Origin of the sequence: Burkholderia sp. MSMB1589WGS (assembly GCF_001636105.1) — a bacterium.
Classification (GTDB): domain Bacteria; phylum Pseudomonadota; class Gammaproteobacteria; order Burkholderiales; family Burkholderiaceae; genus Burkholderia; species Burkholderia humptydooensis.
In genome coordinates this window covers 1,259,639-1,374,981 of the sequence record NZ_LNJT01000008.1, presented here as the reverse complement: position 1 = coordinate 1,374,981, position 115,343 = coordinate 1,259,639, and the positions used below count along the sequence as shown (strand labels likewise).

The 115,343-nt window shown below is 68.4% G+C and carries 88 protein-coding genes and 2 pseudogenes (2 of these 90 running past the window's edge); 67 read left to right on the top strand and 23 right to left on the bottom strand.

The genetic code is table 11. The annotated features are described in order from the left end of the window. The 4 genes from WT16_RS23805 to kdpA form a co-directional block, all read left to right on the top strand. Positions 1–271: the end of a YceI family protein gene (locus tag WT16_RS23805; protein WP_015603515.1), read on the top strand. The gene continues 380 nt to the left of window position 1, outside the view; the window shows 271 of its 651 coding nt (coding positions 381–651); its start codon lies beyond the left edge, outside the window; its stop codon occupies positions 269–271. Positions 272–446: 175 nt separating this feature from the next. After that, complete coding sequence (locus WT16_RS23800; protein ID WP_197486500.1) at positions 447–1,094, top strand: GNAT family N-acetyltransferase; 648 nt, start codon at positions 447–449, stop codon at positions 1,092–1,094. Next, positions 1,091–1,510: a hypothetical protein gene (locus tag WT16_RS23795; RefSeq protein WP_063534369.1), complete on the top strand. Its 420-nt coding sequence runs from the start codon at positions 1,091–1,093 to the stop codon at positions 1,508–1,510. The genes WT16_RS23800 and WT16_RS23795 overlap by 4 nt, the downstream gene beginning before the upstream one ends. Positions 1,511–1,653: 143 nt before the next feature. Then, positions 1,654–3,465, top strand: coding sequence for a potassium-transporting ATPase subunit KdpA (gene kdpA, locus WT16_RS23790; RefSeq protein WP_063534368.1), 1,812 nt, complete (start codon positions 1,654–1,656; stop codon positions 3,463–3,465). Between the two features lies 1 nt (position 3,466). Here the strand turns inward: kdpA and tdh are convergent, their stop codons facing one another. Then, positions 3,467–4,498: an L-threonine 3-dehydrogenase gene (gene tdh, locus WT16_RS23785; RefSeq protein ID WP_015604146.1), complete on the bottom strand. Its 1,032-nt coding sequence runs from the start codon at positions 4,496–4,498 to the stop codon at positions 3,467–3,469. Between the two features lie 12 nt (positions 4,499–4,510). Further along, positions 4,511–5,710: a glycine C-acetyltransferase gene (locus WT16_RS23780; RefSeq protein WP_063534367.1), complete on the bottom strand. Its 1,200-nt coding sequence runs from the start codon at positions 5,708–5,710 to the stop codon at positions 4,511–4,513. A 167-nt stretch (positions 5,711–5,877) separates the two neighbouring features. Here WT16_RS23780 and WT16_RS23775 point away from each other — a divergent pair, with 167 nt between their 5' ends. From WT16_RS23775 to WT16_RS23765, 3 genes are all read left to right on the top strand, one after another. Further along, positions 5,878–6,498, top strand: coding sequence for an XRE family transcriptional regulator (locus WT16_RS23775; protein ID WP_015603565.1), 621 nt, complete (start codon positions 5,878–5,880; stop codon positions 6,496–6,498). Positions 6,499–6,565: 67 nt separating this feature from the next. After that, positions 6,566–6,946 (top strand): DUF2471 family protein, encoded by a 381-nt coding sequence (locus tag WT16_RS23770; RefSeq protein WP_059934531.1) that lies wholly within the window; start codon positions 6,566–6,568, stop codon positions 6,944–6,946. A 166-nt stretch (positions 6,947–7,112) separates the two neighbouring features. Then, on the top strand, positions 7,113–8,159 hold the full coding sequence (locus tag WT16_RS23765; RefSeq protein ID WP_063534366.1) for a tyrosine-type recombinase/integrase: 1,047 nt from the start codon (positions 7,113–7,115) through the stop codon (positions 8,157–8,159). A 92-nt stretch (positions 8,160–8,251) separates the two neighbouring features. On the opposite strand, the gene WT16_RS23760 is transcribed toward WT16_RS23765, so the two are convergent. Beyond that, positions 8,252–9,439 (bottom strand): DNA-binding protein, encoded by a 1,188-nt coding sequence (locus tag WT16_RS23760; RefSeq protein ID WP_015603282.1) that lies wholly within the window; start codon positions 9,437–9,439, stop codon positions 8,252–8,254. Between the two features lie 2,454 nt (positions 9,440–11,893). Between WT16_RS23760 and WT16_RS23755 the strand changes: the two genes are divergently transcribed. Beyond that, complete coding sequence (locus WT16_RS23755; protein ID WP_063534365.1) at positions 11,894–13,267, top strand: replication initiation protein; 1,374 nt, start codon at positions 11,894–11,896, stop codon at positions 13,265–13,267. A 93-nt stretch (positions 13,268–13,360) separates the two neighbouring features. On the opposite strand, the gene WT16_RS23750 is transcribed toward WT16_RS23755, so the two are convergent. Beyond that, a complete protein-coding gene (locus WT16_RS23750) occupies positions 13,361–14,428 on the bottom strand; it encodes a ParB/RepB/Spo0J family partition protein (protein ID WP_059934527.1) in 1,068 nt (355 codons plus the stop codon). 24 nt (positions 14,429–14,452) lie between these two features. Next, positions 14,453–15,115 (bottom strand): ParA family partition ATPase, encoded by a 663-nt coding sequence (parA, locus tag WT16_RS23745; protein WP_006028354.1) that lies wholly within the window; start codon positions 15,113–15,115, stop codon positions 14,453–14,455. Between the two features lie 252 nt (positions 15,116–15,367). Here parA and WT16_RS32585 point away from each other — a divergent pair, with 252 nt between their 5' ends. Next, positions 15,368–15,829 (top strand): hypothetical protein, encoded by a 462-nt coding sequence (locus tag WT16_RS32585; RefSeq protein WP_197486499.1) that lies wholly within the window; start codon positions 15,368–15,370, stop codon positions 15,827–15,829. Positions 15,830–15,999: 170 nt separating this feature from the next. Next, positions 16,000–16,356 carry an arsenate reductase (glutaredoxin) gene (arsC, locus tag WT16_RS23735; protein WP_063534364.1) on the top strand — a complete coding sequence of 119 codons (357 nt, stop codon included), beginning with the start codon at positions 16,000–16,002 and terminating at the stop codon, positions 16,354–16,356. A gap of 307 nt (positions 16,357–16,663) precedes the next feature. Here arsC and WT16_RS23730 read toward each other — a convergent pair whose 3' ends face one another. Both WT16_RS23730 and WT16_RS23725 read right to left on the bottom strand, forming a co-directional pair. Further along, on the bottom strand, positions 16,664–16,861 hold the full coding sequence (locus tag WT16_RS23730) for a zf-HC2 domain-containing protein (protein ID WP_009916152.1): 198 nt from the start codon (positions 16,859–16,861) through the stop codon (positions 16,664–16,666). Beyond that, positions 16,842–17,447, bottom strand: coding sequence for an RNA polymerase factor sigma-70 (locus tag WT16_RS23725; RefSeq protein WP_009916151.1), 606 nt, complete (start codon positions 17,445–17,447; stop codon positions 16,842–16,844). The genes WT16_RS23730 and WT16_RS23725 overlap by 20 nt, the downstream gene beginning before the upstream one ends. Positions 17,448–17,811: 364 nt before the next feature. Here WT16_RS23725 and WT16_RS23720 point away from each other — a divergent pair, with 364 nt between their 5' ends. After that, positions 17,812–18,369 carry an NADPH-dependent FMN reductase gene (locus tag WT16_RS23720; protein ID WP_063534363.1) on the top strand — a complete coding sequence of 186 codons (558 nt, stop codon included), beginning with the start codon at positions 17,812–17,814 and terminating at the stop codon, positions 18,367–18,369. Positions 18,370–18,386: 17 nt separating this feature from the next. Here WT16_RS23720 and WT16_RS23715 read toward each other — a convergent pair whose 3' ends face one another. After that, positions 18,387–20,564, bottom strand: a complete 2,178-nt coding sequence (locus WT16_RS23715; RefSeq protein ID WP_231892137.1) for a hybrid sensor histidine kinase/response regulator — start codon at positions 20,562–20,564, stop codon at positions 18,387–18,389. Here WT16_RS23715 and WT16_RS35150 point away from each other — a divergent pair. From WT16_RS35150 to WT16_RS23700, 4 genes are all read left to right on the top strand, one after another. Then, positions 20,533–21,111, top strand: coding sequence for a hypothetical protein (locus WT16_RS35150; RefSeq protein ID WP_231756006.1), 579 nt, complete (start codon positions 20,533–20,535; stop codon positions 21,109–21,111). The two genes, WT16_RS23715 and WT16_RS35150, sit on opposite strands and share 32 nt — an antisense overlap. A gap of 61 nt (positions 21,112–21,172) precedes the next feature. Next, positions 21,173–21,541 carry a response regulator gene (locus WT16_RS23710; RefSeq protein WP_006028348.1) on the top strand — a complete coding sequence of 123 codons (369 nt, stop codon included), beginning with the start codon at positions 21,173–21,175 and terminating at the stop codon, positions 21,539–21,541. Next, positions 21,534–22,157, top strand: coding sequence for a chemotaxis protein CheC (locus tag WT16_RS23705; RefSeq protein ID WP_063534361.1), 624 nt, complete (start codon positions 21,534–21,536; stop codon positions 22,155–22,157). Before WT16_RS23710 ends, WT16_RS23705 begins: the two co-directional genes overlap by 8 nt. Continuing rightward, a complete protein-coding gene (locus WT16_RS23700; protein ID WP_009916150.1) occupies positions 22,154–23,089 on the top strand; it encodes a diguanylate cyclase in 936 nt (311 codons plus the stop codon). Before WT16_RS23705 ends, WT16_RS23700 begins: the two co-directional genes overlap by 4 nt. 47 nt (positions 23,090–23,136) lie before the next feature. Here WT16_RS23700 and WT16_RS23695 read toward each other — a convergent pair whose 3' ends face one another. Further along, positions 23,137–24,042 carry an alpha/beta hydrolase gene (locus tag WT16_RS23695; protein ID WP_063534360.1) on the bottom strand — a complete coding sequence of 302 codons (906 nt, stop codon included), beginning with the start codon at positions 24,040–24,042 and terminating at the stop codon, positions 23,137–23,139. A gap of 553 nt (positions 24,043–24,595) precedes the next feature. Between WT16_RS23695 and hpnD the strand changes: the two genes are divergently transcribed. The 9 genes from hpnD (at position 24,596) to WT16_RS23650 (ending at position 33,995) form a co-directional block, all read left to right on the top strand. Further along, on the top strand, positions 24,596–25,444 hold the full coding sequence (hpnD, locus tag WT16_RS23690) for a presqualene diphosphate synthase HpnD (RefSeq protein WP_063534359.1): 849 nt from the start codon (positions 24,596–24,598) through the stop codon (positions 25,442–25,444). A gap of 202 nt (positions 25,445–25,646) precedes the next feature. Beyond that, positions 25,647–27,638: a squalene--hopene cyclase gene (shc, locus tag WT16_RS23685; protein ID WP_063534950.1), complete on the top strand. Its 1,992-nt coding sequence runs from the start codon at positions 25,647–25,649 to the stop codon at positions 27,636–27,638. 6 nt (positions 27,639–27,644) lie between these two features. After that, complete coding sequence (locus WT16_RS23680) at positions 27,645–28,352, top strand: phosphorylase (RefSeq protein ID WP_063534358.1); 708 nt, start codon at positions 27,645–27,647, stop codon at positions 28,350–28,352. A 418-nt stretch (positions 28,353–28,770) separates the two neighbouring features. After that, on the top strand, positions 28,771–29,523 hold the full coding sequence (glnH, locus tag WT16_RS23675) for a glutamine ABC transporter substrate-binding protein GlnH (RefSeq protein ID WP_006028340.1): 753 nt from the start codon (positions 28,771–28,773) through the stop codon (positions 29,521–29,523). A 64-nt stretch (positions 29,524–29,587) separates the two neighbouring features. Beyond that, entirely contained in the window at positions 29,588–30,244 is a 657-nt protein-coding gene (glnP, locus tag WT16_RS23670; RefSeq protein WP_015603682.1) for a glutamine ABC transporter permease GlnP, read from the top strand. Next, positions 30,241–30,969 carry a glutamine ABC transporter ATP-binding protein GlnQ gene (gene glnQ, locus WT16_RS23665; protein WP_006028338.1) on the top strand — a complete coding sequence of 243 codons (729 nt, stop codon included), beginning with the start codon at positions 30,241–30,243 and terminating at the stop codon, positions 30,967–30,969. The genes glnP and glnQ overlap by 4 nt, the downstream gene beginning before the upstream one ends. Positions 30,970–30,981: 12 nt before the next feature. Then, the gene (locus WT16_RS23660) at positions 30,982–32,052 is read left to right on the top strand and encodes a C45 family peptidase (RefSeq protein ID WP_006028337.1); all 1,071 of its coding nucleotides are present in this window, start codon (positions 30,982–30,984) and stop codon (positions 32,050–32,052) included. Further along, a complete protein-coding gene (locus WT16_RS23655; protein ID WP_006028336.1) occupies positions 32,049–33,392 on the top strand; it encodes an aspartate aminotransferase family protein in 1,344 nt (447 codons plus the stop codon). Before WT16_RS23660 ends, WT16_RS23655 begins: the two co-directional genes overlap by 4 nt. 39 nt (positions 33,393–33,431) lie before the next feature. Next, the gene (locus tag WT16_RS23650) at positions 33,432–33,995 is read left to right on the top strand and encodes a carboxymuconolactone decarboxylase family protein (RefSeq protein WP_063534357.1); all 564 of its coding nucleotides are present in this window, start codon (positions 33,432–33,434) and stop codon (positions 33,993–33,995) included. A 76-nt stretch (positions 33,996–34,071) separates the two neighbouring features. Here the strand turns inward: WT16_RS23650 and WT16_RS23645 are convergent, their stop codons facing one another. Together WT16_RS23645 and WT16_RS23640 are read right to left on the bottom strand one after the other, a co-directional pair. Next, the gene (locus WT16_RS23645; protein WP_015603913.1) at positions 34,072–35,091 is read right to left on the bottom strand and encodes a VacJ family lipoprotein; all 1,020 of its coding nucleotides are present in this window, start codon (positions 35,089–35,091) and stop codon (positions 34,072–34,074) included. A gap of 1 nt (position 35,092) precedes the next feature. Then, complete coding sequence (locus WT16_RS23640; RefSeq protein WP_015603613.1) at positions 35,093–37,726, bottom strand: MMPL family transporter; 2,634 nt, start codon at positions 37,724–37,726, stop codon at positions 35,093–35,095. 538 nt (positions 37,727–38,264) lie between these two features. Between WT16_RS23640 and WT16_RS23635 the strand changes: the two genes are divergently transcribed. The 14 genes from WT16_RS23635 to WT16_RS23570 all read left to right on the top strand — a co-directional run bounded on the left by WT16_RS23635 (position 38,265) and on the right by WT16_RS23570 (position 62,882). Then, on the top strand, positions 38,265–39,842 hold the full coding sequence (locus tag WT16_RS23635) for an acyltransferase domain-containing protein (protein WP_167359342.1): 1,578 nt from the start codon (positions 38,265–38,267) through the stop codon (positions 39,840–39,842). 103 nt (positions 39,843–39,945) lie between these two features. Beyond that, positions 39,946–46,158, top strand: coding sequence for an SDR family oxidoreductase (locus tag WT16_RS23630; protein ID WP_063534356.1), 6,213 nt, complete (start codon positions 39,946–39,948; stop codon positions 46,156–46,158). Further along, positions 46,155–50,279 (top strand): cytochrome P450, encoded by a 4,125-nt coding sequence (locus WT16_RS23625; protein WP_063534355.1) that lies wholly within the window; start codon positions 46,155–46,157, stop codon positions 50,277–50,279. The genes WT16_RS23630 and WT16_RS23625 overlap by 4 nt, the downstream gene beginning before the upstream one ends. Positions 50,280–50,311: 32 nt before the next feature. After that, complete coding sequence (locus tag WT16_RS23620; protein ID WP_063534354.1) at positions 50,312–51,784, top strand: NAD(P)-binding domain-containing protein; 1,473 nt, start codon at positions 50,312–50,314, stop codon at positions 51,782–51,784. Further along, the gene (locus WT16_RS23615) at positions 51,784–52,485 is read left to right on the top strand and encodes an ABC transporter ATP-binding protein (protein ID WP_015603498.1); all 702 of its coding nucleotides are present in this window, start codon (positions 51,784–51,786) and stop codon (positions 52,483–52,485) included. Before WT16_RS23620 ends, WT16_RS23615 begins: the two co-directional genes overlap by 1 nt. Beyond that, positions 52,485–53,936 (top strand): FtsX-like permease family protein, encoded by a 1,452-nt coding sequence (locus tag WT16_RS23610; RefSeq protein ID WP_063534353.1) that lies wholly within the window; start codon positions 52,485–52,487, stop codon positions 53,934–53,936. Before WT16_RS23615 ends, WT16_RS23610 begins: the two co-directional genes overlap by 1 nt. Positions 53,937–53,992: 56 nt before the next feature. Further along, positions 53,993–54,775, top strand: coding sequence for an outer membrane lipoprotein-sorting protein (locus tag WT16_RS23605; protein WP_063534352.1), 783 nt, complete (start codon positions 53,993–53,995; stop codon positions 54,773–54,775). Next, the gene (locus WT16_RS23600) at positions 54,772–56,070 is read left to right on the top strand and encodes a hypothetical protein (protein WP_063534351.1); all 1,299 of its coding nucleotides are present in this window, start codon (positions 54,772–54,774) and stop codon (positions 56,068–56,070) included. Before WT16_RS23605 ends, WT16_RS23600 begins: the two co-directional genes overlap by 4 nt. A 38-nt stretch (positions 56,071–56,108) precedes the next feature. Further along, positions 56,109–56,507, top strand: a complete 399-nt coding sequence (locus WT16_RS23595; protein ID WP_006028324.1) for a DUF4345 domain-containing protein — start codon at positions 56,109–56,111, stop codon at positions 56,505–56,507. 71 nt (positions 56,508–56,578) lie between these two features. Continuing rightward, positions 56,579–57,343: a 4'-phosphopantetheinyl transferase superfamily protein gene (locus tag WT16_RS23590; RefSeq protein ID WP_041861997.1), complete on the top strand. Its 765-nt coding sequence runs from the start codon at positions 56,579–56,581 to the stop codon at positions 57,341–57,343. 104 nt (positions 57,344–57,447) lie between these two features. After that, positions 57,448–58,542 carry a triacylglycerol lipase gene (locus WT16_RS23585; RefSeq protein ID WP_231892105.1) on the top strand — a complete coding sequence of 365 codons (1,095 nt, stop codon included), beginning with the start codon at positions 57,448–57,450 and terminating at the stop codon, positions 58,540–58,542. Positions 58,543–58,681: 139 nt separating this feature from the next. Further along, positions 58,682–61,300, top strand: a complete 2,619-nt coding sequence (locus WT16_RS23580; protein WP_063534349.1) for an EAL domain-containing protein — start codon at positions 58,682–58,684, stop codon at positions 61,298–61,300. Between the two features lie 33 nt (positions 61,301–61,333). After that, positions 61,334–62,074, top strand: coding sequence for an iron-containing redox enzyme family protein (locus WT16_RS23575; RefSeq protein ID WP_009916121.1), 741 nt, complete (start codon positions 61,334–61,336; stop codon positions 62,072–62,074). A 211-nt stretch (positions 62,075–62,285) separates the two neighbouring features. After that, positions 62,286–62,882: an ABC transporter substrate-binding protein gene (locus tag WT16_RS23570; RefSeq protein WP_006028319.1), complete on the top strand. Its 597-nt coding sequence runs from the start codon at positions 62,286–62,288 to the stop codon at positions 62,880–62,882. A gap of 71 nt (positions 62,883–62,953) precedes the next feature. Here the strand turns inward: WT16_RS23570 and WT16_RS23565 are convergent, their stop codons facing one another. The 3 genes from WT16_RS23565 to WT16_RS33925 form a co-directional block, all read right to left on the bottom strand. Then, a complete protein-coding gene (locus WT16_RS23565) occupies positions 62,954–63,601 on the bottom strand; it encodes a response regulator transcription factor (RefSeq protein ID WP_063534348.1) in 648 nt (215 codons plus the stop codon). After that, complete coding sequence (locus tag WT16_RS23560; RefSeq protein WP_006028317.1) at positions 63,598–64,998, bottom strand: cache domain-containing protein; 1,401 nt, start codon at positions 64,996–64,998, stop codon at positions 63,598–63,600. Before WT16_RS23560 ends, WT16_RS23565 begins: the two co-directional genes overlap by 4 nt. A 124-nt stretch (positions 64,999–65,122) precedes the next feature. Beyond that, complete coding sequence (locus WT16_RS33925) at positions 65,123–65,479, bottom strand: hypothetical protein (protein WP_156521486.1); 357 nt, start codon at positions 65,477–65,479, stop codon at positions 65,123–65,125. Between the two features lie 446 nt (positions 65,480–65,925). On the opposite strand from WT16_RS33925, the gene WT16_RS23555 reads away from it, so the two are divergent. The 18 genes and pseudogenes from WT16_RS23555 (at position 65,926) to WT16_RS23465 (ending at position 91,558) form a co-directional block, all read left to right on the top strand. Continuing rightward, complete coding sequence (locus WT16_RS23555) at positions 65,926–66,624, top strand: energy transducer TonB (protein WP_059934507.1); 699 nt, start codon at positions 65,926–65,928, stop codon at positions 66,622–66,624. Between the two features lie 73 nt (positions 66,625–66,697). After that, entirely contained in the window at positions 66,698–67,594 is an 897-nt protein-coding gene (locus WT16_RS23550) for a MotA/TolQ/ExbB proton channel family protein (RefSeq protein WP_063534347.1), read from the top strand. A gap of 13 nt (positions 67,595–67,607) precedes the next feature. Then, positions 67,608–68,030 (top strand): biopolymer transporter ExbD, encoded by a 423-nt coding sequence (locus tag WT16_RS23545; protein ID WP_015604144.1) that lies wholly within the window; start codon positions 67,608–67,610, stop codon positions 68,028–68,030. A 9-nt stretch (positions 68,031–68,039) separates the two neighbouring features. Beyond that, a complete protein-coding gene (locus tag WT16_RS23540; protein WP_015602703.1) occupies positions 68,040–68,471 on the top strand; it encodes a biopolymer transporter ExbD in 432 nt (143 codons plus the stop codon). Between the two features lie 17 nt (positions 68,472–68,488). After that, the gene (locus tag WT16_RS23535; RefSeq protein ID WP_063534346.1) at positions 68,489–69,688 is read left to right on the top strand and encodes a tetratricopeptide repeat protein; all 1,200 of its coding nucleotides are present in this window, start codon (positions 68,489–68,491) and stop codon (positions 69,686–69,688) included. A gap of 178 nt (positions 69,689–69,866) precedes the next feature. Beyond that, entirely contained in the window at positions 69,867–70,442 is a 576-nt protein-coding gene (locus WT16_RS23530; RefSeq protein ID WP_006028311.1) for an XRE family transcriptional regulator, read from the top strand. 285 nt (positions 70,443–70,727) lie between these two features. Continuing rightward, on the top strand, positions 70,728–73,559 hold the full coding sequence (locus WT16_RS23525; protein WP_063534345.1) for a TonB-dependent receptor: 2,832 nt from the start codon (positions 70,728–70,730) through the stop codon (positions 73,557–73,559). Between the two features lie 237 nt (positions 73,560–73,796). Beyond that, a complete protein-coding gene (locus tag WT16_RS23520) occupies positions 73,797–75,704 on the top strand; it encodes an extracellular solute-binding protein (RefSeq protein WP_063534344.1) in 1,908 nt (635 codons plus the stop codon). Positions 75,705–75,716: 12 nt separating this feature from the next. After that, positions 75,717–76,769, top strand: coding sequence for an ABC transporter permease subunit (locus tag WT16_RS23515; RefSeq protein WP_063534343.1), 1,053 nt, complete (start codon positions 75,717–75,719; stop codon positions 76,767–76,769). After that, on the top strand, positions 76,723–77,838 hold the full coding sequence (locus WT16_RS23510; protein WP_006028307.1) for an ABC transporter permease: 1,116 nt from the start codon (positions 76,723–76,725) through the stop codon (positions 77,836–77,838). The genes WT16_RS23515 and WT16_RS23510 overlap by 47 nt, the downstream gene beginning before the upstream one ends. Next, the gene (locus WT16_RS23505) at positions 77,835–79,469 is read left to right on the top strand and encodes a dipeptide ABC transporter ATP-binding protein (RefSeq protein ID WP_063534342.1); all 1,635 of its coding nucleotides are present in this window, start codon (positions 77,835–77,837) and stop codon (positions 79,467–79,469) included. The genes WT16_RS23510 and WT16_RS23505 overlap by 4 nt, the downstream gene beginning before the upstream one ends. After that, positions 79,462–80,895, top strand: coding sequence for a TldD/PmbA family protein (locus tag WT16_RS23500; protein WP_063534341.1), 1,434 nt, complete (start codon positions 79,462–79,464; stop codon positions 80,893–80,895). The genes WT16_RS23505 and WT16_RS23500 overlap by 8 nt, the downstream gene beginning before the upstream one ends. Then, positions 80,895–82,256, top strand: coding sequence for a metallopeptidase TldD-related protein (locus WT16_RS23495; RefSeq protein WP_015603667.1), 1,362 nt, complete (start codon positions 80,895–80,897; stop codon positions 82,254–82,256). The genes WT16_RS23500 and WT16_RS23495 overlap by 1 nt, the downstream gene beginning before the upstream one ends. A gap of 10 nt (positions 82,257–82,266) precedes the next feature. Then, positions 82,267–82,404 (top strand): annotated as a pseudogene (locus WT16_RS23490) (GNAT family acetyltransferase); the annotation flags it as partial. Between the two features lie 13 nt (positions 82,405–82,417). Continuing rightward, positions 82,418–85,585: a multidrug efflux RND transporter permease subunit gene (locus tag WT16_RS23485; protein ID WP_063534339.1), complete on the top strand. Its 3,168-nt coding sequence runs from the start codon at positions 82,418–82,420 to the stop codon at positions 85,583–85,585. Positions 85,586–85,839: 254 nt separating this feature from the next. Beyond that, entirely contained in the window at positions 85,840–87,012 is a 1,173-nt protein-coding gene (locus WT16_RS23475) for a porin (RefSeq protein ID WP_063534337.1), read from the top strand. Between the two features lie 287 nt (positions 87,013–87,299). Then, on the top strand, positions 87,300–88,868 hold the full coding sequence (locus WT16_RS23470) for a thioredoxin family protein (RefSeq protein ID WP_063534336.1): 1,569 nt from the start codon (positions 87,300–87,302) through the stop codon (positions 88,866–88,868). Positions 88,869–88,999: 131 nt separating this feature from the next. Continuing rightward, the gene (locus tag WT16_RS23465) at positions 89,000–91,558 is read left to right on the top strand and encodes a transglycosylase domain-containing protein (RefSeq protein ID WP_063534335.1); all 2,559 of its coding nucleotides are present in this window, start codon (positions 89,000–89,002) and stop codon (positions 91,556–91,558) included. Between the two features lie 85 nt (positions 91,559–91,643). Here WT16_RS23465 and WT16_RS23460 read toward each other — a convergent pair whose 3' ends face one another. Next, a complete protein-coding gene (locus WT16_RS23460; protein ID WP_063534949.1) occupies positions 91,644–92,477 on the bottom strand; it encodes an FCD domain-containing protein in 834 nt (277 codons plus the stop codon). Positions 92,478–92,685: 208 nt separating this feature from the next. On the opposite strand from WT16_RS23460, the gene WT16_RS23455 reads away from it, so the two are divergent. Genes WT16_RS23455 through WT16_RS23425 form a run of 7 tightly spaced genes read left to right on the top strand, consistent with a single transcriptional unit; the run spans position 92,686 to position 100,196 of the window. Next, positions 92,686–93,894: an ABC transporter substrate-binding protein gene (locus WT16_RS23455; RefSeq protein ID WP_009917034.1), complete on the top strand. Its 1,209-nt coding sequence runs from the start codon at positions 92,686–92,688 to the stop codon at positions 93,892–93,894. Between the two features lie 53 nt (positions 93,895–93,947). Next, positions 93,948–94,808: a branched-chain amino acid ABC transporter permease gene (locus WT16_RS23450; protein ID WP_006028296.1), complete on the top strand. Its 861-nt coding sequence runs from the start codon at positions 93,948–93,950 to the stop codon at positions 94,806–94,808. Beyond that, positions 94,805–95,857 carry a branched-chain amino acid ABC transporter permease gene (locus tag WT16_RS23445; RefSeq protein ID WP_006028295.1) on the top strand — a complete coding sequence of 351 codons (1,053 nt, stop codon included), beginning with the start codon at positions 94,805–94,807 and terminating at the stop codon, positions 95,855–95,857. The genes WT16_RS23450 and WT16_RS23445 overlap by 4 nt, the downstream gene beginning before the upstream one ends. Further along, positions 95,854–96,621, top strand: coding sequence for an ABC transporter ATP-binding protein (locus WT16_RS23440; RefSeq protein ID WP_006028294.1), 768 nt, complete (start codon positions 95,854–95,856; stop codon positions 96,619–96,621). Before WT16_RS23445 ends, WT16_RS23440 begins: the two co-directional genes overlap by 4 nt. Next, positions 96,618–97,319: an ABC transporter ATP-binding protein gene (locus WT16_RS23435; RefSeq protein WP_006028293.1), complete on the top strand. Its 702-nt coding sequence runs from the start codon at positions 96,618–96,620 to the stop codon at positions 97,317–97,319. Before WT16_RS23440 ends, WT16_RS23435 begins: the two co-directional genes overlap by 4 nt. 37 nt (positions 97,320–97,356) lie before the next feature. Beyond that, positions 97,357–98,706 carry a Zn-dependent hydrolase gene (locus tag WT16_RS23430; protein ID WP_063534334.1) on the top strand — a complete coding sequence of 450 codons (1,350 nt, stop codon included), beginning with the start codon at positions 97,357–97,359 and terminating at the stop codon, positions 98,704–98,706. Then, on the top strand, positions 98,703–100,196 hold the full coding sequence (locus WT16_RS23425; protein ID WP_063534333.1) for a M81 family metallopeptidase: 1,494 nt from the start codon (positions 98,703–98,705) through the stop codon (positions 100,194–100,196). Before WT16_RS23430 ends, WT16_RS23425 begins: the two co-directional genes overlap by 4 nt. Positions 100,197–100,326: 130 nt before the next feature. Here the strand turns inward: WT16_RS23425 and WT16_RS35145 are convergent, their stop codons facing one another. Both WT16_RS35145 and WT16_RS35140 read right to left on the bottom strand, forming a co-directional pair. Beyond that, on the bottom strand, positions 100,327–101,667 hold the full coding sequence (locus tag WT16_RS35145; RefSeq protein WP_231892136.1) for a putative glycoside hydrolase: 1,341 nt from the start codon (positions 101,665–101,667) through the stop codon (positions 100,327–100,329). Positions 101,668–101,784: 117 nt separating this feature from the next. Next, a pseudogene (locus WT16_RS35140) lies at positions 101,785–102,285 on the bottom strand (polysaccharide deacetylase family protein); the annotation flags it as partial. An 897-nt stretch (positions 102,286–103,182) separates the two neighbouring features. Between WT16_RS35140 and WT16_RS23415 the strand changes: the two are divergent. Then, on the top strand, positions 103,183–103,617 hold the full coding sequence (locus WT16_RS23415; RefSeq protein ID WP_009916102.1) for an Hsp20/alpha crystallin family protein: 435 nt from the start codon (positions 103,183–103,185) through the stop codon (positions 103,615–103,617). A 103-nt stretch (positions 103,618–103,720) separates the two neighbouring features. Here WT16_RS23415 and WT16_RS23410 read toward each other — a convergent pair whose 3' ends face one another. Next, positions 103,721–104,374 carry a nitroreductase family protein gene (locus WT16_RS23410; protein ID WP_009916101.1) on the bottom strand — a complete coding sequence of 218 codons (654 nt, stop codon included), beginning with the start codon at positions 104,372–104,374 and terminating at the stop codon, positions 103,721–103,723. A 305-nt stretch (positions 104,375–104,679) separates the two neighbouring features. On the opposite strand from WT16_RS23410, the gene WT16_RS23405 reads away from it, so the two are divergent. Beyond that, entirely contained in the window at positions 104,680–105,129 is a 450-nt protein-coding gene (locus tag WT16_RS23405) for a CBS domain-containing protein (RefSeq protein ID WP_006028287.1), read from the top strand. A gap of 238 nt (positions 105,130–105,367) precedes the next feature. Here the strand turns inward: WT16_RS23405 and WT16_RS23400 are convergent, their stop codons facing one another. The 5 genes from WT16_RS23400 to phaZ all read right to left on the bottom strand — a co-directional run bounded on the left by WT16_RS23400 (position 105,368) and on the right by phaZ (position 113,577). After that, positions 105,368–107,230: a SulP family inorganic anion transporter gene (locus WT16_RS23400; protein ID WP_063534331.1), complete on the bottom strand. Its 1,863-nt coding sequence runs from the start codon at positions 107,228–107,230 to the stop codon at positions 105,368–105,370. After that, positions 107,227–108,258 carry a nitroreductase family protein gene (locus tag WT16_RS23395; RefSeq protein ID WP_063534330.1) on the bottom strand — a complete coding sequence of 344 codons (1,032 nt, stop codon included), beginning with the start codon at positions 108,256–108,258 and terminating at the stop codon, positions 107,227–107,229. The genes WT16_RS23400 and WT16_RS23395 overlap by 4 nt, the downstream gene beginning before the upstream one ends. A 268-nt stretch (positions 108,259–108,526) precedes the next feature. After that, entirely contained in the window at positions 108,527–110,329 is a 1,803-nt protein-coding gene (locus WT16_RS23390; protein ID WP_063534329.1) for a bifunctional aminoglycoside phosphotransferase/ATP-binding protein, read from the bottom strand. A gap of 92 nt (positions 110,330–110,421) precedes the next feature. Further along, positions 110,422–112,263: a ribonucleotide reductase N-terminal alpha domain-containing protein gene (locus WT16_RS23385; RefSeq protein WP_063534328.1), complete on the bottom strand. Its 1,842-nt coding sequence runs from the start codon at positions 112,261–112,263 to the stop codon at positions 110,422–110,424. Between the two features lie 42 nt (positions 112,264–112,305). Beyond that, positions 112,306–113,577: a polyhydroxyalkanoate depolymerase gene (phaZ, locus tag WT16_RS23380; protein WP_059934490.1), complete on the bottom strand. Its 1,272-nt coding sequence runs from the start codon at positions 113,575–113,577 to the stop codon at positions 112,306–112,308. Between the two features lie 598 nt (positions 113,578–114,175). Here phaZ and WT16_RS23375 point away from each other — a divergent pair. Beyond that, on the top strand, positions 114,176–114,571 hold the full coding sequence (locus tag WT16_RS23375; protein ID WP_063534948.1) for a TraR/DksA C4-type zinc finger protein: 396 nt from the start codon (positions 114,176–114,178) through the stop codon (positions 114,569–114,571). An 87-nt stretch (positions 114,572–114,658) separates the two neighbouring features. After that, on the top strand, positions 114,659–115,343 hold the start of the coding sequence (locus WT16_RS23370) for an FAD-dependent oxidoreductase (protein ID WP_059934488.1). Its footprint extends 1,589 nt past the window's final position; the window shows 685 of its 2,274 coding nt (coding positions 1–685); the start codon lies at positions 114,659–114,661; its stop codon lies off the right edge, out of view.

Genomic DNA, 115,343 nt, shown 5'->3' with positions numbered 1-115,343 from the left:
CACGCGCTTCGCGCGCACGGGCGCGACGCAGGGCACGCTGACCGGCAACCTGACGATCCGCGGCGCGACGCACCCCGTCACGCTCGCCGTCACGTTCAATGGCTACGGCCGCAATCCGTTGACGAGGCAGGACACGCTCGGCTTCTCCGCGCGCGGCACGTTCAGCCGCGCGCAATTCGGCGTGACGAGCTGGTATCCGGCCGTTGGCGACGAAGTGCGCGTGCGCATCGAGGCGGAGTTCGTCAAGGAAGGCGAAGCGCCCGCGCCATGACGCATCGATGACGCACGTTGCCGCTCGAAGGAACGCGCGACGTTCGTCATGGCTTCGCGCATCGCCGCCTCCAGTCTCTATCGCCGCGCCGCATCTTTTTACGACATTTTTTCTTGAAAGGCGCGCTCGCGACTCCCTACACTTCGGGCAACCATCGAGGTTTCGGAGGCGTCACATGCCGCAACAACGAGCGAAAACCGAACGAGCGATGCACTTCGCATGCGCGACGCATGCGGACGGCCGCGTCGTGCTTCGACGTTTCGATCCTGCGCACGACTCGTACAACGAGCTGACCGCGCTGCTGCATCGCGCGTTCGCCCGGCTCGGCCGAATGGGACTCAATTGTCCCTGCGTCGATCAACCGGCCGCCGTCACGCATCAACGCGCACTCGCGGGCGAATGCTTCGTCGCCGTCTGCAATGGCCACCTCGTCGCGACGATGACGCTTCACGCGCGCGATCTCGCGTCGCCATGCGAACTCTATCGCCGCGGCAACGTCGCGACGTTGCGCCAGTTCGGCGTCGATCCCGTCTGGCAAGGGCGCGGCATCGGCCGGTCGATGCTCGATTTCGCCGCGCATTGGGCTGCCGCGCGCGGCTACCGGCGTCTTGCGCTCGACACGCCGCAGCCGGCCGCGCATCTCGTCGCGTTCTACACGCGCCAAGGATTTCGGCTCGTCGACGTCATGCACTTTTCCGGCAAAGGCTATGACAGCGCGATCCTCAGCAAGCCGGCGGCGGTATCGCGGTCGTCCGCATGGAAGGCGCGCGAACTGCCGCTGACGCCGATGCCGATGCCAGCGCCATACGATCGCGCCGCATGAAATACGACGACGACGCACGCCGGCGCGACCGCTCGTGCGACTCGGGCGATCGGCGCGCGTACAAGCCGGCCCACGTGAAGGCGGCGATGCGCATGCGCGGTCTCGTCAAGGTCGTGTGCATCACGATCGCGGTGAGCCAGGCACTGACCGCGGCATTCGCGGGCCTCGCCCATATCGCCGGCCACGACGTGGAGGCGGGGCCGCTGCTGCTCTTCAACTTCGTCACGTGCACGCTCGTCAGCTACTGGCTGCAATCCGACGCGCAGCGCGCATATCTCGACGCGCGGTCGAGCGGCCGTCTGCGCAACGCGCCGAATGACGGCGCGCCGCTCGACGTTCCGGCCGATTGTCCGAGACGTTGGCTAGTGATCCTGAACATCGAATTGAATCCGCATCTGCTCGACAGCGCGCAATGACGCAAGCCTGCCTCACGCGGAATCGCTTGAAGTCGAAATATTGACGCGCCGTTTACGCTCGTCGCGCGACTCTTTCGATCGGTTTGACATCCGCTGCGCTGTAATGAAGACATGAAGAACCAGCGGCCGAAGCGGGAGAATCGATGGACAGGCACGCCTATCTGCAGCTCGCTCTTTTCGTCGTCGTGCTGACGCTGCTCGTCAAGCCGCTCGGACAATACATCGCGCGCATCGCAAACGGCGATCCGCCGTGGCCGATGCGAATGCTGCGGCCCGTCGAGCGATGGACGTATCGCGCGGCGGGCGTCGATCCCGAGCAGGCAATGAGCTGGAAAACCTATGCGATCGCGCTGTTGTCGTTCAGCGTCGTCGGCACGATCGCACTCTACGCGTTGCAGCGCGTTCAGCACGTGCTGCCGCTCAATCCGCAGGCCCTTCCTGCCGTCAGCGCCGATTCGGCGTTCAACACGGCCGTCAGCTTCGCCACCAATACGAGCTGGCAAGGCTACGCAGGCGAAACGACGCTCAGCTATCTGACCCAGATGGGCGGCATCGCCGTGCAGAGCTTCTTGTCGGCCGCCGCCGGCATCGCCGTGCTGCTCGCGCTGATCCGCGCGCTCGCCGCACGCGGCGCGGGCTCCGTCGGCAATCTGTGGGCCGACCTCACGCGCGCGACGCTCTATGTGCTGATTCCGCTGTCCGCGCTGTTCGCCGCCGCGTTCATCGCGCAAGGCACGATCCAGAACTTCTCCGGGTATCGCACCGTCCAGACGATCCAAGGCACCGTCCGGCGGCAAGCCGCGCCCGACGCGAGCGGCGCGCCGCTGCTCGATGCCGCGGGCCGCCCCGCCGTGCGCGCGATTGCGGGCCGCGAGCAGCTTCTGCCGATGGGGCCCGTCGCATCGCAGGAATCGATCAAGCTGCTGAGCGGCGACGGCGGCGGCTTCTTCAACGCGAACTCCGCGCATCCGTTCGAGAATCCGACGCCGTTCAGCAATTTCCTGCAAATGCTCGCGCTTCTGCTGCTGCCGGCCGCGCTGTGCCACACGTTCGGCGCGATGGTCGGCGACACGCGGCAAGGCTGGGCGATCTATGCGGCAATGCTCGCGATGTTCGTCGCGCTCGCGCTCGTGACGATGCGCGCCGAGCAAGCGGGCAGCGCGACGCTCGCGTCGCCGGGCATCGACGCGCGCGCGTCTGCGTCGATGCCCGGCGGCAACATGGAAGGGAAGGAGACGCGCTTCGGGATCGTCTCGTCGGCGCTCTACGCGACGATCGCGACGGCGAGCGGCGACGGCGCGGTCGACGCGATGCACGATTCGCTGACGCCGATCGGCGGGCTCGTGCCGATGGCGCTGATGCAGACGGGCGAAGTCGTGTTCGGCGGCCCCGGCTCGGGGCTCTTCGGCATGCTGATGCACGCGATGCTCGCGGCGTTCGTCGCGGGACTGATGATCGGCCGCGCGCCCGAGTATCTCGGCAAGAAAATCGATCCGCACGACATGAAGCTCGTCGCGATCGCGCTCCTCGCGACGCCTTGCATCGCGCTCGTCGGCACGGCCGCGTCGGTGCTGCTGCCGGCCGGCGTCGCCGGCATCGCGAACCCCGGCGCGCACGGCTTCAGCGAGATCCTGTATGCGTTCACGTCGGCGGCGAACAACAACGGCAGCGCATTCGCGGGCCTCGCGGCGAATACCCGTTATTACAACGCGATGCTCGGCGCGGCGATGTGGTTCGGCCGCTTCGCGACGATCGTGCCGGTGCTCGCGCTCGCCGGCTCGCTCGCGCTGAAGGTGCGACGCGCGGCCGGCCCCGGCGCGCTGCCGACGCACGGCCCGCTCTTCGTCGTCCTGCTGATCGGAACGGTCGTGCTGATGACGTTGCTGACGTATCTACCGGCATTGGCGCTCGGGCCGATCGTCGAGCAGGTGACGATGGCGGGCGCTGCGCGTTGAGTCACGCGCCGGCCCAGTCGAGAATCACCTTGCCGCTTTCGCCCGACAGCATCGCCGCGAAGCCCTGCTCGTAGTCGTCGACCGGGAAGCGGTGCGTGATGATCGGCGACAGATCGAGCCCGCTTTGCAGCATCGCGACCATCTTGTACCAGGTCTCGAACATCTCGCGCCCATAGATGCCCTTGATCTCGAGGCCCTTGAAGATCACCTGGTTCCAGTCGATCGCGGTCTGCGCGGGCGGAATGCCGAGCAGCGCGACCTTGCCGCCGTGATTCATCGATTCGAGCAGCGACGTGAACGCGCTCGGCACGCCGGACATCTCGAGCCCGACGTCGAAGCCCTCCGTCATGTGCAGATCGGCCATCACGTCGCGCAGCGATTCGCGCGACACGTTCACCGCGCGCGTCGCGCCCATCTTGCGCGCGAGGTCGAGGCGATAGTCGTTGATGTCGGTGATGACGACGTTGCGCGCGCCGACGTGCTTCGCGATCGCCACCGCCATCACGCCGATCGGCCCCGCGCCCGTGATCAGCACGTCCTCGCCGACGAGGTTGAACGACAGCGCGGTATGCGTCGCGTTGCCGAACGGATCGAAGATCGCGGCGAGATCGTCGGAGATCTCGGGCGGAATCTTGAACGCGTTGAACGCGGGTATCGCCAGATACTCGGCGAACGCACCTTCGCGATTCACGCCGACGCCCACCGTGTTGCGGCACAGGTGGCGCCGCCCCGCGCGACAGTTGCGACAGAAGCCGCATGTAATGTGGCCTTCGCCGGACACGCGATCGCCGATCGAGAAGCCGCGCACTTCCTGGCCCATTTCGACGATCTCGCCGACGTATTCGTGGCCGACGTGCATCGGCACCGGAATCGTCTTCTGCGCCCAGTCGTCCCACTTCCAGATATGGATGTCGGTGCCGCAGATCGCGGTGCGGCGGATCTTGATGAGGACGTCGTTGTGGCCGACCTCGGGCTTCTTCACGCGCGTGAGCGTGAGGCCCGGCCCGCGTTCGAGCTTCGCAAGCGCTTTCATCGCGAGCCTCCGTCAAATGACGCCGAGCGTCTTGCCGACGCGCACGAACGCGTCGACCGCGCGATCGATCTGCTCGGGCGTATGCGCGGCGCTCATCTGCGTGCGAATGCGCGCGCGGCCGCGCGGCACGACCGGATACGAGAAGCCGATCACGTACACGCCTTCGGCGAGAAGTGCATCGGCCATCTTCGACGCGACCTGCGCATCGCCGAGCATCACCGGAATGATCGGATGCTCGCCCGGCACGAGCGTGAAGCCCGCCACGCTCATCTTCTCGCGGAAGTGCACGCCGTTCGCGCGCACGCGCTCGCGCAGCCGCGCGCCTTCGTCGCTCGCGAGCAGCTCGAGCACGTTCAGCGACGCGGCCGCGATGCTCGGCGTCAGCGTGTTCGAAAACAGATACGGCCGCGAGCGCTGCCGCAGCAGCTCGACGATCTCGCGCCGCGCGGCGACGTAGCCGCCCGACGCGCCGCCCAGCGCCTTGCCGAGCGTGCCCGTGATGATGTCGACGCGGCCCTCGACGCCGCAATATTCGGGCGTGCCGCGCCCGTGCTCGCCGATGAAGCCGACCGCGTGCGAATCGTCGACCATCACGAGCGCGCCGTAACGGTCGGCCAGATCGCATACGCCCTTCAGGTTCGCGATGATGCCGTCCATCGAGAACACGCCGTCGGTCGCGATCAGCTTGAAGCGCGCGCCCGCCGCGTCGGCCTCGCGCAGCTTCGCTTCGAGATCGGCGAGGTCGTTGTTCTTGTAGCGCAAGCGCTTCGCCTTCGACAGGCGAACGCCGTCGATGATGCTTGCGTGATTCAGCTCGTCGCTGATGATCGCGTCGTTTTCGTCGAGCAGCGTCTCGAACAGGCCGCCGTTCGCGTCGAAGCAGCTCGAATACAGGATGCAGTCGTCGGTTTGCAGGAACGCGGACAGCGCGGCCTCGAGCCGCTTGTGCACGGTCTGCGTGCCGCAGATGAAGCGCACCGACGCCATCCCGAACCCGTCCTGCTCGAGCGCCGCCTGCGCGGCTTTGATGAGGCGCGGATCGTCCGCGAGCCCCAGATAGTTGTTCGCGCAGAAATTCAGCACGTGCGCGCCGCCGGCCAGCCGGATGTCGGCCGCCTGCGGGCTGGCGATCTCGCGCTCGGTCTTGTAGAAACCGTCCGCGCGAATCTGGTCGAGGGTGCCGCGTAGATGGGCAAGATAGGCATCACGCATCGCAATAAGCTCCTGACATGGGCTGCAAGGCTCGGCGCTCGTCCGCGCTCGTGGCGGCGGCAAAGCGGCTTGCTACTGTTATAGTCGGCCGTCTGATCCAGCGTATTTTTCCTGTATTCCGAACTAAAATTCGAAATACCGAACAACTCTAAGCGAACGGAATTCAAATGGCAAGCTCTTCCGGCGCGCGGCGCACGGCCGCGCCCGCTCCCGCCGCCCGCGGCGCGACGCCGCCGCGGGTCGGCGAGCAGATCCAGCGCCTGCGCAACGAGCGCAAGCTCACGCTCGACGATCTGTCGCGCGCGGCCGGCGTGTCGAAATCGATGCTGTCGGAGATCGAGCGCGACAAGGCGAATCCGACGATCGCCGTCGCGTGGCGGCTCACGAACGCGCTCGGCATCAGCCTCGACGAGCTGTTCGCGCAGCCGAAGGCGCCCGAGACGATCCGCGTCGACAGCCCGCACGACATTCCGACGCTCGCCGGCCACGACGCGCAATACCAGTTACGCGTGTGGGGACCGATCGAACTCGCGGGCAAGTTCGAATGGTACGAGCTGACGCTGCCGGCGAACGGCGCGCTCGTGTCGAATCCGCACGAGCCCGGCACCCGCGAGCATCTGACCGTGCTGAACGGCGCGATCGAGATCGAAGCGGCGGGCACCGCGCGGCGGCTGAAGGCGGGCGACACCGCGCGCTACGCGGCCGACGGGCCGCACGCGATCCGCAACGCGGGCAAGAGCGAGGCAAAAGCGCTCCTGATCGTGATTCATCGGCAGCACGGCGTCTAGTCTGCTCAACGGCCAGTTGCGCAAAATACTGTATATTCGTACAGTATACGCAAAACAGGAGCCCGCGATGACCGAACAGGATCTGGCCGCGCTCAGCTTCAAGGCTGCGGCGCACGATATGGAAACGATTGTCCGCCACATTGCCGAGCGTTATATCCGGCAAGGCGTTCCGTTGACGTGGCGGCTTCTGCACGCGGTCGAAGCCGAAGCGCTCGCCGATCTCGGCTTCGCGAGCCGGCACGATCCGATGGTTCGCTGCCTGTTCGACCGCCCGGCCGAGCTGCGCTTCCCGGAAACCGACGATCTCGTCGACTTCGGGCGGTCGAATGCGCTGCCCGCGGTGTTCTCGTTCGCGGTCGCCGCGTATGAGCGGGCCGCGAACGCGCGCACCGACGCGTCCGTTGCGCCGGTGCGCGCCGCGCGCGCGTCGCGCGCATGGGGCGACTAGCCGGTCGCCACGTCTTGCCCGGCGGCCCACCCGGCCCGCATGTCGCATGCAGACAACCCGGTTTCCGGCGGCTCGTTAGCCGCAGGATGCCCGCCGCTGACTCGAAAACGCTTTGTCGAGCGAACGCGACACGCTATGATGAATTGCAACTAACGGGATAAATGACATGTCGCTGCCCATTCTGACGAGTCCCCCTGCGCAGCCCGACATCCCGAGCGATCTGTTCGATCGCGACACGTCGGACTGGCTCAACCATCCGGACACCGCTTTCGATGCGTGGCTGGCCGCCCAGGAATTTCGCCGCTCGTCGGCCGACGTCTACCGCGCACAATGGGGCGCGTTTCTCGGTTGGCTCGCGAAACGGCAAAAGAACCTCGCGACGGTCGACACCGAGACGATCGCCCTTTTCGTCGGCGAGCTCCCGATCAAGAAAACGCAGAGAGTCCGCTATTTGAGGCTGATCGAGCGCGTGCTCGATCATGTGCGCAAGAACGAATTCGGCTCGACGAACCCTGCCCGCTTCATTGCTCAGGATGGCGAAGCGACCTGGCGCAGTGCGCGCGACAACGAGCCGACGAGTTTTCTCGCGCCGGCCGAACGCGCCGCGCTGCTTGCTTATCTATTTTCCCCACTGCCCGCGACAGGCGCGGCGCTCTGGAAGGAACGCCGCGATCGTGCGCTGATCGCTGCATTCCTCGGCGGCGGATTGAAGACCGGCGAAGCGCGCGCGCTCACGATTAGTTGCGTCAATCTTGGATCGACCGTGCTGATGATCCCGGCGGCCCGGCCAGAATTCACGCGCGAAACGCATCTCGCATCGTTCGCGATCGCGCTGTTCGACGCATGGCTAGCCGAACGTCAGCGTTGCGGCATTCCGGGCGAGCTCGTTTTCCCCGCGTCGCAATCCGGCCGGCCGATGCACAAGGCGACGATGCTGCGTGCGGTCGATGCGATCGTCGACGCGGCCGACATCGCGCCATCGCGCACCGCGCGCGCCAGCCCGCAGACGTTGCGCAACACGTTCGCGGCCGAACTGTTCGAAAACGGCGTCGAGCCGGAAAAAGTCGGTCAGTGGCTGGGATTCGCGCAGCCGATTTCGTCGAATCGACTGCATCGGGCATGGAAGAATTGGCGGGAAAGCCTCGTCAGTGCGCCGCCGGGCGCCGAGTCGCTCACCAATGAAGCGCCGACCGCCACGTCAAGCCAGGCTTGAGATCGGCGGTTTCTGCCTCCCGAAAATACTCACCTTTTCTCACCTCTTGATTCCCGAATTTCCTCACCTTTGAGGATTTCCGGCGCCGTCCGTCACGCTGTCCGGGTGAAACAGGCGGCCGCTGCGAAGCGCGATGGCCGCACTCCCGACGTGTGCTCGCATTCGGGACAAAGCAATTCGTAACCGTGCGCGTCGTGAGACAGCTCAGGTTCGCCGTCGCCGCACTTCGGACACCGCGCCGGCAGCGCCACATGCTGATCGAGCGACGTGCCGATCACGTCGAACGCAGCCGCATCGAGATTGCCCGCGTCCGCCAGACGCCGGATTAGCGCGGCGATCTCGGGTGTCATGCCCTGGCTGGCCCGCAATATCTGAACTTCGTTGACCGCGGCGGTCAATTCGTCGCCTTGTTCGCGCAACTGCGCGTCGAGCCGATCCGCACGCGCCTTCGCCGCACTCAGTTGCTGCAGGAAATCGAACTCCTTGCGATTGACGTCGCGCAACCCCTGCTGATACGTCGACGCCATGCTGCGCAGCGAATCGAGCTCGACGAGCATCGGCTTCACGCGCCGCTCGGCTTCCGCGATCGCGTCCTTGATCTGCTGCGCATAGTGCTCGGTGTTCTCGCGCAGTTCCGCGTGCAGTGTGTCGATCCGCTCACGCAGCGTCGCGTTTTGGCTCTGCTCTGTTTCAAGTCTTTGATTCAGCAGTGCATTTTCGTTTTCCATCCGGCGAATCAGGCTCTGCAGCGAATCCTGATGCGCGAGACCTTGCGTCGACGCGGACGCCAATTGCACCTCGGCATCGGTCAGACGATTCTGCAGTTGCTCGGCGCGCGCGTCGCTTCGGGCGAGCGTGGCCTCGAGCGCTTCCTGGCGAATCAGCGCATCGCGATATTTCTGTTCGGCAGCGGCCACTTCGCCGCTCGCTTGCTGCCGTTCGTCATCGAGGCTCTCACGCGCCTGTTTCAGCGCCTCTTCATATAGCGCGCCCAGTAGCGCGCCGGCCTTTTCCTCGAGCGGTTTCGGTAAAGCGGCTCCTTCGAGCCGGACTTTCGATGCCGCCCGGATTCGCTCCCAAAAATGATCGATGTCTTTCGGGATATCGCTTGCGCTACCGGTCTGGGTCAAATCGCGGACGTTCGCCGCAGACGGCCGGATGCCAAGGTCGAAGAACAGCCGTTTGCACGCATGCAGCGACAAGTCTTGCCGGCGGGCGCCGGACGCGCGCAGCGCATCGAGCTCTTCGCGAATGGATTGCCGGATTTCGTCGAGGGTCATGGTCGTTGCGAAAAGCCGAAACGTACCAATCATAACGAAATACGTTCTGTTTGATACGGCTTTGATGTGCTTGTTGTACTTTTGCTACTCACAGAGGCATTCAGGGGGATGTCGATCGATTTTGCTCACACAACCGCTGGAAATCCGTGAAACAAAGCGAAGAATGTGACTCAAGCCTCTGTTTTTAAAAGATTATTGGATGGGACCCGAATAACGGTAATTGTTTCACATACCGAGCGCTGTGGTTCTCGGGACATGTCTGGAGGCGAAATGGGGGTTCTGTGGAAAACTCGTCGGGGGCGTCTTGAGAGTATTAGAAGTAAACACCCTTGAATCTTCGTTAAAAACGTTAACGCCATCGGGGGGCCTTGCCCAGCAAGGGATTGCGACCGATGAGGTGAAATTTTACGGGATATGAGGTGAGATTTTCCAGGATTCGACGTGATGGGGTTCGGGGATCGGCGTGAGCCGATGCAGGAAAGATCGTGAGCGGATTCAGGATGCTTTCCCACAGATGAGGTTGCCAAAGGTGAGGTTTTTCGGGGGCACAGTAAAGGTGGAGCCGTGCGCAGCCTGAATCGATCTATCCACATCCGCACAGGTATAGGTGAGGCTTTTCGGGAGGTCGGTGGAGCAATGATTCTGCCCTTCTTTTAAGCAAATTTGGGGCATAGGTGAGATTTCTCGGGATTCCAGCCCGTTTTGATGTGAGCGTTTCCGGGAAGGAAGGCTGGTAAAGGCTCGTCCGACGGGGCATTGCCGCCCGAAACGGCCTAAAGGTGAGGTTTTTCGGGGGACCTTCTTCAGCGCTGAGACGAGGTTCTCGCTAAAGGTGAGGGAATTCGGGCGCATGGCTGGCCCGCACCGATCTCGCTTGAGGTGAGGTTTTTCAGGATCTGACGCACAGCAGAAATTTGCCAAAGGTGAGACTTTTCAGGACATGGTGGCGCTCATTCGGCCGCAAAGGCCCGTGGATGCTGGGTAGCAAGTGCCGTTGCGGAGCCCGCTCTTCGTCAAAGGTGAGATTTTTCAGGATGCGATCTCATGACAAGTGACGTCGAGCCGCGTGCGAAAGGTGAGGGCATACGGGAGAAGAAAATTTCGACCAGCGCGTTAGCTATGATTTGTAAGTAATTGATATATATGGATTTTTTTGCGTATTGGAAGGAATGGTGAGCTTTTTCGGGGGCTGCGGGTGCGCTGTCGCGCAGGGTAAAAATCGATCTGAGGTGAGGCTTTACGGGGGCCGATTGCCGGTAGTCGCCCGTATGCCGGACCTGCGGAAGAGGTTGCTCGTTGGCTGACGGGACCTGAATGGTGAGCTTTTTCGGGAGCAAGCCTGCATTGCCGAGCGTCAAGGCTTGGAAAAAACGCTTCGTAAGCCGGCCATTTCTCCGGCAGGGGCCCAGGTGGGGCTCTTGGGGCTAGTCGAAACGCTGCATCGCAACTCATTTTGTCTTTGACGGATATCCATCCGGTTAGTCGGATGCATTGGATCTGCTCACGTTTGACGGACTGTCGCACGCTCGGGTGAGTCGACTCGGCTTGGGAGGGCTCACGCTTGCGGCCCGAGGCTGGTCGCCGGGCTGATTTGCCGTCCATAAGCGGCTCGCGGCCGGGAGGCCGTGCGGGGCGCGCGTATGCGTTTCATGTCGGGGATGATCTCTCGTCCGGTGAGGCGAACTTGGGCGCGCTCGCTCGCATCGCCGAACGGCATCCGAATGCGGTCCGATGCCGGACCTGCGTCATTGTCGGTCGGCGATGACGCATGGCGCGCCGCGCTCGAGGTCGCGCGACACGTAATGCGGCCGCTCCACGCCCCCGCTTGGCGCGCGTATTGGTGAGGCCGATCGATTTCGGCGGCTCACGCGTGGCCGATTCGCGCCGGCGGCTGGCAGTCGATGCCCGTCTCGCCTGCATTCGACACCTTTCCATCGGGGCGCCCGGACGGACGAGACACGCCGGTCGAACGTCAACGCCTGAAGATCCCGGGCAGGCGTACGCCGAGTCATGTGCATCGCCGCTCATTCCGCCCGGCTGATCCGATCCGTGCATACCGACAGACTCCCGGCGCCGGGCCGGCTGGGCTTCGATCGGTGTCGGCATCGGCTTGCTGCGCGCTGTTCCTCAGGCCGGCGTTGCAAGTCGATCACGGAGATGCCCGTGCGCGTGAATTTGTCGTAGCAATTTTGCGACAGGATTGGAGGTGAGACGATACGGGAGCCGCTGCGCCGCGGAACGCGAATGCGGGAAAGCCGGCGTTCGCCGCGCTTGCCGCTGCCCGCAAAGGTGAGTCGACGATGGCCGGATTTTGGACCGGTGAGCGTTTACGGGAGCCCGATCGGGTGAGCGGCGGCAAATCGCCGAGCTTCACCGCATATGGTGAGCATGCCGTTCTGGACGCACATCACCACAGACGCTATCCTTCCGGAAACTTCTCCTCCGACCCGACGCATGGCCACAAAGCGCGCCAAGAAAACCGATGTGGATGTGGTGAGTGCTAGTTCCGCCGAATTGCGTAAGGCCGTCGAGGCAATCGCAATTCAGCCGAAAAACGGCAAGATCACCCTCCTGACTCGCAAGCTGTTCAACGTGCTGCTTGCGGTCGCCCAACAAGCGGACGATTCCGGCGACACCTATCGCGCGCTGTTGTCGGACATCGTCGCGAACTCGGCTTTCGATTCCAACGATACCGCGCTCGTCAAGGAGCACTTGCGGCGGATGGTGTCGGTGCAGGTGGAATGGAGCACGGGCACGTCGAGCCAGAAGCCCGGCCGGAAGTGGGGGATCTCCACGCTGATCGCCGACGCCGAAATTCTCGAAGATCCGGCGACGCGGCGCGTATGGGTCGAATTCTCGTTTGCGCCGAAAATCAAGAAGAAACTGCTCGACCCGGTGCAGTACGCGCGCCTGAGCCTGCAGTTCCAGAGCCAACTGCGCAGCAGCGCGGGGCTCGCGCTGTACGAAATCTGCGTGCGCTACCTGACGAATCCGAGCCATCTGACGATGCGCGAGCCGTGGGAATGGTGGCGCCCGATTCTGTCCGGCACGCCCGATACCGAGGCCGGCGACGAGGCGAAACGCGAATACAAGTATTTCAAGCGCGACTACCTGCGTCCGGCGATCGCCGAGGTGAACGCGGTGACGAACATCTTCGTCGAACTGGTCGAGCATCGCGAAGGACGCCGGGTTGCCGAGATCCAGTTCCGCGTATCGGAGCGCAAGCAGCCGATGCTCGCGCTCGACGAGCATCCGAATGTGTTCGACAGCACGCTCGTCGACCGGATGGTGAAGATCGGCATTCCGCTGAAGGAAGCGCAGACGCTCTACGCGGACAACGAGGAAAACCGGATTCGCGCCGCGCTCCAACTGACCGAGCAGCGGGTGCGCAGCACGACGCTGCCGCCCGTGCGCAGCGCGCCGGCGTTGTTCAAGGATGCGCTGAAGAAGGGATATGCGCCGCCCGTCGACACGGTCGAAACGCCGCCGCTCGGCAGCAGCGCCAAGTTGGCCGCCGCGGCCAACGCCGGGCAGGCGGACGACCCGAAGGCGCGCCTGCGCAGCGAGTACGATGCTTACCGGCGCAAGGAAGCGAAACAGTTGTATGAGGAACAAGGCGACGCGGAGCGGGAGATCGCGCGCGCGTCGTTCGAGTCCGACGTGCTGCCGGCGCTGGGTCCGCATCTGCGGGACGATTGGCGACGGCGCGGGCTCGACTCGAAGCTTGTCGAAACGGCTTTCTTCGACTGGCTCGCGCAAAAGACCTGGGGCGAACCGACCGACGGCGATCTGCTCGCCTTCACGCTCAGCCAGTCTCGCGCGGCTTGAGCGAATGCCCGATTCACCGGATTCTTCTCCTCTTCCGCGACTAGCAACAAAAAACGGGGCCTGCTGGGCCCCGTTTCTTTTCGGTTCGTTCGTTTAGTTCGACAACAGCATCCGTTCGAGCTGCTGCAGGATTTCGTCCCGCTTTTCTCGCGTCAGGCCGCGCAGCCGCAACTCTAGCCGATCTTCGCCGTAAGACTTCAAATCGCCGACCGACACGCCGTTCAGCTTGATCTCATGTCGCTGCGCATACCGCTGCCGGCTTGCGGGCTTCGGGTTTTCCTGCGCGGTCGCCCTTCCCTTCACGATATCGGCGACCTGACGAGTGCTGAGGTCGTCGGACAGAATCTTGTTGATGAGACGCAGCGTCGAGTCGGTGCCGCGTGCCGTGTGGTAACGGCCGACCTGATACGCCATGTTCGAGCCGAAGCGATCCGGACGCGCAACCATCTCCTGCATGACGGCTTCGGGCAACTTGCCGATCGAGAGCGCAACGGCGACCGTCGATTCGTCGAGCCCGAGATGCTCGGCCAATTCCTTCTGGCTCTGGAAATACTTTTCCTCGAGAAAGCGCTTCCAGACGATCGCGTTGTCGAAGACCGTTTGCGAATCGCGTTGGACGTTGAGGTCGTAGCCGAGCTTGTAGCTTTGAATGCCGATCGGCAGATCGATGACGATCGCCTTGACCGATTCCTTGTTCGCTTCCTTCAGCGCGCGGACGCGACGGCCACCGTCGCTGACGAAGTACGAGCCGGGATTGTCGTAATCAGGGATGACGTGAATCGCTTGTTGCTGACCCTGCTTCGCCAGATTGACGGCCAGCTCCGCGATCGACGACTTCAAATAGAAGTGCCGAGGGTTGAAGGGACTCGGCTTGATCGCCTTGAGCGGCAGTTCGATCACCTGACCGGACTGATAGCGGTTTTCGATTCGCCACGCGCGATATTGGTTCGATTCGTCGATCGGGTCCGTGGTGGGCGGCGTTTCGACGATTGTGACCGGGATGGTCTTCTTCGACGATTTACCGGCGGGAGCAGCGGGCGTCGCGGCCTCGGATTTGACGAGGCCATCAATTGCATTGAGTCGATCGAGCGCCGTGCGCTTTTCGCTCGTCGTGATGTCGGGGCGCGCTTGGAAGCCTTTGGCGAATTGGGAGGGTTTCATTCAGGGTCCTTTATGCGCATAAAGTCAGGGCAGCATCGCGCCGATCTCGTCGGCACATGCGCGGATTTCTGCCGCTGCGAGCTTTGCGCCGCGGTCGTTCATCTGCAAGACGGTTTGGCCTAGCGCCATTGCTTGCTTGTAGGCTTCGCGCGTGGGGATTTGCGTCTTGAGAAGCGGGAAGCCGAGTTCTTCGAGCGCACGCTTCAATTCACGCGTGAGCATCCGCTTCTCTTCAGTCTTGTTCAGCAGGAACACGGCGCGAAGATCCTCATTCATCACCTGCGCTTGCTGAATCAGTTTGACGAGGCCGACGCTCGACCAGTAGTCAGCCGGCGATGACGACGTCGGGATCACCGCAATCGTCGCGGCAAGCAATACGACGCCGGACACTTTCTCCGTAATCGACGGTGGACAGTCGACGATGATGATGTCGTAGTCGTTGATGAACTTCTTGATCTCGCGATGGATCTGGCCGCCGGCTTCGGCAAGGTTCACGACAGGAAACGGGATGCCGGTTTCGCTGTCCGCGGAGGAACTGGACCAGTGAACGAGCGTGTTTTGGCCGTCGGCGTCGATGACCAGAACGCGTCGCCCTTTTTCGTGGAATGCGGCGCCGAGGTGCATCGCAATGGTGCTCTTGCCGACACCGCCCTTTTGTTGAGTGACTGCAATGATTTCAGCCGCCAATTTTCACTCCTATTTTGATCGGGAGAATTTTACCGGACAATTTTTTTATTTCAATGAATTTGTTGTGAAGGAACGACGCGTTAGCCACCTGGCCGATGTTTATGCGCATAAAGCCGGGGGGATGTCGATCTGAGCACGTGGAAGAAGATGGGCAGAGCCTGCGTGGTGCAATTCGCGCCTTCGTGCGGACGAAGCTATCGCGCACTGCACTTGAACTGATGCGTATGTGACGGGGCGATCGGTCTTGCGCCTATGCTGTGGCGTGCCAACGCCAACGCCAACGCCAACGCCAACGCCAACGCCAACGCCAACGCCAACGCCAACGCCAACGCCAACGCCAACGCCAACGCCAACGCCAACGCCAACGCCAACGCCAACGCCAACGCCAACGCCAACGCCAACGCCAACGCCAACGCCAACGCCAAACGCCAACGCCAACGCCAACGCCAACGCCAACGCCAACGCCAACGCAACAACGCCAACGCCAACGCCAACGCCAACGCCAACGCCAACGCCAACGCCAACGCCAACGCCAACGCCAACGCCAACGCCAACGCCAACGCCAACGCCAACGCCAACGCCAACGCCAACGCCAACGCCAACGCCAACGCCAACGCCAACGCCAACCAACGCCAACGCCAACGCCAACGCCAACGCCAACGCCAACGCCAACGCCAACGCGCCGCGGTGGCCTTTATGCGCATAAAGCAGTGAATGGCCGCATCGCCTACCTACGCTGTAGCGCGTAACGTGCGCCCAGCTCGGCTGATCGTGGAAAGCCGGAACGTACAGACGATTCAAGATCAGATTCCCGAGCACCAGCACCCCCTCATCGCCCGGCCGCTACAATACCCGTGTCTTTGACCTACTCCCACCTGCAACCGATGATCACGATTTATCACAACCCCCGCTGCTCCAAATCGCGCGAAACACTGGCATTGCTCGGAACGCTCAATCAGACCGGGGAGGCAATCAATGTCGTCGAGTACCTGAAGCAGCCGCCGACCGTGACGCAACTGAAAGCGCTGCACCGCAAGCTCGGACGGCCAGTGCGCGACATGATTCGTGACAACGAAGCGCCTTATAAAGACCTCAATCTTGCCGACCCTGCCTTGTCCGACGCGCAACTGTATGACGCGATCGCGGAGCACCCTATCCTGTTGCAGCGTCCAATCGTCGTGCATGGCGACAAGGCCGCGATCGGTCGTCCGCCGGAGGTAGTGAAGTCGTTGTTCGAATAATTATTAAAAAAATAATAATTCGAAGAGGATGTCGGTGCGCGACAGCGCTTCCCGCTGTAGATGCGAGATGCGATGCGTGCCGACCCAACGCCGATCCGGCGCGCATCGCCCAACAGTCGCGCCGCCCGGGGCCTGGCCATCGCTCGTCGAGACACGAGCGTTTTCACGCGTCTCTCAGTTTCGCCCTGCGGTTTCGCCAAACCCGGGAGGCTGCCGATCGGACGATTGCCAATCGTTGATTCTCCGTCGATTCGGCCGTGCACGGTCCATGCGTCTCGCACGCATCGCATCGGCCGCGCCGCTGCGCTCACTCGCTCCGTTGCGCGTCGTTCCCGCCCGCGACGCGAGCCGCTTCCCGCAGCACGCGAATCTGCATCCGGTAATTGCGGCAGCCGGTGCAAGCCGGCAGATGCACGCGCACGCGGAGTTGCTCGACGAGCGACAGCGGACGATCGAGTTCGTCCGACAAAAGTCGCGTGATGTCCTTACATTTCCCCAGTAGCATCTTCGGTCGTCAGGCCTTTTTCGGTGAGACAGGTGCGCAGCCGGGTCCGTGCGCGGTATAGCAGCACGCTGCAATGGTTCGCCTTCAGTTCGAGCTCCATGCAGATGTCGTCGATTGCGAAGTCAAGGAACTCGCGCATCATGAATACGCGGCCGATCTGCTCCGGCAGGTGATCGAGACACATCTCGAACAGCATCCAGAACTGCCGCTGCTGCAGGATCGTTTCCGGCTTCGGCCACGGACGCGGCTTCGCATGCGGCGCCCAGTGACCATTGTCCGCGAACAGTTCGCGCTCGAGAAGCGCTTCGCCGTCGAGTTCGGCGTCGAGCGCCGACGCGTTGATCGTCTTTCGCCGCGCCCGGATCGTGTCGATCAGCTTGTTGCGCAGGATGCCGAACACCCAGGTCTTGTGGCTCGACAGTCCGTCGAAGCGCTCGGCCTGCGCCCATGCGGCCGCGAGCGCCTCCTGGACGGCGTCTTCGGCCGCATCGGCGTCGCGCAATTGCAGGCGAGCGAAGCGAAGTAAATCGTGGCGCAATTGCGCGAGATAGGCGGGATCGTCGTGCGCGGCGCGCGCGTGCTGCATGGGATGGCTTCCGGTTCGTGCCCGCGCGCATGCGGCACGCGCGGGCGGCAGCGCAAGATTATCCATGCGATGCGCGTCGTTGCAAGAGCGCTGCAAGCAACGCGCGTCGCCATCGCGCGCTATGCTGACATCGTAGGTCGCGCCGGCGATCGATGACAGAGACATGAAACGCATGCCGTCGACATCAATGTAACCGGCGTACATATTCATCAGGTTATCCACAGTTTCTGTGGAAAACTTTGTGGAAATCTGGTTCGAAGCCCCGATGCGCCGGGACTCAAGCTGGCTTGCACATAAAAGGGCCGGTTGGTGCGCAATCGGAAACAAAACTAGCTGATTACCTACTGAGCGGAAGGAGACGCAGATGACTTACCGCATTGCAGTGATTGTCGGCAGTCTACGGCGCGGGTCGTTCAATCGCGCGCTCGCAAATGCCGTGATTTCGGTCGCGCCGGCCGAATTGTCGTTCGAAATGATCGATATCGGCTCGCTGCCGCTCTACAGCCAGGATTACGACGCCGACTTTCCCGACGTCGCGAAACGTTTCAAGCAGACGATCGAAGCCGCGCAGGGTTTGCTGTTCGTCACGCCCGAGTACAACCGCTCGATGCCCGGCGTGCTGAAGAACGCGCTCGATTGGGGTTCGCGTCCGTGGGGCAGCAATTCGTGGTCGGGCAAGCCGGCCGCCGTGCTCGGCACGTCGCCGGGCGCGACTGGCACCGCGCTCGCGCAGCAGCATCTGCGCAACGTGCTCGCGTATCTCGACGTTCCGACGCTCGGCCAGCCCGAGATATTCATCAAGCACGATGCATCGAAGATCGACGAGCAGGGCAACGTCGTCAACGACGACACGCGCAAGTTCCTGCAGGGGTTCGTCGATCGCTACGCGGACTGGGTGCGCCGGCACGCGAAGTCGGCCTGAGCAACGGCGTACTATCTTCAATCCTCATGCCCCGCGAGCCGCGCATCGCGCTCGTGCTGGATCTTCTGCAGCAAGTCGTCGAGCAGCGCGATGTCGAACGGCTTCGACAGCAGTCGCGCATGCACGCGGCGCGTCCGGTCGAATTCCTCCGCATAGCCGGTGACGAGAATCACGGGCAGCTTCAGGTCACCGCGCTCGATCGCCTCCGCGAGGTCGATCCCGTTCATCGTGCCGGGCATGTGGATGTCAGAGATCACCAGATCGAACGCGCCGGGCGCCGCCGGCTCGGCGCCCGCTGCGTTCAGCATGCGCAGCGCATCGTCCGCGTTCGGCGCGTGCGTGACCTGATGGCCGAGCAGCTCGAGCAGCGCCTCGGTGCCCGCCGCGACTTCGCCGTTGTCCTCGACGAGCAGGATTCGCAGCCCGGCGGGCGTCGATGCCGCGGGACCGTCGACGGCGTTCGGCGTATCGGCGGGCGGCACGGCGTCGGTCGTGCGCGGCAGGTAGAGCCGCACCGACGTGCCGGCGCCCACTTCGCTGTCGATCGTCGCGAGCCCCCCAGAGCGCTCGCAGAACGCGAACACCTGCGGCAGCCCGAGGCCCGTGCCCATCCCCTTCGCCTTCGTCGTGAAAAGCGGCTCGAACGCGCGCGCGAGCACCTCGGGCGACATGCCCAGACCCGTATCCTCGACCGAGATCTGCACGAAGTCGCCCGTCAGCGGAAAACCATCCTCGCGGCGGAACGTGATGTTGTGCGCGCTGATCTTGAAGCGGCCGCCCTGCGGCATCGCGTCGCGGGCGTTGACCGCGAGATTGATCACCGCGAGCTCGAGCTCCGCGACGTCGACGCGCACGGGCCACAAATCGAGCTGCGTGTCGACGGCGAGCGTCGACTTCGAGCCGAGCGACGTCTTCAGCAGCTCGCGGCACGACGCGAGCCAGTGCGCGATGTCGATCGTCTCGCTGCGCAGCGGCTGCTTGCGCGCGACGCCGAGCAACTGGCGCGTGAGCGACTGGCCGTTCTTCAGCGCCCGCTCGATCGCGGCGAGCTCGGTGTCCAGATGCTGAACGCCGCGCCGCCGCACGATCTGCACGTTGCTCGAGATGATCATCAGCAGGTTGTTGAAATCGTGCGCGACGCTGCCGACCAGGTTGCCGAGCGCCTCCATCTTGCGCGACTGCCGGTACGCCGATTCGATCGAGCGCCGCATCGACGCCTCCGCCTGCCAGCGTTCCCACGCCTCCTCTTCCGCGCGCAGCCGCTTGAGCGACAGCCAGATCACGCCCCACAGCGCGGCGGACGGCGCGAACATCGAGATGAACAGCACGCTCAGGTGCTCGTACCACGCGTGGCGGATCGCCGACGTGCGGTACGCGCACGATACGAACACCGGATAGCTGCCGACCTGCCGGTACGCGACGATCTCGCTGTCGCCGTCGCGCTTCACGCGCACGATGCCCGCGTGCTGATCGCCTTGCGCGCCGCCGAACGGATTCGCGCTGTCGGCCTGCGCGGCGGCGTCGCCCGGCGCGCCGCGCGGCGCGGGCGGATATGACGCGAGCACGGCGCCGTCGGTGCGCGTGAGCGCCATCGACATCGGCGCGTCGGCGCCGCCGAGCAGATCGCGATAGAACGCGTTGAAATACGACGACTTCAGCGCGATCGACACCATCCCGGCGAACGTGCCGTCGCTATGGCGCCGCGCGACGCCCGTGTTGAACACGGGCCCCGGATTCGCCGCCTTCAGCGGTCCCGGCATCACGCGCGAGATGTGCTCGATCACCTTGCCGTCGCGGATGCCGACGAAATCGTCGCGCTCCGCGATCGACGCATACGGCGCCGGGTAATAGAGGCTGTTCGCGAGCAGCATCCCGCTCGCGCCGAAGATCGACACCGACGCGACTTGCGGATAGCCGCCGCCGATCGTGTTGAGCGCATCGTGGATGTCGGCTTCGGCGTTGCGCACCGCGGCGTCGTCGAGATCCTGCACGAGATCGACGATCCGCGCGTCGAGCGTCTCCGACAGATCGAACACTTTCAGCGCGTGCTCCTCGGCGACGCGCACGGTGCGCATCGTCACGTCGCGCGCGGTCGCCTCGCGCGTGCGCATGTCGTTGTACGCCATCACCGCGACGTATACGCACGGCAGCACGATCGCGGCGATGAGCATCACGATGAGCGTCACGCGCCGCACCGCGAAATCGTGCTCCGGCGCGCCGGGGGCGAACGAAGCATCGTCCTCCCAATCGTCGTTGTCGGTCGATGTCGGGCGTGAGGCGTCGGGCCGTTCGGGCGTCATGGTGGGCGAACGAATGCGGAAAGGATTGATCGGCATCATAAACGAGTCGCGCACGCGCGATCCGCGTGGGGCGCGGAGCTTGCGCAAGGCCGGATTTCCGGCGGTTGCGCGCGCCGCGCGCAAACAGCGACGAATTCAAAAGCGCAAACGTAAGCAAAAGAATAATTTGCGTGCTTATCGCCAAAACAATTCGAGCTATTCCCGGATTCGAATTCGAGCTAATCAATTCTGTTCGAACCGCCAAAAATGGCGAGTTGCAACGCACGGGGTTTACTACCAGAATCGCGCATCGCTTTCCTATGCGGAAAACGCCCGCGATGCCCGGGCGCGGCCTCGACGAGGCCCATCCGCGGGCGGGTGCGTCAGGCGGTCGGCCGGTTCTTGCGAGCCGAGCGGCGCGCGCGTGGTCCGTCCCTCGTATCGCCAGTCGCACCTTGCCTAAAGAAGCGCGGCGAACCGTCGTTAACGCGAGACATACGACTCCGTTTACCGCCACGACAGCCATGCCCCTGCCGATTGTGATCGCCGACGATTCCTTGCTTGCCCGCAAGCTGCTGACGAAGGCGCTGCCGGCGGACTGGGACGTCGACGTGAACTACGCGTCGAACGGTCGCGAGGCGCTGGCGCTGTATCGCGACGGCAAGGCATCGGTGATGTTTCTCGATCTGACGATGCCGGACATGAGCGGCTACGAAGTGCTCGAGACGTTGCGCGGCGAGGATCTGAACACGTTCGTGATCGTCGTGTCCGCCGATATCCAACCGATGGCGCAGGCACGCGTGCGTGAGCTGGGCGCGGTGGCTTTCGTCGCCAAGCCCGTCACCTCGGAAGCATTGCTGCCCATTCTCAAGGAGTATGGGTTGTATGTCTGAGACGGTGTTGACGGCGGAGCAACGCGACGCCCTGCAGGAGATCGCCAACCTCGCGATGGGACGCGCGGCGGCGCGGCTCGCGCTTCTCCTCGGCACCTTCATCGAGCTTTCGGTGCCGCGCGTGCGCGTCGTGCGCGCGGCCGACGTCGGGCGCGTGCTGCGCGACATGACGGGCATTCACGACAACGTGACCGCCGTGCGCCAGGGCTTTCGTTCGGACATCAAGGGCGAGGCGCTGATGCTGTGCCGCAGCACGGGCCTCGGCCAGCTCGTGTCGCTCGTCGACGGCGCATACGCGGACGACGAGTTCGGCACCGTCACGCAGGCCGAGCTCGTGTTCGACATGGCAAACGTGCTGATGGGCGCGTGCGTATCGTCGATCCTTGACGAGCTCGGGCGCACGCCGGTGTTTTCGCCGCCGGGGCTGCTTGGCGAGGACATCGCGCTCGACGACGTGTTTCAGCCCGACGTGCTCGCGTGGAGCGAGACGCTCCTTCTCGAAGTGAACTTCGGCGTCGCGGACGACGGTGCGCGCACGCATTTCGTGATGCTGCTCGCGGAAGATTCGATTCGCCACATGAGCGACGCGCTCGATTCGTTGTTGTCCAGCTTATGAACCTGCTTTCCTCACTGAGCGATCTCGTCATCGAACGGGTCAGCTTCGGTATTTTCGTGGTCGACCGCGAGATGAGGGTACTCATGTGGAACCGGTTCATGCAGGATCACAGCGGCGTCGCGGCCGCCGACGTGATCGGCCGCAATCTGTTCGACAGCTTTCCGGACCTGCCGCGCGCATGGCTGTCGCGCAAGATCGAAAGCGTGTTCCAGCTCGGCGGTTTCGCGTTCAGCTCGTGGGAGCAGCGCCCGTATCTGTTCCGCTTCGATCACGACCGGCCGATCACGGGCGGCGTCGACTTCATGCAGCAGGACTGCACGTTCGTGCCGATCGCACGCGGGCGAGAAGTGGAGGCCGTCTGCGTGACGATCTCCGACGTCACGCACGTGAGCGTGATGCAGCGCGAGCGCGAGGAGGCCGTCGCGAAGCTGCAGGAATACGCGAACCGCGACGGCCTGACGGGCATCGCGAACCGGCGCTTCTTCGAGGCGCGGCTGCGCGACGAATTCTCGCGCTGGCAGCGCTACGGCGGCAATCTGTCGGTGCTGCTGTTCGATCTCGACCACTTCAAGACGATCAACGATCGCTTCGGCCACGTCGTCGGGGACAACGTGCTGCGCATGATGGCGCAGCGCGTCGCGGACGTCGTGCGCTCGCAGGACACGTTCGGCCGCTTCGGCGGCGAGGAATTCGCGCTGCTCTTGCCGTGCACGTCGCTCGACGAGGCGATGCACGTCGCCGAGAAGATCCGGCAGACGATCGGCAGCACGCCGATCGAAGCGGAAGGCGTGCGGGTGCCGGTGACGGCGAGCGTCGGCGGCGCGGCCGCGCACGCCGGCGCGCTCACGCACGAGACGCTCGTCAACGAAGCCGACGCCGCGCTCTACCGCGCGAAGCGGCAGGGGCGCAACTGCTCGGTTGCGTTCGGCTGAGGCGGCGAGGCCGGTTTGCCCCGCCTCGCTTCGTCGGACGACCGGCGTCAGCCGCGCGCGATCGCGGCGAGCGTATCGGCGACCGCGCCCGCCTGCGCAATGAACGGCGAGTGGCTGCTGTCGAGCGTGTGCACGTGCGTGCGGTTGCCGGGGGCGAGCGCGTCGGCCTCGTCGATGAAGCGCTGTTGCAGCGCCGGCAGCAGCACCCGGTCGCGCAGGCACTTGACGTAATGGCGCTCGATCGCGCCCCAGCGGGCGGCCGTGGTCTCGATGCGCGCCGCGAACGGCGCCGCGGGCACGTCGCAACTGAGCAGATGGCCGACGGCCGTGTGATCGGCGTCGTCCGCGTCGTCGCAGAGCGCGCGTTTCGCGGCCGCGCGGTACGCCGGATCTTCGCTGCGCGGGTCCATCCGCAGCGCGCCCGTCGCTTTCGGGCTCGCCATCATCAGCGGCGCGAGCATTTCGCCCTGGTTCTCCGGCGCGCGCACGTAGTCGAGCCCCTTCGTGCCGGCGGTCGGCATGAACGCGGCCAGATAGACGAGCTTCGCGATCTTCTCGGGTGCGCGCTCGGCGGCCATCGTGATCGCGATGCCGCCCATGCTGTGGCCGACCAGCACGACGCGTTCGTGACCGAGCGCGCGAGCCTGGTCGACGGTGCGCAGCACGTGGTCGACGTAATCGTCGAGCGTCGTGCCCGCGACGGGCGACGGCTCGCTCGCGAAGGCGGCGGCATCGAGCGGCCGCTTGAGGAACGACGCGGGGAAGCGGGCGTTGACGCCGTGCGCGGGCAGATCGCGTGCGATGGCCGCGTGGCCGTGCGCGGCGAGCGCGGGGATCACCCGCTCGTAGGCCCATGCGCCGTGCCAGGCGCCGTGCACCAGCACGAAAGGCAGCGGGGGCGAGGCCGCGGGGTCGCGGCGGTCGGCGCGGGTGTCGCGCGGTTCGGTCGGCAAGTCTGTCTCCTTATATCTTCGATTTGCTTCAAACTTCGGGTGCGAGCCAGCGCCATCTTAGTGACGAATCGGCGCACTGTGGCGGGTGATCGTGCCCCAAGAATGTACTCCGCCGTCGTGGGCGGCGTGTCTGGCGCAGGCTGATCTCGATTGAATTTATGAGGTTGTCAATTCTAGGGAAATTGACGAATTGTGGTTTTATGGGAGTGAAATTGGTCTTCGACGTCAACCATTGCCACGCTTCCGTCCCCTATTCCACCGGCCATTCGGCCAGGCTCCGTCCGCCAAACCGGATCGCTCGCCACACCATCGCCAGGCATTCGCCACGACCGCGTCGCAACCGCGCCACGCTTCGCCGCCCGCCCCGAATTCGACAGCCGAACCGCGCGGCAGCGGCCTTTAAAGATTGCTATACTCACGCCCAATTCCGGTTTCCCGCCGGTAATTTGTGCCTGTCTGCGCCGATCGTTCGCGCATCTCGCACGCATTTACCATCCCCAGCCGGGCATGGCTTCTTCAATCGCCCCGCGGGGGCGTCTTAGCGGAGCTCGTCTTGGCCGTTTCCAATCCCGTCGTGGACGATAACGAAACCGACGCCGCTGCCGTCACATCGGGCAGCTCTTTCTATCTCGCGATGCGCATTCTGCCCGCGGAGCAGCGCGACGCGATGTTCCAGGTCTACGCATTCTGCCGCGCGGTCGACGACATCGCCGACGAAGGCGGCCCGCGCACCGAGCGCGCGGCGCAGCTCGACCGCTGGCGCGCCGACATCGACGACTGCTACGCGGGCAAGCCACGCGCGTCGCTCGTGCCGCTCGCGCGCGAGATCGGCAAGTTCGGCCTGCGTCGCGAAGACTTTCACGCGATGATCGACGGCATGGCGATGGACGCCGCCGAGGATATCTGCGCGCCCGACGAAGCGACGCTCGATCTGTACTGCGACCGCGTCGCCAGCTCGGCCGGCCGGCTATCGGTGAGGATTTTCGGGATGCCGGACGAGCCCGGCCGCGAGCTGTCGCATCACCTCGGCCGCGCGCTGCAACTGACGAACATCCTGCGCGACATCGACGACGACGCGACGATCAACCGCTGCTACCTGCCGCGCGAGCTGCTCGCGCGCGAAGGGATCGCGATCGCCGATCCGCAGACGATTGCGCGCGACCCGAAGCTGCCGCGCGTGTGCGCGACGCTCGTCGAGCGCGCGCAGCAACATTTTGCGCAGGCCGACGCGGTGATGGACGCGTCGCGGCGCGCGCAGGTTCGCGCGCCGCGCATCATGTCGGGCGCGTATCGCCTGATTCTCGAAGCCGCGGTCGCGCGCGGCTTTGCGCCGCCGCGCGCGCCGCTGCGCAAGCCGCGCGCGCGGATGCTGCTGCTCGTGGCGCGTTACGCGCTGTTCTGATTCGATGCGGGCGGCGCGCGCCGCATCGCCATTCGCCGTCGCGCGACACCCGCGCGGCGCATGCAACCCCCCCGGCACGCGCATGCGCGTGCCGATCCAGGTGCTCGCGGGCGCTTGGACGGCCGCAGGCCGGCCCGCGACGAACGGGCGCGCTCCGCCAGGCGAAACCGCCGGGCACGCGCCGGCAATAAGAGAGGGACCGATGAACGACATGACCGAAATGCACACGCTCGACGCCACCGCTGTGCCCGCCCCGTCCGCCGCGCCGACCGGCCTCGACGCCGCCGTCGCGCGCGCGACCGATGCGCTGCTCGCCGCGCAGAACGCGGACGGCCACTGGGTCTACGAGCTCGAAGCCGATTCGACGATTCCCGCCGAATACGTGCTGCTCGTCCACTATCTCGGCGAGGAGCCGAACGCCGAGCTCGAGCAGAAGATCGCGCGCTATCTGCGCCGCATCCAGCAGCCGGACGGCGGCTGGCCGCTCTTCACCGACGGCGCGCCGAACATCAGCGCGAGCGTGAAGGCGTACTTCGCGCTGAAGGTGATCGGCGACGACGAGAACGCCGAGCACATGCAGCGTGCGCGCCGCGCGATCCATGCGATGGGCGGCGCGGAGATGTCGAACGTGTTCACGCGGATCCAGCTTGCGCTGTACGGCGTCGTGCCGTGGTACGCGGTGCCGATGATGCCGGTCGAGATCATGCTGCTGCCGCAGTGGTTCCCGTTCCATTTGTCGAAGGTGTCGTACTGGGCGCGCACCGTGATCGTGCCGCTTCTCGTGCTGAACGCGAAGCGCCCGGTCGCGAAGAACCCGCGCGGCGTGCGCATCGACGAGCTGTTCAAGAGCGCGCCCGTCAACACCGGCCTGCTGCCGAAGCAGCCGCATCAGCATGCCGGCTGGTTTGCGTTCTTCCGCGCGGTGGACGGCGTGCTGCGTCTCGCCGACGGCCTCTTCCCGCGCTATACGCGCGAGCGCGCGATCCGCCAGGCGGCGGCGTTCGTCGACGAGCGCCTGAACGGCGAGGACGGCCTCGGCGCGATTTATCCGGCGATGGCGAACGCGGTGATGATGTACGCGGCGCTCGGCTACCCCGAGGATCATCCGAACCGCGCGATCGCGCGCCAGTCGATCGAGAAGCTGCTCGTCGTCGGCGAAGAGGAGGCGTATTGCCAGCCGTGCCTGTCGCCCGTCTGGGACACGTCGCTCGCCGCGCACGCGCTGCTCGAAACGGGCGACGAGCGCGCGCGCGAAGCGGCCGTGCGCGGCCTCGACTGGCTCGTGCCGCGGCAGATCCTCGACGTGCGCGGCGACTGGATCTCGCGCCGCCCGCACGTGCGGCCCGGCGGCTGGGCGTTCCAGTACGCGAATGCGCACTATCCGGACGTCGACGACACGGCGGTCGTCGTGATGGCGATGGACCGCGTCGCGAAGCACGATCAGACGGACGCGTACCGCGAGTCGATCGCGCGCGCGCGCGAGTGGGTCGTCGGCATGCAGAGCAGCGACGGCGGCTGGGGTGCGTTCGAGCCGGAGAATACGCAGTACTACCTGAACAACATCCCGTTCTCCGATCACGGCGCGCTGCTCGATCCGCCGACGGCCGACGTGTCGGGCCGCTGCCTGTCGATGCTCGCGCAGCTCGGCGAGACGAGCGCGTCGAGCGAGCCCGCGCGCCGCGCGCTCGACTACATGCTGAAGGAGCAGGAGCCGGACGGCAGTTGGTACGGCCGCTGGGGGATGAACTACATCTACGGCACATGGACCGCGCTGTGCTCGCTGAACGCGGCCGGCCTCGGCCACGACGATCCGCGCGTGAAGCGCGCCGCGCAATGGCTGCTGTCGATCCAGAATCCCGACGGCGGCTGGGGCGAGGACGGCGACAGCTACAAGCTCGACTACCGCGGCTACGAGCGCGCGCCGAGCACGTCGTCGCAGACCGCGTGGGCGCTGCTTGGCCTGATGGCGGCGGGCGAGGTCGACAATCCGGCCGTCGCGCGCGGCATCGGCCATCTGCTCGGCACGCAGCGCGAGCATGGCCTGTGGGACGAGACGCGCTTCACCGCGACGGGCTTCCCGCGCGTGTTCTATCTGCGCTATCACGGCTACCGCAAGTTCTTCCCGCTGTGGGCGCTCGCCCGCTATCGCAACCTGAAGCGCGCGGGTGCGGCGCGCGTGACGGTCGGGATGTAACGGCCGATGGCTGGTTTCGGTCGTTCGGCCGCACCCGTGATCGCCGTCGCCGGAATGGCGTTCGAAGCGCGGATCGCGCGCGGCGTGGGCGTCGAGGCCGTCTATGCGGCGCGCGCGGACCGGCTTGAGCGTGCGCTTGCCGAGGCGGCCGATGCGCACGGCTGCGCGGGCGTCGTCAGCTTCGGCACGGCGGGCGGGCTCGTGCCCGAACTCGCGCCGGGCGCATTGATCGTCGCCGATTCCGTCGACGGGCCGTTCGGCGTGCTCGATACCGATGCCGCGTGGAGCGCGCGCATCGTCGCCGCGCTCGCCGGCACGCCGGTCGCGTCGCGCACGCGTCGCGGCGCGGTCGCGGCGGTCGGCGCGCCCGTCGTCGACGCGCGCGAGAAGGACGCGCTGCACCGGTCGAAGGGCGCGCTCGCGGTCGACATGGAATCGCATATCGCCGGCGCATTCGCGGCGGCGCGCGGCGTGCCGTTCGCGGTGTGCCGCGCGATCGTCGATCCGGCGTGGCGCACGCTGCCGAAGGCCGCGATGGCCGGCCTGCGCGAAGACGGCAGCACGGCGATCCTGCCGATCCTGCGCGAACTCGCGAAAGCGCCGTCGCAGCTCGGCGCGTTGCTGCAAGTCGCGGGCGACGCGCGCGCCGCCCGCGCGACGCTCGTGCAGGCGCGGCAGGCGTTCGAGCGCGCGGGGGCGTGGCGGATCGGTTGAGCGCGGGGCGGCGGTCCGCGATCAGCATGGACTGATCCGTTGCGTCGTTGCGTCGTTGCGTCGTTTCGGCGCGCGTGCGACTCGGCCGCATTCCGCTGCGCAGCCGCCGTGCGAATCGGTTCGTCATTCGAAGCAATGCGCGCCCGTTCTTGCTCCGACCCCGCCAGAGATTCCGACATCCGCTCCACCATGACCGGCGCGCGCGGCCATTCCGCCCTCCTTCCCATCCTCCACCGACCCTAGGGTTTCTCGCGACACGAATTCCTGTTGCTTTCTTTTTTGGCGGCTTAGCATCCGTCATGACAACACATGTTGCGCAAAATACAATAATGACATCGCATGTTTCGGTGTCGCCGGTGTTCGTCGCCAATCCCCCGTCGGCTCGGGGCATCGCCATTCACTGCGGAGAAGAGAAATCATGGGACGCCGTTCGTTCATCAAGACAGTCGTCGCGGTCGCGCTCGTCGGCGCGAGCCTCGCGAGCGCGCACGCGAAGGAGCTCGTCGTCGGCACCGACACTTCGTTCATGCCGTTCGAATTCAAGCAGGGCGACAAGTACGTCGGCTTCGATCTCGACCTGTGGGCCGAGATCGCGAAGGACGCTGGCTGGACCTACAAGATCCAGCCGATGGATTTCGCCGGCCTGATTCCGGCGCTGCAGACGCAGAACATCGACGTCGCGCTGTCCGGGATGACGATCAAGGAGGAGCGCAGGAAGGCGATCGATTTCTCCGACCCGTACTACGACAGCGGCCTCGCCGCGATGGTGCAGGCGAACGACACGATGATCAGGTCGATCGACGATCTGAACGGCAAGGTGATTGCCGCGAAGACGGGCACCGCGACGATCGACTGGATCAAGGCGCATCTGAAGCCCAAGGAGATCCGCCAGTTCCCGAACATCGATCAGGCGTATCTCGCGCTGGAGGCGGGCCGTGTCGACGCCGCGATGCACGACACGCCGAACGTGCTGTTCTTCGTGAACAACGAGGGCAAGGGGCGCGTGAAGGTGGCGGGCGCGCCGGTGAGCGGCGACAAGTACGGCATCGGCTTCCCGAAGGGCAGCCCGCTCGTCGCGAAGGTCAATGCGGAGCTCGCGAAGATGAAGGCCGACGGCCGCTACGCGAAGATCTACAAGAAATGGTTCGGCTCCGAGCCGCCGAAGTCTTGAGCGACGCATCAGGGCGACGCGGCGTGCGGCGCCGCGTCGATCGGAACGTTATCGGGAGCTGAATGTGCAATTCGATTGGTCAGCGATATGGGCTGCGCTGCCGGACCTGATGGACGGCGTGCGGCTCACGGTTTTCATCGCATTCTTCGGGCTGGCGGGCGGTTTTCTCGTCGGCATGATCGCGGGCATGTTTCGCGCGTACGGCCCCGTCGTGCTGAACGTGCTCGCGCAGGTGTACATCGAGCTGATTCGCGGCACGCCCATCGTCGTGCAGGTGATGTTTCTCTATTTCGCGCTGCCGCTGCTCGCGCACATCCGCATCGACGGCCTGACGGCCGCGATCGTCGCGATCACGCTGAACTCGGGTGCGTATCTCGCCGAAGTCGTGCGCGGCGCACTGCTTTCCATTCCTAAAGGATTGACCGAAGCCGGACTCGCGATGGGGCTGTCGATGCCGCGCGTGCTCGTGAAGATCGTCGGGCCGCTCGCGTTCCGGCGGCTCATTCCGCCGCTCGGCAATCAATGCATCGTCAGCCTGAAGGACACGTCGCTGTTCATCGTGATCGGCGTCGGCGAGCTGACGCGCAAGGGCCAGGAGATCATCGCCGGCAATTTCCAGGCGGTCGAGATCTGGACCGCGGTCGCCGCGATCTATCTCGTGCTCACCGGCGTGATGACGCTCACGCTTCGCTTCGTCGAGAAAAGGATGCGCATCCTATGAGCATGGTCGAATTCCGCAACGTGTCGAAGAGCTTCGGCCACGTGCCGGTGCTGAAGGACATCAACCTGCGCATCGACGCGGGCGAGGTGGTGGTCGTGGTCGGCCCGTCGGGCTCGGGCAAGTCGACGATGCTCCGTTGCATCAACGCCCTCGAGAAGATCACGGGCGGCGATCTGCTCGTAGACGGGCAGAGCGTGAAGGGCAAGGCCGCGGTGATCCACAACATCCGGCTCGAAGCGGGCATGGTGTTCCAGCAGTTCAATCTGTTTCCGCAGATGACCGCGCTCGAGAACGTGATGTTCGGGCCGATCCAGGTGCGCGGCGCGTCGCGCGCGCAGGCGCGCGATCAGGCGATGGCGCTGCTCGCGAAAGTCGGCCTCGAGGCGCGCGCGAACCACTATCCGTCCGAGCTGTCGGGCGGCCAGCAGCAGCGCGTCGCGATCGCGCGCGCGCTTGCGATCAAGCCGAAGCTGATGCTGTTCGACGAGCCGACGTCGGCGCTCGATCCCGAGCTGCGCCACGAGGTGCTGAAGGTGATGCGCGATCTCGCGAACGAAGGGATGACGATGATCGTCGTCACGCACGAGATCGGCTTCGCGAAGCAGGTCGGCACGCGCCTGCTGTTCATGGATCAGGGCGGCATTGCCGAGGACGGCGATCCGAAGGCGCTGATCGATCAGCCGCCGACGCCGCGCCTGAAGGATTTTCTCAAACATGTTTCGTGATCAGGACAACCGATGAAGTTTCTCACGCCTGTCGTCGTGACGGGTTCGCCGCATGACATCGGCCGGCAGCTCGGCGAGCTCGCCCGGCCGGCAATGGATGCGTACTTCGCGCAGAGCGGCGCGTGGCGCGCGGTCGCGCGCTGGCGCGGCCATCCGTTCGTCGCCGCGCTGCGCCGCGCGGCCGAGGCGGCGTTTCCGGCGCTCGTCGCCGAGCTCGACGGGATTGCCGCCGGCCTCGGCTGGCATGCGCAGGACGTGTTCGTCTGGAACTGCCGCGGCGAGCTGATCCACAATGCGCCCGACGGCTGCACGACGCTCGCGGTGCGCACGCCGCGCGAGCGGACGATCGCGCACAACGAAGACGGCGATCCGCATCTGCGTGGCAAGTGCATGCTCGTCGACGTGCGGCCCGACGGCAAGCCGGGCTTCGTCAGCTTCTACTATCCGGGCTCGCTGCCGGGCCATACGTTCGCGGCGAATCGCGCGGGGCTCGTGCAGACGATCAACAACGTGCGCGTTCGACGGCCGGCGGCGGGCGTGCCGCGGATGATCCTCGCGCGTGCGGTGCTCGACGCCGCATCGCTCGACGATGCGCTGCGCGTGCTGCGCGGCGCGCCGCGCGCGAGCGGTTTCCATCACACGCTCGGCTGCGCGGGCGATGCGCGCGTCGTCAGCGTCGAGGCGAGCGTCATGCGCACGTCGGTGCTCGACGTCGACGGCGTGTACGGCCATGCGAACCATCTGATCCATCCGGGTTGCGACGCCGAGGCGCAGATCGTCACCGCGTCGTCAGCCGATCGGCAAGCGCGGCTCGCGCAACTGCTGCCGCCGCTCGGCGGCGCGGCCGACGCGCCCGCGCTGTGGCGCGTGCTCGCCGATCGCGCGGGCGACGGCCTGCCGATCTATCGCGATGATCCGCACGATCCGGACGACGAGAACACGCTTGCGACCGCGCTGTTCTCGATCGGCGACGACGGCGTCGCGTTCGAGGTGCGCGAGCAGGGCTCGGTGCGATTTCAGCAATTCGTGCCGCGGGACGCGCAGCGTCCGTCGGCGCATCGACAGGAACAAGGACACGCATGACCACCGTATTTCACCGCGCGCCGCGCGCGAATCTGCCGGTTGCGGTCGCGGGCGACGGCATCGAGATCGTCGATTCGACCGGCAAGCGCTATATCGACGCATGCGGCGGCGCCGCCGTGTCGTGCCTCGGGCACAGCAATCAGCGCGTGATCGACGCGATCAAGCGGCAGGCGCAGCAACTGCCGTACGCGCACACGTCGTTCTTCACGACGCAGCCGGCGGAGGCGCTCGCGGACCGGCTCGTCGCGGCGGCGCCCGCCGGGCTCGAGCACGTGTATTTCGTATCAGGCGGGTCGGAAGCGATCGAGGCCGCGTTGAAGCTCGCGCGCCAGTTCTTCGTCGAAAAGGGCGAGCCCGCGCGCCGGCATTTCATCGCGCGCCGGCAGAGCTATCACGGCAACACGCTCGGCGCGCTCGCGATCGGCGGCAACGCGTGGCGGCGCGAACCGTTCCTGCCGCTTCTGATCGAAGCGCATCACGTGAGCCCGTGCTACGCGTATCGCGAGCAGCGTGCGGACGAAACTGAGGAGGCGTTCGCGCAGCGCCTGGCCGACGAGCTCGAAAGCAGGATTCTCGAACTTGGGCCGGACACGGTTGCGGCGTTCGTCGCGGAAACCGTCGTCGGCGCGACGGCGGGCGCGGTGCCGCCCGTGCGCGACTATTTCCGCAAGATCCGCGCGGTGTGCGACAAGTACGGCGTGCTGCTGATCCTCGACGAGATCATGTCGGGGATGGGCCGCACCGGCTATCTGTTCGCGTGCGAAGAGGACGGCGTCGCGCCCGACATCCTGACGATCGCGAAAGGGCTCGGCGCGGGCTATCAGCCGATCGGCGCGACGCTCGTGAGCGACGCGATCTACCGGACGATCGTCGACGGCTCGGGCTTCTTTCAGCATGGCCACACGTACATCGGCCACGCGAGCGCGTGTGCGGCCGCGCTCGAAGTGCAGCGCGTGATCGCCGAGGACCGGCTGCTCGACAACGTGAAGGCGCGCGGCGAGCAGTTGCGCGCGTTGCTGCGCGCGCGCTCGGCCGATCATCCGCACATTGGCGACGTGCGCGGCCGCGGGCTCTTCGTCGGCGTCGAGCTCGTGCGCGAGCGCGGCACGAAAGCGCCGTTCGATCCGAAGCTGAAGCTGAATGCGATCGTCAAGCGCGAGGCGATGCAGCGCGGGCTGATGGTGTATCCGATGGGCGGCACCGTCGACGGCCATCTCGGCGATCATATCCTGCTCGCGCCGCCGTTCATCTGCACCGCGCCGCAGATCGACACGATCGTCGGGCGGCTCGGCGACGCGATCGATGCGGCGCTCGCTTCGATTGGCGCGGCGGCGCGTTGATGCGCGCCCGCTCGCGCATCCTTGCCATCGGTGATCGACATGAAGAAAACGAAGATGAGGCTTCCTGAATTCAATCGCGACACCGCGACCGGCGAGCAGAACGCCGTGCTCGACGAGATCCTGAGCGGGCCGCGCGGCAACCTGAACGGGCCGTTTCTCGGCTGGATCGCGAGCCCCGAGCTCGCACGGCATGCGCAGCGGCTCGGCGCGTTCTGCCGGTATCGGACGGGGCTGCCGCTGCGGCTGTCGGAGCTCGCGATCCTCGTGACGGCGGCGCGCTGGCGCTCGCAGGCGGAATGGCACATCCACCACCCGATCGCGCTCGATGCGGGCGTGCCCGCCGCCGTCGCCGAAGCGATCCGGGCCGGCGCGGCCCCAACGTTCGACGATGCCGACGACGGGCTGATCTTCCGCTTTTCGACCGAGCTGTACGAGACGAAGCGCGTGTCGGATGCGACGTACGACGCGGCGGTCGCGCGGTTCGGGCATCAGGTGGTCGTGAATCTCGTCGCGCTGCTCGGCTATTACGCGCTCGTCGCGATGACGCTGAACGTGTTCGACATGCGCGCCGACGGGCAGGCGGCGTTGCCGTTCGCGGAGTGACGGGAGGAACGACGAAGCCGCGTCGAGGCGGGCAATGCGCGCGCCCGACCCGGACGAGACAACGGCGGGGCGGGTGTCAGTTCGTCGACGACGGAGAATTCGCCGCCGGCGCGGAAGCTGGCACGACCGGCGCGGCTGGTTCAACCGGCGCAACCGGCGCAACCGGCGAAGGCGCAGCCGCCGATGCGGGGGCGGGCGCCGCGGCGGATGCCGCCGCTGGCGCCGCGGCCGCGCCGCTCGCGCCGGCGTCGCCCGGGTCCTGATACTGCGGCAGCCCGGCCGGCTCGCGCCCGCCGCCCGGCGGCATGCCGCCCGCGCCCTCGCCCGGGTCCTCGTATTGCGGCAAGCCGCCCGGCGCGCTGCCGCCCTTGCCGCCCGCCGGCTCGCCGCCGGGTTCGTTGTAGTTCGGCAGCGATTCCTCCTCGCCGCCGCCGTGATACGTGAGCGCGCGGCGCTGCTGCACGTACGCGTCGCGCACGAACGAGTATTTGTCGAGCGCCGCCTGTTGCAGCAGATCGGTCGCGCCGAGCAGATCCGAGCGCGCGCTGATGAACTGCGCGATGTACATCGGATTGCGTGCGGCAGGCTCGATGTAGTTCAGCAGATTGAAGCGGACGTCGACCGCGCGGCCGACGCCGTCGCGAAACGAGCTCGGCCCGAAGACCGGCAGCACCAGATACGGGCCGGACGGCACGCCCCAGCGCGCGAGCGTGAGGCCGAAGTCCTGGTGATGCTTCGGCAGCCCGGCGAGCGAAGCGACGTCGATCAGCCCGGCGACGCCGAACACCGAGTTCATCGCGACGCGCATCACGTCCTGCGTCGCATCGGTGATCCGGAGCTGCAGCAGGTTGTTCGCGATGTTGCCGAGGTCGCCGAGGTTCGAGAAGAAATTGCTGATTGCCGTGCGCAGCGGCGTCGGCGTCACTTTTTGATAGCCCTTCGCGATCGGCACGGCGATCGCCGAGTCGACCGTGTCGTTGAACTTGAAAACGGCGCGGTTCATCGGCTCGAGCGGGTCGCCCGGGTGTCGGTTGGGGCCGGTCGCGCAGCCGCTCGCAAGCAGGCAGACGGCGAGCGCCGACGCGGTGGTTCGCATCTTATTCATCGATTCCTTGCGATTGATTCGTCACGCGCTTCGTGCGCGGCTTGCCCATCAGCACGGGCTGGAACACGACGGCGCCGATCAGCGTGCACGACAGCGCGAGCGCGAGCAGCCGCCCCATGCTCGCCGTGCCCGGATGATGCGACAGCCACAGGCTGCCGAACGCGGTGGCCGTCGTCGCGGCGCTGAACAGCACCGCGTGCGTGAGGCTCGACTGCAGCAGGCCCGTCTGGCCCGCGCGCCACGCCATCACGAAATACACCTTGAACGCGACGCCGACGCCGAGCATCAGCGGCAGCGCGATGATGTTCGCGAAATTGAGCGGCATCCCGAGCAGCACGCACAGCTCGAGCGTCACGACGCCCGACACGAGGAGCGGCACGAGCGTGCGCAGCACGTCGCCGAAGCGGCGCAGCGTGATCCATAGCAGCACCGTGATCGACACGACGGACAGCGCGGCCGCCTGCAGGAACGCGCGGATGATCGTATCCGCCGAATGCAGGATCGAGATCGGGCCGCCGATCGCGCCGGGCTCGGCCGCCTTCACGGCCTTCGCGAAACGGCGCAGCGTCGCGTCGTCGCCCGGATCGACGCCCTTCGGCACCTTCGGCGAGATCTGCACGAGCGCGCGGCCGTCCGGCGCGATCCAGTCGCGCACGATCTGCGGCGGCAGGTTCTCGCGCGTGATCTCCGAGGGCTGCAGCAGCATCGCGAGCTGGTTCAGCGCGATCTTCAGCGGCGCGGAGAACGCGTGCTCCGCGCGGTCGCGCGTCGCCGCATCGGCGGCGGCGAGCTTCGCGAGCGATTCCGACAGGTGCTTCGCCGCCGCCGCGCCTGGGCCCGGGTAGTCTTCGGACGCGTATTCGAGCAGGTTCGATGCGCGCTTGAGCGCCGCGACGCGCTGCGCGTCGGGCACGGGCGCCGCGGCCGGTTGCGTGAGCGCGGGCAGCAGCTCGCGCGCGGCCGTGGCGATCGTCGCGAGCTTTTGCGGCTGCGCGTCGGGGATGAACGTCGACAGCGTCGTCGTGCGGCCGACCTCGGGCAGCGCGTCGAGGCGCTTCGCGGCGGCGTTCGCGGCCGCGAGCGACGGCGCGAGCAGCGACACGTCGTTGACCGACGCCTCCGGCGAATCCTTCAGCGCGAGCAGCGTCGCCATCGATTCGCTATGCGGGTCCTTCAGATGCAGCGGATTGAAGTCGAAATGCAGATGCGCGAGGAGCGGCAGCGCGCCGATCACGATGGCGAGCGTGCCGATCAGGATCGGCTTGCGATGATGGTCGAGATAGTCGTCGACGGGCGCGAGGCGGGGAAAGCCGGGCGCCTTGCGCTCGCCGGGCGGCGCGAGCAGCCTGAGCAGCGCGGGCAGCAGCGTGAGCGTGGTGAAGAGCGCGACGAACATCCCGACGCCCGCGATCAGGCCGAGCTCGGACACGCCGCGGTACGCGGTCGGCAGGAACGAGAAGAAGCTCGCGGCGACGGCCGCCGTGGCGAGCGTGAGCGGCATGCCCATCGCATGCGCGGCGCCGATGAGCGCGTGCTCGAGATTCGGATCGCGGTGCCGCTCCTCGCGATACTTGACGCCGTACTGGATCGCGAAATCGACGCCGAGGCCGACGAACAGCACCATGAACGCGACCGAGATCATGTTCAGCGAGCCGACCATCATCAGCCCGAGCGCGGCCGTGACGACGAGGCCGACGAACAGCGTGACGAACACCGACGCGATCATCCGCTTCGAGCGCAGCGCGATCCACAGGATCGCGAGCACGATCGCGAGCGTCGCGATGCCGTTGACGGCCGCGCCGTCCTGGACCGATGCGAACTCCTCGTCGGCGAGCGGCTGCTCGCCCGTCAGCCGCACGGCCGCGCCGAAGCGCTCGTCGAGCCTGAGCGCCTGCGCGGTCGCGCGGATCGTGCGCGACGCCTGCTCGCCCGCCTTCAGCACGCCGTAGTTGACGACGGGCTGCACGGTCACGAACGCGCGCGCGGGCTCGCGGGCCGCATCGGCATCGACGAGCGCGCGCCACGAGAACGCGGCCCGCTTGCCGGCGAGCACGTCGTCGACGGTCGCCGCGCTGCGCGACAGCAGCTTCGCCATTCCCGAAAGCTTGACCTGGCCCGATTGCAGCGGCACGCCGAGCGTCGTCGACAGCGTCGTCGCGAGGCCCGCGATGCTCGGGTCTTTCGCGAGCACGTTGACGAGCGGCCGCGCGCCCGCGAGCTGCGCGGTCGTCGTCGCGACGTCCTGCTCGGGCAGGAACAGCAGCCCGTCGTGCTCGAAGAGCGGGCCGCCCGCAGGCTCCGATACCTGGCCGATGCGGCCCGCTTCGGCTTCGCGGCGCAGCCCTTCGGCGAGCGCGTCGGCGGCGGCGGCGGCGAATTCGGGCGCGGGCGCTTCGACGACGGCGAGGATCGTCTGGCTGCGCTGCGGGAACGCGTCGTCGATCGCATGGCCGAGCGCGGCCCATTCCGGGTCGTTCTCGACGAGCTTGCTGATGTCGGTGTTGATCTTGAAATGGTGTGCGACGTAGACGCTGCTGAGCGCGGCGGCGGCGAGCGACAGCACGACGACCCAGATAGGGCGCCGCACCGACCAGGCGACGAGTCGGACGAGGACGGAAGTCAGCATGAGGCGGCGGGTTGGGGGCTGCGGAAAGGCAAAGTGTCCAAGTATACCGGCGCGCGGGTTTCAGAGTCGGCTGGGTTCCGGCGCGGGGGAATCCCCGCCGGATTGTTGTGAAATAGGGCGGGAATGCGAGGGCTTGGATGCGTGCGAAAAAACGGGGAGTGATGTGTCGCCGCGGGGAAGGCGACGGGCGCGTTGCGGCCCGCGATCCGCGCCGATTCGTTCATGACGGCCGCCAATCCGGAGCGCCGCGCACGAATATCGATTTTCAGTCGGTTAATTCAAGATATTTAACAAATATTGTCGCGGCTTTGACTTTGGTTTCGAGCAGGCGCAACGCGATGTCATGTGCATTCGACGCATAAATGCGCACAGAAGATGTGTAGTTTGGCGAACATAGGTGTGTAAGCGTATATGTTACTTTACGCCAATTCGTTAATGGATTTAAGGATTGCATATCGCCGCCGCGATGCGTAATCGAATAAATATTCACCAGGAGGCTGGGGAGACGCTCGACCGATCGACATCGGGCCGTTCGGCATTGGTGGTGGGCAAAGGCAATCTCATGGCGCAAGTGGCATTTCTGTTTCCCGGGCAAGGCGCGTTCTATGCGGGCGCGACGCGGGCATTGAGCGGCGCGTATCCCGTGGTGCGGCAGGCCATGCAGGCGATCGACGCCGTCTCGGTGCGGCGGTTGCGCCGCCCGCTGCTCGCGACCATGTGGGACGGGCACATCGGCGTCGAGGATCTGCTGCGGCACGCGCCGGATCTGCTGCAGCTCGCGATCTATGCGACGTCCGTCTCATGCTTCGAGGCGCTGCGCGTGCACGGCGCGCGGCCCGACGTGCTCGTCGGCCACAGCTTCGGCGAGATCGCCGCGCTTACGTGCGCCGGCGCGTTCTCGATCGACGAAGGCGCCGACATCGTCTGCGACCGGATCGACGCATTGCGTGAAGCCGCGCCCGCCGATGGCCGGATGGCGGCCGTGTCCGCGTCGCCCGACGCGGTGCGCGCGCATCTCGCCGCGTGCTTTCGCGGCGTGCCCGACGGCCGCGCGGGGCGCGTGCGGATCGCGGTCGAAAATCACGCGTCGCAGACCGTCGTGTCCGGCGCGCGCGAATACGTCGACGAATTCTGCGTCTATTGCGCTCGAAACAATATCTCCGCGCAAATATTGAATTCGCCTTACGCATTTCATCATGACGATCTGGAAAATGCGCGAATCGAATTTGGGCGACGTCTGAAAGCCTATAAAAACAAAGCGCTTGAATATCCGGTTTATTCACCGATATTGAATCGCCATTACGCGGCGGCCGACGATCTCGGCGCGTGTCTCGCGCGCCATCTCGTGCTGCCGGTCCGGTTCGGAGATGGGGTCGCAAGACTGAAAGCCGCCGGCGTCGGCGCGTTCGTCGAGTGCGGGGCGCTGAACGCGCTCAGCAGGATCTCGGTGCGCGCGCTGGGGCCCGGCGCCGCCAAGACCTTTCCGGGCGCGTCGAGCGCGGAAGGCGAACTCGCCGGCCTGGAGAACGTTCTCGCATATTTCAATGGGGGTAGTGTCATGAACGACGACATTCGCGCAAGCAATCTGCAACTCGATTTCGACGAGTTCTGGCGCAACAGCGGTCCCGGAATCGTCGACAAGATCAAGGGCGAGCTCAAGCGGTTCTTCGACGCGCGCGGGCTGCAAGCGACGCCCGCGCCGCAAATCGTGACCGATCGCGGCGTGGCGGCCGGTTTCGCGCCCGCGGCCGCGACGGGCGTCCCGCCGGCTGCGGCACCCGTTGCGCCGGTCGCGCCGGTCGAGCAAGCAGCGGCCGTGCCGGTTGCGGCCGCCGCATCCGCGCGGGTGCCGCGAGATCGGCTCTTCGCCGAGCTCGTCGCGATCTACGCGGAGGCGATGGAATACCCGGTCGAGGTGTTCACCGAGACGGTCGAGCTCGAAGCGGAGCTCGGCATCGATTCGGTCAAGCAGACGGAAATCATCCAGCGGATCAGCGCGCGCTACGGGTTGCCGCCGCTGCCGGCGAATTTCCGCGCCGGCGATTTCAAGGCGATGGGCCAGATCGTCGATTTCGTCTACGAGCATCAAGGCGAGGCGGCGCTCGTCACGAGCTGAAGCGCCGCGCACGCACCGCGCGCCACGAGAATAACGAGAGGAGAGGGCCGGATCAGACGGAGAGTCTCTTCCGAATGTTTGGTAATCCTGACCACTGCGATTTATGTCGAATTCCTATCTGTTGGGGAAACGGGTTCTGGTGACGGGCGGGGCAAAGAACGTCGGCAAGGCGATCTGCCGACGCTTTGCCGAAGAGGGCGCGCACGTCATCGTGAATTTCTTTCATTCGCTCGACGCGTCGAAAGAGACCGCGGCCGAGCTGCGCGCGCTCGGCGCGACGGTCGACGTCGTGCGCGCGTCGGTCGCGCAGCCGGCGCAGGTCGAGCGGATGTTCGACGAAATCGAAGCGAAGTACGGCAAGCTCGACATTCTCGTGAACAACGCGGCGTCGGGCGCGCTGCTGAGCGTCGACGACATCGAGGCCGCGCACTTCGACCGCGCGCTCGACACCAATCTGAAGGGCGCGTTCTGGTGCGCGCGCCGCGCGGCGCGGCTGATGGCGCGCGCGGGCGGCGGCGCGATCGTCAACGTGTCGTCGGTGGGCGCGACGCTCGTGCCGGCGAACTATCTCGTCGTCGGCACCGCGAAGGCCGCGCTCGAATCGCTGACGCGCTATCTGGCCGTCGAGTACGCGAGCCTCGGCATTCGTGTGAACGGCGCGTCGTCGACGCTGATCGATGGCGACGTGGCTGCGCAGTTTCCCGATCCCGAGAACACGAAGCGCTCGAGCATCGCGGCGACGCCGCTCGGCCGCCTCGCGACCGCCGAGGATCTCGCGGACGTCGTGCTGTTTCTCGCGTCCGACGCGGCGCGCTGGATCACCGGGCAGGTGATCGTCGCGGACGGCGGGCTGTCGCTGTGCAGCGAGGCGCTGTCGCCGCGGCGCGAGTGGCGCGACGCGGCTCAGGCGGCGGGCGGTGACGGCGCGGCGAATGCGCCGGTCGCACCGGCTCATGCGGCGCATGCGGTTTCTTCGTCGGTGCCGGCGGATTCGGCCACGGCTTCAGCATCGGCTCCGGCGACGGCGGAATTCGCGTGCGCATCGCCTTCCGCCCCAATCGACGCGTCTCGCGCGGCAACCGCGCGCGACGACGATACCGACGAAATCGCCGTCGTCGGCATGGGCGTCGCACTGCCCGGCGCGAGCGACCCGGAGGCGTTCTGGCAGGCGTTGCTGAACGGCCCCGAGCTGTTCGGCAACGTGCCGCCCGATCGTTGGGATTACCGATCGTTCCATTCGACCGATCCGTCGGCGGAAGACAAGAGCTATCAGTCGCGCTCGGTGTTCATCGAGCATTTCGAGCCCGAAGCGCGGCTGCGCGCCGAGATTGAAGCGGCCGCCGCGCCCGGCGAGCTGACGACGCTGTGGCTGCGCCATTCGCTGCGCCAGGCGCTCGACGGCGTGCGCGTGCGCGCGGGCGACCGCGCGTCGTTCGTCGTCGGCTATACGGCGGACGGCAGCCAGCATCTGGAAGAAGGGATGGTGCTCGCGGCGATGCGCGCGCGGCTGCGCGAAACGCTCGACGAGGCCGGCGCGCCGCCCGACGAGCGCGAGCGCCGCATCGCGCAGATCGACGCGGTGCTGCGCGCGCGCTATGCGCGCGGCACGGGCGAGCTGTCCGAATATTTCCCGCATCGCGTCGGCCTGAACGCGATGCGCGGCGTGCTGCCCGACGACGCCGAATACATGATGGTCGACACCGCGTGCTCGTCGTCGCTCTATTCGGTCGACCTCGGCATCAAGAGCCTGCTCGCCGGCAAGCATGACGTCGTCGCGTGCGGCGGCGCGTTCGCGCTTGCGCCGCGCGGCTCGGTGCTGTTCTCGAAGCTGCACGGGCTGTCGAAGAGCGGAGAAGTGCGGCCGCTCGACAAGGCGTGCGACGGCGTGCTGTTCGCCGACGGCGCGGGCGTCGTGATCCTGAAGCGCCTGAAGCGCGCGCTCGCCGACGGCGACCGCGTGCTCGGCGTGCTGAAGGCGTTCGGCTCGTCGTCGGACGGCAGGGGCAAGGCGATCTACGCGCCGAATTCGGCGGGCCAGAGCATCGCGATCGAGCGCGCGTACCGGCAGACCGGCGTGCGCAAGGACGCGGTCGACTGGGTGGTCGCGCACGCGACGGGCACGCCCGCGGGCGACCTCGCCGAGTTCCAGAGCCTGCGCGACGGGCTCAAGCACGACCGCCCGGTGTACGTGACGTCGAACAAGTCGCTCGTCGGCCATACCGGCTGGGCGGCGGGCGTCGTCTCGCTGATCCAGGTGCTGCTCGCGCTCGAGCACGGCCGCATCCCGCCGCAGCATCGGTTCGCCGAGCCGCCGCGGGAATTCGACATCGAGTCGAGCGGCTTCACGATTCCGACGCAGGCGGTCGACTGGCCGCGCAAGGCCGATGCGGCGCGCGTCGCGGCGGTGTCGGGCTTCGGCTTCGGCGGCACGAACGGCCATCTGATCGTCGGCGAGTATCGGCCGGACCTGAGCGCGTCGCAGCCTGCCGCGCGCGTGAGCCGCGAGCCGCTCGCGATCGTCGGCTGGTCCGCGAAATTCCCGGGGCTCGACGGCCGCGACGCGATCGCCGCGTGGCTGAACGGCGCGGGCGGGGCGCCCGGCGCGAGCTTCGGCCCCGCGTATCCGCTGCCGAGCTTCGACCGTGTGCGGATGCCGCCCGCGGTGCTGCGCGCGCTCGACCGCTGCCAGTTGATGGCGCTCGACGCCGCGCACGACATGCGCGAGCAGTTGCGCGACTACTGGAGCGCGCATGCGAACTCGATCGGCGTGGTGATGGGCCACATGGGGCCGACGCGCAACGCCGCGCTGTATGCGAGCCGCTGCTATGTCGACGACATCGCGGCCGCGGTGCGCGCGAGCTTCGACGACGCATCGCGCGCGCCGCTCGACGATGCGCTCGCGCGCGTCGCCGAAAAGACGAGGCGCCTCGTGCCGCCGACGACCGAGAATTCGTTCCCCGGCATGATGCCGAACGTGATTCCGGCGCGCGTCGCGAACTACCACGATCTGCACGGGATGAACATGACGGTCGACGCCGGGCATGCGTCGACGCTCGCCGCGTTCGAGGTGGCATCGCGCTTCCTGAGAAGCGGCGAGCTCGACATGGTGATCGTCGGCGGCATCAACGGCAACTCGGCCGACGAAGTGCAGCCGGCATTCGATCGGCCGCTCGCCGAAGGGATCGTGCTGTTCGCGGTGACGACGAAGGCGCAGGCCGACGCGGCCGGGCTGCCGGCGCTCGCGTGGATCGAGAGCGATCGGGCGTTCGCGCACGCCGCGGCTGCAACGCCGCTCGTGTTGCGTGATGCGCGCGGCCGCGAGCTCACGTATGCGGGCGCCGACAGCGCGCTTGCGGTGCTGCGTGCGCTCGTCGGCGGCGCGGCCGCGACGTCGGTCGCGCTCGGCAATGCGCGCGACCGGATGCGTTTCGGCTTGCGTATCGATCGCCATGCGCCGCCGTCGCCGCTTGCCGGCGGCGACGGCGGCGCGCGCTCGCATGACGCGTCCGGCGCGCGCGGCGCTTCGGTGCCGTCTTCGGCGGCTCCCGTTTCTTCTCACCTTGGCGCAATGTCGTCGACGCCTGCGGCGGCGGCATCCGCCGCCGCCGCGTCGCCCGACAAGCGCGTGCCGATTCCCGCGACGCTGAAAGCGACCGACGTTGCCGCCGATGGCGAGCCGCTCGGCGTCGCCCGCTATCGGATCGATCTGCAGGAGACGCCGTGGCATGCGGGCGCGGGTGCGATCGCGTACCTGCCCGCGGGCAGCGTCGTCGTGACCGATGCGCCCGAGCTGCTCGACGGCATCGGCATGTTGCCCGCCGACCTGCTCGTGCTGTCGACGCGCGCGACGGCGTTCTCGCGCGCGCGGCTCGTCGTCGTCGACGCGCTCGGCGAAACCGCGCTGCAAGGGCTGATTCCGTCGGGCACGCGCCATATGCGGCTGCTGACGTCGCTGCAAACGAGCGCGCTCGCGCCGGATCGCCTGTCGGCGCCGTCGTCCGGGCGGCTGAAGCTGCACGACCTCGCATTCCTCGCGCTCAAGCAGTGCTATGACGGTGTCGCGCAGCAGGGCTCGTTCATCGCGCTGCTGCTCGACGCGGTGAAGGACGACGTGCTGCATCCCGATGCGGGGATGTTCACGGGCCTCGTGAAGGCGCTCGCGATCGAGCTGCCGCATGCGCGCTCGCTCGCGGTGCTGACGGACGATGCGGACATCCGGCACGGCGTCGCGCGGGCCGAGCGCGAGAGCGGCGCGCAGCATCTGCTGCCCGTCGTCGCGCTGTGCGGCGGGCGGCGCCTCACGCCGCGCGTGACGCGCGACGCGGGCGAGCTGCCCGCCGACGGCTTCGCGCGGCTCGGGCCCGATTCGGTCGTCGTCGCGTTCGGCGGTGCGCGCGGGATCACCGCGGAACTGATGAAGGCGGTTGCCGAGCATTTCCAGCCGACGATCCATCTGATCGGCAGCAGCGCGCTCGACGCCTACGGCCCCGACGTGTTCGCCGGCAGCGACGAAGCGTTCGCGCGCCGCCGCCCCGATTACATCCGCGAACAGAAGGCGCTCAATCCGGGCCTGCCGCTGCCCGCGATCATCAGGGCGTTCGAGCGCCAGGTCGAGGCCCGCGCCGCGCGCCGCAACATCGACGTGATGAAGTCGTACTGCGGCCCGAACAAGGTGTTCTACCTGTGCGCCGACGTGCTCGACGCGGACAGCGTGCGCGCGGCGGTCGAGCGGATCGCCGCGGCCGGCCAGCCGATCGATCTGGTCGTCAACGCGGCGGGCCTGAACCGCTCCGCGTCGGTCAACGTGAAATCGTTCGACGATTTCGTCGCGGTGCGCGACATCAAGATTCGCGGCTACTGGAACGTGCGCGACGCGTTCGGCGCCGCGCAGCCGCGCGCGTGGTGCAACTTCGGCTCGTTCATCGGCCTGACGGGCCAGGCGGGCGAGACCGACTACGCATCGGGCAACGATTTCCTCAACACGCAGGCCGCGTACCATCGCGCGGCGCTCGCGCGCGACGAGTTCACGATCGGCTGGACGCTGTGGCGCTCGGTCGGGCTCGGTGCGAATCCCGTCACGCGCGCGTTCCTCGAGAAGAGCGGGCTCTTCACGAGCATGCGGACCAACGAGGGCATCCATCACTTCCTGCGCGAGATCAACCTGACCGAGCGCGCGGCGAGCTCCGTGCATCTGGGCGATGCCGAGCGGCGCGCGATCGAGGCGCATCTGCCGACGTTCTTCGACGCGCCGGCGGCCGCGCCGCAAGCGCGAACGGAGCAGTCCGCGCAGCCGCCGTCGCCCCCGGCACCGCCGCGCGAGCGCATCGCGCCGCCGCCGAGCCACGACTTCTATCTCGGCCGCGAAGTGCGCCGCACGAGCGACAGCGTGACGTTCGAGCGCATCTTCGATCTGCGCACCGACGCGTACCTGCAGCACCACGTCGTGAATCGTTTCGCGACGCTGCCCGGCACGTTCGTGCCCGAGCTCGCGGCCGAAGCGGCTATGAAGCTGCTGCCGGGGCTGCGCGTCGTCGGCTTCCGCGACGCCGCGTTCCGCCACTTCCTGCGCGTGTACGACGCGCAGCGGCCGAGCACGAAGCGCATCCACGCGCAGGTCGTCGGCCGCGACGGCGAAGCGGCGGTCGTGCAGGTGCGGATCACGGGCGACGTGCTCGCGCCGAACGGGCAGGTGCTCGTCCAGGACAAGCTGCACTTCGAGATCAAGGCGCTCGTCGCGCCGCGCCATCCGAACGGGCCCGTCTGGCCGATGCGGCCGGACGAGCCGCGCACACCGGTTGCCGATCCGTACCACTTCGAATCGGCGCCCGTGCGGCTGACGGGCATGTTCGTGTCGACCGCGGACACGGGCGTTACCGCAACGGGCAAGGCCGCGCGCTACCAGTTGAACGTCGGCGCCGACGACCCCGTGTTCTCGCGTTTCGTCGTCCCGAGCATCATGCTCGACGGCCTCGCGCGCGTCGCGGTGCTGAACTACGTCGCGAACGACTACATTCCGCTCGCCGCGCCGGTGTCGATCGGCCGGATCGATCTGTACGAAGGCGGCAACGACTGCGAGCTTGCGCGCCGCTACGACCGGATCGATCTGTACGCGACGCCCCGCGCGTTCGCGCTCGAAGGCGCGCACGGCGGCAACCGCTTCGCGGCGGTGCGCCCCGACGGCCGGATGCTGATGGAGATGAGCGACGTGTCGGGCGTCGTGATCGGCTACGTGCACCGCACGACGCTCGCATATGCGACGAAGGCCGAGGTCGACGCGCTCGCCGCGCGCCTCGCAACCGAGCGGGAGACGGCATGAGCAAGTACCGCCAGGCGCCGGGGCCGCGCGGCAGCCTCGTGATGGGCAACCTCGCCGCGTACAAGCGCAATCCGATCACGATGCTGCTGCGGCTGCACCAGCAATACGGCGACGTCGCGCGCAACCGGCTCGGCCCGTTCGTCACGCACGCGCTCGCGCATCCGGATCACATCCAGTACGTGCTGCAGGAGAATCACCGCAACTACGTGCGCGGGCGCTTCTACGACAACTTCAAGATGTTCTTCGGCGACGGCCTGCTCACGACCGACGGCGAATTCTGGCGGCGTCACCGCCGCGCGGTGCAGCCGCTCTTTCACAAGAAGCAGGTCGATGCGCACACGGCCGCGGTCGGCGACGCGGCGCTCGCGCTCGCGCATCGCTGGAGCGCGCTGCCGCCCGGCAAGGCGGTCGACGTCGTCGAAGAGATGATGCACCTGAGCCTCCGGATGCTCGGGCTGATGGTGTTCAACACCGACGTGTCGTCGCACGCGGAGGCGGTCGGCCCGGCGGTGCGCTTCGGGATCGAAGCGATGATGCCGCAGGGCGACATGAACGACTTCATCCCGCGCTGGGCGCCGACGCGCTTCAACCGCCGGATCGCGCACGCGCGCCGCGCGATCGATGCGATCATCGCGAAGATCATCGCCGATCACCGCGAGGCGCGCTGCGAGCCGAGCGACGTGATCTCGCTGCTCCTGAACGCGCGCGATCCGGACACCGGCGCGCCGATGACGCAGCAGGAAGTGCACGACGAAGTGATGACCGTGTTCCTCGCAGGCCACGAGACGACGGGCGCGGGCCTCGCGTGGGCGCTGTACGCGCTCGCGCAGCATCCGGCCGTGCTGCGCCAGTTGCGCGACGAGCTCGACGCGCGCCTCGGCGGCCGCGCGCCCACCGTGCAGGACTTCGAACAATTGCCGTACCTGTCGCAGGTCGTCGACGAGGTGCTGCGCGTCTATCCGCCGATCTGGGGTTTCACGCGCGATCTCGTCGAAGACGACGAGATCGGCGGCTACCGGATTCCCGCGCGCTCGTCGGTCTTCATGTCGCCTTACGTCACGCATCGCCATCCGGCGTTCTGGCGCAATCCGGACGCGTTCGATCCCGAGAACTTCGCGAGCGATGCGCCGGCGCGCCATCGCTTCGTCTACTTCCCGTTCGGCGGCGGGATGCGCAAGTGCATCGGCTTCCAGACCGCGCTCCTGCAGATGCGCGTGCTCGTCGCGGTGGTCGCGCAGCACTTCGATCTGAACGCGCTGCCCGGCCACCCGATCGAGCTCGGCGCGACGATCTCGCTGCGGCCGGTGCACGGCATCCGTCTGATCGTGAAGCCGCGCGAGCGGCAGCAGAGCCATCTCGCGCGCGTGCGCGAGCACGAGTCCGCGCGCGCGCTGCGGCCGCTCGGCGATACGGTTGCGGCGGCGGGCGCCGCGTGTCCGATGGCGGCGGCGCGCGGGCTCGGCGCGCGCGCCGCCGGCGCCGCGCAGGAGGCGCTCGCGTTCGACGCCGCGCATGGAGGCGGCGCGGCTGTCGCCGCCGCGCGCGAGGCCGCCCGGCAGCACGAACCGGGCGACGCCGCGACGCTGTCGCTCGCGACTTCGCCCGCCACGGCGCTGCCCGCCGCCGGCACCGACACCGACGCGAGCGCCCGCAGCGTGCCCGCGTGGCGCTTCACGTGGCGGCCCGTGCCCGTCGATCCGGTGCCCGACGAGCCTTCGCCCGCGTTGAGCGGCAGGCGCATCGCGCTCGTCAACGGGCGCGGCGGCACGGTCGAGCGCGTCGCGGCGGCGCTTGCGCGAACGTGCGCGAAGGTGTCGGTGTTCGCGCCCGCCGCGAACGCCGATCACGCGGAAGCGGCGCGGGTTTTCGTCAACGAAGCGGGGCCGCTCGACGGCATCGTCGATCTCGGGCTCGAAGCGCCGTTCGCGCTCGACGACGCGAGCGCGTGGGAAGCGCCGATGCGTCGCACGGTCGAGCTGCTGAAGGCGTGCTACGGCGACTGGGCGGCGGAGGACGACACGTCGCGGCTCTTCTATGTCGCGCTCACATGGATGGACGGGCAGATGGGCTATGGCGCCGACGCCGGCGCGCAGCCGCTCGGCGGCCTGTGGGCGGGGCTCGCGAAGACGCTGCCGCAGGAGCTGCCGAACTGCAACGTGCGCGTGCTCGACATCGCGCCCGACGAGACGGGCCGCGTCGACCGGCTCGTCGTCAACGAGCTGTATCGCTGGGGCCTGTTCGAGGTCGGCTATCGCAACGGCGTGCGCTACACGCTGCACGCGAAGCGCAACGAACTGCCGCCGCTCGCCGTCGACGCGCGCTCGGCGCTCGGGCCGGGCGACGCCGTGCTGTTCTCGGGCGGCGCGCGCGGGATCGGCCTGTTGTGTGCGCGCGCGCTCGCCGAGCGCCACGGCTGCACGGTGATCGTCACCGGGCGCGAGACGCCGCCCGACGGCGGCGAGCCGTGGATGACGCTCGACGAAGAAGGCTTCAAGCGCTATGGCCTCGAACAGTTGCGTGCGGCGACGCCCGAGCATCCGCCGAAGGCGATACGCGCGTCGCTGCAGCGGCTCAAGCGCCGGCGCGAGCTGAAGACGGCGCTCGACGAGATGGCCGCGCTCGGCCTGCCGGTCCATTACCGTGTGTGCGACGTGACCGACCGCGCGGCCGTGCGCGCGCTGTGCGACGAGCTCGGCGATTCGCTGCGGATCGTGATCCACAACGCGGGCGTCGACGAGCCGGTACGCCTGATCCGGAAGCGCGCCGACGATTTCGCGCGCACGGTCCGCACGAAGGTGCTGGGCTTCGCGAATCTGTGCGATGCGGTGCGCGCGCGGCCGCGGCTCGCGCAGTTCTGCAACGTCGGCTCGCTGACGGGCCGCTGGGGCGGGATGACGGGCGAGACCGACTACGCGGCCGCGAACGAAGCGCTCGCGCGCCTCGGCCTCTGGGCCGCGCAGCACGCGCTCTCTCCCGCATGCGGCGTGAAGACGCTCGTGTGGCCGACGTGGGAAGGCGTCGGGATGATCACGAACTTCGCGGTCACGCAGCGCTACGTGAGCCCGATGAACGTCGACGAGGGCGTGCGGCACTGGCTGCGCGAACTGGCTTCGCCGGGCAGCGGCGAGGTGATGTTCATGGGGGCGGTCGGCCGCGCGCCGACGCCCGTGCAGATCAAGGGCTTCCAGCCGATCCGCGAGCTGCCGAACATCGGCGAGCTCGTCACGCGCCGGCATCACGTCGGCGAGCCGGTGCGCTTTCGGCCGTTCAAGCGCTTCGAGGGGCGCTATGCGATCGATCCGGCCGTCACGCCGTACGCGCATGCGTTCCGCTTCAACGGGCGCGCGGTGGTGCCCGCGTCGCTCGTGCTCGAGCACGCGTGCGCGGTCGGCGACTGGGTGATGCCGCCGACGGGCGAGCCGCGCGAGCTGAGCGAGATGGCGAACGTCGTGCTGCGGCTCGACGCGCTGCCGGCGGTGCCGGCGGGCGGCGCGGGCGTGGAGATCGGCAGCGAGGCGGCCGGCTACATGATCGGCGACGTCTGGTGCGTCGACGTGCGGTGCAGCGACGCGCGCACGCGGGCCGAGCTGCTCAGCATGACGCTCGTCTACCGGCCGCAGCCGGAGCAGATCGGCGCCGCGTACGCACGGGCGCCCGGCGCGACGCCCGAGCCGGCGCCGCTCACGAGCGCGCCGCATGCCGCATGGAACGGCGAGCTGCTGCCGGCGGGCGACTGGAGCGTGCCGGACGACGCGTCGGCCGGCATCGTGCGGATCGGCCGCGTGCCGCCCGCCGCGGTGCTGAGCCTGTGGACGCTGCCGTTGCCGCTCGAGCTGCGCCTGCCCGTCAATCACGTCGAGCACGTGCTGCGCGTGCTGCTCGCCGAATGGGGCGCCGCGCAGACCGACGCGCCGGCCGTGTGGCGGATCGGCGGCGCGAAGCTCGCGCGCCTGCCGGCGGCGTCGGCCGATGGCGTCGTCGAGTACGCGACCGGCCGCTTCGCGGTGCTCGACGCGCGCGGCTACGTGCTGCTGCGTATCGACGACACGCGCGTCGACGGCGACGCCGCGCAAGCGATGCAGACCGAAACGGGCGCGCTCGCCGCTCCGCTGACGGCATGACGCGCGAGCGCACAAGTGGAGGAACGGCAACGATGACGACGACGAACACCACGACGAACCCGGCCGCGCCGACGGCCGCGACGGCCGCGGCCCCGGCGATCCGCGATTGCGGCGACCGCTACTGCATCATCGGCGGCGGCGCGGCCGGCATCGCGACCGCGAAGAACCTGCGCGAGCAGGGCATCGCGTTCGACCTGATCGAGCGCGAGGACGACATCGGCGGCACCTGGTATTACGGCAAGCCGTGCAGCGCGATCTACCAATCGGTGCACATGATCAGCTCGCGCGAGTTCTCCGAATACACGGACTACCCGATGCCCGCCGATTACCCGACCTACGCGCGCGGCGATCAGGCGCTCGCCTACCTGCGCGACTACGCACGCCGCTTCGGCGTCTACGGGCACGCGGAGTTCAACCGGACCGTGCTCGAAGTCGCGCCGCTCGCGCAAGGCGGCGCGTGGCGCGTCGAGCTCGACGGCCACGAGGTGCGGCATTACAAGGGTGTATTCGTCTGCAACGGGCATCTGTCGAAGCCGCAGGTGCCCGACTATCCGGGCCACTTCGACGGGCTGCAACTGCATTCGGCGCTGTACAAGACCCCCGACGCGCTGAAGGGCAAGCGCGTGCTCGTGGTCGGCGCGGGCAATTCGGGCTGCGACATCGCGGTGGAGGCGGTCCATCACGCGAGCGCGGTGTTTCACAGCACGCGGCGCGGCTACTTCTACTGGCCGAAATTCCTGTTCGGGATTCCTGCCGATCGCTGGGCCGAATGGCCGCTGAAGCTGCGCATGCCGCTATGGGCGCGGCGCTTCTTCGGCGAGCGCCTGCTGCGCCTGACGACGGCCGGCCAGCCGGAAGACTACGGGCTGCCGAAGCCGGATCACAAGCTGTTCGAGGCGCACTTCATCATCAATTCGACGCTGTTCTACCACCTGGGGCACGGCGATCTCGTCGCGAAGCCGGACGTCGTCGAGCTGAAGGGCGACCGCGTCGCGTTCTCGGACGGCAGCGAGGAGCAGATCGACGCGATCGTCTACGCGACCGGTTTCCAGTTGAGCTTCCCGTTTCTCGACCAGTCGTATCTGCAATGGGACAAGATGCAGCCGCGCCTGTATCTGAACATCTTCGATCGCGCGCATCCGAACCTGTTCTTCATCGGCCTGTTCCAGACGTCGACCGGCAACTGGCCGCTGATGGACTATCAGGCGCAGCTCGTCGCGCGCTACCTGCGCGCGCGCGACGCCGCGCCGCGCAAGGCCGCGCGGCTCGACCGGCTGATCGGCCGCGACCGCTCGAACTGGAACGGCGGGATTCATTTCAGCGACACGCAACGGCACGTGATCGAAGTCGAGCACTTCGCGTACCGGCTGCAACTGAAGCGGCTGATTCGCGCGCTGCCCGATTCGCGCGCCGCGTCGCGGCACGCGCGGCCCGTGGCCGTCGCGTCCGCGGCGCAAGCGCCGGCCACGGCCACGGCCGCGCGCGTGCGGACGGGAGACGCGTGATGGCGCTCGTCTCCGTAGAGAACGTCAGCAAGACCTACCTGCTCGACAGCGTGAAAGTGACCGGCCTCGCCGGCGTGTCGGTCGACATCGACGCGAACCGCTTCACCGTGCTGAGCGGCCCGTCCGGCAGCGGCAAGACGACGCTGCTCAACATGATCGGCTGCATCGATCGGCCGGATGCGGGGCGCGTCGTCGTGGCCGGCGAGGACACCGCGACGCTGTCCGACGATGCGCTGTCCGACTTCCGCGCGCGCGAGGTCGGGCACGTGTTCCAGTCGTTCAACCTGCTGCCCGTGCTGTCCGCGTACGAGAACGTCGAATATCCGCTGCTGATGGCGCGCACGCCGGCGCGCGAGCGCGCGGAGCGCGTCGCGTATCTGCTCGACGCAGTGGGCCTCGCCGGCAAGGGCGCGCACCGGCCGAGCCAGCTATCGGGCGGCCAGCGCCAGCGCGTCGCGATCGCGCGCGCGCTCGCGGCGGGGCCGTCGCTCGTGCTCGCCGACGAGCCGACCGCGAACCTCGACAGCGTCACGGGCCGCGCGATCATCGCGCTGATGCACGAGATGCAGCGCGAGAGCGGCGTGTCGTTCATCGTGTCGTCGCACGATCCCCAGGTGCTGGACGCGGCCGACGACGTGGTGCAGATCCGCGACGGGCGCATCGTCGAGCGCCGCCGCATCGCGCAGGAGGCGCAAAGCTGATGCATACGTTCATGTTGGCGCTGCGCAACCTGCAGCGAAACCGGCGGCGCTCGATCACCACGCTGCTCGCGATGATCGTCGGCGTTTGCGCGGTGCTGCTGTTCGGCGGCTTCAGCAAGGACATCACGTTCGGATTGCAGACCGATTTCGTGCGGCGCAGCGGCCATCTGCAGATCCAGCGCCACGGCTATTTCCAGTACGGCAGCGGCAATCCGGTCGTATACGGGATCGGCGGCTACGCGCGGCTGATCGCGCGGCTGCGCGACGATCCGGTGCTCGCGCCGATGATCGCGGTGATCACGCCGACGCTGCAGTTCGGCGGGATCGCGGGCAATTTCGAGGCGGGCGTGTCGCGCACGGTGCTCGCGCAGGGCGCGATCGCCGACGAGCAGAACCGGATGCAGCAATGGAACGACTACGGCTTTCCGTTGACGCCGAAGCCGTATCCGCTCGTCGGCACCGCGCCCGATGCGGCGATCGTGGGCAATGGCGTCGCGCGCGTGCTGCATCTGTGCGCGCCGCTGCGCGTGCCCGATTGCGGCGACGGCGACATCGCGAAGGAAGCCGCGACGGCTTCGGACGCGGCGCCCGGCGCGCAGGCCGCCGATGCGCCGGGCGCCGACGCGCCGGACGACGTGCTCGCGCTCGCCGCAGCCGAGGCGGGCGCGCGAAAGAGCGAGCAGAAAGACGAGCACGCAAGCGCGACGCACATCGAAGTGCTCGCCGCGAACGCATACGGCGCGCCGAACGTTGGCGGCTTCACGGTCGCGAAGGCCGAGCAGCAGGGCGTGAAGGAACTCGACGACGTTTATCTCGCGATGCATCTGCCGCGCGCGCAGCGGCTCGTCTATGGCGGCGACGCGCCGCGCGTGACGGCGATCGAGATCCAGCTCCGGCACACCGCGCAACTGCCCGCCGCGCGCGCGCGGATCGACGAGCTGTTCGGCGGCCGCTTCGAAGGCCAGCCGCTCGACGTGCTGGACTTCGCCGCGCTGAACCCGTTCTACGACCAGACGAACCGGATGTTCTCGATGATCTTCGGCTTCGTGTTCGTGCTGATCGGCGCGATCGTGCTGTTCGTCGTCAGCAACACGATGAGCACGGCGATCCTCGAGCGAACCGTCGAGATCGGCACACTGCGCTCGATGGGCATGCGCCGCGGCGGCATCCAGGCGCTGTTTGTCTGCGAAGGCGCGCTGCTCGGCGTCGTCGGCGCGTCGATCGGCGTGCTCGTCGCGCTCGCGCTCGCATTCGCGGTCAACCACAGCGGCCTCGCATGGACGCCGCCCGCGCGGATCGATTCGGTCGCGCTGACGGTGCGCGTGTGGGGCGAATGGCGCCTCATCGCGCTGACGTTCGTCGGGCTCGCGTTCGTCGCCGGCTTGTCGGCGTGGCTGCCCGCGCGCCACGCGGCGCGGCTGTCGATCGTCGACGCGCTGCGTTACGCGTGAGCGGTGGAAGTTTTCAGTTTGAACAACGAAAGATCGAATCGATCGGGAGGTGTGGCGTGCGTCGCTTGTTTCGTCAATGGTGGGTCGGCATGAGCCTTTGCGCGGCGGCGCTCGCACACGCGCAGACAGCGCCCGATCCGCAGAAGCTGCTCGCGGAAAGCGATGCGATCCGCACTCCGGCGAAGTCGTTCGTGCTGACCGCGACGCTTGCCGAATACCGCTCCGGCAAGCAGGTCGACGGCAATACGCTGTCGATCTACTCGAAGCCCGATGCGCCGGGCGGCGCGTTCCGCACGCTGGTTCGCTTCGTCGCGCCCGCGCGCGACACGGGCAAGCTGATGCTGAAGAACGGCAACGATCTGTGGTTCTACGATCCGGCGAACCAGGCAAGCATCCGCATCTCGCCGGACCAGCGCCTGCTCGGGCAGGCCGCGAACGGCGACGTCGTGACCGTCAATCTCGCGCACGATTACCGGGCGGAGCTCAAAGGCGCCGAGGACATGATGGACGGCGACCGGCAGACGCGGCATTGCTACAAGCTTTCGTTGACGGGCAACGCGCCGGGCCTCACGTACCACCGGATCGAGATGTGGCTCGATGCATCGAACAGCCGGCCGGTGAAGGCGAAGTTCTATTCGGAAAGCGACCGGCTGCTGAAGAGCGCGTTCTATCGGCGCTATACGGCCGAGCTCGGCGTCGAGCGTCCGACCGAAACCGTGATCATCGACGGTCTCGATCCGAACTGGGTCACGGTGATGCGCTTTTCCGGCTACGCGTGGCGCGACATTCCGGACGCATGGCTGCAGCGCGACTACCTGCCCCGCTTCCAGGCGCAATGACGCGCAGATCGTTGGCGATCCTGATTTGCGCGGCCGCGGTGGCCATGCCGCTGCGCGCCGCGGCGGCGGGCGACGCGGCCGCGGCGAACGACGCGACGAACGCGGCGCTCGACCTCGCGGACGCGACGCCCGTCGCGGTGCCGGAAACGGCGCGCCCGTGGAAGTTCAGCGTGCAGGACGCCGTTCGCTGGAGCGACGGACGCGACGCTGCGTCGTCATGGCGCAATCAGTTGTCGATGGAATTCCAGTTCGAGCACGCGCTGACGCCGACGCTGGGCGTGAATTTCGCGATGCGGTTCGACCGGTTCGATCCGCTGTCCTCCGGCGCGGCGTCGCACCGCGACGTGACGCTCGTGAAGGAGGCGTATGCGAGCTGGAAGCCGTCGCCGCTGCTGGCGATCGACGCGGGCCGGATCAACGAGCGCATCGGCGCGGCGATCGGCTACAACCCGACCGATTTCTTCAAGGCGGGCGCGGTGAGCCTCGACGTGCCGCCCGATCCCGACAGCCGGCACACGAACCGGCTCGGCAGCATCGCCGTGCGCGCGCAGCGCGTCTGGGATTCGGGCTCGATCGCGCTGATGCTGTCGCTGCGGCTAGCGAGCCGCAGCGTGCCGGGCGATCCGTTCGCGTCGTCGGACCTGCAGCGCACGAACGGCGTCGATCGCTGGATGCTCGTCGGCAGCCAGCGGATCGCGCCCGCGATCCAGCCGCAATGGGTCCTGTACGGCGAGAGCGGACAATCGCCGCAGTTCGGGCAGAATCTGAGCGTGCTGCTCGGCAACGCGGTCGTCGCGTATGCGGAATGGACGGGCGGCTGGCGGCCGTCGCTGATCGGCTCGGCGACGGGCGGCGGCAACCGCGATCGCGCATTTCGCACGCGCTCGGCGGTGGGCTTCACGTGGACGCTGCCGATCGACCTGTCGCTGACGGCGGAGCTGCAGGGCAACAGCGGCGGCGCATCCGCTGCGCAGTGGCGCGCGCTGCAGGCGAGCGATCCGTATGCGTGGGCGCGCGCGGTGCGCACGTCGATCGCCGCGCAGGAGCTGCCGTCGCGGCACGGGGTGTTCCTGATGGCGGCGTGGCGCAACGTGTTCGTGCGGCGTCTCGACCTGACGGGCTTCGCGCAGCTCGATCCCGGCGCGGGGCAGCAGTACTGGCTGGAGCTGCGGCGGCGCTTCGACAAGTTCGACGTCGCCGTGCAGTTCCTGCGGCAGACCGGACCTTCGTGGAGCCGCTTCGGCGCGATGCCCGAGGCGAGCAGCGTGCAGGCGCTGGGCATTTTTTATCAATAGGACGTCGCCGATCGTCCAATAATAAGGGCCACCCTACAATGAGCAAACGCATCCTGCAAATCGTCACCGCGATTCTCGCGGCCGTGCCGGTCGCGACCGGCACGCTCGGCATGCTGGGCATCCACGATCCGCTGTACGCATCGCTCGGCGTCGCGCTGCCCGCCGACGCGACGCTCGACAGCAACCTGCGCTTCTACGCTGGCGTCTGGTTCGGGCTCGGCCTCGGCGCGTTCTGGACGATCCCGAACATCGAGCGCAACGGCGTGCTGTTCCGCGCGCTGTGGACGATGATCTTCGCCGGCGGATTCGGCCGTCTGATCTCACTCGTGTCGCTCGGCGCACCGTTTGCTCCGTTCATCGGCTTTACCGTACTCGAGATCGTCGGCGCGCCGCTGTTCATCTGGTGGCAAAGCCGCGTCGCGGCGGCGGCTGCCTGACGAACGGCGCGGGGCGGGGCATGCGGCCGGCGTGGCCGGCGAGCGTTTGAAACACTTAGGTTGACTGACAAATGAGGGTGGAAGGATTGCCGCACGCGATGCCGCGCGACGATACGGCGGCGCTGCGGTTCAGCGTCGCGCGGCCGTCGGCGGCGCTCACGGAGCGGCTGATGCGCGGCGAGGTGCACGTGTGGCGCGCCCGCGCGGACGAAGCGGGGTCGTACCTGAAGCGCGATTGCCTGTCGTTCAGCGAACGCGAGCGCGCGGCGAGGCTCAGGTACGGCGCGCATCGCGAGCTGTTCGTGTTCGCGCGGGCGATGCTGCGGGTCGTGCTCGGCGAGTACCTGGATGCCGATCCGGCGCGGCTCGTGTTCGACGTCGAGCCGGGCGGCAAACCGGTGCTGTTCGGCCGCGATCTCGAATTCAGCGTAAGCCACGCGAGCGGCGCAGTGCTGATGGCGGTCGCGAAGAAGCGGGTCGGCTGCGATCTCGAATCGCTCGGCCGTAAGCTCGACGCCGACGCGCTTGCGGCGGCCAGTCTCGGCGAACGCGAGCGCGACGTGTTCGCGCGCACGCCGAAGCATGCGCAAATGCGGCTGCTGTTGCAGCTCTGGACGCGCAAGGAGGCGCTGCTGAAGGCGCACGGCGCGGGCCTGCGGCGCGATCCGCGGGAGCTGGAGATGCCTTGGCCCGCGCGGCGGGCCGCGCGCGACGAATGCGTGAGCGACGGCGTGCGCTGGGCGGTTGCCGACATCGCGCTCGGCGCGGGATGGCGCGCCGCGGTCGCGATGGAGGATCGGGGCGCGGACGTGCGCGGATTCTGTTTGGGGTGGTGAGCCGCCGGGCGGTTCGTTCGGCGTCGCGATCGCGGCGATCGACGCGCACGGGCGGGCGCCATCGTTCGAGTAACGCAATACACAGGGGAATCGGTATGAAGTCGATGTCGAGATGCGCCGCGGCGACGGCGCGGGCCGCAGCGAAGAAACTGGCAAATGCATGGGCGGCCGCGATCGTCGCCGCGATGTGCGCGTTCGGCGCGCCGGCGGCGCACGCGGATGCCGCGACGGGCGTGGTCGACGACTACGCGGCGACGCGCTACCCGATCATTCTCGTCCACGGGCTGACGGGCACCGACGATTACTTCGGCGTCGTCCCGTACTGGTACGGAATGCAGTCCGATCTGCAGCGGCATGGCGCGACCGTGTTCGTCGCCGATCTGTCCGGGTTCCAGAGCGACCTCGGCCCGAACGGGCGCGGCGAGCAACTGCTCGCGTATGTGAAGCAGGTGCTCGCCGTCACCGGCGCGCAGAAGGTGAACCTGATCGGCCACAGCCAGGGCGGACTGACGTCGCGCTACGTCGCGGCGGTTGCGCCGGATCTCGTCGCATCGGTGACGTCGATCGCGACGCCGCATCGCGGCTCGCCGTTCGCCGACTTCGTGCTCGGCGCGCTGAGTCTCGACCCGACCGGCCTGTCGACGCCGATCTTCGGCCAGTTGCTGAACATCTTCGGAATCCTGACGAGCCACACGCACAACACGAATCAGGACGCGATCGCCGCGCTGAACGCGCTCAGCACGCCGCATGCGACGCAGTTCAACGCGCAGTTCCCGAGCGCGGGCCTCGGCGCGCCGGGCGCATGCGCGACGGGCGCGCCGAGCGAGACGGTCGGCGGCAACGTGCACCTGCTGTATTCGTGGAGCGGCAGCGCGTACCAGCCGATCACGGTGCTCGGCCTGACGACGGGCGCGCTCGACAGGAGCACGGTCCCGCTCATCGATCCGGCCAACGTGCTCGACCCGTCGACGCTCGTGTTCCTGACGGCCGGCAACGTCATGGCGCTCAGGCAGGCGGGGCTGAACGACGGCTTCACGTCGACCTGCAGTTCGTTGTACGGAACGGTGATCTCGACCGATTACAAGTGGAACCACTTCGACGAGATCAATCAGTTGCTCGGCATCCGGGGCGCGTATGCGGCCGATCCGGTCGCGGTGCTGCGCACGCATGCGAACCGGCTGAAATTGCAGGGCGTTTGAAAGAAGGTTGAGCGGCGGCGCGCCGCGCGTCGTATGATTGTCCGACGATTGCGCCGCCGCTTGCGCGGGCGGCGGCGCACGCGCATTCATGAAGCAAACGCTTCATATGTAACGCGACGAGCAGACGAATGCGCGCAAGATGGCCAGTCTACGCACGATCCATACGAGCGATAGCGTGACAGGCCACGCTTCGAGCATCTGGCGGCGGGCCGGCAACGGGCCGCCGCCGGTTCGTTTCCGGCGTTTGCGCGCGCCGGGGGAATACGAGACCGCCGCGACGAAGCGGCGCGGCGGCGGGGCTCAGGCAAGGTGGACGATGAACGGGACTTCCAGCATGCGCGAACAGGTGCTCGGCTTGAACGACGGGGGTGGCCAGGCGGCCGAACTGAGGCCGGCGCTCGACGTCTGGCCGATCCTGCTGATGGTGTCGGTGCTCGTGTGCGTCGTGATCGTGAGTCTTGCCGTGGTGTCGTTCCTCAGGGTCTACATCGGCGGCGAGAGCACGTGGTCGAAATCGCAGAAGGATGCGGTCATCTATCTGATCCGCTACGCCGAGACGGGCGACGAGCGCGCGTACAAGCTCTACGAAGCCGCGATCGACAAGCCGTATCGCCTGAGCATCGCGCGCACCGCGTTGCAGCGCAAGCCGCCCGATCGCGCGAGCGCGCGCGAGGCGATCATCGCGAGCGGCATCGACCCGGCCGACGCGACGGCGGCCGCGCTGCTGCTGCCCGCGCTCAGTTGGGTCGCGAAGATCAACTATGCGCTGCAGTGCTGGATGCAGGCGGACGTCGAGCTCGCCGAGTTCCGCAACGTCGCGAGCCAGTTGCACGCGCTCGTCAGCAGCGGCCATCGCGGCGATCCGCGCGTGAAGGCGCTCGAATACCGCGCGTGGGAAATCAACGAGCGCGTGTCCGGCCTGCCCGACCGCTTCTCGAAGGCGTTCAGCGACGAATTCCGCTCGAGCGTCGCGCTGCTGCTCGTCTGCTACTTCGTCGCGTCGATGTTCCTGATGTATCTCGCGCTCGTCTGGGCGCGCAAGGCCGCGTTGCAGCGGCTGTCGATCCAGTACGCGCTCGATCGCAGCGAGGCGTTCGCCGAGGCGGCGCTGAGCTCGGTCGCGGAGGCGGTGATCACGGTCGGGCTCGCGAAGAACGTCGATTTCATCAACAACGCGGCCGAGCAACTGCTCGGCTATTCGGCCGCCGCGTGCGTCGGCGCGCCGGTGTCGAGCGTGCTGATGCTGCTCGACAAGGAGACTGGGCAGGCGGTCGACATCGTCGACGAATTCTGGGCGCGCGACGAGCGCACGCCGATCAAGCGCGAGGTGCATCTGCTGCGCCGCGATCATTCCAAGATCGTTGTGCAGACAACGATTTCGGAGATGGGCGACCGCATGCACGGCCACATCGGCTACGTGCTGATCCTGCGCAACATGACGCGCGAGCAGCAGTTCCTCGAAAGCCTCGCGTGGCAGGCGACGCATGACGTGCTGACGGGGCTCGTGAACCGCGTCGAGTTCGAGCGGCGGCTCGAGATCGCGCTCGCCGGCACGACGTCCGGCAAGGACCGCGCCGACTCGATGCTGCTGATGCTCGATCTCGACCGCTTCAAGGAGATCAACGATACCTGCGGCCACGCGGCGGGCGACGCGATGCTGCGCGAAGTCACGCAGCGCTTCCAGAGCTGCCTCGACGACGACGACGTGCTCGCGCGGCTCGGCGGCGACGAGTTCGGCGTGCTGCTGCCGCGCGGCGCGGGTTCGTGGCCGTCGAAGAACAAGGCGGAGCGGCTGCGCCGCAGCCTCGAGGATTTCGTGTTCCTGTGGGAAGGCGAGCGCTTCACGGTGAGCGTCAGCATCGGCGTGCTCGAGCTCTGCCGCGCGCCGTGCAGTCTCGAGATGGCCGTCAAGCTCGCCGACATCGCGTGCTACATCGCGAAGGAGCGCGGGCGCAACCGCATCCAGCTCGCGGACCCGAGCGATCTGCAGCAGGCGCGCCACGTCGGCGACGTGCAGTGGAGCCGCCGGATCAAGACCGCGCTCGAAGCCGACGGCTTCCGCCTGTACCTGCAGCCGATCGTCCACACATGCCCGGATTCGCAGACGCCCGGGCGCGCGGAGGTGCTGCTGCGGATGACGGACAACGCGGGCCGCGACATCTCGCCCGCCGCGTTCCTGCCGGCCGCCGAGCGCTACGGGCTGATGGGGCTCATCGACCGCTGGGTGATCCGCACGGTGTTCCGCAAGCTGAGCGCGCTGCCCGCGCGCGAGTACCACGAGTACAACGTGAACCTGTCGGGGGCGTCGATCTCCGACGAGCGTTTTCTCGAATTCGTGATCGCCGAGCTGGTGAGCTCCGGTCTCGAGCCTTCGGTGATCTGCTTCGAGATCACCGAAACGATCGCCGTGAAGAATCTCGAGCTCGCGTCGCGCTTCATGGGCGAGCTGCGCGCGATCGGCTGCCGCTTCGCGCTCGACGATTTCGGCGCGGGCATGTCGTCGTTTCGCTATCTGCGCAGCTTGCCGATCGATTATCTGAAGATCGACGGCGAGTTCGTGTCGAACATGATGTCGGACCGGGTGAGCTACGGCGTCGTCAGCGCGATCAACGAAGTCGCGCACTCGATGCGTTGCAGCACCGTCGCCGAGCATGTCGAGTCCGAGGCCGAGCTCGGGATGTTGCGCGAGCTCGGCATCGACTTCTGCCAGGGATATTTCTTTGCACAGCCTTCGCCGTGGCGCGAGGGCGGCTATTGACGTGGTCCGATGACTTTATCCAAGGAGAGGAAATTGCATATCCCTTTTGAACGCGACGGCGAGTTGATGGATATCGGGAGCTATCCGCACTGGCTACAGGACGTGGTCGGCACGGTGCGCGCGGCGCGCGACCGCGTGCGCTTTCACGAAGTATTCTCGCTGATGCGCGACGGCCGCCTCGCGCCGCGGCAGCTCGCCGCGTTCTTCGTGAACGGCTGGCCCGTCGTCGAGCAGTTTCCGAAGTACATGTCGATGAACCTGCTGAAGGCGAACGGCACGAACTCGTCCGGCGAAGAGAAGGCGCGCCGCTATCTGATCCGCAACATCCGTGTCGAGCTGAATCACGTCGAGCACTGGGTGAACTGGGCGGAAGCGAGCGGCGTGCCGCGCCGGCAACTGATCGACGGCGGCAGTCCGCCCGCCGCGCTCGCGCTCAGCCACTGGTGCTGGAAGAGCAGCAGCGCGGATACGCTCGCGGCGAGCGTCGCGGCGACCAACTATGCGATCGAAGGCGTGACGGGCGAATGGAGCGCGGACCTGTGCCGCTCGGACGTCTACGAGATGGGCTTTCCCGAAGCGGTGCGCGGCCGCGCGATGCGCTGGCTGAAGCTGCATTCGAGCTACGACGACAAGCATCCGTGGGAAGCGCTCGACATCGTCGCGACGATTCTCGGTCAATCGCCGAGCACGGAGCAGGTGCGCGACGTCGCGGCCGGCATCGAGCGCAGTTTCCGCTACTTCGAGATGAGCCTGTCCTGCTGCCTCGACGCGTGAGTCTCACGCGTCGTCGCCTGGCGAAGGGGTGTCCGGCCGGCGACGGCGAGGCGAGTGCGCGTCGCGGTCCGCCCGCTGCATCGTAAATATTTCGACTATTCGGTAACAGACCGTCACGGCGCCGCGCGAGCGCGCCAAGCTCGGTATACTGTTCTGTCTGCGCCGGCGCCTCGCCGCGTCCGGCATGTTTTCCTCCTGGTTCGATACACGCATGAAACGTCATCTGTTTGCTTTTGTGGCCGCGGCCGTCGTGTCCGTTTCGGCATTCGCCCAAACCGCGCCCGTCGAGGTGGTCAAGAACGCCGTCGAGGGCACCGTCGGCGCGATGAGGGCGGATCCCGTCGCGCGCAGCGGCGATATGGCGAAGATCACGCAGATCGTCGAAGCGCGTTTCCTGCCCGCGACGAATTTCGAGCGCACGACGCGCATCGCCGTCGGCGACGCATGGAAGCAGGCGAGCCCGCAGCAGCAGCAGGAGCTGTACAAGCAATTCCGGATTCTGATGACGCGCACGTACGCGGCATCGCTCGCGCAGCTCGGCAGCCAGGACGCGAAGTTCACGTTCAAGGCGGCGGGCGCGGGCGGCGCCGACGCGCTCGTGCGCTCCACGGTGACGACGCCGGGCGACAGCCAGTCGGTCGGCTACCGGCTCGGCAAGATCGGCAACGACTGGAGGATCTACGACATCGACATGTCGGGCGCGTGGCTGATCCAGGTCTACCAGGGGCAGTTCAAGGCGCAGCTCTCTCAGGGCGGCATCGACGGCCTGATCGCATTCCTGACGAAGCACAACGCGCGCGCGAACTGAGCGCGCCGGCGGGTTGCGCATTCGTCATGCCAAAGGGCGCCTCGGCGCCCTTTGGCTTTGCGGCGCGGCGTCTACTGCCTGCGATGCTCGACCGCGAACTTGATCAGTTCTGCCTGCCCCTCGATGTCGAGCTTGCGCTTCAGGTTCAGCCGATGCGTCTCGACCGTGCGCACCGACAGGCCGTTGCGCTGCGCGATCTGCTTGCTCGACAACCCTTGCGCGAGCGCATCGAGGATGTCGCGCTCGCGCGGCGTTAGCCGATCGAGCGGCGATGCTTCCGCGCTCGCATGAATCATTCTGGCGGCAATTCCCTCGCTGAAGAACGTCTGTCCGGCGAGCACCGCGCCGATCGCACGCACGATCTCGGTCGCGGGCGAATCCTTCAGCAGATAGCCGCTCGCGCCCGCGCGCACCGCCTGCGTTACGTATTCGACGTTGTCGTGCATCGACAGCATCAGCACGCGAATCGCCGGAAAGCGCGCGTGAAAGACGCCGGCGAGCGCGATTCCGTTCATGCCCTGCATGCCGATATCCATCAGCGCGAGATCGGGCGCGAGCGATTCGGCGAGCGCGAGCGCCTCGTCCGCATTGCCCGCTTCGCCGACGACAGCGAGGCCGGGCGCCGCCTCGAGGCGCATCTTCAGGCCGTCGCGCACGAGCGGATGATCGTCGACGAGCAAGAGGCGCGCGGTGCGGGGCGTGGAAGAGGCAGTGGTCATCGCGTGGTTCCTGTTGAGTCTGCGCCGGACAGCGGCACGCGCGCGGCGACGACGGTATGGCCCACCTGCGAGCTGATCGCGAGCGTGCCGCCGAGCGCGTCGAGCCGCTCGCGCATGTTGCGCAGGCCGACGCCGCCGCGCGCGTCCGCTTGCGCGCGCCCGGCGTCGAAGCCGCGGCCGTTGTCGGCGATCGTCAGCGCGGCTTCGCGCGACGAGAGTTCGAGCGTGACGGCCGCGCGCGTTGCGTGCGCGTGGCGCAGGATGTTCGTCAGCGCTTCCTGCGCGATGCGAAAGAGCGCCGTTTTCACGGGCGCGGGCAGCGGCGGCGCGCCGCTGTGCTCGACCTGCGTGAAGCCGAGCTCGACGCCGGTTTCCGCGCCGAGCTCACGCACCAGTTGATCGAGCGCGGCCGCGAGGCCAAGATCGTCGAGCATCGTCGGACGCAGCGCGTGCGAGATGCGGCGCACTTCGCGCAGCGTGTCGCCGAGCCGCGCAATGCCTTTCGACAGCGCGGCTTCCGCCGCGTTCTCGCGCGCCGGCAGGCGTGCGAAGCGCTCGAGCGCCGATTCGAACATCAGCTTCGCCGACACCATCATCTGGCTGATCCCGTCGTGCAGCTCGCGTGCAAGACGCGCGCGCTCCTGCTCCTGCGATTCGACGACCTGTTGCGCGAGGCGCTTGAGCTTCGCGTCGGCGCTGCGCGACTCGCTCACGTTCAGCACGAGCGCGCACAGCGCGATGACCGCGGCGCCCGCGAGCGCGATCGCGCTCAGCCACGTCATCGTGCGCTCGATGTTCGCCGACGCGCGCGCATCGACCCGCGCGAGCGCGGTGCCGACATCGTCGAGATAGATGCCGGTGCCGACCATCCAGCCCCAGCGCGGCAGCGAAACGACGTAGCCGAGCTTCGGCGCGAGCTTGCCCGTCGACGGGCGCTGCCAGACATAGCGCACGTAGCCGCCGCCGCGCGACGCGGCCGCAATCAACTGCTGAATCGTCAGCGAGCCCTGCGGATCGCGCAGCGTCCAGTAATTGTGTCCGACCCGCTCGGGCTCGCGCGGATGCATCAGCGAATTGCCGTGCAGGTCGTACACGAAGAAGTAGCCGTCGGGGCCGAATTCCATTCTTTGCAGCATCGCGAGCGCTTGCTGGCGCAGCAGCGCGTCGTCGCGCGCGTTCGCGCGGCCCGCTTCGTACAGCGGGGCAATGGCGCTCGTCGCGAGATCGACGTAATGCCTGAGTTCGATTTCCTTGCTCGACAGATACGCGGCTTCGATCGTCGCGTGCTGCGTGCGCGCGAGCACGGTTGCCTGCTGCCGCACGCCGAGGCCGATCGCCGCGATCGTCACGAGGAAGGGCACGATCGCGAGCAGGAAGATCTTGATTTTCAGTCTCATCGCGGCAGGCGTCCGCTCATCGGTGCGCGCGTCGCGCAGGCGCGACGGGGCGCGCGCGCGTGCGCGGCGTCGGTTGTCTGTGCGGTCGGCGGCGCGCCGCCTGCAATGATGTCGCGCGCGAGTCTCATCTGGTTTCCATCGCCGGGATTGGCTCATGTCGGCGGGCGGCTCGTGGTTGTCGTTGGGGCGCCGCGCATGTCGCCGAGCGCATTCTAGCGGAAGAATCGTCCAGTCGATTTGACGGCGCGCGGCGCGTGCGTGACGGCGGTTCGAACGGGCGACGCAGATCTTCCGGGCCGCCTGCCTCGATGAATTGATTAGAGATACGAATCAACTTGAAGAGATGAAAGACAGGCGAGGCGTTGCAATCGCACGGGAAATGATCGAAATGCAGAGATGCACCAAAAAAGGAAGATTCGCTTTGCAGTGCACCAAACAAGCGAATAGCGCTGCTTATCAGATAATCGAATATCATCGCCATACAAAACAATTACTTTGTCGACAGTTTCAATTCAAATGGCTTACTAAATTGTATTTCGAATAAATGCTCCAAATTTTGTGTGGGCACATCAAATAAAGTTTGACGGCAAAATTTTTTCCTTGCTATCTTCTGCACCCAAGACAGGCCTTTACTGTCAGGCTGCCTGAAGAAGGTGAAGATCGTGCATTTTGTCTGACGAATGGTGTGCAAGCATCCGGTTGACGCAAGGCTGTCTGAAAGGTGTTGCTGAAACAGCGAAATCGGGCATTCGGCTGGCAGGGAATAAATCAATAGCGTCATATCGATCGAATTCGCGCCGCATACCGAATCTGATAATTTGGATTCCAAAGCAAATTGAAAGCTTTCGGGTAAAGGGCGAATGACGGATCCGGTGCGCTGCGCCGCGGCCGGATGACCGGACGAATCGTGCTTTGGGGGAAGTGGGTATGAAAGTCGACGATGGCTTGGCTGTTTCAAACGACGGACTCGCCCGGCTCGGTCGCGTGCGCGAATTCGGCAACAAGCAGCAGAACCCCGCCCGGCGCTTCGGCGGCCTCGCGATCGTGCTCGCGCTGCACGTCGTGCTGGTCTATGCGCTCCTCAACGGCCTCGCGACGAAGGTCGTGCAGGTCATCCAGCATCCGATCGAGACGCGCATCATCGAGCCGGTGAAGCCGCCGCCCCCGCCGCCCATGCCGACCGTCAAGCTGCCGCCGCCGAAGTTCGCGCCGCCGCCTCCGCCGTTCGTGCCGCCACCGGAAGTGCCGGTGCAGGCGCCGCCCCAGCCGACGATCACGCATCAGGCGGCGCCCGTGCCGTCCGCGCCCGCCGTCCAGGCGCCCGTGGCCGCGCCGCCGGCGCCCGCGAAGGCCGTCAGCCATGAAGTGGGCGTCGTGTGTCCGAATTCGGACCAGATTCGCGCGTCGATGCAGTATCCGAAGGAAGCCCAGGAAAACAACGTCACGGGCGACGTGACGATCGAATTCGTCGTCGACGCGCAAGGTCACATCACGAATGAACGCGTCGCGCAATCGGCGGACCCGGTGCTCGATCGTGCGGCGTTCAATGCGGTCAGGCAGTTCAAGTGCTTGGCGCAGGGGCAGCCGGTGCGCGTGCAGGTTCCATTCTCGTTCAACCTGAACTGAGCCCGTGCGCGGGCCGGCCGGAATCAGGTTCGAACCTTGTTAGTCAGTTCAACGAAAAAATTTGGAGTGGGGTATGACCAAGCGTTCACTGGCCGCTCTGGCGGCAAGCATGTTGATCTCCGTCGCCGCGGCTGACGCGCTTGTCGCGCCGCAGCAGGCTTTCGCGCAGGCGAGCGGCGCGGCGGCCGCGGTGTCCGCGGCAGCGGCGCCGCAGACGGCGAGCGGCGCGGAGCAGCCGGCGCCGCCGCCCGCGCCGGCCGTGACCGAAGCAGTCGAGAATCCGTACGGCCTCGGCGCGTTGTGGAAGAACGGCGATTTCGTCGCGCGCTTCGTGCTGTTGCTGCTCGTCGTGATGTCGATGGGTAGCTGGTACATCATGATCACCAAGTTCCTCGAGCAACTGCGCGCGTACCGCCGCGCGAAGGTCGCCGACGAGCAGCTGTGGAGCGCGCCGTCGCTCGCCGAAGGCGCGAAGCGGCTCGACGAGGCGTCGCCGTTCCGCTTCATCGCCGAAACCGCGATCGAGGCGGGCGAGCATCACGACGAAGCGCTGCTCGAAGCGGTCGACCGCAATACGTGGATCGACGTGTCGGTCGAGCGCGCGATCACGAACGTATCGAATCGCTTGCAGGACGGACTCGCGTTTCTCGGCACGGTGGGCTCGACGGCGCCGTTCGTCGGGCTGTTCGGCACCGTGTGGGGCATCTATCACGCGCTGACGGCAATCGGCATCGCGGGCCAGGCGTCGATCGACAAGGTCGCCGGGCCGGTGGGCGAGGCGCTGATCATGACCGCGATCGGCCTGGCGGTCGCGGTGCCCGCGGTGCTCGGCTACAACTTCCTCGTGCGTCGCAACAAGTCGGTGATGGAGCGCGTGCGCAACTTCGGCGCGCAACTGCACACGGTGCTGCTCGCAGGCGGCAAGCGCTTGCCGCGCGCGAACGTGCAGGCCGCGTCGCTCGTCCGCTGAAGCGAGGTGCGCCATGGCCATGAGCGTCGGGCAGGACGATAACGACGAAGTGATCTCCAACATCAACACGACGCCGCTCGTCGACGTGATGCTGGTGCTGCTGATCATCTTCCTGATCACGATTCCGGTCGTCACGCACACGATCCAACTGCAGTTGCCGAAGGAGACGATCCAGCCGCTGCAGACCACCCCGAAGAGCGTCGAGATCGCGGTCAATCGCGACGGCGACGTCTTCTGGAACGAGACGCTCGTCGATGCGCCGACGCTGCTGTCGAAGCTGAAGACGGTGTCGGCAATCAACCCTCAGCCGGACGTGCACGTGCGCGGCGATCAGAGCACGCGCTACGAGTTCATCGGCCGCGTGATCACCGCGTGCGAGCGGGCCGGCATCGCGAAAGTCTCGTTCATCACGGAACCGCCCGCGCGCGGCGGCTAGGAGGCGACGATGGGAATGAATGTATCTTCAGGCGGTGGCGGCGGCGAGCCGGACGTGATGGTCGACATCAACACGACGCCGCTCATCGACGTGATGCTCGTGCTGCTGATCATGTTGATCATCACGATCCCGATCCAGATGCATTCGATCAAGATGAATCTGCCGATCGGCAATCCGCCGCCGCCTGCGACGCAGCCCGAGATCGTGCAGATCGACATCGATTTCGACGGCACGACGACCTGGAACGGCGCGCTCGTGCCGAACCGCGCGGCGCTCGAGGCGAAGCTCGCGCAGGTCGCGGCCGAGCCGGTGCAGGCGGAGATCCATCTGCGGCCGAACAAGCTCGTGCCGTACAGGGACGTCGCCGCGGTGCTCGCGTCCGCGCAGCGCATCGGGGCGACGAAGATCGGGCTGATCGGCAACGAGCAGTACATGCAATAACGAAGCGAGCGTTTCCCATGATCCAACGATGGTTGAAGTGCGCCGTGCTGGCGGCCGCGCTCGGGGGCTGCTGCGTCCTTGCCGCGCCGTTCGGCGCGGCGGCGGCCGCCGAATCGCTGCGCCCGGACGTCGCGCGGCCGCTCAGTGCCGCGCAGGACCTGTATCGCGCGCACAAGTACCGCGACGCGCTCGGCAAGATCGCGCAGGCCGCGGCGGTGCCGAACAAGACGCCATACGAGACCTACATGGTCGAGCAGATGCGCGGCGCGGCCGCGATGGCGGCGGGCGATGCCGGCGCGGCGATCCAGGCGTACGAGGCGGTGCTCGGTTCCGGGCGGCTGTCGAAGGACGACGAGCAGCGCACGACGGCGGCGCTCGCAGGCGTCTACTTCCAGCAGCGGAACTACCCGCAGGCGATCAGGATCGCGCAGCGCTATCTGAAGGCGGGGGGCGGCGATCCCGACATGCGCACGCTGCTCGTTCAGTCGTACTACCTGTCGAACGACTGCGCGGCGGTGGTGAGCCAGCTCAAGCCGGGCGTCGAGGCGCAGGCGCGCGCCGGGCGCGCGCCCGACGAAGCGCAGTTGCAGATGCTCGGCACGTGCGCGCAGAAGATGAAGGACGGGGCGGCCTATCGGGCGTCGCTCGAAAAGCTCGTAGCGTATCACCCGAATCCGGCGTATTGGGACGAACTGTTCCGTTCGATTCGCGACAAGCCCGGCTATCTGTCGTCGCTCGACCTCGACATGTACCGCTTGCGGCGCGCGACGGGCGCGTTGAACGGCGCCGACGCGTACATGGAGATGACGCAGCTCGCGCTCGTCGCGGGCGCGGCGGCGGAAGCGAAGCAGGTGATCGACCAGGGCTTTGCGTCCGGCGTGCTCGGGCGCGATGCGGGCGCGGATCGCGAGAAGCGGCTGCAGGCGCTCGCGGCGAAGCGCGCGCAGTCGCCGGCCGACAGCGCGAATCCCGTCGCACCGATCGACGCAGGGATGAATCTCGTGTTCGCCGGGCAGACGAAGCAAGGCATCGCGGCGATGGAGGCAGCGCTTGCGAAGGGCGGCATCGAGCACGTCGACGAAGCGCGGCTGCGGCTCGGCGAGGCGTATTACGTCGCGGGCGACAAGGCGCGCGCCGTGCAGACGTTCCGCAGCGTGCGAGGCAGCGACGGTTCGGCGGATCTCGCGCGGTTGTGGGCGCTCGTCGCGTCGAGGTAGCGGCCGCGCGCGTGCTGCCTCGCGAAGCGCGGGAAATGGCGGCTGTCGACGAATCACGGGAAAGGAGCGGCTTTGCTGATCGGCGAAACGAACGGTGTCGTATCGCGGGGCGCGTGCGCGTTGCAGGCGCCGGCTTCCTCAACACAAACGATTCTTGATCGCGGGATTGTGCCTTGTCATGGTTTTGCCACTCGACGAATCGGCAGTAGTCGCAGCCTCGATCGGCAACAAGATGCGGGCGCTGCGGCAGCGGCTCGGGCTCACGCTCGACGAAGCAGCGGCGGCGGCCGGCCTATCGAAGCCGTTTCTGTCGCAGGTCGAGCGCGGACGCGCGACGCCGTCGATCACGTCGCTCGTCGGCATCGCTCGCGCGCTCGGCGTGACGATGCAGTACTTCGTCGATGCGCCGACGGAGGCGCGATCGGTATGCCGCAACGAGGCGCTCCGGTACTTCAGCCTCGCGAATTCGACGAACGCGTTCGCGCGTCTGACGAACCTCGTCGACGGCCGGCAGCTCGATGCGATTCTCGTCCGGATGCCGGCCGGGCAGCCGGTTTCGGAGGTCACGACGCATGCGGGCGAGGAGTTCCTGTATGTGGTGAGCGGCCTCGTCGAGCTGACGCTCGAGCGCGCGACGTTCACGCTGGCGGCGGGCGATACCGCGCATTACGAATCGACGACGCCGCATGCATGGCGCAACGGCGGCGACAGCGAGGCGCTGGTGGTTTGGGTGGGGACGCCCCGGTTGTTCTGAGCGTGCCGGGCGGTTCCCGAAGCAATACGGATGGATTCCTGATGTCGTGATGAAAGGAAACGCCGATGCAAAGCGGTTTCATTCATCGTGGAAATTTCGGGAACCTAACAAATTGAAAAGAAGCGAAACGATCGTGACGACGCAGGCGCGTCGATCGGTTGGCGGCGTCCGGCGGGCAGTCGGGCAGCAGCGGGGGCGGTGCGCGAGCGCCGCGAGTCGGGCGCGGAGTTCAAGAGATTGCCGCGCGCAACGGGTGGGGTCTTACTGACGAGTGAGAGGGGAAAGATGAAGCAAAGAATATTGGCGTCGGCGATCAAGCGGATCGTCTGGGCCGAACTGGCGCTGACTGCCACGCTGGCGGCGCCCGCGTTCGCGCAGAGCCAGCCGGCGCCGGGCGCCGCCGCGGCGCCTGCACAGGGCTCGGGCATCGCGCTCGCTCAGGCGGACGCGGCGACTGGCGCGACGGGCGCGGCGAGCGCGGCGGGCGCCGTCTCCGCGCCTGCCGCGGCCGCGCCCGCGCCCGCTTCCGGCGCGGCCGCGACGGGCACGCCGCCCGCCGCGCCGGAAGCGAAGCCGGGCGTCGCACAGATCAAGCGCTTCGAAGTGACGGGCTCGCTGATTCGAAGCGCCGACAAGGTCGGCTTCCAGCAAGTCCAGACCGTCACCGCGAAGGACATTCAGGACAGCGGCTACACGAACGTTGCGGACTTCCTGCGCGGCGTGTCGGCGAACTCCGCGAGTAGCTGGAGCGAAGGGCAGACGAACGGCTTCGCGGCGGGCGGCGCGGGCATCGCGCTGCGCGGCCTGAGCGAAAAATATTCGCTCGTGATGGTCGACGGCCAGCGCGTCGCGCCGTACGCGTTCGCGTCGAACGGCACCGATACGTTCTTCGACCTCAACACGCTTCCCCTGAACATCATCGACCGCATCGAGATCGTGAAGACGGGCGCCGTATCGCAGTACGGCTCGGACGCGATCGCGGGCGTCGTCAACATCATCACGAAGCACAATTACCAGGGGCTGCAACTCGACGGCAGCTACTCCGGCGCGACGCAAGGCGGCGACGGCACGACGAAGTTCAGCATTCTCGGCGGCTTCGGCAATCTGAACTCGGACCGCTTCAACATCACGGCGGCCGCGAGCTACTACAAGTCGAACGGCTTCACGATCGCCGATCGCGACACGACGAAGAACCAGGACTTCACGAACCGCGCGGGCGGCCTGTCGCTGCTCGCGCCTTCGTTCTGGCAGACCAACGGCGGCGCGACCGCGCAGGCGCTGAGCAATTGCCCGTTCGGCGGCGCCGTGCGACCCGCCGCGAGCAACTATCTGAGCGCGGGCGCCGGCATGGGCGGCACGGTGTGCGGCTTCAACTCGGCGGAGTCGACGTCGATCGCGCCGTGGACCGAGCGCCTGAGCGCGAAGGTGCATGCCGATTTCAAGATCGACGACAAGACAACCGCGTTCGCCGATCTGTGGGAAAGCAACAACACGACGGTGCAGAACAACGGCGTGCTGACGGTGGGCAGCCCGACGACACCGAGCCTCGTGCTCAATCCGGCGACCGGCAAGCTGAGCCAGTTCAATTCGGTCGTGCCGGCGAGCAATCCGTACAACCCGTTCGGCGTCGACACGCCGCTTGCGTATACGTTCCCGGCAGCGGCGTCCGACCGGACGAGCTCGAACTTCTGGCGCGCCGCGACGGGCGTCAAGGGTTCGTTCGCGCTGCCGTACGGCGACTGGGATTGGTCGGCCGCGTACACGCACTCGCAGAGCGTCGTGTCCAACACGTTCAACAACGTGCTGAACGCATCCGTCGTCAACGACATCTATCAGAACGGCACGCTCAACTTCGCGAATCCGTCGGCGACGCCGAACGCGTTCAACGGCCTGTACATGAAGACGAGCAACCTGGGCGTATCGAAGCTCGATGCGCTCGACGCGACGCTGTCGACGCCGAACCTGTTCAAGCTGCCCACGGGCGACGTCGGCTTCGGCCTCGGTGCGCAGTTCCTGCATGAAAGCGAGTTCATCGGCCAGGGTTCCGAGGCATTGAGCGGGCAGGTCCTGAATCCGCTCACCCAATCGGTGAGCGGTTCGCGCAACGTCGCGGCGGTCTACTATCAGTTCGACATCCCGATCATCAAGAACCTGACGTTCAGCCAGTCGGGCCGCTACGACCATTACAGCGACTTCGGCGGCGCGTTCTCGCCCCGCTTCGCGCTGCGCTATCAGCCGATCAAGGAATTCACGATGTACGGCTCGTACAATCGCGGCTTCCGCGCGCCGACGTTCGTCGAGAACACGCCTTCGCAGAACATCGGCCTGCAAACGTACGGCAACTCGCTCATCAACACGCTGCAGACCGGCAACACGAGCCTGCAGCCCGAGCGCACGCGCAACATCAACATCGGCTTCCAGGCTTCGCCCACGCGCTACACGGACTTCGGCTTCGATTTCTACAAGATCTTCATCGATAACGTGATCGGCCAGGCGAGCCTGAACTCGGTCGTCGCGGCCAACAACCCGTCGCAGGTCGTGCGCGATCCGGTGACGGGGCAGATCACGTACGTCGTGCTGCCGTACCAGAACCTCGGCACGCTCGAAACCGACGGCTTCGAGATGACGTTCCGCCAGGCGCTGCCGACGAAGTACGGCACGTTCACGCTGTCGGCGGACTGGGCGTACGTGCATCACTTCAACATCGGCTTCCCGGGCGCGGCGACCGTCGATTCGGCGGGCAACAACTTTGCAATCACGCAGCCGTTCGGCGCGAGCATTCCGCGCTGGAAGGGCAATACGTCGCTGAACTGGGCGTATCGCAAGTGGAATGCGACGCTGAGCTGGGAATTCACGGGGCCGTACGCGCAGGCGCTCGGCGTAGCCGCGCCGACGCAGGCGGCGGATCACGTCGGGTCATACAGCCAGTTCAACCTGTACGCGAGCTACACCGGCTTCAAGAACTGGACGCTGTACGGCGGGATCAACAACATCTTCGACCGTGCGCCGCCGTTCGATCCGGTCTGGCAAAACGCGCTCAACCAGAACGGCTACGACCAGTCGCTGTACATGTACTACGGCCGCGTGATCCAGGTCGGCGCGACGTACCGGTTCTGACGCCGCCCCGCATCGTCCTTCGGCATTCGACGGGCCGCTCCGCTTCCCTAACCACCCCTTTGGAGCGGCCTCTTTTTGCCCGATGCCGGGCGGCGACGGCTTGGCCATGAATCGCGATGATGCGAACCGCACGCGCGGCGTCAGCCGCGAAGCGCGCCTTGCGCCGTGCGCGCCGCTCGAATTGACTCCGCATCGGCGCGATGCCGATGCGATCATACGCAGGTGACGATGAGACCCATGAAGTTGCGTTTGCCGACCGTCGCGCGCTTCGCGACGCGCGTGCGGGCGACCGCGCGAATCGCGGCCGTCGTGTGCGCGGCGTTCGCCGCCTGCGCCGCTGCGCCGTCGAGCGCGGTTGCCGCGACGGCGCTCGCGCAATACGGCGAGCCGAAGTATCCGCCGGGCTTCACGCACTTCGACTATGCGGCCCCCGACGCGCCGAACGGCGGCGTGCTGAATTTCGAGAACTACAACGAAGCGCAGAGCTACGATTCGCTGAACCCGTTCCTCGTGCGCGGCTCGCCCGCGCCGGACATCCAGAACCTGATGTTCGACACGCTGATGCAGCGTAGCTGGGACGAGCTCGCCTCCGAATATCCGCTGATCGCGGACAACGTGGACGTCGCGCCCGACCGCGGCTCGGCGACGTTCCACATCAATCCGGCCGCACGCTTCTCGAACGGCGATCCGATCACGGCGGCCGACGTCAAGTATTCGTTCGATACGCTGACGAGCCCGCAGGCGTCGCCGCTCGTCAACGCGCAATTCGCGATCATCAAGCGCGCGACGGTGATCGACCGGCTGACGGTCCGCTTCGATTTCAGGCGCCCCGAGCGCGCGGCGCCGCTGATCGCGGGCGATCTGCCGGTGTTCTCGCCGAAATGGGGGCAGCGGCCGGACGGCACGCGGCCGCCGTTCGACCAGATCGTGAACGTTCCGCCGATCGCAAGCGGCGCGTACCGGATCGAGCAGCGCAAGAACGACAAGCAGATCGTCTATGCGCGCGATCCGCAATACTGGGCGGCCGATCTGCCGGCGCGGCGCGGGATGTTCCGCTTCGCGCGCGTGTCGTTCAAGCTGTACCTCGATCAATACACGATGCTCGAGGCGTTCAAGGCGGGCGACGTCGACGTGCGGATGGAATACAGCTCGACGCAGTGGGCGCGCCGCTACGTCGGCAAGAACTTCCGCAACGGCATGCTGAAGAAGGGCGAGTTCGCGGACGGCCCCGCGCAGATGCAGGGTTTCCTCATCAACATGCGCGAGCCGAAGTTCCGCGACGTGCGCGTGCGTCACGCACTCGCGCTCGCGTTCGACTACGACTGGATGAACCGGATGATGTTCTACGGCCAGTACCGCCGCACGAACAGTTTCTGGGAAGCGAGCCCGTTCGGCGCGTCCGGGTTGCCGAGCGACAAGGAGCGCGCGCTGCTGGAGCCGTTCCGCGCGGAGCTGCCGCCCGAAGTGTTCGGCCCGATGGTCAGGCAGCCGACGACGCTGCCGCCCGGCTCGCTGCGCGCGAACCTGAAGCTGGCGCGTGATCTGCTCGCGCAGGCCGGCTGGCATTATCGCGACGGCGCGCTGCGCGACGCGAGCGGCGCGCCGATGACGATCGAGATCATGGACGACGAGCCCGGCATGGACCGGCTGATCCTGCCGTACATCCAGGCGCTCGGCATGCTCGGCATCCGCGCGTACATGCACGAGATCGACAGCGCGCTGTATCAGAAGCGCCTCGACAACTTCCAGTACGACATGACGACGTTCATCTATCCGCCCGTCACGATTCCCGGCGCGGAGCTCGTGCGCCGCTTCGGCAGCGCGGCGGCGTCAGAAGTCGGCTCCGAGAATTATCCGGGCGTGCGCTCGAAGGCGGTCGACGCGCTGATTCGCGCGGCGCTCGCGGCGGATACGCTCGACGATCTGCAAACGGCGACGCACGCGCTCGACCGCGTGCTGATCAACCTGTACATCCTCGTGCCGCAGTACTACCTGCCGAACGCGCGGATCGCCTACAAGACGACGTACGGGCATCCGTCCGTCATTCCGGCATCCTATCAATACGAGGACTGGATCATCGACTACTGGTTCCGGAAGCAGCCGGCGAGCGGCGCAGCCGCGTCGAAGCCGGGCCCGGCCGCGTAGCGGGGAGCGACGATGCTTGCTTACATAGTCAGACGATTGCTGTTGATGGTGCCGACGCTCGTCGGGGTCGTGACGATCACGTTCGTCGTCACGCAGTTCGTGCCGGGCGGCCCGGTCGAGCAGGTGCTGACGCAACTGCGCCACGGCACCGCGCGCGGCGGCGAGGCGGGCGGCGCGGGCGGCGGCTATCACGGCAGCCAGGGCGTCGATCCGCAGCAGATCGAGCAGATCAAGAAGCAGTTCGGCTTCGACAGGCCGCCGCTCACGCGCTACGCGCTGATGCTCGAGAGCTACGCGACGTTCGATCTCGGTCAGTCGTACTACGCGCATGCGAGCGTGTGGGACGTGATCCGCTCGAAGCTGCCCGTGTCGATCACGCTCGGGCTCTGGACGGTGATCCTCACGTATCTGATCTCGGTGCCGCTCGGCATCGCGAAGGCCGTGCGCAACGGCTCGCGCTTCGATACCGTGACGAGCGTGCTCGTGCTCGCCGGCTACGCGATTCCCGGCTTCGTGCTCGGCGTGCTGCTGCTGATGCTGTTCGGCGGCGGCACGTTCTGGCAGGTGTTTCCGATGCGCGGCCTCACGTCGGACAACTTCGACGAGCTCACCGCGCTCGGCAAGGCGCTCGATTATCTGTGGCACATCGTGCTGCCCGTCACCGCGTCGGTGGTCGGCAATTTCGCGATCGTCACGATCCTGACGAAGAACACGTTCCTCGAAGAGATCGGCCGGCAATACGTGCTGACCGCGCGCGCGAAGGGCGCGCCCGAGCGCGACGTGCTCTGGAAGCACGTGCTGCGCAACGCGGCGATTCCGCTCGTCACCGGCCTGCCCGCCGCGTTCGTCGGCGCGTTCCTGAACGGCAACCTGCTGATCGAGACGCTGTTCTCGCTCGACGGCATGGGGCAACTGTCTTACGACTCGGTGATCCGCCGCGACTATCCGGTCGTGCTCGGCTCGCTGTTCCTGTTCACGCTGATCGGTCTCGTCACCAAACTCATCGCTGACGTCTGCTATGTCCTCGTCGACCCCCGCATCCAATTCCACAGCGTGGACCGCTGATCCCGCGTGCGCCGCGTGCGCGGCGTCGCCGTCGCCGTGGCGGCGCACGTGGCTGCGGTTTCGCAGCCAGCGGCTCGGCTACTGGAGCCTCGTGATCTTCGCCGCGCTGTTCGCGGTCAGCCTGTTCGCCGACGTGCTGTCCAACGATCGCCCGCTCGTCGTCCGCTACGCGGGGCACTACTATTTTCCGATCGTGAAGGACTACCCGGAGACGCGCTTCGGCGGCGATTTCCCGGCGAAGACGAACTATCTCGATCCGTACATCCGCGCGAAGATCGAATCGAACGGCAATTTTGCGATCTATCCGCCGAACCGCTACCGCTACGACACGATCGATTACTTCGCGTCGCGCCCGTATCCGGCGCCGCCGTCGGCGAGCAACTGGCTCGGCACCGACCAGTTCGGCCGCGACGTGCTGTCGAGGCTGTTGTACGGCTTCAGGCTGTCGGTGCTGATGGCGATCGCGCTGACGGTGTCGGGCGTCGCGATCGGCGTGCTGACGGGCGCGCTGCAGGGCTTCTACGGCGGGCGAACCGACCTGATCGGGCAGCGCCTGATCGAGATCTGGAGCGCGCTGCCCGACTTGTACCTGCTGATCATCTTCGCGGCGATCTTCGAGCCGACGCTGTGGCTGCTGTTCATCCTGCTGTCGATGTTCGGCTGGCTCGTGCTGTCCGACTACGTGCGCGCCGAGTTCCTGCGCAACCGCGCGCTCGACTACGTGAGGGCCGCGCGCACGATGGGGCTCACGAACGGGCAGATCATCTGGCGGCACGTGCTGCCGAACAGCCTCACGCCCGTCATCACGTTCCTGCCGTTCCGGATGAGCGCGGCGATCCTGTCGCTGACGAGCCTCGATTTCCTCGGCCTTGGCGTGCCGCCGCCCACGCCGAGCCTCGGCGAGCTGCTGCAGCAAGGCAAGAACAATCTCGACGCATGGTGGATCTCGATGTCGGCGTTCGCGGCGCTCGTCGTCACGCTGCTGCTGCTCACGTTCATGGGCGACGCGCTGCGCAACGCGCTCGATACGCGCACGCGCGGCTCGGCGTTCGGCGGAGGCCCGCGATGACCCGGCCGCTCCTCGAAATCGATCGCTTCTGCGCGGCGTTCGGCGAGAAGATCGCGGTGCGCGAGCTGAGCCTGTCGATCGCGCGCGGCGAGCGGGTCGCGCTCGTCGGCGAATCGGGTTCGGGCAAGAGCGTCACCGCGCTGTCGATCCTGCGGCTCGTGCAGCACGCGACGCTGTCCGGCCGGATGCTGTTCGACGGCGAAGACCTGTTGACGAAGACCGAGCAGCAGATGCGCGGCATCCGCGGCGCGGACATCGCGATGGTGTTCCAGGAGCCGATGACGGCGCTCAATCCGCTCTACACGATCGGCAAGCAGATCGCCGAGAGCCTGCGGCTGCACGAAGGGCTGCGGCCGGGCGAGGCGCGCGCGCGCGGCATCGAGCTGCTGACGCGCACCGGCATTCCGGAGCCCGAACGAAGGATCGACAGTTTTCCGCATCAGCTATCGGGCGGCCAGCGGCAGCGCGCGATGATCGCGATGGCGCTCGCGTGCCGGCCGCGCCTGCTGCTCGCCGACGAGCCCACGACCGCGCTCGACGTGACGGTGCGCGAGCAGATCGTCGATCTGCTGATCGCGCTGCAGGAGCAGGAGGCGGCGGCGCGCGGCATGGCGGTGCTCCTCATCACGCACGATCTGAACCTCGTGCGGCGCTTCGCGCAGCGCGTCGCCGTGATGGAGCACGGCGTGCTCGTCGAGACGGGCGACACCGGCGCGCTGTTCGCGAATCCGCAGCATCCGTACACGCAGCGGCTGCTCGACAGCGAGCCGCGGCGCGCGATCGAAGCCGTCGCGCCGGCCGCGCGGACGATCCTCGACGTCAGGTCGCTCGCGGTCGATTACCGGATCGCGCCGAAGGGCTGGCGCGCGCTGTTCGGCAAGACGACGTTTCGCGCGGTGCACGATGCGCAGTTCGCGCTGCGCCGCGGCGAGACGATCGGCATCGTCGGCGAATCGGGGTCGGGCAAGTCGACGCTCGCGTCGGCCGTGCTCGGGCTGCAGCGGCCGGCGGCGGGCGGGATCGAGATCGACGGGCGGCCGCTCGATGCGCTGCGCACGGCACGCGGCCGGCGCGATCTGTACCGGCGAATGCAGGTCGTGTTCCAGGACCCGTTCGGCTCGCTGTCGCCGCGGATGACGATCGAGCAGATCGTCGGCGAGGGGCTTGCCGTGCATCGGCCGGAGATCGCCGGCGAGGCGAGGCGCGCGCGGATCGCCGGGCTGTTGCAGGAAGTCGGTCTGCCGGGCGAGGCGATGCTGCGCTATCCGCACGAGTTTTCCGGCGGCCAGCGGCAGCGGATCGCGATCGCGCGCGCGCTCGCGGTCGAGCCGGAGCTGCTCGTGCTCGACGAGCCGACGAGCGCGCTCGACGTGTCGATCCAGAAACAGGTGTTGAATCTGCTGACGAATCTGCAAAAAAAGTACAAACTCAGCTACCTGTTCATCACGCACGACCTGGCGGTGATGCGGGCGATGGCCCATCGGGTGCTCGTGATGAAGGAGGGGCGCGTGGTCGAGGCGGGCGACACGCTGGACGTACTGGACGCGCCGTCGCATCCGTACACGCGATCGCTGCTTGCGTCTTCGATGATGACGGCGCGGCGCAGCCCGCGGGAGAGGGCAGATGATTGACGAACGCTGGGCGCAGGCCGCCCGACACTTGCGCAGCGACGCCGGATTCTGGTCGCTGCGCGTCGTCGACGAACGGATCGACGAGCATGCGGTGCGCAACGATGTCGCGCAGCCGCTTTCGAGCGCGCGCGATCGCGGCGCGATGCTGATCGCGTGGTCCGGCGCGGGCGCGGGTTACGCGGCGACGGCCGATCTGTCGCCGGCCGGCCTGCAGGCGGCGCTCGACGCGGCCGCCGCGCGCGCGAAGGCGAGCGCGGCGCTGTCGCTGATCGACCATCGCGCCGTTGCGCGGCCGGACGCGAGCGGCGGCTACGTGTCGCCGCATGCGGACGATGCGTTGCCGGCCCGCGCCGAATGGATCGAGCGCCTCGCACGCGAATGCGCGGCGGCGGCCGTCGACGCGCGGATCGTCGAGCGCACCGCCGCCGTGATGCTCGTGCAGACCGACCAGCTCTACATGACGAGCGACGGCGTGCGCATCGAGCAGCGCTTTCGCCACGTGATGCCGCAATTGAGCGTCGTCGCGCACGCGCGCGGCGACACGCAGGTGCGCACGCTCGGCAACGCGGGCACGCTCGCGCAGGGCGGCGTCGACGTGCTCGCGCGCTACGGCTTCGAAGGCGCGGGCGCGCGCGTCGCCGACGAGGCGCTGCAACTGCTCGCCGCGCCGAACTGCCCGACCGGCCGCCGCGATCTGCTGCTGATGCCGGACCAGATGATGCTGCAGATCCACGAATCGATCGGCCATCCGCTCGAGCTCGACCGCATTCTCGGCGACGAGCGCAACTTCGCCGGCTGGAGCTTCGTGAAGCCGGAGATGTTCGGCTCGTACCAGTACGGCTCGCCGCTGCTGAACGTGACGTTCGATCCCGCGCTGCCCGGCGAGGCGGCATCGTATGCGTTCGACGACGACGGCAGCGCCGCGCGCAAACAATACCTGATCCGCGGCGGCGTGCTCGAGCGGCCGCTCGGCGGCGCGCTGTCGCAGGCGCGCGCGGGGTTGCCGGGCGTCGCGAACGCGCGCGCGTCGAGCTGGAACCGGCCGCCGATCGACCGGATGGCGAACCTGAATGTCGAGCCCGGCGCGCACGCGTTCGGCGAGCTCGTCGCGGGCATCGAGCGCGGCATCCTGATGCGCACGAACACGTCGTGGTCGATCGACGACAATCGCAACAAATTCCAGTTCGGCTGCGAGTTCGGACAACTGATCGAGAACGGCGAGCTGACGCTGGTCGTCAAGCGGCCGAACTACCGCGGCATTTCCGCGAGCTTCTGGCGCAGCCTGCGCGCGGTCGGCGACGAGAGCACGTTCGGCGTGCATGGCACGCCGTATTGCGGCAAGGGCGAGCCGGCGCAGATCATCCGTGTCGGCCACGCGTCGCCCGCGTGCGTGTTCGCCGACGTCGACGTGTTCGGAGGCGCGTGATGACCGACTTCGCGAAGCGGGGGCGCGCGGCCCCGATCGATTGGCATGCGCATTTCGCGCGGCTCGCCGACGAGGCCGAGCGGCTGAAGCAGCCGGGCGAGACGGTGCTGCTGTGGTTCGCCGGCGAGACGTCCGATTTCATCCGCTTCAACGCGGGCAGGATTCGCCAGACGGGGCGCGTCGTGCAGGGCAAGCTCGGCGTGCGGCTCGTGGCGGGCGCGCGGCAGGCGTCGTTCACGCAGACGGCGAGCGGCGATCCGGCGACGGACGCGCCCGAGCTCGCCGAAGCGCTCGCGACGCTGCGCGAGAGCCTGCGCGGCGCGCCCGACGATCCGCATCTGTTGTTCGACACGTCGGCGTGGCGGCAATCGGTTCGCCGCAGCGGCCGCCTGCCGGCCCCCGACTCGCTCGCGCACGTCGTCGCCGATGCCGCGCGCGGGCTCGATTTCGTCGGCTTCTACGCGGGCGGCTCGCTCGTGCGCGGCTTTGCGTCGTCGACGGGCAGCCGCGGCTGGTACGAGGTCGAGAATTTCGATTTCCGCTGGTCGCTGTACGACGCGAGCGGCCGCGCGATCAAGACCGTCCACGCGGGCGACGCGTGGAGCGACGCGGCGTTCGCGCACAAGATCGAAGAGGCCGCCGCGCGCTTGCCGGTGCTCGGCCGCGCGCCGAAGGCGCTCGCGCCCGGCCGCTATCGCGCGTATCTCGCGCCGGCCGCGGTGGCCGAGATCGTCGGGCTGCTCGGCTGGGACGGTTTTTCCGCGCGCGCGAACGCGAGCGCGCGCAGCAGCCTGCATCGGCTGCACGCGGGCGAGGCGGCGCTCGATCCGCGCGTGACGATCGCCGAGGATTTTTCGCTGGGCGTGGCGCCCGCGTTCAACGCGGACGGCTATCGGCGCGACAGCGTGCCGCTCGTCGCCGAAGGGCGCAGCGTCGGGCGGCTCGTCAGCGCGCGCACCGCGCGCGAGCACGGCCTGAGCCCGAACGGCGCGGCCGCGGACGAAATGCCGGAGACGCTAGCGCTCGCGGGCGGCGCGCTCGCCGATGCCGACGTGCTCGCGGCGCTCGACACGGGCCTCTACATCGGCAATCTCTGGTATCTGAATTTCTCGGACAAGATGAACGGACGGATCACCGGGATGACGCGCTTCGCGACGTTCTGGGTCGAGCGCGGCAGGATCGTCGCGCCGGTCGATGCGATGCGCTTCGACGACAGCGTGTACCGCCTGCTCGGCGCCGAGCTCGAGCAACTCGGCGCGGCGCCTGAACTGCTGCTGAACGATCAGTCGTGGAGCGAGCGCCCGACGGGCGGCGCGAAGCTGCCGGGCCTGCTTGTCCGGTCGTTCGAGCTGACGCTGTAGGGCGATGGAGCGCGCGATCGCACTGTATCGCCGCTTCGGCTTCGTCGAAGAGGGCCGCTCGCGCGGCTACGCGATCCACGGCGGCGAAGTGGCGGACGTGCCGCACATGGCGCCGCTTGCCGACGCGCCGCCGTTCGCGTCGCGCTGACGGGGCCGCGCGCATGCCGTCATTCTTCATCGACCGCCCCGTCTTCGCGTGGATCGTCGCGCTCGCGATCGTCGTCGCGGGCTTGCTCGCGATCCCGCAACTGCCGGTCGCGCAGTATCCGCGCCTCGCGCCGCCGCGGATCGTGATCAACGCGACGTATCCCGGCGCATCGACGGAGACGGTCGACGGCGACGTCGGCAGCATCATCGAGGAGAGCCTCGACGGCGCGGACGGCCTGCTCTATGACGAAACCAGCAGCGACGGCCACGGCGACCTCGAAATCGACGTGACGTTCGCGCCCGGCACCGATCCGGACCTCGCGCTCGTCGACGTGCAGAACCGGCTCAAGCAGGTCGAGCCGCGGCTGCCGCAGCAGGTCGTCCAGCAGGGCATCGGCGTGTTCAAGGCGGCGAACACGTTCCTGATGCTCGTCGCGCTGACGTCGACCGACGGCACGCGCGATTCCGCGCAATTGAGCGACTACCTGAGCCGCTACGTGCTGCGCGAGCTCAAGCGCGCGCCGGGCGTCGGCTCCGCGCAGTTGTGGGACGCCGACGAGGCGCTGCGGATCTGGCTCGATCCGGTGAAGCTGCGCGAGTACGGGCTCGGCGCCGACGACGTGATCGCGGCCGTCGCCGCGCAGAACGCGGCGGTGACGGCGGGCGCGATCGGCGATGCGCCGTTCGCGGCCGGACAGCAGACGAGCGCGGCGGTGATCGTGAAAGGCCAGCTCGCGTCGCCCGCCGAGTTCGGCCAGATCGTGCTGAAGTCGAAGCCGGACGGCTCCGTCGTGCGGCTCGCGGACGTCGCGCGCGTCGAGCTCGGCCGCGACGACTATTCGTTCTCGTCGCGGCTGAACGGCAAGACGGCCGCGACGGTCGGCATCCAGCTCGGCCCGCGCGGCAACGCGCTCGAAACGTCGAACGCGATCCGCGCGCGCCTCGCCGAATTGTCGAAGCGGCTGCCGCCCGGCATCGCGGTCGACATCCCGTTCGACGGCGCGCATTTCGTCCGGATCGCGATCGACGAAGTGGTGCTCACGCTCGTCGAGGCGATCGTCCTCGTGTTCTTCGTGATGTGGCTGTTCCTGCGCGACCTGCGCTGCACGCTCGTGCCGACGATCGTGATTCCCGTCACGCTGATGGGCGCGTTCGTCGCGATGTGGGCGTTCGGGCTGTCGATCAACGTGTTCACGATGTTCGGCCTCGTGCTCGCGATCGGCATTCTGGTCGACGATGCGATCGTCGTCGTCGAGAGCGTGCATCGCGTGATGGAGGAGGAGCGCGTGCCGCCGCGCGAGGCGACGCGCCGCGCGATGAAGCGCATCGTCGGCGCGATCGTCGGCGTGACGGCGGTGCTGACCGCGGTGTTCGTGCCGATGGCGTTCTTTCCGGGCGGCGTCGGCGGGATCTATCGGCAGTTCTCCGTTGCGATGATCGCGTCGATGCTCGTGTCGTCGTTCATGGCGCTGTCGCTCACGCCCGCGCTGTGCGCGAACCTGCTCAAGCCGCTGCCGCCCGGCGGCGCGCCGGCGCGGATCGGGCGGCCGCGCGGCGTGCGCGGGCTCGGCGCGTGGGTCGCGGACCGCTTCGCGGCGGGCTTCGCGCGCGCGTCGGCGGGCTATCGCTCGCTCACCGCGCGCACGGTCGCGCGCATCGGCCCGATGGCCGCGATCTACGCGGTGCTGCTCGCCGGCGGCGCGCTGCTTTACTGGGCGATGCCGAACGGCTTCCTGCCCACCGAGGATGAGGGGCAACTGCAGGTGATGATCCAGCTACCGGCGGGCGCGACGCAGGCGCGCACGATGGCGGTCGTCGAGCGGGTCGAGGCGATCCTGCACGCGCAGCCCGCCGTCGCGAACGTGACGAGCGTGATCGGCTGGAGCTTCGCGGGCAGCGGGCAGAACGTCGCGATGGCGTTCGTCGAGCTGAAGGACTGGGCGCAGCGCGGCATCGACGCCGCCGCGCTGCGCGACCGGCTGAACGGCGCGTTCGCGCGGATTCGCGACGGCGACGTCGATGCGTCGCTGCCGCCGTCGGTGCCCGGCATCGGACATGCGGACGGCTTCACGCTGCGGCTCGAGGATCGCGGCGGCATCGGCATCGACGCGCTGAAGGCGGCGCGCGAGCGCCTCGCCGATGCGGCGAAGGCCGATCCGGCGCTTGCGTCCGTGCACGCCGAGGATCTGCCGGACGCGCCGCGCGTCGAGCTCGACGTCGACCGCGCGAAGGCTTACGCGTTCGGCGTGCCGTTCGAGCGGATCGCGGGCCTGCTCGGCGGGTTGTTCGGCTCGAACTACGTCGACGATTTTCCGGCGGCGGGGCGGATGCGGCGCGTGATCATCGAGGCGGACGCCGGCGCGCGCAGCTCCGACGATCAGTTGATGGCGCTCGCCGTGCCGAACAGGACGGGCGACATGGTGCCGCTGTCGGCGATCGCGTCGCGGCGCTGGAGCGTCGGGCCCGTCGCGCTGAGCCGCTTCGACGGCTATCCGTCGCTCGATATCGCCGGCCGTCCGGCGAACGGATACAGCCTCGGCGCGGCGATGGCCGACCTGGAGCGGCTCGCCGCGAGCCTGCCGACGGGCGTCGGCTACGACTGGGTGGACGCGGCGCGCGAGGAAACCGTCGCCGCGCGGCAGACGCCGCTCCTGATCGGGCTGTCGGCGCTCGCGGTGTTCATGGCGCTCGCCGCGCTGTACGAGAGCTGGACGATTCCGCTGTCGGTGCTGACCGTCGTGCCGCTCGGCGTGATCGGCGCGGTGGCGGCCGTGCAGTTGCGCGGGATGCCGAACGACGTGTATTTCAAGGTCGCGATGATCACGGTGATCGGGCTGTCGGCGAAGAACGCGATCCTGATCGTGCAGTTCGCGCGCGATCTGCATGCGCGCGGCGTCGTGCTGCGCGAGGCGGTGATCGACGCGGCCGCGGCGCGCTTCAGGCCGATCGTGATGACGTCGATGGCGTTCGTGCTCGGCGTCGTGCCGCTCGTGACCGCGACGGGCGCGGGCGCCGAGAGCCGCCGCTCGATCGGCACGGGCGCGTTCGGCGGCGTGCTCGCCGCGACGCTGTTCGGGCTCGCGTTCGCGCCGATCGCGTTTCAGGCGGTCGCGTCGCTCGGGCGACGGGCCGCCGAGCCGGGGCGCGAGCCGCGCGAGCGTGGCGTCGCGGCGAATGAATGAGCGTGCGGACGCCGGCGCGCGCGCGGCCGCATCACGAGAACAGGACGTACAAGAATGAAACGACGTCGATTCCTTCACACGCTCGGCGCGCCGAGCTCGGTGCAAACCGTGAGTGAGGAACCGGTCCTGTCGTTCGTTTCTGCCGCGCGTTCGCCCATCATAACCATCGCAGAATTAATTGGTTTTCGATTCGTCGTCCTGTCCGTATCGTTCAGCGATTCGAACAACAAGTCGACTACGAGGAAAACCACCACATGAAGCAAACGAAGCATCTCGCGGCGCTCGCCGTGCCGGCAGGCCTTCTGCTGTCCGTCGGCGCGCACGCGCAAAGCAGCGTCACGCTGTACGGGATCGTCGATGCGGGCATCGCGTACGTGCACAACGCCCAGGGAACCGACGGCCGCAATCAGTCGTCGCTCTTCAAGTTCAGCAGCGGCAATCTGTCCGGCAGCCGCTGGGGCCTGAAAGGCACCGAGGATCTGGGCGGCGGCCTCGCCGCGCTGTTCCAGCTCGAAAACGGCTTCAATCTCGGCACCGGCGTGCAGAACGGCAATCGCGAGTTCGGCCGCAAGGCGATCGTCGGCCTCGCGAGCAACACGTGGGGCACCATTACGCTCGGCCGCCAGTACGATCCGGTCGTCGACCTCGTGCAAGGGCTCACCGAGGACAACTACTTCGGCGGCGTGTTCGCGACGCCGGGCGATCTCGACAACTACGACAACAGCCTGCGCGTCAGCAACTCGGTGAAGTACACGAGCCCCGTGCTGTCCGGCTTCCAGTTCGAGGCGCTGTACGGTTTCGGCGGCGTCGCGGGCGCGACGGGCAGCGGCCGCACGTACAGCTTCGCGGCGAGCTACGCGAACGGGCCGCTGTCGCTCGGCGCCGGCTACCTGTACGCCGACGGCGGCGCCACCGCGACGAACGGCGTGCGCACTTGGACGGGCAGCTCCGATACGCTGTTCAACACGGTGATCAACCAGGGCTTCGCGAGCGCGAAGTCGGTTCAGATCGTGCGCGTCGGCGGCCAGTATGCGCTCGGCTCGGCGACGTTCGGCCTCGCGTATTCGAACACGCAGTACGGCCGCGATTCGCTGTCGGCGTTCAACGACACCGCGAAATTCAACAGCGGCTCCGCTTTCTTCAACTACCAGTTCTCGCCGGCGCTGCGCGCGGGCGTCGGCTACAACTACACGTCGCTGACCGGGCCGGCTTCCGCGCACTATCACCAGGTGAACCTCGGCGCGGGCTACGCGCTGTCGAAGCGCACCGATCTCTATGCGCTGTTCGGCTATCAGAAGGCGAGCGGCCACACGCTCGGCGCGAACGGCTCGGTGATCGACGCGCAGGCGTCCGTCGGCTCGTATGGCGCGAACTCGGGCACCGATTCGCAGGAACTCGCGATCGTCGGGATTCGGCACAAGTTCTGATCCGGCTCGCGCGGTGTGCGATTCGCGATGTTCGATTCGCGGCGTGCGGTTCGCGAAGCGCGACGCGACGATCGCGCGGGCGGCCGCCCGCCGCACGCGCCCTCGCATCGCGGATTTCCCCGTCCGCATCAAGGTCTCCCTCAGCGCCCGCGATTGTTTCTATACTTCATACGATTGCGCCGTAAAAGAACGGAGCGCGCGGCCGACGCGCTCGAACGTCAACCCGATGCGGACCGCGACGACGATGCCGATCCCGCGCGGCGCCGCTCCCAACCGGACTCTCATCGATGAAAACTGCGATTCGAAAGCTGACGGCGTCGCTGCTCGTCGCCGCCGCGGCCGCGTGCTTCGCCGCCGACGCGCCGCACGCCCCCGAGCATCTGCCGCCCGGCATCGCGTGGCGTCAAGGCGACATCGACGCCGCGTTCGCCGAGGCGAAGCGCACGAACAAGCCGCTGTTCCTGTACTGGGGCGCGGTCTGGTGCCCGTCGTGCAATCAGGTGAAATCGACGATCTTCAGCCAGCAGGCGTTCAAGTCGCGCTCGTCGTTCTTCGTGCCCGTCTATCTCGACGGCGACACCGAGAACGCGCAGAAGACCGGCGATCGCTTCAAGGTGCGCGGCTATCCGACGATGATCCTGTTCCGGCCGGACGGCACCGAAGTGACGCGGCTGCCCGGCGAAGTCGATCTCGACCGCTACATGCAGGCGCTGTCGATCGGGCTGAACGCGGCGCATCCGTTCAGGCAGACGCTCGCCGCCGCGCTGAAGGACGGCGCGCGCGTCACGACCGACGATTGGCGCGTGCTCGCCGATTACTCGTGGGACACCGACGGCGATCTGCCGGTGCCGGGCGAGCGCGTCGCGGCGACGTTGCAGACGCTCGCCCGCCATGCGCGCGCGGACCTCGCGGACGCGCAGGCGCTGCGGCTCGATCTGAAGGCCGCCGTGTCGGCGGCGGCGGGCGATCCGCCGCAGCAGGGCGACGTCGACAAGGCGGCCGCCGCCGCGGCCGTGCGCGGCGCGCTGCGCGACCCGAAGCGCGCCCGCGCCGATTACGACGTGCTCGTCGCGGCGCCGGCCGACGTCGTCCGGTATCTGGCGGGCGACGATGCGGCGGCGCGCGCGTCGCTCGCGAAGCAGTTCGACGCGGCGCTCGCGCGGCTGTCCACCGACACGTCGCTCGCCGCGATCGACCGCACGATGGCGCTGCACGGCCGCGTGCGCGTCGCGCGGCTCGACGCGAAACCGGGCGCGCCGCTGCCGCCCGCGCTTGCCGATGCGGTGCGGCGGCAGACGGCGTCGGCGCTTGCCGAATCGACGAACGTCTACGGGCGGCAGGCGGTCGCCAGCGAGGCCGCCGACACGCTGACCGACGCCGGCCAGTTCGATGCGGCCGACGCGCTCCTGAAAGCGGAGCTCGCGCGTTCGCCGACGCCGTACTACTTCATGTCGGGGCTCGCCGCGAACGCGAAGGCGCGCGGCGATCGGGCGGCGGCGCTCGACTGGTACAGGAAAGCGTATGAAGCGGCGAGCGGCCCGGCGACGCGGCTGCGCTGGGGCGCGGCGTACTTCGCGAACGCGGTCGATCTCGCGCCGGACGACGCCGGGCAAATCCGCCGGATCGCGAACGACGTGCTGACGCAGGCGGGCCAGACGCGCAACGCATTCTATGGCGCGAACCGGCGCGCGCTCACGCGCGTCGTCACGCAGCTCGCGCACTGGCGGCAGCGTGGCGCGCACGATGAGGCGGCGCAGGCGGTCGTCAAGCAGTTCGAGGGCGTGTGCGGGAAGCTGCCGGCGGGCGATCCGCAGGTCGGAACCTGCGAGGGCCTGATCAGGACGGCGAGGGCCTGATGCCGGGCGCGGCGGTGTGACGGCGATCGCGCGGCCAATTCACCGCTGCGCCGCCCGCCTTCGCGCCACTTGGGAGCCCGCCCTCCCGCGTTTGGTACGATTCACGCTTTCCCACCCATTCGCATCACCGCGTGAATCGCCGAATCGTGTCGTCCTTCCTCGACCGTTGCGCGGCCCGGCTCGCCGCCGCGAAGCCGCACGCCGCCGCCGTCCTCCGCCGCATGCGCCATCCGACGCGACGCGGCGTGCTGCTCGCCGCCGCCGCGGTCCCCGCGCTGTGCGTGCTCTACGTGCTCGCGCTGATCCCGTTCACGCCGAGCATCGGCGACATCCGCAAGGCGCGCGTCGACGCGCCCGCGCAGATCATGTCCGCCGATGGCAAGCTGCTCGCCGAGTTCAAGCCGTCGAACCGCGAATGGGTGCCGCTCGCCGACATCTCGCCGAAGATGGTCGACGCGCTGATTTCGACCGAGGACCATCGCTTCTACGAGCACCACGGGCTCGACTGGCGCCGCACCGCGGGCGCCGCGCTGCGCACGTTCTCGGGCGACCGGCAGGGCGGCTCGACGATCACGCAGCAGCTCGCGCGCAACCTGTATCCGGACGAGATCGGCCGCGCGCCCACGCTCACGCGCAAGCTGAAGGAAGCGATCACCGCGCTGAAGATCGAGGCGGTCTACAGCAAGGCGCAGATTCTCGAGACGTATCTGAACACGGTGCCATTCCTCTACAACGCTTACGGCGTCGAGATGGCGGCGCGCACGTACTTCGACAAATCGGCCGATCAGCTCGACGCGCTCGACGCCGCGACGCTCGTCGGCATGCTGAAGGGCAACAGCTACTACAACCCGGTGCTGAACCCCGAGCGCGCGCTCGCGCGACGCAACACGGTGCTCGCGCAGATGGTGAAGTACGGCAAGCTCTCGCCGGCCGCCTACGCGGCGCTGCAGAAGAAGCCGCTGCGCATCGATTTCGAGCGGCAGAAGGAGCCGCCAGGCCCCGCGCCGCATTTCGCGCAGCAACTGCGCAAATGGTTGATCGCGTGGGCCGACCGCAACGACTACAACATCTATTCGGACGGCCTCGTCGTGCGCACGACGATCGATTCGCGGCTGCAGGCGTATGCGACGCAGGCGCTCGCGCGGCAGACGAACCAGTTGCAAGGGATCGCGAACGGAATGTGGAACGCCGGCAGCGGCTGCGCGCCCGGCAATCCGCTGTTCCGCGCGTTCGTGCGTGAGACGCCGGAGTTCCGCGCGGCGCTCGACGGCGGCGCGACCGAGGACGCCGCGCTCAAGCGCCTGCTCGCCGATCGCGGCTTCGCGCGCGCGCTCTGCAAGGCGAAGGCCGACGTGCAGGCGGGCTTTCTCGCGATCGATCCGCGCAACGGGCAGATCAAGGCGTGGGTCGGCAGCCGCGACTTCACGACCGAGCCGTTCGATCACGTGCAGCAGGCGCGCCGGCAGCCGGGCTCGACGTTCAAGCCGTTCGTCTATGGCGCGGCGTTCGCGGCGGGCGCGACGCCCGACGATACGTTCGTCGATCAGCCGGTCGAGATTGCGCTCGCGGGCGGCGAGATCTGGCGGCCCGACGACGACGCGCCGCCCACGGGCAAGCCGATGACGCTGCGCGACGCGATCGCGTATTCGCGCAACCGGATCACCGCGCAACTGATGATGAAGGTCGGCCCGCAGAAGGTGGCGCGCCTCGCGCGCGCGATGGGCGTGCGCGACAGCGCGCTCGAAGCGGTGCCGTCGCTCGCGCTCGGCACGAGCCCCGTGACGTTGAAGGAGATGGTGTCCGCGTACGCGACGATCGCGAACGTCGGCGAATACGTCGAGCCGCGGATGGTCACGCGCATCGAGGATCGCAACGGCGACGCGCTCGCGGAGTTCGCGAGCGCGTCGCCCGAGCGCGCGCTCGGCGCGCCGGCGGCGCGCACGCTGATCGACGTGATGCGCGGCGTCGTCGAGCGCGGCACCGGCGCGGCGATCCGCTCGCGCTACGGGATTCGCGCGGACATCGCAGGCAAGACCGGCACGACGCAGGGCGACACCGACGGCTGGTTCATCCTGATGCAGCCGGCGCTTGTCGCGGGCGCGTGGGTCGGCTTCGACGACGGCCGCGTGACGCTCGGCAGCGACTGGGGGCAAGGCGCGAGGAGCGCGCTGCCGATCGTCGGCGACTTCTATCAACGGGCGATACGCGCGCGGCTCGTCGACACGCGCGAGCGCTTCGCGACCGAGGCGCCGCCGAGCGCGCTCGATACGTTCCGCAACCGGCTCGGCGACTGGTATCGCTACCTGTTCGAGAAGCCCGAGCCGCAGCAGAAGGCCGCGCCGCCGAAGGCGCCGCGCGCGCCGGTCGAGGAGGTGATGCCGGCTTCCGAGGTCGAGGCGGCGTCGGAGGCGGCAGCGCGCGCCGCATCCGAGGCGGCCGCTTCGGCCGCTTCGGCTGCTTCGGCTGCTTCGGCTGCTTCGCCCACGGGCGGCATGCCGTTTGCGCCGGGCGGCGCGTCCGCGCCTGCGCCGGCGGTGCCGCCGCTGTTGCCGTCGACGCCGCCGCCGTTTCCGGCGTCGCCGCCCGCCGCGCCGCGGCCGGACAGCGGCTTGCCGAACGACAACGCGCCGATGTCGCCGACGCCGACGCCCGATGCGTCGGCCGCAACCGGCGCGGGCGGCGGCAACTAGCGCAGGTCGGCGGCGGCGGTTCGCGCGCGGCGCGCGAGCGGCCGTTCTCGTGGCAACGCATGTGCGTTCCGTATGGAAACAGATCCTAGTCTTTCTCGACGAGCGCCGCGACCGCGCGCGGCCGCTTGCGGATCTCCGAATCGAGAATCAGCCGGCCGCGCAGCCGGCCCTTCATCCGCTTCACATGCTTCGGTGCCTCGGTCATGTGCTCGACCATCAGCGCGCGCACGCGCTCGGCGTCGCGTCCGCGCGCCGCTTCGAGGATCGCGCGATGGATCTTCACGTTCGCGTCGCCGAAGCGGCGGTGCTCGGCGAGCGGCGTGTCGTTCCGGAATTCGATCAACTGCCGGATCATCTCGTTGATCAGCTCGCAGATGAAGCGCAGGAACGGGTTCGGATTCGCGGCCGCGAGGATGTCGTGGAACGTCATGTCCTCCTGCCGCTGCCGCACGACGTGGCCGCGATCGTGCGGCCCCGACGAGCCGTCGCAGCACGCGATGTTCGCTTCGAGCGCCGCGAAATCCCGCTCGCTCAGATGCGGCACCGCGCCCGCCGCGAGCTCGGGCTCCAGCAGCCGGCGCGCGGTGTAGATGTCGTCGATCGACACGTCCTTGAAGAACAGATAGTTCTGCAGCAATTGCAGCGTGCGGTCGAGCGGCACCTCGACGACCATCCCGCCGCCGCTCGGCCCCGTCGTGACCTTGATGAGCCCCTGCACTTCGAGCGACTTCAGCGCCTCGCGGATCGTGCTCTTGCTCACCGAGTAGAGCTGCTGCAGCTCGGCCTCGCGCGGCAGCCGGTCGCCCGGCTTCAGGTCCTTCTCGGTGATGAGCCGCTTGATCTCCTCGGCGACGAGGTCGGCGCGCTTCGGCTGCTTGATTTCGACCGCGATCCCGGCGTTCGCTCGGTCCATGACCATCTTCGACACTCCCAAGGTGTAGGGCGGCGCCCCTTTTTTTGCCCGATTTTTGCCCGATTGACACTCGAATTTATTATACCTAGCATCAAGTTAATCCTATTTATCATGATAAATAGGATCGACGGTCGGCACAGCATCCGTGAGAGATGGCCGGCGCGGTCGGGCAGTCGGTCGCATCGCGTGTGTCTTTTCCCCAAGGAGCGTCAACTTGAATCGCCGAGAACTGTTGAAACTGGCCGCGCTGTCGGCCGTCCCGGGCGCGCTCGGCGCGCTTTCGTCCCGTGCCGCGTTCGCGCAGGGCGCGGGCGTCCAGCTTGCGTGCCCGGTGCCGATGTCCGGCCCGTTCGCCGCGAACGGCAAGTACGCCGATCTCGGCATGAAGCTCGCGATCCAGCAATACGGCAAGGTGCTCGGCATGCCGCTGTCGTACATGACGCTCGACACCGCAGGCTCGCCCGCGACCGCGGTGCGCCGCGTGCAGGAGATCGCGCAGCAAAAGGGCGTGCGCTTCTTCGCGGGCGGCATTCTGTCGTCCGAAGCGCTCGCGATGGGCAAGGAGGTCGAGAAGGCGGGCGGCGTGTTCATCACGACGGCGGGCGCCGACGAGATCACCGGCAAGGACTGCAACGCCGCGACGTTCCGCTGGTCGGTGCCGACCTTCGGCGCGATCGAGCAGACGGTGCGTCCGCTGATCGGCATGCTGCCGAAGGCGAAGCGCTGGTACACGATCACGCCGCAGTACGTGTTCGGCGAGGGGCTGCTCACGGCCGCGAAGGCGATCTTCAAGGAGAAGGGGATCGAGCACGTCGGCAACAGCTATCACTCGCTTGCCGAGAAGGAATTCAGCGGCTACCTGACGAACGCGGTTGCCGCGAAGCCCGACGTGCTGCTGATCCTGAACTTCGGCTCGCAATCGTCGGATACGCTGCGGCAGGCGGTGAGCTTCGGGATGAAGAACAACTGCACGATCCTGATGGCGTGGGCGTCGGGGCTCGAGCAGTTCGAGGCGCTCGGCGCGGACCTCTGCGACGGCGTCTACTTCGGCGCGCAATACTGGCACGGGATCGATTCGCCGCTGAACCGCGATCTCGTCAAGCGCGCGAGCGCGGCGTTCAAGGCGAATCCGAACTACAGCCTCGCGGGCTCGTACATCTGCTCGAAGATCCTGCTCGACGGGATGGTGAAGGCGGGCAGCGCCGATCCGAAGAAGGTGATCGCCGCGCTCGAAGGGATGAAATATGACGGCCTGACGGGCGCCGAGGCAATCCGCAAGGGTGACCATCAGGTGCTGAAGAACTACTACCTGCTGAAGGGCAAGCCGAAGAGCCGGATGCGCAACGCCGACGACTACGCGGACATCGTCAGCTCCGGCCAGTCGTTCCTGCCCGTCGACAAGACGGGCTGCAAGCTCGCCTGACGTCGGCCGCCTCGGCTCATCACTCGGCTCACCACTCGATCTGAACTGAAGCCATGAACGTTTATCTCTTGCAGATCGTCAACGGGATCGGCGTCGGGATGCTGTATTTCCTGCTCGCGGTCGGCCTGTCGATCGTGTTCGGACTCCTGCGCTTCGTGAACTTCGCGCACGGCGCGTTCTATCTGCTCGGCGCGTACTTCTGCTATCAGGCGCTGCAATGGTCGGCGAGCTTCTGGGTGGCGCTCGCCGCCGTGCCGCTCGCGGTCGGCGCGTTCGCGTGGATCGTCGAGAAGCTCGTGCTGCGGCACGTGTACGCGCAGCAGCACGAATTCCACATCCTCGCGACGGTCGGCCTCGCGCTCGTGCTGCAGGAGTGCGCGATCCTCGCATGGGGCCCGCTAGGCGACAACGTGCCCGTGCCCGACGCGCTCAACGGCGTCGTGATCTGGGGCGGCTTCGTCTATCCGAAGTACCGGCTCTTCGTGATCGGCTTCACCGCCGTGCTCGCCGCGCTGCTGTGGTGGGTGCTCGACGGCACGCGGCTCGGCAGTGCGGTGCGCGCGGGCAGCGAATCGTCGGAGATGGTGTCGCTGCTCGGCATCAACGTGTCGCGCGTGTTCAGCCTCGTGTTCGCGCTCGGCGCCGCGACGGCCGCGCTCGCCGGCGTGCTCGCCGCGCCGATTCGCGGCGTCGACCCGTTCATGGGGATCGAGGCGCTCGGCGTCGCGTTCGTCGTCGTCGTGGTCGGCGGGATGGGGAATTTTCCGGGGGCGCTCGTCGGCGGGCTGCTCGTCGGCATCGTGCAGAGCGTGATGAGCACGCTGTGGCCGGAAGGCGCGCGGCTGATGATCTACGTGGCGATGGCGGCCGTGCTGCTGCTGCGCCCGAACGGGCTGCTCGGGAGGGCCGCATGATCGAATCGTCGAATTCGCTGCCGGGCGGCGCGCCCGCGCGGCGTGCGGCGCAACGCGCGGACGGCGCGCTGCATCGCCATCGCCATGTGCTGCTCGCCGCGGCCGTCGTCTGCGCGCTGCCGCTCGTGCTGCGCTCGGGCTCGCTCGCGACCGAAGTGCTCGTGTTCGCGCTCGCCGCGCTCGGCTGCAATCTGCTGCTCGGCTACACCGGCCTCTTGTCGTTCGGGCAGGGCGTCTTCTTCGGGCTCGGCAGCTACGCGGCGGGCCTCGTGCTCACGCGCGGCGTGCCCTCGGTACCCGTCGCGCTCGCCGCCGCGATCGCGCTCGGCGCAGCGGCGGCCGCACTCGTCGGCTGGTTCTCGATCCGGCAGCGCGGCACGTATTTCGTGATGCTGACGCTCGCGTTCGGGCAACTGTTCTACTTCGTCGCGTACACGACGCCCGAGCTCACGGGCGGCGACAACGGCCTGCTCGACATTCCGCGCCCGGCGCTCGGCGCGCTCGGCCGCACGCTCGTGCCGCTCGATTCGCCGTGGCAGTACTACGGCTTCGTCGCCGCGCTGTTCATCGCCGCGTTCTGGCTGATGGCGCGCGTGTCGCAATCGGTGTTCGGACGCACGCTGCTCGCGATCCGCGACAACGAGGCGCGCGCCGCGGCCGCCGGCTACGACGTGAAGCGCTTCAAGCTCGTCGCGTTCGTGATCTCGGGCGCGGTCACGGGGCTCGCGGGCGCGCTGCACGCGCTGATGACGGGCATCGCGCCGCTGTCGAACATCGACTATCACACGAGCGAGATGATCCTCGTGATGACGGTGATCGGCGGCACCGGCAACCTGTTCGCGTCGGTGCTCGGCGCGGCGTTCTACGTGCTGTTCGCCGACTGGCTGTCGACGCTGTGGCCGCGCTGGCTGCTGCTGCTCGGCCTCGCGCTGATTGCGGTCAGCCTGTTCATGCAGCGCGGGCTGTGGGGGATCGGCGAGCGCGCCGCGGCCGCGCTGCGCCGCGCGCCGCCGGCGGCCGACGCCCACGTCGACCAGGAGGCGCGATGAGCGACGCGATTCTCGAAGCGCGCGGCGTCGTCAAGCGCTACGGCAAGTTCACCGCGCTCGCGGGCGTCGATCTGCGGATCGCGCCGCGCACGGTCCATTCGGTGATCGGCCCGAACGGCGCCGGCAAGACCACGCTCTTTCACGTGCTGACGGGCACGGTGCCGATCTCGGCGGGCTCGATCGTGTTCGACGGGCGCGACGTCACGCAGGAGCCTGACCACCGGCGCGTGCGGCGCGGCATCGCGCGCTCGTTCCAGGTGACGAGCCTGTTCCAGAACCTGAGCGTGCGCGAGAACCTGCGCGTCGCCGCGCAGGGCGTCGATGCGCGGCGCGCGCTGAACGCATGGAAGCCGCCGCGCGGCGCGCTCGCGCACGACGACACGGTCGACGGCGTGCTCGAACGCCTCGCGCTGCAACGCTTCGCGGGCACGGCGGCGGGCGCGCTGTCGCACGGCCAGCAGCGCCGGCTCGAAGTGGGCATGGCGCTCGCCGCGCGGCCGCGCGCGATCTTCCTCGACGAGCCGACCTCCGGCATGGGCATCGACGACCTCGACGACATGAAGGCGCTGATCCGCGGCCTGCGCGACGACTACACGGTCGTGCTGATCGAGCACAACATGGGCATCGTGATGGACATCTCGGACACGATCACGGTGATGCAGCAAGGGCGCGTGCTCGTCGAAGGCAGGCCGGGCGACATTCGCGGCGACGAGCGCGTGCGCACCGCGTATCTCGGCAACATGATCACCGGAGGCCGCGCATGATGCTCGACGTGCAGGACGTTCACGCGTACTACGGCAAGAGCCACGTGCTGCAAGGCGTATCGCTCGCGGTGGGCGAAGGCGAGACGGTCACGCTGCTCGGCCGCAACGGCGCGGGCAAGTCGACGACGCTGAAGACGATCGCGGGCGTCGTCGCCGCGCGCGGCGGCGCGGTGACGTTCGTTGGCGCGCCGATCGCGGGCGCGGCGCCGCACCGGATCGCGTCGCGCGGCGTGTGCTTCGTGCCCGAGCATCGCGGCGTCTTCCGCCTGCTGAGCGTCGAGGAAAACCTGCGGCTCGGCGCGCGCCGCGATTCGCCGTGGCAGCTCGATGACGTCTACCGGATCTTTCCGCGGCTGAAGGAGCGCCGCAGGAACGGCGGCGCGCAACTGTCGGGCGGCGAGCAGCAGATGCTCGCGATCGGCCGCGCGCTGATGAACCGCCCGCGCCTGCTGATGCTCGACGAGCCGGTCGAAGGGCTCGCGCCCGTGATCGTCGAGGAGATCGTCGCGCAACTGAAGCAGATCAAGGCGGCGGGCGTCGCGATCCTGCTCGTCGAGCAGAACCTCGAAGTCTGCACGCAGCTCGCCGACCGGCATTACGTGATCGAGCAGGGCGTGATCGTCTACGAGGGCGACAACGCGTCGTTCGCCGCCGATCATTCGATCAAGGATCGCTATCTCGGCGTCGGCGTCGTCTGAGCGCCGCGCCTTCTTTTCCATGCAAGGAAACGCATCGATGCAAGTTCAGGATTCGACATCCGGCGCGCGCGCCGCGCCTTCGCCCGCCGGCCTGCGCACGAACGGCGCGCGCCTGTGGGACAGCCTGATGCGGCTCGCGCGGATCGGCGCGACGGCCAAGGGCGGCGTGTGCCGGCTCGCGCTCACCGAGCTCGACCGCGCGGCGCGCGATCTGTTCGTCGCATGGGCGAAGGAGATCGGCTGCACGGTGCGCGTCGACGCGATCGGCAACATCTTCGCGCGGCGCGCGGGCGCGCGCGACGACCTGCCGCCCGTGGCGACGGGCAGCCACATCGACACGCAGCCGACGGGCGGCAAGTTCGACGGCAACTACGGCGTGCTCGCCGGGCTCGAAGTGCTGCGCACGCTCGCCGACGCGGGCGTGCGCACGAACGCGCCGCTCGAGGTCGCGGTGTGGACGAACGAGGAGGGCTCGCGCTTCGTGCCGGTGATGATGGGCTCGGGCGTGTTCGCGGGCGCGTTCACGCTCGAGCATGCGCTCGCGCAGCGCGACCGCGACGGCGTATCGGTGCGCGACGCGCTGCGCGCAATCGGCTATGCGGGCGACGCGCGCGACGCGTGCGCCGCGTGCGCCGCGCCGCATCGCGTCGGCGCGTACTTCGAGGCGCACATCGAGCAGGGCCCGGTGCTGGAGGCGCACGACACGACGATCGGCGTCGTGCGGGGCGCGCTCGGCCAGCGCTGGTACGACGTGACCGTGCGCGGCATGGAGGCGCACGCGGGCCCGACGCCGATGGCGCTGCGCCGCGACGCGCTGCTCGTCGCGGCCGAACTGGTCGCCGAGGTGAACCGGATCGCGCGCGCGCATGCGCCGCACGGGCGCGGCACGGTCGGCTGGGTCGACGTGCATCCGAACTCGCGCAACGTGATTCCGGGGCGCGTGACGCTGAGCGTCGATCTGCGCGCGGCCGACGACGCATCGCTGCTGGCGATGGACGCGGCGCTGCGCGCGGCGTGCGCGCAAGCGGGCGCGCAGCCGGGCATCGCGGTCGACGTCGAGCAGGTGGTCCATTTCGCGCCGCAGCCGTTCGACGCGGCGCTCGTCGGCGCGGTGCGCGCGGGCGCGGACGCGCTCGGCCTGTCGTCGATGGACGTGATCAGCGGCGCGGGCCACGACGCCGTGTACCTCGCGCGCGTCGCGCCGGCCGCGATGATCTTCGTGCCGTGCAAGGACGGCATCAGCCACAACGAAATCGAGGACGCGCGCCCCGAGCATCTCGAAGCGGGCTGCAACGTGCTGCTGCACGCGATGCTGAGCGCGGCGGGCGTCGCGGATGCGATGGATGGCGAGGATGTCGCGGGCGGCGCCGACGGAGCCGCGCGATGAAGATCCTGATCGCGCGGATGAATCACGAGACGAACACGTTCTCGCCGGTGCCGACGCCGCTTGCCGCGTTCGGCCGGGAAGGCCCGAGCTACGGCGAGCACGCGTACCGCGACAACCGGGGCATGCGCACCGCGATGGCCGCGTTCATCGACGCGGCCGAGCGCGAAGGCGCGCGGATCGTGACGCCGGTGTCGGCGGCCGCGAACCCGAGCGGCCCTGTCGCGGCCGATGCGTACGACGCGATCTGCGATGCGATCATCGCCGCCGCGCCCGGCTGCGACGCGGTGATGCTCGATCTGCACGGCGCGATGGTCGCCGAGCAGTCGGCGGACGGCGAGGGCGATCTGCTCGCGCGCGTGCGCGCCGCGCTGCCGCGCGCGCCGATCGCCGTCGCGCTCGATCTGCATGCGAACGTCACGCAGAAGATGATCGATCACGCGGACGTGATCGTCAGCTTCAAGACCTATCCGCACGTCGACATGTACGAGACGGGCGCGCACGCGGCGCGGCTGCTGCTCGACCGCGTGCACGGCCGCGCGCGGCCGGTGCTCGCGTGGCGGCGGCCGCCGCTGATGACGTCGACGCTGCGCAGCGCGACCGCCGACGGCGCGATGCGGCGCGCGCTCGACGCCGCGCGCGCGGCGCAGGAGAACGGGATGCTCGCGGTGTCGGTGCTCGCCGGGTTTTCGCTCGCGGACATTCCAGCGCCGTGCATCAGCGTGGTCGTCGTCGGCGACGGCGACGCGGCCGCCGCCGACGCGGTGGCCGCCCGCATCGCGCAGCAGATCTGGGACGCGCGCGACGAGTTCGTCTATCGCAGCCCGCCGCTCGCGGAATCGGTCGCGCGCGCGGCCGGGCTCGCGCACGGCGCGGACCGGCCGGTGCTACTGCTCGATCACGGCGACAACTGCATGTCGGGCGGCACGTGCGACACGATGGACCTGCTCGAAGCGGCGCTCGCGCAAGGGCTTTCGGGCCTCGTCAGCGGGCCGCTGTGCGATCCCGAGGCGGTGGCGCGGATGATCGCGGCGGGCGTCGGCGCGCGCGTGACGATCGACGTCGGCAACAAGCTGCCGCGCGCGGGCGCCGCGCCGCGCGCGCCGTTTCGCGCGACGGGCGTCGTGCGCGCGATCACCGACGGCGAATACGTGATCAGCGGGCCGACCTACACCGGCCAGCGCGCGTACATGGGGCGGGCGGCCGTGCTCGACACCGGCGCGGCGACGCTCGTCGTCACCGAGCGCACGCACGAGCCATGGGATCTCGGCGTGTTCGAGAGCGTCGGCGTCGATCCGCGGCGCGCGCGCTTTCTGCTGCTGAAATCGCGGATGTACTGCCGGCCGGTGTTCGTGCCGATCGCGGCGGCGCTCGTCGAATGCGACAGCCGCGGCGTGACGGGCTCCGATTACGCGCTGTTCGATTTCGAGCGCGTCGAGCGGCCGGTGTTCCCGCTCGATTCGCGAACGGAGTGGAGCGCATTCGACGCTTGAAAGGGGGCCGCGATCGTGCGGCCGTGCCGGGGCGATTGGAGTTTCGAATGCGATGCCGATGCCGATGCCGATGCCGATGTCGGCATTGCCGCAGGCATCGCGCCGCGCGCTCGCGCACGCAACCGCGCGGCTACTTCGGCAACTGCTGCGGATCGTAGCGATTGCGCGCGTTCCACAGCATCCAGCCGTCCGTGCCGGCGTCCTCGGCGGCGTCCACCTGTGCGCGGATCTGCGCCGCCGCGAAATCGCGGCGGTCGAACGCGTAATCGCGGAACGCCTGCAGCCACGGCCGGAACCGCACGCCCGGCAGCCCGGTCCGCAAGCGCGCCTCCGCGAGCGAGCGGCGCACGATCTGCCCCGGATCGGCGGTCGGCTGCGTGCAGCCCGGCAATCCCCACGTGAAGCCGGACGGATAGAGCATCGGCGAGATGTAGTCGAGCGGCCCGCCGAGCGTCTCGATCTGCTGGCCGATCGCGGTGTCGTCCTCGTTCCAGCAGACGTAGCCGAAGATGTCGGCGGCGACGAACACGTTGTACGGCGCGAGCCGCTCGCGCGCCGCCTGCAGGAAGCCGGCGATCGCCGCAGTGCGGTTCGCGCGCGTGTTCGGCACGCTGAAGCGCAGCCCGCGCGCGTCCGGAAAGCGCACGTAGTCGAACTGGATTTCATCGAAACCGAGCTTCGCCGCTTCCTCGGCGACGTCGAGATTGTGTGCCCACGCGGCGCGCAGCGACGGATCGATCCAACGCAGCTTTTCGCGATCGCGCCAGATGTCGCCGTTCGCATCGCGCACCGTCCAGTCCGGATGCGCGGCGGCAAGCGGATCGTCCTTGAACACGACGATCCGCGCGATCAGATACAGCCCGCGCCGGCGCAGCTCGGCGACGAGCGCCGCGAAGTCGCGCACGACGGGCGCGTTCGGCGTCTGCGCGGCCGCGCCCGACGCGCGGCGCGCCGCGCTCGGATACGGCGTGATGCCGCGGTCGCCCTTCATGTCGATGACGAGGGCATTGATCGCGGTCGCGCCCTTGAGATCGACCGCGGCTTCGCGCAGCGTCTTGCTCGTGATTCCGAACACGGACAGATAGACGGCTTTCGGCCGGAACGGCGCGAGCGCGACGGTGACGGGCCGGCCGGCTTCGACGCTCGTGCGCGTCGCCAGATAGCCGGGCGCGCGGACGGCGATGCCGGCCGCCGCGGCGTCGGCCGGGAAGGCTCCACGCTCGTCCGCGCGGATCGGGTGGCCGCCGATCGTCACGATCGCGGCGGCGATCGGCTTGCCGGTCCGCGCGTCGACGACGCTGCCGCGGATGGCGGCGGACGGGGCAGTGGACGAAGCGGCGGATGAAGCGGCGCGCGCCGGGGTGTCGGGCATCGGCATCGAGGCTGTCGCGACGCCGGCGGCCGGAACGCCGGCCGTTGCGCGAGCGGCGAAGGCGACGCCGGTCTGCGCGTCGCCGCGCTCGCCGAGCATCCGCGCGAGCACGGCCGGCGTGCAACTGTCGACGATCAGAAAGCGCGGCAGCGCGAGCGGCGCGTCGCCGCGGCGGACCTTGCGCGCGTCGAGCGTGAAGCCTGCAACGTAGCCCGCCTGTGCGGCGAGCGAAGTCAGCTCGTCGTCGTAGATGCCGAACGGCCATGCGAGCAGATCGACCGGGCCGCCGACTTCGCGCTCGAGCAGCGCGCGCGCGTGCGCGAACTGGGTCGCGGCGAAGCGGCGGAACGCGTCGGGTGCGAGGCGTCGCCGCTCGGTGCGGAAGTTCGGATGCCACCACGTATGCGATTCGATGTCGAAGCGGCCGGTATTGCGCAACGCGCGCAGCTCGTCCCACGTCATCGCATACGACGCGTTCGAGATCGCGGACGGATAGATGAACAGCGTGACGGGCAAGCGCTCGCGCAGCACGATCGGGCGCAGCAGTTCGTACACCGAGCGGTGGCCGTCGTCGACGGTGATCGCGACTGCTTTTTCCGGCAGCGATGCGGATGGCGACGCCGCCCACGCGACGACGTCGCGCAGCGGCACGATCGCATAGCCGTGCGCGCGCAGGAACGCGAGCTGCGCGTCGAACGTGCTGACGCGCACGGTCATCGAATCGGGCGGCGCGGATGTCGAGAAGCGGTGGTAGACGAGGATCGCGGGGCGCGACGCGTCGGCGGGCGGCGCGGTGGCGGGGGCATCCGCGCCGGCGAATGCGGGCGGCGCGACGCCCGCCCATGCGAGACACCAGGCAGCCGCCGCGAGCCGGAATCGGGTGAGCCAGGAGCGTGAGTGTCGCAAGGGCAGTTCCGTCGGTTGTTCGAAACGTGTTCGGGCCCACCGGCCGCGATGGCGCGGGCGGTGGGCGTTTTTTTCGTGCGCGGCGCGCGAGCGTGTGGTTTCCGCCACCGGGCAGCCACGCGACGAAGCCGATTCGCGCCCCGGTTTCGCGCGCCGCCGATGGTTGCCCGCCGCGCTCGCGCACCGTGCGGAGCCGGTAGTCATCGGCTCCCGTAAAGCTTCACCTTTGCGGAGCCGGGCGTCGGCGCGACTGTCGCTGCACCGGCTGCAACGGATGAGCGCGGAGCGGCCCGCTGGGATCGGTCCTGCGTCGACCATGCTGCTACGGTTTGACGGGCGGCGGTTGATCGTAGTCAAGAACGCCCGCCGCGCGCCGTCCGGCCCGGCAGGCTCGACGCGAGCTCGCGCAGACATGCGGTGTGCCGCGCGCTGGTGCCGGGCCTGCTCGAATCGGCCGAGTAGCGCGGGCGTCGGGCGGCGGGCGCGCGAGTTTGCTTCGGGCGCGTGAACAGGCCCTGGCTCGCGCCCGCCGCCCGATCGCCGCCGATTGACTCACGTCAATGCCCGGCCGGCCTGCGTCGCTACGCTGAAGACAGCCGGTATCGAGCCGGACCGGCATCACCGATCGACGGGCATCCGGCGCGCGCCGGGTGCCGTCCGTGGCGTAGGCCGCGCATCGTGCGCGGCCGCGAATTCCAGGAGAGAGCAATGAGCAATGTGACGCGTTACGACCCGTTTTCGCTTGAGCCCGTGTCCGATCTGTTCCAGGGCTTGTTCCGTCCGCTGCGCGGCTTCGCCGACGTCGAAGAAGAGAAGCTCGCGTCGATGAAGATCGACGTGACCGAAAACGACCAGGCCTACGTCGTCAAGGCCGAGCTGCCGGGCGTCGACAAGAACGACATCAACGTGCAGATCGAAGGCAACACCGTGTCGATCGCCGCGAAGGTCGAGCGGAACAAGGAGCTGAAGGAAGGCGAGCGCGTGATCCGGCGCGAGCGCTATTCGGGCGAGTTCGCGCGAACCTTCTCGCTCGCGAGCGACCTCGATCGAGACACGGCGAGCGCGCAGTATCAGGACGGCGTGCTGTCGCTGACGCTGCCGAAGAAGGCGACGTCGGAAAAGAAGAAGCTGACGATCGGCTAGATTCGCGTGTGCGCCGCCGCGCAGGCGGCGCGCCGTGAAGCGGGGCGGCGCGCGTGCCGTCGCGCGCTGTCGGTCGCCGGCGTCCGCTTGCGGCCCCGCGCCGTCACGCACGCGCCACGGGCTTGCCGACCGTTTGCGCGAGGATCGGCAATTCGTCCTCGTTCAGGCTGAGCGCGTCGGCGAGCAGCCGGTGGTTGATCCAGCCGCGCACGACGCAGCCGAGCCCCGTCGACGCGCAATACAGCGCGACGTTCTGCGCGATCGCGCCCGCCGCCACCGCCGAGAACGTCTCGCGCAGCGGCTTCGGCATCGGCAGCAGCCGAGACGTCTGCACGACGTAGACGAGATCGAGCGGCGCCGCGCCGACGAAATCCTGATAGCCGGTCAGGTTGCGCGCATCGATCGAGCGTTTCAGCAGCAGCCGGTGCAGCGCCGCATCGTAGCGATAGACGCCGTCGGGCAGCGCGACATAGATGTCGATCTCGTTGAACGCATGCGCGGACGGCGCGGTGCGGCCGCCCGTCGCCGGGCGGTTGACGCCGTCGGCGGCCCACAGCAGCTCGCCGAGCGTCGTCGGCGCGAGCGCCGCGGACGAGAACTCGCGCGTGCTCGCCCGCAGCGACAGCGCGGCCATCAGCGGCAGGCCCGCGCCGAGATCGGGCTGCGGCAGATCGATGATCGCCGGCGCCTCGTCTTCGGCGGGCGCGGGCAATGCCACGGCGATTGGTTGATAGGTCAGCAGTTCGGGTTCGCTCATGTCCGTCTCCTGGGCAGTGGAATGGCGCGCCGCACCCGCGCGAGCGCGTGCGTTCGTCAACGATAGCGAGCGCGCGGCGCGCCGGTCTGATCCCGATCAAGCGTCGCGCGCCGGCGCGCGCGGGCCGCTTGCGTTGACGTGCATCAAATGGCGAAGGGGCGCGCATGCGACGCTGGGTGACGCGCTCGCGCGGGCGCTTCGTTCTGGATCGTCGTCCGGTATCGTTGCGCTTCGCCGCGCCTTGTCGCGTGCGCTGTTCCAGTGGCGCACGCTGCGCCCGCCCTGCTCACGAACGGAGGCCGATCGTGAACGCTGCCGAGATCTGTACCCGCGACGTCGTCGTGTGCCGCCGCACCGACACCGTGCTCGACGCCGCGCACCTGATGCGCGACCGCCATGTCGGCGACCTGATCGTCGTCGACGACGTGGGGGGCGCGCACGAGCCGGTCGGCATGCTGACCGACCGCGACATCGTGCTGTCGCTGATCGCGAAGGAAGTCGATCCCGCCGCGCTGTTCGTCGGCGAGATCATGTCCGCGCCGGCGGTCGTCGTGCACGAGCACGACAGCCTGTGGACGATCGCGCAGCGGATGCGGCTGACGGGCGCGCGCCGGATGCCGGTCGTGAACGCCGGCGGCGCGCTCGTCGGGATGGTGTCCGTCGACGACCTGCTGGCGAGCGCCGCGAGGCTGTTCGACGAGATCGCGTCGATTTCGCGGCGCCAGGTTCACTTCGAGGAGAAGGCGCGGGATTGACGGATGCGCGCGCGGCGAAGGCAAGAGCAAGAGCGCGCTGCGCCGTGCGGCGGCGTCGCCGCTGCTTCGCAGTCGCTTTGATTGCGGTTCACGCTATCGGCGTGGCCGATTCGATTGCATGCGTGCACGCACCGGCATCGGCGCGGCGCACCCGCATGCGACGCCCGCCGTTGCGAGCGATTGCGATCGTTCGATCGTTCGAGCCGCGCCCGTTCGCCCGCTCGAACCCGGAGCATCGCTAACGCCGCGCCCGCCGCGCGGTCGCCACGTCCTTGCGCATCTGCGCGAAGTGCGCGATCGCGTCCGTCACCGTCGGGAAAAAGTGGTCGGCGCCGATCTTGTCGAAGAGCCCGTACGTGCGCAGCCGGTCCTTCACCGGCCCCTTCATTTCCGCGAAAACCAGCGCGATCCGCCGCGCGGCGAGCTCGTCGCGCAGCGTCGCGAGCATGTCGGCGGCGGTGACGTCGACGTCGGTGATCGGCTCGGCGGCGATCACGACGCAGCGCACCGGCGCGCGGGCCTTGGCGATCGCGTCGCGGACGTGATCGCGAAAGATCGCCGCGTTCGCGTGGAACAGCGGCGCGTCCCAGCGGAACGCGACGAGGCCCGGCATTCGCCGCGCGTCCGGATGGCGCGACACGTCGTGATAGCCGTGCATCCCCTCGACGTGGCCGAGCACCGCGTCGTACGGGTGCCACGCGCGCCAGACGAACGACAGCAGCGACAGCCCGACCGCGAGCAGGATGCCCGGCACGACGCCGAGCAGCACGACGCCCGCGAAGCACAGCACCGACACCGCGCATTCGCCGCGGCGCACGCGGTAGAGCCGGACGATCGCGCGCACGTCGACGAGCCCGTATGCCGCATAGACGACGACGGCCGCGAGCGCCGGGAGCGGCACGCGGGCGAGCAGCGTCGGCGCGACGAGCAGCAGCGCGATGCAGGCGGCCGCGACGACGCTTGTCAACTGCGTGCGCGCGCCGGCCGCGAGCGCGACGGGCGTGCGCGACGAGCTGCCGCTGACCGCGCAGCCGCGCAGCACGCCGGCGAGCAGGTTCGCCGCGCCGAGCGCGATCAGTTCCTGATTGCGATCGGCTTCGCTGCCGTCGTGCTGCGCGAACACGCGCGACAGCACGCTGATGTCGGCGACCGACACCATCGCGATCGCGAGCGCGCCGGCGACGAGCCGGCTCGCGTCGGCGAGCGAGATCGACGGCAGGCCGAGCGGCGGCAGGGTCCCGGCGAGCGAGCCGACGAGGGCGACGTGCGCGTAGGCGACATGCGCGTTTGCGACATGCGCGTAGGCGACGTGCGCGTTTGCGACATGCGCATTCGCGCCGGCCGCTTCCGGCGCCGCGCCGAGCCAAGCGGCGGCGGCCGACGCGGCGGCGACCGCGATCAGCATGCCGGGCCACGCGGGCGCGACGCGCCGCAGCAGCACGATGCCGACGAGGCAGCCGCCGCCGAGCGCGAGCGACACGAAGTCGATGCGGCCTTGCGCGACGGTCGCGGCGATGCTCGCGACCGCGTCGATGCACGTGCCGCTGGGCGGCGCGGCGCCGAGCAGGCCCGGGAGCTGGCTCGCGACCAGCGTCAGCGCGAGCCCGTTCAGATAGCCGTACTGAATCGGCTTGGACAGCAGATCGGTGACGAAGCCGAACTTCAGCAGGCCGGCGAGCACGCAGAAGCCGCCGGACATCAGCGCGAGCGCGGCGGAGAGCGCGACCGCGTGCGCGGGGTCGCCGTGCGCGAGCGGCGCGATCGCGCCGGCGATCAGCGCGGCGAGCGCCGAGTCGGGGCCGAGCACGAGAATCCGGCTCGGCCCGAAGATCGCGTAGCCGAGAAGCGCGGCGATCGACGCGTTCAGGCCGGCGATGACAGGCAGGCCGGCCGCCTGTGCGTAGCTCATGCCGACGGGCACCAGCACCGCGGTCAGCGCGACGCCCGCGTACAGATCCCGCGCGAGCCATGCGCGCCGGTACGCGCGCAGCGCCGCGACGCCCGGCAGCCAGCGCCGCCACGCTTCGCCGCCGCCGCTGCCTTCATCGCCACCGCGCCGCGCGGCGTCCCGCCCGCGCGCGGCGCGTTCCCGCTCGATCAAGACACGACGTCCATCATCGGGCGCCGCGGCGCGTGCGCGACGACCGGGCCGCGTCCGACGCGCAGCAGCAGTTGCGGGTGCGCGTCGACGTGCAGCAGCGGGCGCAGCCTTTCGCGCAGCGCGGCGATCTCGATCGGCTGATTCAGATACGACGCGGTGAGCCCGGCGGCCGTCGCGACGAGCAGCACGCGTTCGAGCGCCTGGCCGGCCGCGACCCAGGCGTCGTGATCGTCGCTCGCGGTCGAGATGCCGACGATGAGCGGCGAGCCGTCGACGAGCTTGTGATGCATCGCCGCCAGGCCGCCGCCGAGATCGAACGTGCGGATCGCCGACGCGACGACGGGCGTCGCGAAGTCGAGCAGCGCGGGCACGCCGGCGGCGAACGCGGGCATCCCGTCGTTCTGGCGGCGCGGATGCACCCAGTTCGCGAGCTCGCGGCGAAAGCGCGGATCGGCGAATTGCAGGCGGTCGGCGTCGGCGATCAGCTCGGCGATCTCGTTGCGCGCGTCGGGCGCGTCGACGCAGGCGATCTCCGCGCCCTCGGCCGCGCCGGCGGCGACGAGCGCGCGCTGGACTTCGCACGGCACCGCTTCGTTCGCGTAGGGCATGCGGGTCGTCACGCGCTCGACGATCGCATCGAACAGCGGCACGAGGCTCTCGTCGTGGTAGCCGTGCGGATCGAGCCGCACGAGCGCGATCACGTCGGGGTCCGACGTCGACGGGAACATGTCGATCGTGTACGCGAAACCGAAGCGGCTCAGCGCGACGCGCAGGTTGAGGAGCGCCGCGCCGCAACTGATGACGAGCTCGCGATCGTACGGATCGACGACGGACAGCGCGCGCAGCCGGTCCGCGCACAGCATCACCGACGCGTCGCCGAGAATGAAGCGCCACGGCTGCGTGTTGTGGCTCGACGGCGCGAGTGTCGCGTAGTGGATCGCGAGGCGCAGCTTGTCCTCGACGCTCGCCGACGGATCGAATGGCGGGATGGCTTCGTGCGGCGTCGTCTGGAGCGGGGATGTTTCCATGTTGCGGGTCTCCTGTCGGGAGGCGCGTTCGCGTGCGGGCGGGGACGACGCGCCGGGATTCGGGGGCGATGCGGGCTGCGCAGCGTCGATTTCAGTCTATGGAGCGGCTGTCGCGCGGGGCTTGACCCAGATCAACGGCGAATGGGCGGGGGGCGAGCGGGTATTCGGTTCGGGGCGGAGCGCTCTTCGCCGTTGCAGTGCGGGCAGATGGGCACGCGATGCGCGGCAGCGGCGCGATGTGTTCGCGCGTGCGCGGCGCGCTGCGGCGTCAGCCCATTGCGGATGTGTCCGCACTTGCGGCGTCGAGCGCGTCGAGCACCGCCCGCCAATATCCGGCCGACCAGATCGTCGCGAGCGGCACGTCGGTATCGAAGCCGATCGCGCGCGCGCGTTCGCCGGCGTCGAGCGGATCGGCGGTCGCGAGTTGCGCCGCAAGCACGGCCGCGCCCGCGTCCGAGCGATCGTTCTGCGCGGCGGCGCGCGCATCGACGCGTCGTTCGAGGCATGCGCGGCTCGCATGGAAATCGAGAATGAACACGGGCACGCCGGTTTCGCGCGCGAGCGCGACGAAACGCGCGCGGCGCGCATGCGAGAGAAACGTCGCATCGACGAGCGCCGTGTAGCCGGCGCGCAGCACGTCGCGCGCGAGCGCGCGCAGGCGCGCGTATTGCGCGTCGATCTGCTGCGGCGTGTACGCGGCCGCGGGAAGCGGCCGCGCGTCGACCGCCGCGAACGGCCGCGCGCGCTTGCGCTCGCTGTCGCTCGACAGCCGGATCGCGCCGGACACGTCGGCGAGCGCGCGGCTCGCGACCGATTTGCCCGAACCCGAATAGCCGTGGCACAGCAGCAGGCATGGGCGGCGCGCGCGGGCCGCGTGCGCGGCGACGTCGACGTATTGGCGCGCGAGCTCGGCGCGCGCCGCGCCGCCGCCGCCCGCGCGCATCGTCGCGACGAGCGCCCGCACGAGCGCGCGATACGCGACGTACAGCGGCAGCGCGGCGAGACCCGCGAAATCGCCCGTCTCGTCGAGCCAGCGGTTCAGCAGCCGGTGCGCGAGATCGGCGCGATCGTGCGCGCGCAGATCCATCAGCAGAAAAGACAGATCGTTGATCACGTCGATCCAGCGCAGCGCGTCGTCGAAATCGATGCAGTCGAACATCAGCGCGTGCCGGCCGCGTTTCACGACGTTGTTCAGATGCAGGTCGCCGTGGCACGCGCGGACGTAGCCGTCGGCCCGCCGTGCGTCGAGATGCACGGCGAGTTCGTCGCAGCGCCGCCCGCACCACGCGCGCAGCGCCGCCGGCAACGCCGCGCCGAGCGCGCGTTCGAGCGGCGCGAACACGTCGTTGATCTGCTTGCGCAGCTCGTGCGCGCTGCCGTACGCGCGCCGGGGGACGTCGCGCGGCGCGTGCAGATGGTACGCGGCGAGGCGCGTCGCGGCGGCGTCGATGTCCGCCGCGCCGAGCGCGCCGCGCGCGAGCAGCCGGGAGAACAGCATCCGCTCGTCGAAGCGGCGCATCCGGACGACGTGATCGACGGCGGCGCCCGCGCCGAACAGGCGCAGGCCGCGCGTGCGACGCGCGACCGGGCCGGTCGCGAGATAGATCGGCGCGGCGAGCGGGCGGTTCAGCGTGAGCTCCGCTTCGCACGCGCGGCGGCGCGCGGCGAGGTCGCCGAAGTTCGCGAAGCCGAAGTCGAACGGCTTCAGGCGCTTGTATGCGAAGCGTCCGACGAGATAGACGACGGAGATGTGCGTTTCGATGCGCACGATGCGTCCGGCCGGATGCGGATACGTCGCCGCCCGGCGCAGCGTCGCGTCGATTTCGCGCGACAGGCGGCGCGCCGCGCGTTCGCGCACGGCGCGCCGCCGCGGGCCGTTGCCGCGGATGGCGGTCGTGCGCGCGGCGCCGCGTGCGCGGCTCGGCAAGTCGGCGGATTTCGCGGGCTTCGGCTGGCGCGAACGGCGCATCTCGTCACCTCCGGGGATCGTGGTCGCGCGGGATGGGGCGCTGCCTGCCGCGCGGCTGCCGCAGTGTGGAGACCGCCGCGCCGCGATCGCGCCCGTCGTCATTCGACCCGATTGTGCCGGGCGTCGGCTTGACGTGGGTCAAGCGCCCGCGCGCGCCGAGCGCTGCGCCAGGTCGTCATCAGCGTGAACAGACCCTAAGCGCGGTCGCCGTCGCCCGATTGCGCGTCGCGCGCGAGATCCGTTCGCCGTATCGCGACGCTCTTCAGTTTCGCGCGCCACGCGGCGAACAGCAATGCGTTGACCTCCTCGAGCGAGTAATGGCTTGCCAAGGTCAGCGTATTCCCGATCCCCGCGTCGACGCATGGCTGCAGCGCCGCGCGCATCGCGAGGCGGTCGCCCGGCGCGATGTCCGCTTCGGTCGCGAAATACTCCGGCAGCGCGACGCGCTCGCCGCGCAGCGACCGGAACAGCCGGTGCGCGTGGTTCTCCGCGCGCATCCCCGGCGCGCCGGCCGCGCCTGCGCGCACCGTCCGGTGCTCGATCCACGCGCGCGCCGGCTCGATGCCGGGCGAGCAGTTGTCGCCGAACGCGAGGCTCACGCCGACGGTGGGCGCGAACGACGTCAGATGGCTGTTGCGCAGCCCGTCGCGCTCGATCGCGTGGCAGACCGCATGCGGCAGCGGCGGCCCCGCGCGCAGCGCGTCGAGATGCGCATGGCGGTCGCACAGCGGATACGCGCCGCGCTCGGCGGCGAGTTCGGCTGATGCCGAATACGCGAGATTGCGCAGGTCGGACGCGATGTAGCGCGCCATCTCGCGCGCGGCCGGCGAATCGTAGCGCAGCCGCATCATCGCGAGCATGTCCGCGAGCCCCGTCACGCCGACGCCGATCCGCCGCTTCTGGTACGACTCGCGCGCGTGCGCGGCGAGCGGCCAGCGTGCGATGTCGAGCGCGTTGTCGAGCAGGCGCACCTCGACGCGCACGGCCGCGTCGAACGCGGCGAAATCGAAGCGCGGCTCGCCGCCGGCGCCGAACGGATTGCGCACGAAGCGCGACAGGTCGACCGCGCCCAGCATCGCGCTGCCGTACGGCGGCAGCGGTTGCGCGCCGCACGGGCTCGTCGCGTCGATTCGCTCGCGGCCGCGCAGCGGATCGGCGGCGTCGATCGCGTCGACGAACACGAGGCCGGGCCCCGCGCCGTCGCGCGCGGCCGCTACGATCTCGCGCCACAAATTGCGCGCGGGCACGCTCGCATACGTCCATGCGCCGTCTGCGGCGGGCAGCGCGCCGCTCGCCGCGTCGCGCGGCGGCGCGGGGTGCCGCAGCGCCCACGGCAGATCCTGCTCGACCGCCTGCATGAACGCGTCGGTGACGGCCACCGCGAGCTCGAGCGTTGTCCGGCGCGCATGCCCGCGCTCGCGACCGCACTTCGCTGTGGCGAATGCGGACAGATCCGGATGGTCGCAGCGCAGCACCGCGAGCTGCGCGCGGTGGCGGCCGTCGCGCTCGCCCGCCTGCGCGCCGATGCGATCGAACCGGTCGAGCGCCGCGCGCACGCCGGGCGACGTCGGCTGGTCCGCGTCGGGCCGCGCGCCAGCGGGCGGGATGTCCGAGAAGTCGTAGCCGAGGTCGGCGCCCATCGCGAGCGCGAGGCGCGCTTCGTCGAGCGCCTCGTCGAGGTTCGGTTGAAAGCGCGTGAGCGCGGCGGGCGCGCGGATCGGATGCACGAAGCAGCTCGCCATCGTCTGGTCCGGCGCGGCGCCCGCGCGCGCCATGATGCGGCCCGCGCCGAGCGCGCCGTTCAGCAGGTTCCGGTAGAAGCGCCGCGCGGCGCTCGAGCGCGTCGCCGCCGGCTCCGCGAGCGCGAGCGCGCGAGCGACCCGCGCGCACGCCTGGGCACGCGAGTTCTCGCCCGGCAGCGCGTAGCGGTCGGCGAATACGGCGTCGCAGATCGGTTGGTCGTCCATGATGCCGATCATGCGGACGAACGAATCGGCGTGGCGACCGATGCGCGTGCGTTTGTTGATCGTCCGCAAGCGGCGTGCGCGCGCGCCGCGCGCGGTGGTTCGCCGCGCGGCTCAATGCGTGATTCGGTGCTCGGGCTCGACGCTCTGCGCGCCGCGCGGCGGCTCGCTGGCCGCGCGCCGCGCCGCTTCCGCGCGCGCCCAGAACGCGTCGAGCGCCGGATGGATCGAGCGCCGCCAGTGCGGGCCGAGAAAGAGGTCGTAGTGATCGCAGTCCGGCTCGGTGATCCGTTCGCGCGCGGCGTCGGGCACCGCGTTGCACAGCTCATGCGCGGCGTGCGTCTGGCCGGTGCCAGCGATGTCGTCGCGGCCGCCTTCGATTGTGCAGAGCGCAGTGCGCGTGAGCTGCTCCGGCGCGACGCGGCGGCAGCCGATCGACCAGCGGCCTTGCGCGAGCAGCCGCTCGTGAAAGATCACGCGGATCGTGTCGAGGAAATAACGCTCGGTCATGTCGAGCACCGCGCCATATTCGTTCATCTCGCGCAGGCAGCGCGCGGCGGACGCGAGATCGCCCGTCATCCACGCGGCCCAGTAGCGGCTTTCGAGCGACACGCGCCGCTGCGGATGCGCCACGACGATCGCCGCGTGCTGGATGAAGCCCGGATAGACGCGCCGCCCCGCGCCCGCATACGGCGGCGGCACGACGTCGATCGCCGCGCGGCGGAACCAGTCGAGGTCGTGTTCGAGCGCGAAGCGGTCGACGAGCGTCGGGTGCGAGCGCGTGTCGATCGGGCCGCCGAGCAGCGCGACGCTCGCGACGTGGACGCCGCGCGCCGCAAGCAGCGCGGCGGCCGCGAGCGCGGGCACCGTCGCCTGGCAGACCGCCATCACGTGCAGCCTGCCCTCGTCCGCGCCGGCGATGAAGTGCTCGAGCGTGCACACGTAGTCGTCGAGGCCGAACGCGCCCGCGTCGGGCGGGACGTCGCGAGCGTTGCGCCAGTCGGTCACGTAGACGTCACGCGTCGCGAGCATCGTCTCGACGGTCTCGCGCAGCATCACCGCATGGTGGCCGGCGAGCGGCGTGCACAGAAAGACCGCGGAGCGCGCGGCCGCGCCGCCGTCGAGCCGGCGGGAGAACTTGCGCAGCGCGCAGAACGGCGTGTCGTCGACGATGCATTCGTCGACCGGGACGGCCGCGCCGTCGATCGCGACCGATGCGATCGCGAACGGCGGCGGCGCGGGGACCGCATCGGCCGCGCGCGCCATCGGGCCCCATGTCGGCCAGCCGGCCGGGCGCGCGCTCGCGCTCGCGTGCTGCGCGGCGCCCGCCCACGGCTGGCATGCGCGGAAGAATTCACGTTGCGCTTCGAGCCACGCGTACAGCATCGAACCTCCTTGCTGGCGGTACGGGGACACACTGCCGCGGCCGTCGCGGCGCGCGCGGGCGCGGAGAGACAAGCGGCTGGGGCGCTTCCGGCACCGAAGCGGCCGCCTTCGCAAAGCGTGCCGGAGACGGCGGGCGGGCGCGGATGCGCTTGGCCGCGGCGCTGCGCGTCCGACGCGCATCGGATTGGGACAGCATAGGCCGGCGAGCGCCGCATCGCCAGATTAAAAGCCGCGTGCGGCGGGTCATTGACGATAGTCAAGCAGATCGCGGCCGGGCGCCCCGGCAGCCGAGCGTTCCGGCGGCGGGGCGCGATGACGGCGGCGGTCTCCGACGCGCGATCGTTCGACGCAGGGCGTTGCAGCGGCGCGACCGCGGTGGCATCGTGGCGTGAACGCGCTTCGCGCGGAGGGCGGCGCGCGCGGAAACGGAAGAGAAACGGAAACGGATCGCCGCCGGTCGCCCGGACACGCGCCCGCGCGGCGAAGCGGAAATCGCAGCTTCAAGGCAAACCCGGCAGGCAACACGGCACGCATCGCCCCGCCGTCGCCGCGCACCGCGCGACGGCCCGATGCGGCAACGCGAAACGCGGAGGACCCGATGGCAGCGTTCGACGAACATCAACTCCAGGTTCTGGGCGCCCTGCTGCGCGCGTGCAGGCAGGCGCTCCAGGCGGACGTGCGCGCAGGCGAGCGGCAGCGCGCCGACGAGCCGTATGCGAACCTCGCGGGCCCCGCGCCCGACGAAGGCGACGAGGCGAACGCGGATCTGTTCGTCGACGTCGGCCATGCGCTGATCGGCATGAAGCTCGCCGAGCTGCGCGACGTCGATGCGGCGCTGCAACGGATCGCGCGGCGCGACTACGGCTTCTGCGCGGATTGCGGGCAGCCGATCGCCTACGAGCGCCTGCTCGCGCGCCCGACCGCGTTGCGCTGCGCATCGTGCCAGCGCGCGCACGAGCGGCGGTTCGCGACGCAGCCGAGGCCGTCGCTGTGAGCGGCGCCGGCCGTTCGTACACCACGCGCGCTACGCGCGCCGAGCCCGCCGCGTTCGCCGCGCGCGGCGTGGCGACGGGAGGCGCCGATGCGTGAATTCGACTATCTGCTCATCGGCGGCGGCATCGCGAGCGTCAGCGCCGCGCGGACGCTGCGCGGCGAGGACGCGTCGGCGAGCATCGCGATTCTCTGCGGCGAGCCCGTGCTGCCGTATCAGCGCCCGCCGCTCAGCCAGGAATTCCTGATGGGCGCCGCGCAGCCCGCGAGCATCACGCTGCATGACGCGGCGTTCTACGCGTCGCAGCGCATCGACATCGTGCTCGACGCGCGCGCCGAGCACCTCGATCGCGCGAAGCGGATCGTGCGCGCGTCGAACGGCGTCGCATACCGTTACCACAAGCTGCTGATCGCGACGGGCGCGAGCGCGAAGGTGCCCGAGCTGCCCGGCATCGGGCTCGACGGCGTGCACGTGCTGCACACGGTCGCGCAGGCGCAGGCGCTGAAGGACGCGAGCGCGCACGCGCGCCGCGCGACGGTGCTGGGCGGCGGTTTTCTCGGCGTCGAGATCGCCGCGACGCTGCAGGCGCTCGGCCTGCAGGTGACGCTCGTCGAGCACGCGCCCGATGTGATGCCGACACTGCGCGCGCCGGCGCTCGCGAGCCATTTCGACGCGCTCTGCAAGGCCCGCGGCATCGAGGTGCTGACGAGCCGCGAGGTGCGCCGCGTGCTCGGCGACGCGCGCGTCGAGGCGGTCGAGACGAGCGACGGCGGCA

Bases quoted from the DNA above. Each gene is read 5' to 3' on its own strand.
- WT16_RS23800 (WP_197486500.1), top strand. From the start codon at position 447: ATGCCGCAACAACGAGCGAAAACCGAACGAGCGATGCACTTCGCATGC.
- WT16_RS23795 (WP_063534369.1), top strand. From the start codon at position 1,091: ATGAAATACGACGACGACGCACGCCGGCGCGACCGCTCGTGCGACTCG.
- kdpA (WP_063534368.1), top strand. From the start codon at position 1,654: ATGGACAGGCACGCCTATCTGCAGCTCGCTCTTTTCGTCGTCGTGCTG.
- tdh (WP_015604146.1), bottom strand. From the start codon at position 4,498: ATGAAAGCGCTTGCGAAGCTCGAACGCGGGCCGGGCCTCACGCTCACG.
- WT16_RS23780 (WP_063534367.1), bottom strand. From the start codon at position 5,710: ATGCGTGATGCCTATCTTGCCCATCTACGCGGCACCCTCGACCAGATT.
- WT16_RS23775 (WP_015603565.1), top strand. From the start codon at position 5,878: ATGGCAAGCTCTTCCGGCGCGCGGCGCACGGCCGCGCCCGCTCCCGCC.
- WT16_RS23770 (WP_059934531.1), top strand. From the start codon at position 6,566: ATGACCGAACAGGATCTGGCCGCGCTCAGCTTCAAGGCTGCGGCGCAC.
- WT16_RS23765 (WP_063534366.1), top strand. From the start codon at position 7,113: ATGTCGCTGCCCATTCTGACGAGTCCCCCTGCGCAGCCCGACATCCCG.
- WT16_RS23760 (WP_015603282.1), bottom strand. From the start codon at position 9,439: ATGACCCTCGACGAAATCCGGCAATCCATTCGCGAAGAGCTCGATGCG.
- WT16_RS23755 (WP_063534365.1), top strand. From the start codon at position 11,894: ATGGCCACAAAGCGCGCCAAGAAAACCGATGTGGATGTGGTGAGTGCT.
- WT16_RS23750 (WP_059934527.1), bottom strand. From the start codon at position 14,428: ATGAAACCCTCCCAATTCGCCAAAGGCTTCCAAGCGCGCCCCGACATC.
- WT16_RS32585 (WP_197486499.1), top strand. From the start codon at position 15,368: ATGCTGTGGCGTGCCAACGCCAACGCCAACGCCAACGCCAACGCCAAC.
- arsC (WP_063534364.1), top strand. From the start codon at position 16,000: ATGATCACGATTTATCACAACCCCCGCTGCTCCAAATCGCGCGAAACA.
- WT16_RS23730 (WP_009916152.1), bottom strand. From the start codon at position 16,861: ATGCTACTGGGGAAATGTAAGGACATCACGCGACTTTTGTCGGACGAA.
- WT16_RS23725 (WP_009916151.1), bottom strand. From the start codon at position 17,447: ATGCAGCACGCGCGCGCCGCGCACGACGATCCCGCCTATCTCGCGCAA.
- WT16_RS23720 (WP_063534363.1), top strand. From the start codon at position 17,812: ATGACTTACCGCATTGCAGTGATTGTCGGCAGTCTACGGCGCGGGTCG.
- WT16_RS35150 (WP_231756006.1), top strand. From the start codon at position 20,533: ATGAGCATCACGATGAGCGTCACGCGCCGCACCGCGAAATCGTGCTCC.
- WT16_RS23710 (WP_006028348.1), top strand. From the start codon at position 21,173: ATGCCCCTGCCGATTGTGATCGCCGACGATTCCTTGCTTGCCCGCAAG.
- WT16_RS23705 (WP_063534361.1), top strand. From the start codon at position 21,534: ATGTCTGAGACGGTGTTGACGGCGGAGCAACGCGACGCCCTGCAGGAG.
- WT16_RS23700 (WP_009916150.1), top strand. From the start codon at position 22,154: ATGAACCTGCTTTCCTCACTGAGCGATCTCGTCATCGAACGGGTCAGC.
- shc (WP_063534950.1), top strand. From the start codon at position 25,647: ATGAACGACATGACCGAAATGCACACGCTCGACGCCACCGCTGTGCCC.
- WT16_RS23680 (WP_063534358.1), top strand. From the start codon at position 27,645: ATGGCTGGTTTCGGTCGTTCGGCCGCACCCGTGATCGCCGTCGCCGGA.
- glnH (WP_006028340.1), top strand. From the start codon at position 28,771: ATGGGACGCCGTTCGTTCATCAAGACAGTCGTCGCGGTCGCGCTCGTC.
- glnQ (WP_006028338.1), top strand. From the start codon at position 30,241: ATGAGCATGGTCGAATTCCGCAACGTGTCGAAGAGCTTCGGCCACGTG.
- WT16_RS23660 (WP_006028337.1), top strand. From the start codon at position 30,982: ATGAAGTTTCTCACGCCTGTCGTCGTGACGGGTTCGCCGCATGACATC.
- WT16_RS23655 (WP_006028336.1), top strand. From the start codon at position 32,049: ATGACCACCGTATTTCACCGCGCGCCGCGCGCGAATCTGCCGGTTGCG.
- WT16_RS23650 (WP_063534357.1), top strand. From the start codon at position 33,432: ATGAAGAAAACGAAGATGAGGCTTCCTGAATTCAATCGCGACACCGCG.
- WT16_RS23645 (WP_015603913.1), bottom strand. From the start codon at position 35,091: ATGCGAACCACCGCGTCGGCGCTCGCCGTCTGCCTGCTTGCGAGCGGC.
- WT16_RS23640 (WP_015603613.1), bottom strand. From the start codon at position 37,726: ATGCTGACTTCCGTCCTCGTCCGACTCGTCGCCTGGTCGGTGCGGCGC.
- WT16_RS23630 (WP_063534356.1), top strand. From the start codon at position 39,946: ATGTCGAATTCCTATCTGTTGGGGAAACGGGTTCTGGTGACGGGCGGG.
- WT16_RS23625 (WP_063534355.1), top strand. From the start codon at position 46,155: ATGAGCAAGTACCGCCAGGCGCCGGGGCCGCGCGGCAGCCTCGTGATG.
- WT16_RS23620 (WP_063534354.1), top strand. From the start codon at position 50,312: ATGACGACGACGAACACCACGACGAACCCGGCCGCGCCGACGGCCGCG.
- WT16_RS23615 (WP_015603498.1), top strand. From the start codon at position 51,784: ATGGCGCTCGTCTCCGTAGAGAACGTCAGCAAGACCTACCTGCTCGAC.
- WT16_RS23610 (WP_063534353.1), top strand. From the start codon at position 52,485: ATGCATACGTTCATGTTGGCGCTGCGCAACCTGCAGCGAAACCGGCGG.
- WT16_RS23600 (WP_063534351.1), top strand. From the start codon at position 54,772: ATGACGCGCAGATCGTTGGCGATCCTGATTTGCGCGGCCGCGGTGGCC.
- WT16_RS23595 (WP_006028324.1), top strand. From the start codon at position 56,109: ATGAGCAAACGCATCCTGCAAATCGTCACCGCGATTCTCGCGGCCGTG.
- WT16_RS23590 (WP_041861997.1), top strand. From the start codon at position 56,579: ATGAGGGTGGAAGGATTGCCGCACGCGATGCCGCGCGACGATACGGCG.
- WT16_RS23585 (WP_231892105.1), top strand. From the start codon at position 57,448: ATGTCGAGATGCGCCGCGGCGACGGCGCGGGCCGCAGCGAAGAAACTG.
- WT16_RS23580 (WP_063534349.1), top strand. From the start codon at position 58,682: ATGGCCAGTCTACGCACGATCCATACGAGCGATAGCGTGACAGGCCAC.
- WT16_RS23570 (WP_006028319.1), top strand. From the start codon at position 62,286: ATGAAACGTCATCTGTTTGCTTTTGTGGCCGCGGCCGTCGTGTCCGTT.
- WT16_RS23565 (WP_063534348.1), bottom strand. From the start codon at position 63,601: ATGACCACTGCCTCTTCCACGCCCCGCACCGCGCGCCTCTTGCTCGTC.
- WT16_RS23560 (WP_006028317.1), bottom strand. From the start codon at position 64,998: ATGAGACTGAAAATCAAGATCTTCCTGCTCGCGATCGTGCCCTTCCTC.
- WT16_RS33925 (WP_156521486.1), bottom strand. From the start codon at position 65,479: ATGGCGATGATATTCGATTATCTGATAAGCAGCGCTATTCGCTTGTTT.
- WT16_RS23555 (WP_059934507.1), top strand. From the start codon at position 65,926: ATGAAAGTCGACGATGGCTTGGCTGTTTCAAACGACGGACTCGCCCGG.
- WT16_RS23550 (WP_063534347.1), top strand. From the start codon at position 66,698: ATGACCAAGCGTTCACTGGCCGCTCTGGCGGCAAGCATGTTGATCTCC.
- WT16_RS23545 (WP_015604144.1), top strand. From the start codon at position 67,608: ATGGCCATGAGCGTCGGGCAGGACGATAACGACGAAGTGATCTCCAAC.
- WT16_RS23540 (WP_015602703.1), top strand. From the start codon at position 68,040: ATGGGAATGAATGTATCTTCAGGCGGTGGCGGCGGCGAGCCGGACGTG.
- WT16_RS23535 (WP_063534346.1), top strand. From the start codon at position 68,489: ATGATCCAACGATGGTTGAAGTGCGCCGTGCTGGCGGCCGCGCTCGGG.
- WT16_RS23530 (WP_006028311.1), top strand. From the start codon at position 69,867: ATGGTTTTGCCACTCGACGAATCGGCAGTAGTCGCAGCCTCGATCGGC.
- WT16_RS23525 (WP_063534345.1), top strand. From the start codon at position 70,728: ATGAAGCAAAGAATATTGGCGTCGGCGATCAAGCGGATCGTCTGGGCC.
- WT16_RS23520 (WP_063534344.1), top strand. From the start codon at position 73,797: ATGAAGTTGCGTTTGCCGACCGTCGCGCGCTTCGCGACGCGCGTGCGG.
- WT16_RS23515 (WP_063534343.1), top strand. From the start codon at position 75,717: ATGCTTGCTTACATAGTCAGACGATTGCTGTTGATGGTGCCGACGCTC.
- WT16_RS23510 (WP_006028307.1), top strand. From the start codon at position 76,723: ATGTCCTCGTCGACCCCCGCATCCAATTCCACAGCGTGGACCGCTGAT.
- WT16_RS23505 (WP_063534342.1), top strand. From the start codon at position 77,835: ATGACCCGGCCGCTCCTCGAAATCGATCGCTTCTGCGCGGCGTTCGGC.
- WT16_RS23500 (WP_063534341.1), top strand. From the start codon at position 79,462: ATGATTGACGAACGCTGGGCGCAGGCCGCCCGACACTTGCGCAGCGAC.
- WT16_RS23495 (WP_015603667.1), top strand. From the start codon at position 80,895: ATGACCGACTTCGCGAAGCGGGGGCGCGCGGCCCCGATCGATTGGCAT.
- WT16_RS23485 (WP_063534339.1), top strand. From the start codon at position 82,418: ATGCCGTCATTCTTCATCGACCGCCCCGTCTTCGCGTGGATCGTCGCG.
- WT16_RS23475 (WP_063534337.1), top strand. From the start codon at position 85,840: ATGAAGCAAACGAAGCATCTCGCGGCGCTCGCCGTGCCGGCAGGCCTT.
- WT16_RS23470 (WP_063534336.1), top strand. From the start codon at position 87,300: ATGAAAACTGCGATTCGAAAGCTGACGGCGTCGCTGCTCGTCGCCGCC.
- WT16_RS23460 (WP_063534949.1), bottom strand. From the start codon at position 92,477: ATGGTCATGGACCGAGCGAACGCCGGGATCGCGGTCGAAATCAAGCAG.
- WT16_RS23450 (WP_006028296.1), top strand. From the start codon at position 93,948: ATGAACGTTTATCTCTTGCAGATCGTCAACGGGATCGGCGTCGGGATG.
- WT16_RS23445 (WP_006028295.1), top strand. From the start codon at position 94,805: ATGATCGAATCGTCGAATTCGCTGCCGGGCGGCGCGCCCGCGCGGCGT.
- WT16_RS23440 (WP_006028294.1), top strand. From the start codon at position 95,854: ATGAGCGACGCGATTCTCGAAGCGCGCGGCGTCGTCAAGCGCTACGGC.
- WT16_RS23435 (WP_006028293.1), top strand. From the start codon at position 96,618: ATGATGCTCGACGTGCAGGACGTTCACGCGTACTACGGCAAGAGCCAC.
- WT16_RS23430 (WP_063534334.1), top strand. From the start codon at position 97,357: ATGCAAGTTCAGGATTCGACATCCGGCGCGCGCGCCGCGCCTTCGCCC.
- WT16_RS23425 (WP_063534333.1), top strand. From the start codon at position 98,703: ATGAAGATCCTGATCGCGCGGATGAATCACGAGACGAACACGTTCTCG.
- WT16_RS35145 (WP_231892136.1), bottom strand. From the start codon at position 101,667: ATGCTCGGCGAGCGCGGCGACGCGCAGACCGGCGTCGCCTTCGCCGCT.
- WT16_RS23415 (WP_009916102.1), top strand. From the start codon at position 103,183: ATGAGCAATGTGACGCGTTACGACCCGTTTTCGCTTGAGCCCGTGTCC.
- WT16_RS23410 (WP_009916101.1), bottom strand. From the start codon at position 104,374: ATGAGCGAACCCGAACTGCTGACCTATCAACCAATCGCCGTGGCATTG.
- WT16_RS23395 (WP_063534330.1), bottom strand. From the start codon at position 108,258: ATGGAAACATCCCCGCTCCAGACGACGCCGCACGAAGCCATCCCGCCA.
- WT16_RS23390 (WP_063534329.1), bottom strand. From the start codon at position 110,329: ATGACGACGGGCGCGATCGCGGCGCGGCGGTCTCCACACTGCGGCAGC.
- phaZ (WP_059934490.1), bottom strand. From the start codon at position 113,577: ATGCTGTACGCGTGGCTCGAAGCGCAACGTGAATTCTTCCGCGCATGC.
- WT16_RS23375 (WP_063534948.1), top strand. From the start codon at position 114,176: ATGGCAGCGTTCGACGAACATCAACTCCAGGTTCTGGGCGCCCTGCTG.